Source organism: Streptomyces canus, from assembly GCF_001514145.1.
Classification (GTDB): Bacteria; Actinomycetota; Actinomycetes; order Streptomycetales; family Streptomycetaceae; genus Streptomyces; species Streptomyces canus.
In genome coordinates this window covers 35,052-119,797 of the sequence record NZ_KQ948662.1, presented here as the reverse complement: position 1 = coordinate 119,797, position 84,746 = coordinate 35,052, and the positions used below count along the sequence as shown (strand labels likewise).

Annotated in this window: 65 protein-coding genes and 2 pseudogenes; 30 read left to right on the top strand and 37 right to left on the bottom strand. The window is 70.5% G+C overall.

Features of this window, described 5'->3' with window-relative positions:
* Positions 1-513: 513 nt before the first annotated feature.
* Positions 514-1,683, bottom strand: a complete 1,170-nt coding sequence (locus AQJ46_RS23040; RefSeq protein WP_059207400.1) for a GDSL-type esterase/lipase family protein — start codon at positions 1,681-1,683, stop codon at positions 514-516.
* A 4-nt stretch (positions 1,684-1,687) separates the two neighbouring features.
* Positions 1,688-2,269 (bottom strand): TetR/AcrR family transcriptional regulator, encoded by a 582-nt coding sequence (locus AQJ46_RS23035; RefSeq protein ID WP_059207399.1) that lies wholly within the window; start codon positions 2,267-2,269, stop codon positions 1,688-1,690.
* Between the two features lie 70 nt (positions 2,270-2,339).
* On the opposite strand from AQJ46_RS23035, the gene AQJ46_RS23030 reads away from it, so the two are divergent.
* Positions 2,340-2,837: an FBP domain-containing protein gene (locus AQJ46_RS23030; protein ID WP_059207398.1), complete on the top strand. Its 498-nt coding sequence runs from the start codon at positions 2,340-2,342 to the stop codon at positions 2,835-2,837.
* Between the two features lie 34 nt (positions 2,838-2,871).
* Here the strand turns inward: AQJ46_RS23030 and AQJ46_RS23025 are convergent, their stop codons facing one another.
* Positions 2,872-5,676, bottom strand: coding sequence for a beta-L-arabinofuranosidase domain-containing protein (locus AQJ46_RS23025; protein ID WP_059207397.1), 2,805 nt, complete (start codon positions 5,674-5,676; stop codon positions 2,872-2,874).
* 294 nt (positions 5,677-5,970) lie between these two features.
* On the opposite strand from AQJ46_RS23025, the gene AQJ46_RS23020 reads away from it, so the two are divergent.
* Together AQJ46_RS23020 and AQJ46_RS23015 are read left to right on the top strand one after the other, a co-directional pair.
* Positions 5,971-8,652, top strand: coding sequence for a helix-turn-helix transcriptional regulator (locus AQJ46_RS23020; protein WP_059207695.1), 2,682 nt, complete (start codon positions 5,971-5,973; stop codon positions 8,650-8,652).
* Positions 8,653-8,752: 100 nt separating this feature from the next.
* A complete protein-coding gene (locus AQJ46_RS23015; protein WP_059207396.1) occupies positions 8,753-10,168 on the top strand; it encodes an FAD-binding oxidoreductase in 1,416 nt (471 codons plus the stop codon).
* A 41-nt stretch (positions 10,169-10,209) separates the two neighbouring features.
* Here AQJ46_RS23015 and AQJ46_RS23010 read toward each other — a convergent pair whose 3' ends face one another.
* Together AQJ46_RS23010 and AQJ46_RS23005 are read right to left on the bottom strand one after the other, a co-directional pair.
* Positions 10,210-10,899 carry an HAD family hydrolase gene (locus AQJ46_RS23010; protein WP_059207395.1) on the bottom strand — a complete coding sequence of 230 codons (690 nt, stop codon included), beginning with the start codon at positions 10,897-10,899 and terminating at the stop codon, positions 10,210-10,212.
* A 20-nt stretch (positions 10,900-10,919) separates the two neighbouring features.
* Entirely contained in the window at positions 10,920-11,396 is a 477-nt protein-coding gene (locus AQJ46_RS23005; RefSeq protein ID WP_059207394.1) for an Lrp/AsnC family transcriptional regulator, read from the bottom strand.
* A 210-nt stretch (positions 11,397-11,606) separates the two neighbouring features.
* On the opposite strand from AQJ46_RS23005, the gene AQJ46_RS23000 reads away from it, so the two are divergent.
* Positions 11,607-13,094: an FUSC family protein gene (locus AQJ46_RS23000; protein ID WP_059207694.1), complete on the top strand. Its 1,488-nt coding sequence runs from the start codon at positions 11,607-11,609 to the stop codon at positions 13,092-13,094.
* 112 nt (positions 13,095-13,206) lie between these two features.
* Positions 13,207-14,241 (top strand): lactonase family protein, encoded by a 1,035-nt coding sequence (locus AQJ46_RS22995; protein WP_059207693.1) that lies wholly within the window; start codon positions 13,207-13,209, stop codon positions 14,239-14,241.
* A 77-nt stretch (positions 14,242-14,318) separates the two neighbouring features.
* Here AQJ46_RS22995 and AQJ46_RS22990 read toward each other — a convergent pair whose 3' ends face one another.
* Both AQJ46_RS22990 and AQJ46_RS22985 read right to left on the bottom strand, forming a co-directional pair.
* A complete protein-coding gene (locus tag AQJ46_RS22990) occupies positions 14,319-15,242 on the bottom strand; it encodes a sirohydrochlorin chelatase (RefSeq protein ID WP_107104777.1) in 924 nt (307 codons plus the stop codon).
* 95 nt (positions 15,243-15,337) lie between these two features.
* Positions 15,338-16,330, bottom strand: a complete 993-nt coding sequence (locus AQJ46_RS22985) for an N-acetylglucosamine kinase (protein ID WP_059207393.1) — start codon at positions 16,328-16,330, stop codon at positions 15,338-15,340.
* A gap of 151 nt (positions 16,331-16,481) precedes the next feature.
* Between AQJ46_RS22985 and AQJ46_RS22980 the strand changes: the two genes are divergently transcribed.
* Positions 16,482-17,159 (top strand): uracil-DNA glycosylase, encoded by a 678-nt coding sequence (locus AQJ46_RS22980; protein WP_057609776.1) that lies wholly within the window; start codon positions 16,482-16,484, stop codon positions 17,157-17,159.
* A 51-nt stretch (positions 17,160-17,210) separates the two neighbouring features.
* Here AQJ46_RS22980 and AQJ46_RS22975 read toward each other — a convergent pair whose 3' ends face one another.
* The 12 genes from AQJ46_RS22975 to AQJ46_RS22920 all read right to left on the bottom strand — a co-directional run bounded on the left by AQJ46_RS22975 (position 17,211) and on the right by AQJ46_RS22920 (position 42,718).
* On the bottom strand, positions 17,211-20,309 hold the full coding sequence (locus AQJ46_RS22975) for an alpha-N-acetylglucosaminidase (RefSeq protein ID WP_059207392.1): 3,099 nt from the start codon (positions 20,307-20,309) through the stop codon (positions 17,211-17,213).
* Between the two features lie 20 nt (positions 20,310-20,329).
* On the bottom strand, positions 20,330-21,235 hold the full coding sequence (locus AQJ46_RS22970; RefSeq protein WP_059207391.1) for a hypothetical protein: 906 nt from the start codon (positions 21,233-21,235) through the stop codon (positions 20,330-20,332).
* On the bottom strand, positions 21,232-22,176 hold the full coding sequence (locus tag AQJ46_RS22965; protein WP_059207692.1) for a hypothetical protein: 945 nt from the start codon (positions 22,174-22,176) through the stop codon (positions 21,232-21,234). The genes AQJ46_RS22970 and AQJ46_RS22965 overlap by 4 nt, the downstream gene beginning before the upstream one ends.
* A gap of 5 nt (positions 22,177-22,181) precedes the next feature.
* Complete coding sequence (locus AQJ46_RS22960; RefSeq protein ID WP_059207390.1) at positions 22,182-23,630, bottom strand: alpha-L-fucosidase; 1,449 nt, start codon at positions 23,628-23,630, stop codon at positions 22,182-22,184.
* An 11-nt stretch (positions 23,631-23,641) separates the two neighbouring features.
* Complete coding sequence (locus AQJ46_RS22955; protein ID WP_059207389.1) at positions 23,642-25,789, bottom strand: GDSL-type esterase/lipase family protein; 2,148 nt, start codon at positions 25,787-25,789, stop codon at positions 23,642-23,644.
* 9 nt (positions 25,790-25,798) lie between these two features.
* On the bottom strand, positions 25,799-27,019 hold the full coding sequence (locus AQJ46_RS22950) for an SGNH/GDSL hydrolase family protein (protein WP_079072398.1): 1,221 nt from the start codon (positions 27,017-27,019) through the stop codon (positions 25,799-25,801).
* 10 nt (positions 27,020-27,029) lie between these two features.
* Positions 27,030-29,036, bottom strand: a complete 2,007-nt coding sequence (locus tag AQJ46_RS22945; protein WP_063803839.1) for a glycoside hydrolase family 31 protein — start codon at positions 29,034-29,036, stop codon at positions 27,030-27,032.
* Positions 29,036-32,761, bottom strand: coding sequence for a beta-galactosidase (locus tag AQJ46_RS22940; RefSeq protein WP_225887382.1), 3,726 nt, complete (start codon positions 32,759-32,761; stop codon positions 29,036-29,038). The genes AQJ46_RS22945 and AQJ46_RS22940 overlap by 1 nt, the downstream gene beginning before the upstream one ends.
* Positions 32,758-36,405, bottom strand: coding sequence for a beta-galactosidase (locus tag AQJ46_RS22935; RefSeq protein ID WP_059207387.1), 3,648 nt, complete (start codon positions 36,403-36,405; stop codon positions 32,758-32,760). The genes AQJ46_RS22940 and AQJ46_RS22935 overlap by 4 nt, the downstream gene beginning before the upstream one ends.
* Entirely contained in the window at positions 36,402-38,270 is a 1,869-nt protein-coding gene (locus AQJ46_RS22930) for a DUF4091 domain-containing protein (RefSeq protein ID WP_059207386.1), read from the bottom strand. The genes AQJ46_RS22935 and AQJ46_RS22930 overlap by 4 nt, the downstream gene beginning before the upstream one ends.
* Positions 38,271-38,433: 163 nt before the next feature.
* Positions 38,434-41,403: a TIM-barrel domain-containing protein gene (locus AQJ46_RS22925; protein WP_079072418.1), complete on the bottom strand. Its 2,970-nt coding sequence runs from the start codon at positions 41,401-41,403 to the stop codon at positions 38,434-38,436.
* A gap of 415 nt (positions 41,404-41,818) precedes the next feature.
* Positions 41,819-42,718 (bottom strand): SIS domain-containing protein, encoded by a 900-nt coding sequence (locus AQJ46_RS22920; protein WP_059207385.1) that lies wholly within the window; start codon positions 42,716-42,718, stop codon positions 41,819-41,821.
* A gap of 173 nt (positions 42,719-42,891) precedes the next feature.
* Between AQJ46_RS22920 and AQJ46_RS22915 the strand changes: the two genes are divergently transcribed.
* The 3 genes from AQJ46_RS22915 to AQJ46_RS22905 are packed head-to-tail and all read left to right on the top strand — an operon-like array spanning position 42,892 to position 46,027.
* On the top strand, positions 42,892-44,172 hold the full coding sequence (locus AQJ46_RS22915) for an extracellular solute-binding protein (protein ID WP_225887381.1): 1,281 nt from the start codon (positions 42,892-42,894) through the stop codon (positions 44,170-44,172).
* Positions 44,173-44,177: 5 nt separating this feature from the next.
* On the top strand, positions 44,178-45,143 hold the full coding sequence (locus AQJ46_RS22910) for a carbohydrate ABC transporter permease (protein ID WP_225887380.1): 966 nt from the start codon (positions 44,178-44,180) through the stop codon (positions 45,141-45,143).
* Between the two features lie 56 nt (positions 45,144-45,199).
* Entirely contained in the window at positions 45,200-46,027 is an 828-nt protein-coding gene (locus AQJ46_RS22905) for a carbohydrate ABC transporter permease (RefSeq protein ID WP_079072397.1), read from the top strand.
* Between the two features lie 62 nt (positions 46,028-46,089).
* On the opposite strand, the gene AQJ46_RS22900 is transcribed toward AQJ46_RS22905, so the two are convergent.
* Positions 46,090-46,878, bottom strand: coding sequence for a DeoR/GlpR family DNA-binding transcription regulator (locus AQJ46_RS22900; RefSeq protein ID WP_057609763.1), 789 nt, complete (start codon positions 46,876-46,878; stop codon positions 46,090-46,092).
* Positions 46,879-47,042: 164 nt separating this feature from the next.
* On the opposite strand from AQJ46_RS22900, the gene AQJ46_RS22895 reads away from it, so the two are divergent.
* On the top strand, positions 47,043-47,897 hold the full coding sequence (locus tag AQJ46_RS22895; protein WP_059207383.1) for a class II fructose-bisphosphate aldolase: 855 nt from the start codon (positions 47,043-47,045) through the stop codon (positions 47,895-47,897).
* A 103-nt stretch (positions 47,898-48,000) separates the two neighbouring features.
* On the opposite strand, the gene AQJ46_RS22890 is transcribed toward AQJ46_RS22895, so the two are convergent.
* Complete coding sequence (locus AQJ46_RS22890) at positions 48,001-49,143, bottom strand: WD40/YVTN/BNR-like repeat-containing protein (RefSeq protein WP_059207382.1); 1,143 nt, start codon at positions 49,141-49,143, stop codon at positions 48,001-48,003.
* Between the two features lie 229 nt (positions 49,144-49,372).
* Here AQJ46_RS22890 and AQJ46_RS22885 point away from each other — a divergent pair, with 229 nt between their 5' ends.
* Complete coding sequence (locus AQJ46_RS22885) at positions 49,373-49,960, top strand: Rv1733c family protein (protein WP_059207381.1); 588 nt, start codon at positions 49,373-49,375, stop codon at positions 49,958-49,960.
* A 373-nt stretch (positions 49,961-50,333) separates the two neighbouring features.
* On the opposite strand, the gene AQJ46_RS22880 is transcribed toward AQJ46_RS22885, so the two are convergent.
* Entirely contained in the window at positions 50,334-51,998 is a 1,665-nt protein-coding gene (locus AQJ46_RS22880) for a DNA alkylation response protein (RefSeq protein WP_059207380.1), read from the bottom strand.
* 63 nt (positions 51,999-52,061) lie between these two features.
* Here AQJ46_RS22880 and AQJ46_RS22875 point away from each other — a divergent pair, with 63 nt between their 5' ends.
* Positions 52,062-52,820, top strand: coding sequence for a PaaX family transcriptional regulator C-terminal domain-containing protein (locus AQJ46_RS22875; RefSeq protein WP_059207686.1), 759 nt, complete (start codon positions 52,062-52,064; stop codon positions 52,818-52,820).
* Positions 52,821-52,884: 64 nt separating this feature from the next.
* On the opposite strand, the gene AQJ46_RS22870 is transcribed toward AQJ46_RS22875, so the two are convergent.
* Together AQJ46_RS22870 and AQJ46_RS22865 are read right to left on the bottom strand one after the other, a co-directional pair.
* Positions 52,885-53,688 (bottom strand): pectate lyase, encoded by an 804-nt coding sequence (locus tag AQJ46_RS22870; protein ID WP_059207379.1) that lies wholly within the window; start codon positions 53,686-53,688, stop codon positions 52,885-52,887.
* A gap of 47 nt (positions 53,689-53,735) precedes the next feature.
* Positions 53,736-54,713: a pectate lyase family protein gene (locus tag AQJ46_RS22865; RefSeq protein WP_059207378.1), complete on the bottom strand. Its 978-nt coding sequence runs from the start codon at positions 54,711-54,713 to the stop codon at positions 53,736-53,738.
* Between the two features lie 767 nt (positions 54,714-55,480).
* On the opposite strand from AQJ46_RS22865, the gene AQJ46_RS22860 reads away from it, so the two are divergent.
* Entirely contained in the window at positions 55,481-56,773 is a 1,293-nt protein-coding gene (locus tag AQJ46_RS22860) for an extracellular catalytic domain type 1 short-chain-length polyhydroxyalkanoate depolymerase (protein WP_404828481.1), read from the top strand.
* 84 nt (positions 56,774-56,857) lie between these two features.
* On the opposite strand, the gene AQJ46_RS22855 is transcribed toward AQJ46_RS22860, so the two are convergent.
* A complete protein-coding gene (locus tag AQJ46_RS22855; protein WP_057609755.1) occupies positions 56,858-57,937 on the bottom strand; it encodes an NADH:flavin oxidoreductase/NADH oxidase in 1,080 nt (359 codons plus the stop codon).
* 159 nt (positions 57,938-58,096) lie between these two features.
* On the opposite strand from AQJ46_RS22855, the gene AQJ46_RS22850 reads away from it, so the two are divergent.
* Positions 58,097-58,450 carry an ArsR/SmtB family transcription factor gene (locus AQJ46_RS22850; RefSeq protein WP_059207376.1) on the top strand — a complete coding sequence of 118 codons (354 nt, stop codon included), beginning with the start codon at positions 58,097-58,099 and terminating at the stop codon, positions 58,448-58,450.
* On the opposite strand, the gene AQJ46_RS22845 is transcribed toward AQJ46_RS22850, so the two are convergent.
* Both AQJ46_RS22845 and AQJ46_RS22840 read right to left on the bottom strand, forming a co-directional pair.
* The gene (locus tag AQJ46_RS22845; RefSeq protein WP_059207685.1) at positions 58,370-59,758 is read right to left on the bottom strand and encodes a nucleobase:cation symporter-2 family protein; all 1,389 of its coding nucleotides are present in this window, start codon (positions 59,756-59,758) and stop codon (positions 58,370-58,372) included. The genes AQJ46_RS22850 and AQJ46_RS22845 overlap by 81 nt on opposite strands.
* A gap of 89 nt (positions 59,759-59,847) precedes the next feature.
* Positions 59,848-61,188 (bottom strand): FAD-dependent oxidoreductase, encoded by a 1,341-nt coding sequence (locus AQJ46_RS22840; protein ID WP_059207375.1) that lies wholly within the window; start codon positions 61,186-61,188, stop codon positions 59,848-59,850.
* Between the two features lie 195 nt (positions 61,189-61,383).
* On the opposite strand from AQJ46_RS22840, the pseudogene AQJ46_RS57280 reads away from it, so the two are divergent.
* Positions 61,384-61,578: pseudogene (locus AQJ46_RS57280) on the top strand (DUF6214 family protein); the annotation flags it as partial.
* A gap of 12 nt (positions 61,579-61,590) precedes the next feature.
* Here the strand turns inward: AQJ46_RS57280 and AQJ46_RS22835 are convergent.
* Positions 61,591-62,259, bottom strand: a complete 669-nt coding sequence (locus AQJ46_RS22835) for a DUF305 domain-containing protein (protein WP_059207374.1) — start codon at positions 62,257-62,259, stop codon at positions 61,591-61,593.
* 96 nt (positions 62,260-62,355) lie between these two features.
* Between AQJ46_RS22835 and AQJ46_RS22830 the strand changes: the two genes are divergently transcribed.
* Complete coding sequence (locus AQJ46_RS22830; RefSeq protein WP_059207373.1) at positions 62,356-63,858, top strand: LVIVD repeat-containing protein; 1,503 nt, start codon at positions 62,356-62,358, stop codon at positions 63,856-63,858.
* Here AQJ46_RS22830 and AQJ46_RS22825 read toward each other — a convergent pair.
* From AQJ46_RS22825 to AQJ46_RS22810, 4 genes are all read right to left on the bottom strand, one after another.
* Entirely contained in the window at positions 63,846-64,520 is a 675-nt protein-coding gene (locus AQJ46_RS22825) for a TetR/AcrR family transcriptional regulator (protein ID WP_057609749.1), read from the bottom strand. The genes AQJ46_RS22830 and AQJ46_RS22825 overlap by 13 nt on opposite strands.
* Positions 64,521-64,760: 240 nt before the next feature.
* Positions 64,761-65,453, bottom strand: a complete 693-nt coding sequence (locus tag AQJ46_RS22820; RefSeq protein WP_059207372.1) for an HAD family hydrolase — start codon at positions 65,451-65,453, stop codon at positions 64,761-64,763.
* A 312-nt stretch (positions 65,454-65,765) separates the two neighbouring features.
* Positions 65,766-66,437 (bottom strand): phosphatase PAP2 family protein, encoded by a 672-nt coding sequence (locus AQJ46_RS22815; RefSeq protein WP_059207371.1) that lies wholly within the window; start codon positions 66,435-66,437, stop codon positions 65,766-65,768.
* A gap of 129 nt (positions 66,438-66,566) precedes the next feature.
* Entirely contained in the window at positions 66,567-67,097 is a 531-nt protein-coding gene (locus tag AQJ46_RS22810; RefSeq protein ID WP_059207684.1) for a DUF5134 domain-containing protein, read from the bottom strand.
* A 159-nt stretch (positions 67,098-67,256) separates the two neighbouring features.
* On the opposite strand from AQJ46_RS22810, the gene AQJ46_RS22805 reads away from it, so the two are divergent.
* From AQJ46_RS22805 to AQJ46_RS22795, 3 genes are all read left to right on the top strand, one after another.
* The gene (locus AQJ46_RS22805; RefSeq protein ID WP_059207370.1) at positions 67,257-68,879 is read left to right on the top strand and encodes an FUSC family protein; all 1,623 of its coding nucleotides are present in this window, start codon (positions 67,257-67,259) and stop codon (positions 68,877-68,879) included.
* Positions 68,876-69,415 (top strand): MarR family winged helix-turn-helix transcriptional regulator, encoded by a 540-nt coding sequence (locus AQJ46_RS22800; protein WP_059207369.1) that lies wholly within the window; start codon positions 68,876-68,878, stop codon positions 69,413-69,415. Before AQJ46_RS22805 ends, AQJ46_RS22800 begins: the two co-directional genes overlap by 4 nt.
* A 125-nt stretch (positions 69,416-69,540) precedes the next feature.
* Entirely contained in the window at positions 69,541-72,144 is a 2,604-nt protein-coding gene (locus AQJ46_RS22795; protein WP_107117322.1) for a cellulosome protein, read from the top strand.
* Between the two features lie 13 nt (positions 72,145-72,157).
* Here the strand turns inward: AQJ46_RS22795 and AQJ46_RS22790 are convergent, their stop codons facing one another.
* Together AQJ46_RS22790 and AQJ46_RS22785 are read right to left on the bottom strand one after the other, a co-directional pair.
* Complete coding sequence (locus AQJ46_RS22790) at positions 72,158-73,480, bottom strand: diacylglycerol/lipid kinase family protein (protein WP_059207368.1); 1,323 nt, start codon at positions 73,478-73,480, stop codon at positions 72,158-72,160.
* Between the two features lie 108 nt (positions 73,481-73,588).
* Positions 73,589-73,981: a VOC family protein gene (locus AQJ46_RS22785; RefSeq protein ID WP_059207367.1), complete on the bottom strand. Its 393-nt coding sequence runs from the start codon at positions 73,979-73,981 to the stop codon at positions 73,589-73,591.
* Positions 73,982-74,052: 71 nt separating this feature from the next.
* Between AQJ46_RS22785 and AQJ46_RS22780 the strand changes: the two genes are divergently transcribed.
* Entirely contained in the window at positions 74,053-74,589 is a 537-nt protein-coding gene (locus tag AQJ46_RS22780) for a GNAT family N-acetyltransferase (RefSeq protein WP_059207366.1), read from the top strand.
* A gap of 24 nt (positions 74,590-74,613) precedes the next feature.
* Here AQJ46_RS22780 and AQJ46_RS22775 read toward each other — a convergent pair whose 3' ends face one another.
* The gene (locus AQJ46_RS22775) at positions 74,614-75,297 is read right to left on the bottom strand and encodes a glycerophosphodiester phosphodiesterase (RefSeq protein WP_057609739.1); all 684 of its coding nucleotides are present in this window, start codon (positions 75,295-75,297) and stop codon (positions 74,614-74,616) included.
* 271 nt (positions 75,298-75,568) lie between these two features.
* Between AQJ46_RS22775 and AQJ46_RS22770 the strand changes: the two genes are divergently transcribed.
* The 6 genes from AQJ46_RS22770 to AQJ46_RS22745 all read left to right on the top strand — a co-directional run bounded on the left by AQJ46_RS22770 (position 75,569) and on the right by AQJ46_RS22745 (position 80,731).
* Complete coding sequence (locus AQJ46_RS22770) at positions 75,569-76,966, top strand: DUF6421 family protein (RefSeq protein ID WP_057609738.1); 1,398 nt, start codon at positions 75,569-75,571, stop codon at positions 76,964-76,966.
* Positions 76,967-77,028: 62 nt separating this feature from the next.
* Positions 77,029-77,778 (top strand): SDR family oxidoreductase, encoded by a 750-nt coding sequence (locus AQJ46_RS22765; protein ID WP_059207365.1) that lies wholly within the window; start codon positions 77,029-77,031, stop codon positions 77,776-77,778.
* Positions 77,775-78,845, top strand: a complete 1,071-nt coding sequence (locus AQJ46_RS22760; protein WP_059207364.1) for a threonine aldolase family protein — start codon at positions 77,775-77,777, stop codon at positions 78,843-78,845. Before AQJ46_RS22765 ends, AQJ46_RS22760 begins: the two co-directional genes overlap by 4 nt.
* A 42-nt stretch (positions 78,846-78,887) precedes the next feature.
* Entirely contained in the window at positions 78,888-79,400 is a 513-nt protein-coding gene (locus AQJ46_RS22755) for a GNAT family N-acetyltransferase (RefSeq protein WP_079072396.1), read from the top strand.
* Positions 79,401-79,460: 60 nt separating this feature from the next.
* Positions 79,461-80,033, top strand: a complete 573-nt coding sequence (locus tag AQJ46_RS22750; protein WP_059207362.1) for a transglutaminase-like domain-containing protein — start codon at positions 79,461-79,463, stop codon at positions 80,031-80,033.
* Between the two features lie 8 nt (positions 80,034-80,041).
* Positions 80,042-80,731 carry a B3/B4 domain-containing protein gene (locus AQJ46_RS22745; protein ID WP_059207361.1) on the top strand — a complete coding sequence of 230 codons (690 nt, stop codon included), beginning with the start codon at positions 80,042-80,044 and terminating at the stop codon, positions 80,729-80,731.
* A 21-nt stretch (positions 80,732-80,752) separates the two neighbouring features.
* On the opposite strand, the gene AQJ46_RS22740 is transcribed toward AQJ46_RS22745, so the two are convergent.
* Positions 80,753-81,481, bottom strand: coding sequence for a lysophospholipid acyltransferase family protein (locus tag AQJ46_RS22740; RefSeq protein ID WP_057609733.1), 729 nt, complete (start codon positions 81,479-81,481; stop codon positions 80,753-80,755).
* Positions 81,482-81,664: 183 nt separating this feature from the next.
* The gene (locus AQJ46_RS22735; RefSeq protein ID WP_059207360.1) at positions 81,665-82,081 is read right to left on the bottom strand and encodes a DUF4395 domain-containing protein; all 417 of its coding nucleotides are present in this window, start codon (positions 82,079-82,081) and stop codon (positions 81,665-81,667) included.
* A gap of 74 nt (positions 82,082-82,155) precedes the next feature.
* Here AQJ46_RS22735 and AQJ46_RS22730 point away from each other — a divergent pair, with 74 nt between their 5' ends.
* From AQJ46_RS22730 to AQJ46_RS22715, 4 genes and pseudogenes are all read left to right on the top strand, one after another.
* On the top strand, positions 82,156-82,569 hold the full coding sequence (locus AQJ46_RS22730; RefSeq protein WP_062051245.1) for a TlpA family protein disulfide reductase: 414 nt from the start codon (positions 82,156-82,158) through the stop codon (positions 82,567-82,569).
* A 208-nt stretch (positions 82,570-82,777) separates the two neighbouring features.
* A complete protein-coding gene (locus AQJ46_RS22725) occupies positions 82,778-83,287 on the top strand; it encodes a flavin reductase family protein (protein ID WP_059207358.1) in 510 nt (169 codons plus the stop codon).
* Positions 83,288-83,513: 226 nt separating this feature from the next.
* Positions 83,514-84,302, top strand: coding sequence for an electron transfer flavoprotein subunit beta/FixA family protein (locus AQJ46_RS22720; protein ID WP_059207357.1), 789 nt, complete (start codon positions 83,514-83,516; stop codon positions 84,300-84,302).
* A 73-nt stretch (positions 84,303-84,375) separates the two neighbouring features.
* A pseudogene (locus tag AQJ46_RS22715) lies at positions 84,376-84,746 on the top strand (electron transfer flavoprotein subunit alpha/FixB family protein); the annotation flags it as partial.

The following is an 84,746-nucleotide window of genomic DNA, read 5'->3' as shown; positions in this document are numbered from 1 at the left end:
GTCCGGAGCCCGGGGCCCGGAGCTCGTGAGTCGGAGACCCAGCGCCCGGGAGCCCGGGGCAGGAGCCCAGAGCGGGGGAGCCCCGAGCCTGCGGCCCGGTGCGCGGAGCCGGGGTGCCGGAGGTTGTGAGTCCGGAAGTTGAAGGCCCGGGGCTGGGAGTCCGGAGCCCGCGGCCCGGACCCCGTGAGTCGGAGACCCAGCGCCCGGGGCAGGAGCCCAGAGCGAGGGAGCCCGGAGCTTGCCGCTCGGTGCGCGGAGCCGGGGTGCCGGAGGTTCAGAGTCCGGGGGCTGAAAGCCCGGGGCTGGGAGCCCGGAGCCCGCGGTCCGGAGCCCGTGAGTCGGAGACCCAGCGCCCGGCGCCGGAGGCCAGAGCCGGGTCTCCGCTGCGCCACGGCCCGCCGTCCCGCGGCCGTGGTCCGGTCCTCGCGGGCGGCGTCGACGGTGGTGATTCACGGGCGTGCCCTGCAAGCTGCCCCGGCGATCCGCCTCCCCCCGAACGCTCGGCTCGCCGCTTCAGCCGTTGCCGAACAGCCCGTCGGTCCCGAACGCCATGCCCGCGAACCGTTCCCCCATCCGCCGGTGCGTCGCCGCGTCCGGGTGCAGGTTGTCCGGCAGCGGCAGCTCCGCCGAGTCGTTCTCCCCGTACAGCTCGCGCCCGTCGAGGTAGTGCAGGTTCGGGTCGTCGGCGGCCCTCTGCTTCACGATCCGGGCCAGCTCCTCGCGGATCACCTGGAGGGTCAGTTTCCCGCTCGCGCGTTCCGCCGGGTCGCCCAGCGTCCTGAATCGCAGCCGGCCCTCGCCGAGTTCGCTGAAGTCCGGGAAGGAGGGCCCCGGCGTGTCCTCGTGCATCGGGCACAGGATGGGCGAGACGACCAGCAGGGGCGTGTCCGGGTGGCCCTCGCGGATCGTGTCGAGGAAGCCGTGAACCGCGGGACCGAAGGCCCGCAGCCGCATCACGTCGTGGTTGACGATGTTGATACCGATCTTGACGCTGATCAGGTCGGCGGGCGTGTCCCGTACGGCCCGCGCGGTGAACGGGTCGAGCAGCGCGCTCCCGGCCAGGCCCAGGTTGATCAGCTCCACCCCGCCCAGCGTCGCGGCGACCGCGGGCCAGGTGTTCCTGGGGCTCGCCGCGTCGGAGCCGTGGCTGATGGAGCTGCCGTGGTGCAGCCACACCCGGCGATCGGAGGGCGGCGCGCTCTCGACGGGGGCGTCGGTGCGCAGGGCGATCAGCTCGGTGGTCTCGTTGTGCGGCAGCCAGATCTCGACGTCCTTGACCTCGTCGGACAGCCCGTCGAAACGGACGGTGCCGTGCGGTCCGGGCCGCACCTCGGACGTCCCCTCGGCCATGTCAATGGTGATGACGTTGCCGCCGAGCACACTGCCCTGCCCGGCCGGCCGCCCGTCGACGACCAGGTCGTACACGCCGTCGGGCCGGGGCGGCGCACCCACGTAGGTCCGCTTGGTCGGCAGCGCGTCCAGCTCCACCGCGGTGGCCCGGGTGCGGAAGACCAGCCGTACCCCGGCGGGCTGGGACTCGGCCATCGCCAGCTGACCGTCGGTGTTCTGGGCGCGGGCCCGGGCGGGCAGCCGGTGCGGCAGCACCCCGTGCTCGGTGTGCTCCACATCGAGGGCGCCGCGCAGCAGGTCGGCGGTGACGGGTGTGGTGATCCAGTCGTGCATGTCCTCAGCCTGTCGAAGGAGGGGTGGGCCAGTTGCGCAACAGCGAGTCGAGGGCGTCCAGAATCCGCGTCCAGGACGCCCCGGAGTCGGGGGAGCTGTGGCTGAACCCTCCTGCCCCCTCCAGACTCGCGTAGCCGTGGAAAGTGCTGCCCAGCAGCCGTACGGCATGGGTCTGGTCGGGTTCGGGCAGGTCGTAGCCGCGCAGGATTGCCCGCATCATCTGCGCGAGCCGTACGCCCGCGCTGGCCGCCGCCGTCTCGGGGTCGAGCCTCAGCCGGGCGGCGGCGACACGGCCGGGGTGTGCGTGGGCGTAGTCGCGGTAGACGTTCGCGAAGGCGGTGAGGGCGTCCTTGCCGGCCCGTCCGGCCACCGCGTCCGCCGAGAGGTCGGCGAGCTCCTCCAGGGCGAACAGGGCGATCCGGGTCTTGAGGTCCTGGGAGTTCTTCACGTGCGAGTACAGGCTGGCGACCTTGACGCCGAACCGCCGGGCGAGCTCCGAGACGATCACCTGGTCGAAGCCCACCTCGTCGGCCAGCTCCGCTCCCGCCCGGACCAGTCGCTCCGTGGTCAGCCCTACTCGTGCCATAGCAGTCCTCTCGTTTGCCAGAAGCAATTATGCATTTGCCTAAAGCTTTTAGGCAAACTAGCGTGAAGCTATGGAACCGCTGACCGAGCAAGAGATCCGTGCCGCCTTCGTGAACTGCACCAAGGGCGAGGCGAAGCGACTGTCCGTGCCGCGTGACCTGGACGAGCGTCCGTGGGAGGACCTGGACTACCTCGGCTGGCGCGATCCGCAGGCCCCCGACCGCGCCTACCTGGTGGCCGTGCTGGACGGCCGCCCGACGGCCCTCGCGCTGCGCGGCTCCGCCGCCGGCTCCTGGCAGACGCGGCGCAGCATGTGCTCGTTGTGCCTGACCACCCACTCCGGCGGGGTCTCCCTGATGGTCGCGCGGAGGGCGGGCAAGGCAGGGCAGCAGGGCAACTCGGTCGGCGCTTACATGTGCGACGACCTCGCCTGCTCGCTGTATGTGCGGGGCAAGAAGGACGCGGGCGCCGGCGCACGGCTGCACGAGACGCTCACCCTGGACGAGAAGATCCGCCGGACGGTGACCAACCTCGCCGCCTTCGTCGCCAAGGTGACGGGCGTCGCGTAAGGCACCCGCGCCCTCGGGGAGTTCACTCGTGAGGTCAGGAGACGTACGTCGCCTGCTGTGCCGTGTTCACCACCGTCTGGCCGTTCGCCGGGGTGAGCGACCCGGACGCCACCCAGGAGTCCACCGTCGACTGCACCCGGGCGACGAGCGCGCTCTTCGTGGCGAAAGGAGCCCCGGCCCAGATCTCGTCGAGCAGTGAAGTGCCGTCGGACTGCACGGGGTTGGCCACGCCGGAGTCGAGTCCGCCGAAGACGACCTTGGGCTCCGAGCGCCGGAAGTAGGCGTGGGTCGGGTCCTCGGTCCCCTCGTGGAAGGGGGCGAACTCGGTTCCGTTCAGCGTGAAGTGCAGGGGTTTGCCGCTCACCGGGGTCAGCGTGGGCAGGAGATCGCCGGACAGGGCCGCGTTGGCGTACAGCCCGAACGACAGATAGCTGGTGGCCGAGTTGCGGGCGACCAGGTTCACCGGGCCGTGGAACAGGGTCTGCAGGGTCGGATCGTCCAGGGCCTTCTCGACGCGCAGCCGGAACGGCACGGTGACGCGGACGACGTCCCCCGCCTTCCAGGTCCGCGACACCGTGAAGTACGCCCCGGCGGCCGGAGTCCCTCTCACCGCACCGCCGTTGACGGTCACCTGGAAACCCGCGGTGGCCCATGACGGCACCCGCAGCTTCAGCCCGAAGGCCGCGCTGCCGCCACCGAAGGTGAGCGTGGTGCCCTGCTCGCTGGGATAGCTGGTGGTCTGAGTGACCGTCACTCCCTTTTCCGCCCAGGTGAGTCGGGAAGGGCTGTACAGGTTGACGTACAGGGCGCTGCCGTCGGCGGCCTTGAAGTACACCGAGTCCTGGTACTTGGTGGCGCTCTCCATGCCCGTGCCCTCGCAGCAGGTGGTGCCCTCCTTGGGTGTGTAGTCCCGTACATGACCGGGCGTCAGCCCGATGAAGTAGGTGACGAGCGGCTTCTCCGCGTCGGCCTTGTCCTGCTTGGAGCCGAGCACCTGGTTGTAGAGGGCCCGCTCGTAGTAGTCCATGTACTTCGGGGACTGCTCGTGGAAGAACAGCGTCCGGCTCAGCTTCAGCATGTTGTACGCGCAGCACGTCTCCGCCGTCGCGCCGCTGATCGTGCCCGCGATCACCCCGGACGCCTTCCAGAACTCCCCGGTGCTGGTGCCGCCGATGCCGTACATCCGGGCCGGGACGACCATGCCCCAGAAGTTTCTCGCCGCGGTGAGGTAGCGCTGCTCGCCCGTCGCGTCGTACAGCCTCAACAGGCCCGTGAAGATGGGGATGTGCTGGTTGGCGTGCAGCCCGTTCAGGGTGTCGGTGTTCGCGGCGCACGCGTCGATCAGCTTGTCCAGGTCGAACAGGCGTGCCAGCGCGAGGTGTTCGGCCCTTCCGGTGAGCGAGTGGAGGTCGACGATCGCCTCCACGATGCCGCCGAACTCACCACTGGAGAAGATGCCCCACATCCGCTGCAGGGTCGCCTCCGGGAGCACGGACAGCCGGGAGTACATCCAGTCGCCCATGCCCGACGCCAGGTCGAGGGCCCGGTCGTAGTCCGTGGCGGTGTACGCGTCCAGCAGGCCCCGCAGGATCTTGTGCGCGGTGTAGTAGGGCGCCCACACCTTGGTGTAGTCGCTGCCGGTCATCGACTCCAGCTGGATGAACTGTGTCTCCGGGTATGCCGCGAGGAACCCGGGATGGCTGGGCCCACCCCACGTCCGGCGCAGGGTCGCGGTCAGGCCGCGGCCCGAGGCGTCGGCGAAGGTGCCGCCGGTGGTCTCGAAGAAGTCGTACGACGCCAGGGTGCCGCGTCCGGCGGAGGTGGCGGAGGCCCGGTTGCTCTGCAGCGCGGTGATCTCGGCGGCGGTCAGTGCCCGGGACCAGATGTTGAACTCGTCGAAGGCGCCCGCGAAGACGGGGTCGCCGGAGTAGTTGGAGCGGCCGAGCCAGTGGTGGGCCAGGGCGCCGAGTGCGGCCGGGTTCAGGCTCATCGAGGTGTTCGTCGCGACGGCCGTGCCGTTGACGTACAGCGTGCCGGTCGTGCCGGAGATCGTGACGGCCAGGTGACTCCACTGGTTCAGCGGCAGAGTCGCGGTGCCGTTGAGTCCCTGTTCGCCGCCGGCCCCGTTGGCGGTGATGGCGAAGCGGGGCACGCCCGAGCCGTTGCGGGCGGCCAGGTACAGGTACTTGGTGGTGTCGTTGCCGAAGTCGAAGACGCGGGCCCAGTTGTCGGCGTGGGTGGGCTTGACCCACGCCGACAGGGTGATCGCGGAGGCTCCGCCGAGGAGGGCCGCCGGCAGGTCGACGTACTGGTAGGAGCCGCGTACGTTCTCCTGGGCGGTCCCGAACCTCCCGGTCACGGCGAGCATCTTCGGGTCGGTGCGCAGGGCCGAGCGGACCGCGGTCAGCGCGCTCACCATGGTCGCGATCCTGTCGGCGAAGACCTGCTCGCCGGTGCCGGCGTACGCCTGCGACAGCATGGTCAGGAAGTGCCCGGTGTAGTGGCCGCGGAGATTGCCGTTGGCCTCGCCGTCCAGCCCCTCCCAGCCCCCGGGCGCGACCGCACCGCCCGTGGACAGGCCGGCGTTGGCGCGAAACACCTGGAGCAGCCGGTTCACGTCGTAGCCGCGGGCGTGGTCGAGCATGAGCTCCCGCTTGTCGGCGAACAGGCCCGGGCCGAGGGCGACGTCATCGAGAGCGAAGGGCTGGGCGGTCCACACGGACGGTGCCTCCGAAGCTGCGGCGACGGCCCGGCCGGTCGCCGCGTGGGTGATGGCGGGGGTCGCGGCCGCCAGGGCGGCGGCCTGCAGAAGGGAACGTCTGGAGAGGGGCGGTGCCATGGGTGCTCCTCCATGAGTCGCTCGCGTCAGAGTGGTCGGTATTTCGAACGATGTGCGAGTGATCGACCAGACGATAGGGAGGAGGCGGGCGCGGGTCAACGGGTCTGGAGCGGCCAATTCCGGGCAACGGTGACAACACCTCCGCAGCGAAGCCGTACGCCGATATGCCCCGCCCCCCTTCCGTTCCTGCCGAACCACAGCCGACGCCGACGAAGTGCTCGGCGTCGCGTCGAGGGAAGCCGACCGTCAGTGGAGCAGGGGCGTTCCGGCGTCCCCGGTGGCAGAATCGGGCGCGTGGACTGGGGGATCCTCGAGCGGGAGCCCGAGCTGGCGCGACTGGCCTCGGCCGCGCGGGAGGCGGCGGACGGGGCCGGATCCGTGGTGCTCGTCTTCGGAGAGGCCGGTATCGGCAAGTCGAGCCTGGTCAAGGCCCTTCCCGACCATCTGCCGGACGGCACCCGGATCCTCGTCGGCGAGTGCGACGACCTCGCCACCCGCAGGCCCCTCGGCCCCTTCCGCGACCTGATCGGCAGCGTCGGCGGCGAACTCGCCGGTGCCGTGACGGAGGGCGGTGACCGCCATCGCGTCCACGAGGCTCTGCTCGAAGAACTACGCGGAGCGGTACTCGTCGTCGAGGACGTCCACTGGGCCGACGAGGCCTCCCTGGACGCCCTGCGCTTCCTGGTCCGCCGAATGGAACGCCTGCCCGCCCTGATCGTCCTGACCTACCGCGACGACGAGTTGAGCCGTGAGCATCCCCTACGGCATCTCCTCGGCCAGGTGTCCCGGGCGCCCCGCGTGCACCGGCTGCCCCTGGCCCGCCTGTCCCTGGACGCGGTACGCACCCTCAGCGCCGGCCGCGTCGACCCCGCCCAGGTGTACGCCGTCACGAACGGCAACCCCTTCTTCGTCGCCGAGATCGTCGCCGCCGGTGGCACCGGGAGTGTCCCCCCGACCGTCGTCGACGCCGTGCTCGCCCGGCTGCGAGGTCTGCCCGGTGCCACCGTGGACGCGTTGGAGCAGCTGGCCGTCGTTCCCTCGGCCGTGGAACGCCCGCTGGTCGACGCGCTGCTCGCGGACGGGACGTCCGCCTTGGCGGCGCCGCAGGAACCCGGCCCGCTCGCGACCGGGGTGTCCGCCCCGGCGGCGGACCTGCACGGCCCGCTCACCGACGGGGTGTCCGTCCTGGCCGCCGCCGAGCAGCGCGGTCTGCTCACCGTCACCCCGGAACGGGTGGCGTTCCGGCACGAGCTGATCCGCCGGGCCGTGGCCGACTCCCTGCCCGCCGCCCGCCGTATCGGCCTCAACCGGGCCGTTCTCGAGGCTCTCATCACCCGGCCCGGATCCGACGCCGCCCGGATCGTCCACCATGCGGCCCAGGCCGGCGACCAGGACGCCGTCGCCCGCTACGGCCCCGACGCGGCGAAGGACGCCGCCGCCACGGGCGCCCACCGCGAGGCCGCCGCCCAACTCCGGCTCGTGCTGCGCGAACGGCACCGCTACGCCCCCGCCGAACTCGCCGATCTGCTCGAACGCTACGCCGTCGAGAGCTACACCATCGCCGACTCGGCCGCCGCCGTCGCCGCCCAGCGCGAGGCCGTCGCCCTGCGCCGCGCCCTCGGCGACACCCTCGCCCTCGGCGCCGACCTGCGCTGGCTGTCCCGCATCCACTGGTGGGCCGGCAACGCCGATCAGGCCCAGGAGGCCGCCCGAGAGGCGGTGGCGGTGCTTGAACACGCTGGCGACGACCGCCTGTTGGCACTCGCCGTCAGCAACACCGCCCAGCTGCGCATGCTGTCCGAGCGCTACGCCGAGGCCGTCGAACACGGCGAGCGCGCCATCGTCCTGGCCCGCAAGGCGAACGACCCGGCGATCCTCGCGCACGCCCTCAACAACGTCGGCACCGCCCGCTGGCGCGCCGGAGACCCCGACGGGCGGGCCGAGCTGGAGGAGAGCCTCGATGTCGCGCTCGCCGCCGGAGAGGTCGAGCACGCCTGCCGTTCCTACGCCAACATCATCTGGACCCTGCTCGACAACCTCCAGTACGACGACGCCGACACGTTCCTGCCCCCGGCGATGGAACTCGCCGACCGCGCCGAGCACTTGGGCTTCCTCAACTACCTCCACGTCGAACTCGCCATGCGCAGGCTCGCCGCCGCCGACTGGGACGACGCCGAGAAGCACGCCGAGTACGGCATGCACGACTTCATCCCGGCCCGCTGTCCCGCCCTGACCGTCCTGGCCCGGATCCGCATCCGCCGCGGCCGCCCCGGCGCCGGCGCGCTCCTCAGCGAGGCCTGGGAGATCGCCGTAGGGACGAAGGAACTGCAGCGCACCGGGCCGGTGGCGCTGGCACGGGCGGAGTCGGCCTGGCTGCGCGGGGACGCGGAAGGGGTGATCGAGGCGGTCGCGCCCGTCCACGCCCAGGCGAGCCGACTGCCGGGCGCCCCCCACCGGCCCGAACTCGGCTACTGGCTGACCAAGGCGGGCCGTCGCGTCCCACCGGACGACTCCGACCATCCGTACGCCTTGCAGGCGCGCGGGCAGTGGCGTCGGGCCGCCGCGCTCTGGCAGGCCGCGGGCTGTCCCTACGAACATGCCGCCGCGCTCGCCGAGAGCCCGGATGCCGCCACCAAGCTGGAGGCACTGGCCGCCTTCGACGCACTGGGCGCCGAACCGGCGGCCCACCTGCTGCGTGTCGAGCTGCGAGAGCTCGGCGTGCGCCACGTCCCGCGCGGCCCCCTTGCCGCGACCCGCGACAATCCCGCGGGCCTCACCGACCGCCAGCTCCAGGTCATACGGCTGCTCGCCGAAGGGCTCACCAACGCGGAGATCGCCGCCCGGCTCGTCGTGTCGGTCCGCACGATCGACAACCATGTGCGGGCGGTGCTCGACAAACTCGACGCACCGGGCCGCCGCCAGGCCGCCGTGCGCGCGGCGGAGCTCGGATTGCTGCCCGGCGGTTCCCCGACCTAGGTATCCCGGAGCGCCGACCTGGGTGACGGTCACGGATACCCGCTGCGGTGTGACGCGAGTAGAACGGACGAATCTACCCGATTCGGAAACGGGGGACTTCATGTCCAGCACGCCCGCCCAGGCCGCACGTCGTGAACTGACCGGATTCACCGGGGAGCTCATCGGCCCCGAGGACGCCGGCTACCAGGAGGCCCGTACCGTCTACAACGCGATGATCGACAAGCGCCCCGCCCTCGTCGCCCGCTGTGCCGACGCGGACGCGGTCTCCCGCACGATCGCCTTCGCCCGCGCCCAGGGCCTTCCCCTCGCCGTGCGGGGCGGCGGTCACCACGGCGCCGGACTCGGCACCGTCGACGGGGGAGTGGTCGCCGACCTGTCACCCATGAAGGACATCCAGGTCGACCCCGAAGCGCGCACCGTGCGGGTCGGCGGCGGCTGTGTCTGGGGCGAGGTGGACCGCGCCACCAACGCGCACGGCCTGGCCACGCCCAGCGGCATCGTCTCCACGACCGGTGTCGGCGGCATCGCCACCGGCGGCGGGCTCGGTCACCTCACCCGCAGCTGCGGACTGACCATCGACAACCTGCTGGAGGCCGACATCGTCCTCGCCGACGGCCGCCGGGTACGGGCGAGCGCCGACGAGAACAGCGACCTGTTCTGGGCGATCCGGGGCGGCGGCGGCAACTTCGGCGTCGTCACCTCGTTCGTCTTCCGGCTGCACGAGATCAGTACGGTGATCGCCGGGCCGACCTTCTGGGCCGTCGAGGACAGTGCTGCAGTCCTCTCCGCGTACCGGGAGTTCATCCTGAACGCGCCCCGCGAGCTGGGCGGGTTCTTCCTGCACGGCACCGTCCCGCCCGCCCCGCCGTTCCCCGAGGAGATCCAGCTCCGCAAGGCGGCCGGCGTGGTCTGGTGCTACACCGGCGACGACACCGAGGCCGCGGCACGCGAGATGGCCCCGCTGCTCGACGCCCTGCCCGCACCGCTGCTGCACGCTCCCATGGTCATGCAGCACCCCGACCTGCAGTCCATGTTCGACGGGCTCTACCCGCCCGGCCACCAGTGGTACTGGCGGGCCGACTTCGTCGAGACCGTCCCGGACGAGGCGGTCCAGCTGCACGCCAAGTTCGGCGCCGAGGTGCCGACCGTCCAGTCGACCATGCACCTCTACCCGATCGACGGCGCCGCCCACGACGTGGGCCAGGACGAGACGCCCTGGGCCTACCGCCACGCCAACTGGGCCTCCGTCTTCGCCGGAGTCGACCCTGATCCGGCCAACGCCGAGCTGGTCAAGCGGTGGACCGTCGACTACTTCGACGCCCTGCACCCGTACTCGGCGGGCGGCGCCTACGTCAACATGATGATGGACGAGGGCCAGGAACGTGTCCGCGCCAGCTACCGCGGCAACTACGACCGCCTGGCCCGCATCAAGGCCGACCGGGACCCGGACAACGTGTTCCGTCTGAACCAGAACATCCAGCCGGCACCGAAGCCGTCGCACGAGGCGCGGCCGTAGGACGGGTCGCTGGGCGGAGCCGGGGACGGGGCGCTGAGCCGTCAGCCCCGGTTGCGCGCCAGCCAGTCATGAGCCGCCCGTGCCGTGAACTCCTCCTGACCTCCCCGCAGAAGGAGACCGGCACGGGCGAACTCCGGGGCGTCGGCCTGCGCCGCCACGTACGGGATCGCGATGCACCGCATCCCGGCGGCGTGCGCGGCGGCGGCGCCCGGGGCGGCGTCCTCCAGGACCACACAGTCGGCGGGGTCGGCACCCAGTCGGCGGGCGGCCTCCAGGAAGACGTCCGGCGCGGGCTTGCCGTGGGCGACCTCGTCGGCCGAGACGGTCGTACGGAGATACGCGTCGAGGCCCGTCCCGGCCAGGATGGCGTCGATGGCCTCCGGAGAGGACCCCGAGGCGACCGCCATCGGCACGCCCTCACCGGCCAGCAGCTCCACGAACTTCCGCATCTCGGGGTACGCGCGCGTGGCCGTGCGGGCCAGCTCCAGATAGCGTCGGTTCTTGTCCGCCAGGAGTTCCGGCACGGACGCCCGCAGCCCGTAGAGCGACTTCCACCGCGTGACCGTCTCCCGGGTGCTGATCCCGACGTACCGCTCGTGGTCGGTCCAGGTGAAGTCCGGGGCCCCGTGCGCGGCGAGGGTCTGCCGACCCGCTTCGTAGTAGTTCGGCTCGCTGTCCACGAGCGTTCCGTCGAGATCGAAGATGACCGATATGCCGCTGAGCCTGCTCATGGCTCCCAGGATGTCAAAGATCAACTCCGGGCGGCGCGCCCGACCGACTCCACCAGCGGCAGCAGCCGGTACGCGACCCGCTCCCGCAGTGCCACCTCGGTACGCGTCCGCACCACTCCCGGCAGGCTGATCACCTTCTGGATCACGTCCTCCAGATGCGCGTTGTCCCGCGCCACGACCCGCGTCAGCAGATCCCCGCCGCCCGCGATCGAGAACGCCTCGACGATCTCCGGCACGGCGGACAGCGCGTCCCCCACGTCGTCGAGCCGCCCCTGGGTCACCTCGATGTGCACGAACGCCAGCACCGGATGACCGAGCGCGCCGGGCGACAGCGAGGGCCCCGTACCGGTGATCACCCCGTCCCGCTCCAGCCGGTCGAGCCGCGCCTGCAAGGTGCCCCGCGCGACCCCCAGAATCCGCGCGTACTCCCGCACGCTCGTCCGCGGCCGCTCCAGCAGCAGTCGCAGGATGCGGGTGTCGAGCTCGTCCACGGCCATGGCGTACGGCCTCCTCGTCCATGGTCCGTTGGCCCGCCGATGGACGCTCCAGGACCGCTTTCACTGTGCCGATGGCCCAGCATATTCGATCTCACTTGAGCCGACAGCGGCGAGGATGCTGCAATGAGCCCGTCGATGGCGCTGCGGACCCCGCGGCGCCTTTTCCATGCCGGTGTCCAGCCGGTCTCCAAGAACTTCAGGGGGCGGTACGTGCTGAAGAGGGTGTTCATGGCGGCGGACCCGGGCCGGGCCCGGCTGCGCTTCGCCGCGCGGGCGGTGCTCGGCATCGGCCTCGCGGTCGTGGTGTGCGGCCTCGCGGGACACTCGCTCGCCGGTGCCGTCACCGGCGGCCTCGCCGCGCTGCTCGCCCTGTTCACCGTCACGGACGCCACCGTCCGGGGGCAGGCGCTCACCACCGCCCTGCTGCCCGCCGTCGGCCTGCCCGTCCTCGCCGCCGCGGCCGGGCTCCACGACCATCCCGTCGCTCGCGACCTCGTCCTCCTCGCCGTGGTCGGCGCGGGCGTGTACGCCCGGCGCTGGGGCCCACGCGGGCACAGCCTCGGCGTCTTCGCGTTCATGACCTTCTTCGTGGCGCAGTTCCTGCACGCGACCACCGGCCAGCTCCCCGAGCTCTACGCCGCCGTCCTGTTGTCCCTGCTCACCGCCGCCGCGGTCCGCTTCGGTCTGTGGTGCTACGAGCGCCGGCTCCCCCCGGCCACCGTGCCCGCCCCGCCCGCCGGGACCGGCCTCGCCCGTGCGACCACCCGCCAGGCGGTCCAGGCCATGGCCGGCGCGGGTTTCGCCCTCGTCGTCGGCCAGCTGATCTCCGGCCAGCGCTGGTACTGGGCCGTCGGCGCCACCTGGTGGATCTTCGTGAACACCACCTCGCGCGGCGAGACCCTGGTGCGCGGCTTCCGCCGGGTCCTCGGCACGGTGATCGGCATCGGCCTCGGCCTGCTCGTCGCCGTACCGCTGCACGGGGCGCCGGCGCCCACGGCCGTCCTGCTCGCCGTCTGCGTCTTCGGCATCTTCTACACGGCTGCCGTCTCGTACACGTGGATGATGCTCTGGGTCACGCTGCTGGCCGAGCTTCTCTACGGCCTTCTCGGCGTCCTGAACCCCGGACTGCTGGCCCTGCGGTTCGCGGAGACCGGCGTGGGCGCGGTCGGAGCCGTCCTGGCGGTGCTGTTCGTCCTGCCGATCACCACCCACGCCGTCACCGACGCCTGGATCCAGCGCGCCCTGCGCTGCGTCCACGCATGCACCGCCGAGGCCGCCGCCCGCCTCGCGGGGGTGCCGGGCGCGGACCCGGCCGTCCGCGTGGCCGAACTGGAGCAGCTGCTGGGCAGGGTCCGCCTCTCGGTGGGCCCGCTGGTCCACCCCCTCAACCCGATGCCGGCCCGCAAGCGCCGCGCCCGCCACGTCCTCGCCCTCCTCGACGACTGCGCCCGGGAGATGCGAGGCCTGGTCACCGTCGCGACCGACCCCGAGGCCTCGCACGACGCCCGCCTGACCGCCGCGTGCCGACGGGTGGAGGCCGCTGTGGAGGCCCTCACCGACGGCAGGGACTTCGCGGTCGCGGACCGCCCCCTCGCCGAGGAACCCGCACTGGCCCATGTGCACGGACTGGAAAGGGCGCTCGCGGAGCTGGCCGCGCCCTTGCGCACGCCGACCGGCTCACCGCTGGTGGGAACCTGAACCCACCCCGCCAGGTACGCGACCGGCCGTGAATTTTTACCGGCGCTGGTCTAGACCGGTGCTGATCGACTGCTACCGTCGCCCGAACGGCACCGACCGAGAGGGGACGACTGTGGCAGGCGGCGGCGGCGGGCGGGGACGGGCTTACATCGGGTCGTTCACGGCGGCGGGAGGCCTCGGCATCGTGACGGCGGCGGTGGCCCCGGACACGGGCGCGTTGAAGGTGTTGAGCGGACTGAACGGCGTACCCGATCCGTCGTATCTGGCTCTGTCGGCCCGCGGGGACGTGCTGTACGCGGTCAGCGAGACGGCCCAGGGCGCGCTGGCCGCCTACCGGGTGAACGGCGAGCGGCCCGAGCCGGCCGGCCCGCCGGTGCCGGTCGACGGGAACGGGCCCACGCACCTCGCCGTGCACGCCGGATACGTCCTGACCGCCAACTACGGCTCCGGCAGCGTCACCACCGTGGCCCTGCGTGCCGACGGCTCCCTCGCGGGCGCCCACTCCGGCGTGCTGCGCCACACCGGCTCGGGCCCGCACACGCCCCGCCAGCAGAACCCCCACGCCCACCAGGTGCAGCCCGACCCGAGCGGGCGGTGGATCGTCAGCGTCGACCTCGGCACGGACTCCGTGCGGGTGTGCACCCTGACGGACGGCGCGCTCGACATACACCGCGAGGTCGCCCTGCGCCCCGGCTCGGGCCCGCGCCACCTGGCCTTCCATCCCGACGGAACCCGCGCCTACGTCCTCAACGAGCTCACCCCGACCCTCGTGAGGTGCCGCTGGGACGCCGAGAAGGGCTCGCTGAAGCCCCTGAGCGAGATCCCGGTGCTGGCGGGCGCCCCGGAGGGCGACGCCTACCCGTCGGGCGTCGTCACGTCCCCCGACGGCCGTTTCGTGTGGACCGCCACCCGGGGCGAGGACGTCCTGTCCACGTTCGCCGTCGAGGGCGACGACCTGCGGCTGGTCGGCACGGTCGGCTGCGGCGGCCGCTGGCCCCGGGCCCTCGCCGAGTACGGCGGCTTCCTGTACGTGGCCAACGAGCGCTCCGGTGACGTGACCTGGTTCGCCGTGGACGCGGCCACCGGCCTGCCCAGGTACGAGGGCTCGATCGAAGTCCCGGCCGCGTCCTGCGTGGTCTTCGACTGATCCGCCGCCTTGCACACCGAAGGGCCCGCTCCGACGGATGGAGCGGGCCCTTTCGGTGACGCGGTCGCAGGGGGCGCTCAGCGCACCGGTGCGCCCTGCGCCTGCTGCGGGGCGATGCCCAGCGCGGTCGTGTACTTGGCGAGGACGAGCTTGCCGATCGCCGGGTAGGGGCCGAGCGGCTCGGCGGCGGAGCAGCCGGCCTCCTTGGCCGCCTCCTCGATCACGGCGGGGTCGATCTCCGGCCCTATCAGATACGGCGCGAGCGCCAGCTGCTGCGAACCGGATGATCGCAGCTGATCGGCGATGGACGCGATCGAGCCGTCCTGGTCGAGCGCCGCCGCCATCACCGGCACGGCGAGACGCGCGGCGAGCAGCATGCCGGTGATCCCGGCCGCCTGCACGGCCTCCTCGCCGCCCACCGCGCCCAGGATGATGCCGTCCGCGGCGGTCGTCACGGCGAACAGGCGAGCGCGGTCGGCACGGGCCAGCCCGGCCTCCGAAAGACGTACGTGCAGCGCCTCAGCGAGCAGCGGGTGCGGGCCCAGCACATCGGTGAGGTCGGCCGCGATCCGGCTGTCCATCACCGCCTGGCGGATCCGGCGCAGCAGCGCGCTGTCCGGACCGGCGAGCAGCGGCACCACGACGGCGACGGGGCCGTCGGGCTCCTTGACGTCCATCCCGGCGGCCTTGGCCTGCTCGTAACGAGCGGAGCGCTCCTCGGCGGCATGGGTCAGGACGGCCTGAAGCGTGGGGAACTCCGAGTCGTCCCCGTCGAGGTACCCGATCCGCGCGTCGAGGCCGGGGAGCTCGGAGCGGGCGATGCTCACGACCTCCTCGGCGAGGCTGCGCGTGGCGGCCGCGGGCGTGCCCGGAACCGCGAGGACGAGCGCGGGCGCGCCCTCGGGAGCCGCCAAGGGCTCGGGTCGGCGGTGCCGCCCGGGCTGGCGAGGTCGCGGCATTCGTACTGGCAGGCCGGACGCGGGCCCAGTGGGGGAGCTCATGGCGACGCATGTTACTGGTTTCCGGGGCTCCCCTGTTCGGGGAGGGTGCAGGTGAGCGGTATCCGTCCGGTTTTGTCTGATGAGTTACGTCCGCTTCAGCCCCTCTTTGGGGTCACGACGTACAACATCGACTCGTCGCTCGGAAGAGTGAGCGAGCCGCGCGCCAGTTCTGTGGCGATCTGTACGGATCCCTCGAGCGGTCCGCCCGCCGCCGTGACCCGCCGGGCGTGCGGCAGTCGCCGCCTCAACTCCTCGTCCAGCGGTGCGACGAGGGCGGCACCCATCCTGAACAAGCCACCGGTGAGGCTGACATGCACCTCGCCCTCCGCCGGACAGACCGCGGCCGCCGAGTCCGCCATGTGCCGGGCCGCCTCGCGCAGGATCCCCCCGGCGACCGGGTCGCTCTCGGCACAGGCCGCCACTTGGGGCGCGAAGGAGGCGAGCACGGCGGGCCGGTCCGTACGCGGGTACAACCTGCCGGGCAGCTCCCGCACCGGTCCGAACGCCTCCTCGGCCAGGGCCAGCAGCGCCGCCGAGCCGCCCGAACGCCCGTCGTGGGCCCGCAGTGCGGCCTCCAGGCCGGCCCGGCCGATCCACGCGCCACCCCCGCAGTCGCCCAGCAGATGACCCCAGCCGTCCGCCCGGCGCCAGGACTCGAGGTCGGTGCCGATCGCGATGAGACCGGTACCGGCCGCGACGACCGCACCCGGGCGCGGACCGAGAGCGCCGGTGTACGCCGTCACCGCGTCCGCGACGAGCGCGACGGTCCGGACCCCGAACTCCCTCTCCAGCGCGCCGGGAAGCTCGGCCCGCAGCGCATCGCCCAGGGTGGCGAGACCGGCCGCCCCGACGACGGCGGTGTCCAGTCCGCTCACTCCCGCCTCGGACAGCAACGCCCTGACCATGGGTGTCAGTTGCTCCATCAGGTGCCCCGGGTCGATCCCGCGCGCACCCGTCCGCACAGGCACCCGGGACTCCCGCGGGGCCGTGTTCCCCCGGCCGGGGATGCCGACGACGACCCGCAGTCCGGATCCGCCGGAGTCGAGGGCGAGGAACCCTTCGCCCGTACCGGTCCCGTGAGGTGACAAGCTCCCCGCCCTCCCGGTGACCGATGTGTGGTCTGCTCGACCGGCTCCAAGATCTCGACGAGGAGGAAGAGTAGCGCCGAGAGCGGCGTCCGTGGGCGAGGGCTTCTGCGTGTGTGCTGTGCCCCGGTGCCTGCCAGTAGAGTGACACGCCGTGGCACCACGACCCTTGCACGAACTTGTTGAAGCAGGCTGGGCGAAGGCTCTCGAGCCCGCGGCCGAACGCATCGCCGCCATGGGGGACTTCCTCCGGGCCGAGATAGCGGCGGGCCGGACCTACCTGCCGGCCGGGGCGAATGTCCTGCGGGCCTTCCAGCAGCCCTTCGACGACGTCCGCGTTCTGATCGTCGGTCAGGACCCCTATCCGACGCCGGGGATGGCGATCGGGCTGAGTTTCGCGGTCTCGCCCGAGGTGCGTTCCCTGCCGGGCAGCCTGGAGAACATCTTCCGGGAGATGCACTCCGACCTGGGGCTGCCCCGGCCCTCGAACGGGGATCTGACGCCGTGGGCCGAGCAGGGCGTGCTGCTGCTCAACAGGGCGTTGACGACGGCCCCGCGCAAACCGGGCGCGCACCGCGGCCAGGGCTGGGAAGAGGTCACCGAGCAGGCCATCCGGGCGCTCGCCGCTCGGGGGAAGCCGCTGGTCTCGGTCCTGTGGGGGCGTGACGCGCGCAATCTGCGGCCGCTCCTGGGGGATCTTCCGGCCATTGAGTCCGCTCATCCCTCGCCGATGTCGGCGGACCGCGGATTCTTCGGCTCGCGTCCGTTCAGCCGGGCCAACGACCTGCTGCTGCGGCAGGGTGCCCAGCCGGTGGACTGGCGACTGCCGTAGACCCCGGTGGGCCCCCTCCACCGCGCGGTGGAGAGGGCCGGGCCACCGCGGTCAGGTCACCGTGAATCCGTCGAACGTGGCAATGCCCCGTCCGTCGGTCCAGCCGTTGGCCGCGGTCATGAAGACCCCGACGTCCTGCGCGGCGGCCGCGCCTGACGGCGTGGCCGTGCCCACCGTCGTCCAGGTGACGCCGTCCGTGCTCGCCTCACCGGTGTACGAGGCGCCGGACCGGGTCAGCCGCAGCCGCACCGGCGCGGTGAAGGAGCCCGACAGCTCGATCGAGTCGAAACGGCCGTCACCGTCCGCGTCCCAGCTCAGCGCGCAGCCGTTGGACGGGGTGATCGCCAGGTTCACATAGCCCGCGGTCCCCTGGGTGCCGAGGTCATTGCGGGCGATGAGGCCCGCCCGTGCCCAGCCCCCGGACGCGTCCTGGGACGTGACCGTGACCTGGGCCACCGTTCCGTCCTTGTACCCGCCCGCCCGGTACACCGCCCCGAACTCGTTGGTGCCGCCCCACAGGTCGGCCCCCGCGCCCTCGATGGCGATCTCGTCGCCGGCCTGGCCGAACACCGGGTCGTTGTAGGAGGCCGTGCGGTACGGGTCACCGACCCCGGCCGCGGCCATGAGCCGTACCGGCGCCACCGCCTTTCCGCCCCCGGCGTACGCCGCCGACGCGACGACCTGGCCGACCAGTTCCGTAGGCGCACCCGCCAGAGAGACCTCGAAGCGAGCGGCGAACGTCTCGCCGGACGCCACCGACGCCTTGCTCACCGGATCGAGCGGCTTCACCGCCATGCCCTCGGGGGCGGTGACGGAGAGGGTCAGGCCGCGTGCCGCCGTGAACCCGTTCCTGTTGGTGAAGGTGACCGTCACCGTCGCAGGCGTGCCCTCGGCCACCGCTCCCCGGTCGACGCGCGCCGTGAGGGCCGCCTGGTAAGGAGTGCCGGCGAGCAGGTCGCGCACGCTGCGAGCAAGGGCGTACGGGGAGCCGTGGGGATCGGTCGGATGCGTCTCGTGGGCGTGCGCCCAGCGGTCCTCCAGGGCGAACCAGTCGATCGTCGCCGCGTCCTTTCCCGTGGCGAGTGCGTTGAAGTACGTCTGCCAGCGGGTGCGGTACAGGCCGCCGACCAGCCCGGACCACTCCCGGTTCGCATAGTCGTGCAGGCCCTCCTCGCTGCTGGCGCGTCCGCCCCAGGTGGTGATGAGGGAGCGGACGTCGTATTCGAGGCGGTCCTTCTCGGCCCGGTCGGCGCCCCAGGAGCGCGCGTCGGCCAGCCACCGCCCGAGCAGATGCGGGCCGGAGGTCGCCAGCAGGTCGTCGAGGAGGTCCATCCAGCCCAGCCAGGTCTTGGTCAGCTTGCCGAACAGAGCCTTGTCCCCGGCGTCGTGTGCGGCTTTGATCTGGGGCAGCAGGACCCGGCTGCGGTTGGACAGGACCTGCCGGGCCACGTCGACGACGTCGTACCGGTAGGCCGAGCTGTCCCTCAACTCCGCTCGAACCGCGAGAAGTTCCGTGAGCGCGGCGTCGAACGCCGTGGTGTCGTAACGGTCCTTCTCCGGTCCCCACGCGGCGGCCTTGTTCGCCGTCAGGCTCGGACGGGCGCCGAACAGGCCGTCGGGCGCCTCGCTCCAGGAGTCCGCGCGGGACATGTTGTACGCGGTGTCGCGGATCGTCTGCCAGGCCGCCGCCGCATGCCGGTCGGGGCCGCCGTAGCGGGAGAGCGCGTACGCGGCGAACCAGTCGTCCAGGTCCACGGTGCCGGGCGTCCAGGCCAGGTCGGTGAGGAGGGCGAGGGCGGGCGCGTTGTTGTCCGCCCCCTCGGGCATCGCCGCGATACCGGCGAGCGCACTGCCCTTCTTGTCACGCCACTTGGGGTACTGCTCCACCCAGTCCGGGGCGTTGGCGCCGATCGGGGTGTGGCCGCCGAAGTTCCAGATGCTGCCGAAGGCGTACGGGGTGCCGCCCCAGTCGCTCTCCCGGTCCGTGACCGTGGTGTAGCGGTCCGACAGGCCGTCCACGATCAGCATCCGGCTCTTGTCGACGCCGTCGAGCAGCTCCTTGGCCGGGTTGTTCTGCCAGCCGAGGATCGCCCACACGGCCCCCGGGTGGGCCTTCTGCAGTGCCGCCTCGACGGCCTCCGCTGCCTCACCCACCGGCACGGCACCGGCGTTGCCGCCCTCGTGCAGGAGGTCCATCTTGTACATCGTGCTCCCGCCGAACCGCTCCTTCTGGGCACGGTAGAAAGCGGCGGCCACGTCGGCGAAGGCCGTGGTGCGCGGGTCGAGCCAGTCGGGGCGTTTGAAGGCGCCCCAGGTGCCCTGCGCCACCACCGCCGCGTCGCCGCCGTGCTTGGCGGGGAAGTCGTCCGGGACGCTGCCGTAGTAGCCCGGCAGGACCGGCGTCATGCCCAGGTCCCGTACCCGGTCGATGATCTTCTCGGCGAGCACGGCACGCTTCTCGAGGAGCTGCCGGGAGATGGGCCCGCCGAAGCCCGACATGTTCTGCAGCAGCCACCAGGGCTGACGGGCGGGGGCCGGGATCCAGGCGCGCATCTCGGCGTCGGTGTAGCCGAACTGACGGAACGTGTCGTAGTAGACGGCGTCGCCGCCCATGTAGACGAGGACCCGGTTGACTCCGTGGACGGCCAGCACGTCCAGCTCGTACTGCCAGGCGTCCCAGTCGCGGTAGGCGCCGGTGTAGCCCTCGTTGGTGTCGTTGAAGGCGAAGCGGTGCGGCACGTTGGCCGTTCCCGTGATCTCCGCGGCGGGCGCGGGGAGGGTGCGCGGCAGGTTGAGCTGCTCGCCGGTCCAGGAGACGGAGGCGTGCGCGGTCCGCCGCAGGTAGGTGTGGAGGCCGGCGAGCAGCACGGCGGGGCTGGTGCCCTCCACCGTGATCTGTCCGGCCCGGCCGGTGACCCGGAAGCGGTCGGCGACGTCGGCGACGGCCCGCAGGGTGAGCTGCCGGTAGTGGTCGGGAAGCAGTCGCTTCAGCGCGGCTGCGGCGGGCGCGGTGTCGAAGAGGGCTCCGCCGGCCGCGTACGCGGCCGGCGGGAGGGGCAGCAGCGCGGCACCGCCCAGCACCACCGCGCCTGTGAGGATCCGTCTGCGGGTGACGCCTGGGAGGTCGAGGTCGCCTCGGTTGTCGTGCATGAACGTCCTTCCGGCCGAGCTCAGTTGATCGTCGTGATCGTCATGGCGAAGATGTGCAGGGCGGCGGCGCCCGCCTGGATGCCGTCGCTGACCTTGGGCAGGACCACGGAACGCAGTTCCTTCCCGGCTGTCAGATCGACCCCGAAGGTGAACAGGCTGACGGGGTTGTCGTCACGGCCGGAGATGATGTGGCGGTACGGCAACACCACCGCTGCGGAGGAGTTCGCGCCGTACCAGTCGGGGACGTCGACCGAGAAGGCCTGCTCGGTGCCGTCGGCGTAGACGACCTTGCCGTCGCCCTTGCCGTCTCCCCAGGTGCTGGTGCCGAGGAAGGACAACCGGGAACCGGAGCCGGACAGCAGCACGGTCTGGCCGGAGGAGATGACGTTGTCCTTGCTCCCGGGCCGGGTGTCCGGCCAGGTGAAGGGCACCCCGTCGTAGGTGACCGTGGCCCCCGGAGTCAGCCCCACCGACGCCAGCGCCTCGGCGGACAGGCTGGAGTTCGAGCCGTCGATGTTCGCGACGGTGAGGGCGTCGTCGGAGGCGATCCCCGCGTTGTCGAACGCCCCGGGCAGCGAGCGGTACGGCAGCAGGACGGAGGAGGTGGCGCGGGTGCAGTCGGAGCCGTGGCGGTGCACGTCGAAGAGGGCGTGCGCGGTGAACACGATCCGGCCCTCGGCGTCGTCGGCGAGCCGGGTGCGCCAGGTGCGGGTCACCGACCGTCCGGGCGCGAGGTCACCCAGGCCGTCCTGTTCGGCGGAGTCGTCCACGGCGAGATAGAGCACGGTGCCGCGCAGCGCGATCCGGGTGGAGTTGGTGAGGGTGGTCGTCAGGGTCACGGTCTCGCCGGCCTCGGGTGCGGACGGGGCGACGGTGAGCGAGACGGGCGGCGAGAGGAAGTCCTCCTCGGGACGGTAGGCGGTCACGACTCCTCCACGGTGAAGTGGTCGAACACGGCCTGAACCGTCGTGCCGGGGTAGTTGAGGTTCACGGCGCTCGCCACCACGCCCGCGTCCAGGGCGCCGCTCGCTGAGGGCACGGTCGCGCTCGCGATCTCGTTCCAGGAGAGGCCGTTGTTGATACTGGTGTACGCGGTGTACGTCGTGCGGTCACGGACCAGGCGCAGCCAGGCGGGGTGGGCGGAAACGCCGCCTCCGGCCCAGGTGTCGAGGTGCCCGTTCCCGTCGCTGTCGGTCATGAACTCGACGCCGTACGACTTCGACATGGTGAGGACGGCGTAGCCGCCCTTCTCCGGGGCGGTGAGGTCGTTGGCGACGGCGATGCCGTACTTGGCGGTGGGGTTGTCGCTCCCGGTGAGGCTGACCGTCTCGACCTGCACCACGCTCGACTCGGCGGCGGAGCCGGGAAGGAGGATGCCCCCCTTCTCGTCGGTGCCGCCGGAGAAGTCGCGGCCGCCCGCCCAGATCACCAACTGGCCGCCGTACTGGCCGAACTTGGCGTCGTCGGTGGTGGCGAACGTCCGGTACGGGTCCCGCACCCCATTGGGCTCGTAGGGCACCGTGAACGTCTTCGCGGACCGCGCGCAGTCGCTGCTGTTCTCGTCGACGTCGAAGACCAGGTGCGCGGAGAACGACACGTCCCCGGCCACGTCGGCCGGCATCGCCGTCTCCCACCGCCGGGTCGTCTTCGTGCCGGGCCGCAGGTCGCCGAGCGGGATGGTCTTCGCCGCCGCGGTGGCTCGGGGGTTGATCAGATGGAGCACGGCGTTGAGGAGCGGGAAGGAACAGTCGTTGGTGAGGACCGCGGTGGCGGTGACCGTGTCGCCGCCGGCCGGCTCGGCTGGCTGCGTGGTGACGGTGAGGGTGGGTCCCAGGGTGTCGAACCGGGTGCCGTTACTGAATCCCATGCCGGTCACCGGGCCCAGTCGACGGTGAAGACATTGGCGATGTCGCTGGGCAGAGAGGACGGGACGGTGATGTTGATCTTCCCGTCACGGCGGGTCCACCGCAGACTGCCGCTCGTGCCGAGCAGCCGGACCCGGGACGTGGCGCTGATGGGGATGTCGCCGGGCACCGAAAGGGTTCCGCTGGGCTTGCCCAGCACGATGATGTTGAACGTGCCCGGGGAGACGGTGTAGCGGATGCCGAGCTGGCTGCCCTCCTCCTCCGCCCGCACCCAGGGCGTAGACCCGTAAATCGCGGGGCCGTTGACCTTCAGCCAGGCGCCGATGTCCTTCAGCCGCTCCTGCATGATCGCGGGGATCGTGCCGTCCGGCTTGGGACCGATGTTGAGCAGCAGGTTGCCGTTCTTGCTGACCACGTCGGCCAGCAGGTGGATGAGGAACTCGGAGGTCTTGTAGTCCTCGTCCAGCTCATGCTTGTTGTAGCCCCAGGAGTAGCCCATGGTGATGCAGCACTCCCACTTCTGCGGGTCCATGGTGGGGTTGGTGCGCTGCTCGTACGTCGCGAAGTCGAAGTGGGTGTCGAAGCGGTCGTTGACCACGACTCCCTTGGGCCTGCGGCGGTTCTTGGCCTGGTTGTAGTAGTGGGCCAGGGCCTCCTCGCTGCGCCACGGCGGTTCTCCGGTCGGCCGGAACCACTGGCCGTCCGCCCACAGCAGTTCCGGGTCGTAGCGGTCGACGATCTCGTACAGCTGCTTCAGTTCGTAGTCGCCGATGTAGTCCTGGACCGGCTTGTAGCCGACCATCGGGATCTCTTCGTCGGTGTAGAAGTTCTTCATCGGCCGGCCGATCGACGGGTTGAAGAACTCGCCGATCGAGTAGTAGAGGCCCGGCCGCACGGTGCCGCGCTTACGGGCCGCGGTCATCAGCTCGCCGACGAGGTCGCGCTTCGGGCCGTACCTGACCGAGTGCCGGTCGGTGAACTCACTGGGGAACAGGGCGAATCCGTCGTGGTGCTTACTGGTCAGCGCGAAGTACTCGGCGCCCGCCTGCTCGAACAGCCTCACCCAGGAGTCCGGGTCGTAGTTCTCCGCCGTGAACTGCGGGATGAAGTCGTCGTAGACGAAGTCCTGGCCGTAGGTGTCGCGGTGGTACCGCCACTCCGCGGTGTCCTTGTAGCTCTGGTACCAGAGGTACCACTCGGCTGCGATGTGCCGTCCGGAACCGGCGGGCACCGAGTAGACGCCCCAGTGGACGAAGATGCCGAACTTGGCGTCCTTGTACCAGCGCGGAACCGGGTGCGTGTCCAGAGAAGCCTTGGTGGCCTGATAGTCGGGGACACCCGGTACGCCGGACACGGCCCCCTGCGTGAGCGCCTGGGCGATGCCGGGCGGAGCCATCATCACGGCCCCGCCGAGGGCGCCCGCCGTGGTCATGAAGCGTCTGCGGTTGACTGCCATCAACCTTCCTCTCACTCGTGAATGGAGAAGGAGTCGAAAAGTGCGGTCGTGATCTGGCCGGGGTAGTTGAGGTTGACCGCGCTCGCGACCAGCCCGGCGTCACCGGTGCCGTTCGCGGACGGCACGGTGGCGGTGCCGACCTGCTGCCAGGCGGTGCCGTCGGAACTGGCGTACGCGGTGTAGGCGGTGCCGTCGCGGACGAGCTTCAGCCAGGCGGGGTGGTACGAACTGCCGCCCCCGGCCCAGGTGTCGAGCTGCCCGTCACCGTCGCTGTCGGTCAGGAACTCCAGGCCGAACTGTGCGGACATGGTGAGCACCGCGTAGCCGCCCGCCTCCGGCGCGGTGAGGTCGTTGGCCACCGCGATCCCCGCTTTGGCGGACGGGCCGCTGCCGGTCTGGCCGACGACCCGGGCGGTCACCGTGCCGGACGGGGGCGCCGCCTCCGCGAGGTAGACCGCCGCCTTCTCGTCCTTCCAGCCGGACAGGTCCTGGCCGCCCGCCCAGATGGCGAACTGGTCGCCGTTCTGGGCGTATTGGGCCTTCTCGGTGGTGGTGGCGGTTGTCAGGTACGGCGCCCGGACCTCGGACGGAGCGGGGGTCACCGTCGCGTCCACGCTGTCGGAGTCGCGCCGGGTACGGCCGTCCTGGACGAAGGAGGTGCGTACGCCGATCTGGTGGGTGCCCCAGACCGCGTCGGCCGCGGGGGCCACCGTCCAGGTGACGGTGGCGCTGTCGCCCGGGGCGAGAGAGCCGGTGCGCGTACTACCGGCCGGTTCGGCGGACCAGCCGTCGGGGAGGTCGAGGCGAGTGCTGACCTGAGTGACCGCCCTGGGACCGGTGTTGGTGACGGTCGAGGTGATCTCCGTGCCCTCGCCGCCCGCTTCCAGGGTCGGCCGGTACGGCGTGAGCCGGACACGGGCCGAGGGGCAGTCCCGGGCCACCCGCAGACCGGCGAGGTCGACCGCGTCGGCGAAGGCCTTCATCCCGGTGTCGTTGGGGTGCAGATGGTCACCGGAGTCGAACGCGGCGCCGTAGCGGGTGGGGTCGTCAGGGTCCCGCACCGCCTTGTCGAAGTCGGCGTAGCCGTCGAAGACGCCGCCGTCCCGCACGAACGTGTTGACCTTCTGCCGGTCGGCCTCCTTGGCCTCGGTCCACCAGTCGCCCCAGCCGCGATACGGCACGACCGTCGCGCCGATCACTCGCAGCCCGCGTTCGTGGGCGCGGCGCACGATCTCCTTCATGCCGTCGATCACCTGATCACCGGTGGCGCCGCCCCAGCTGAGGTCGTTGACGCCCTCGAACAGGACCACCGTCCGCGCTCCCGGCTGCGACAGCACATCGCGCTCCAGCCGGTCCAGCGCCGACGGGTTGCCGTCGACGCCGGCCGTGATCCGGTTGCCGCTGATGCCCTCGTTCAGCACCCCGGCCGTGGCAGAGCAGGCCGACAGCCGCCCCGCCAGGTAGTCGGGCCAACGCCGGTTGGCGTCCGAGGTGGAGGCCGCGCCGTCGGTGATGGAGTCGCCGAGCGCCACCACGGCGCCCGCCGCGTTGCCGCGCTGTACGTCGACACCGGTCAGGAACGGGAAGGTGGAGTCCGTCTTGGTGAAGGCGTCCCCGCCGGCGTCCGCTGCGTGATCGCCGCCTCCGTCGGGCGTCCAGTAGACGGTCTGGAGGCCCATCCAGTGCTGGCTGATGTGGGTGAGCCGGCCGGGGAAGTACAGGCTGACGACCAGGTCGCTGCGGGCCGGCACGGTGAGCCGGACCTGATCGCTGGCCGCCTGCTCGCCGGCCGCGATCGTCACCCCGCTCTTCCCGCCGAACCGCAGCTTCTGCGGCTTCGTGACGGCGGAACCGCCCTCCCGAAGCCCGACGGTCGCGTGACCGATGGTCACCGGCTCGGTGGTGAAGTCGTTGGTCAGGCGGATGCGCACGCTCGACCCGCCGGCGCTCACCCGCACCGGTATCCGAACCGTCACCTCCGAGGTGCCCGGGTCGTAGGCGGCGTGCTGGGCGGTCGCCCAAGTCCCCGTCCACCCCTGCGGTGTGGTCTCGGCCGCGGCCGGTACCGCCGGAAGCAGGGCTGCCACGGTGGCCGCCAACGCCGTGGCCAGGACCGCGAATCTTCGGTGTCCCCGCAAGTGTTCAAGCCGTCCAGACACGGTTCCTCCTCAGGAACAGCCGCGGCCGAGGCCGAGCGTGGTCAGGTCGATGGAGTCGGCGAATGCCTTCATCCCGGCATCATTGGGATGCAGATGGTCACCGGAGTCGTACGCCGCGCCCAGTCGCCTCGGATCAGCCGGATCCCGGACCGCCCGGTCGAAGTCGGCATAGTCGTCGAAGACCTTGCCGGAGGCCCGGACGAACGCGTTGACCTGCTGCCGCCGCGCCTCCGTCTCCTCGCTCCAACCGCCCCAGGTGAAGTCCTTGTACGGGGTGATCGTGGCGCCGACGACCCGCATCCCGCGCTGGTGCGCCCGGTGAGCGATCGTCTTCATCCCGGCGATGATCTGCTCGGCACTCGCCCCGCCGAGGTCGTTGATGCCCTCGAAGAGGATCAGGGTCCGCGCCCCCGGCTGGGAGAGCACATCCCGGTCGAGCCGGTCGAGCGCCGAGGGGTTGGTCTCGGTCCCGGCGGTGATCCGGTTGCTGGTGATGCCCGCGTTGAGCACCCCCGCGCCGGGCAGGCAGGCGTTGAGGCGGGCCGACAGCAGATCGGGCCAGCGCTGGTTCGTGTCGGCCGTCGAGTAGGACCCGTCGGTGATCGAGTCGCCGAGCGCCACCACCGACCCGGTCCTCGGCGCGGTCACGTCGACGCCGCTGAGGAACGGCCAACTCGTGGTGGTCCAGGTGTAGGCGTCGCCGGAGGTGTCGGCGGCGTGGTCGCCCGCCCCGTAGTCCGTCCAGTACACGGTCTGCTGCGCCCACCAGTGATCGGTGATGTGCGTGACCTGACCGGGCAGATGGAGACTGACGACCAGGTCGGCAAGGGCCGGCACGGCGAGTCCGACCGGATCGCTGACAGCCTGGCCGCCCGCCGGGATCGTGACCGCCCGCTTCCCGCCGAACCGCAGGTCGTACGGGCGGGCCACGGCGGAACCGCCGTTGCGCAGACCCACGGTCGCGTGCCCGATCGTCACCGGGTCGGTGGCGTAGGCGTTGGTCAGCCGGATGCGTACGGACGAGCCGCCGACGCTGGTGTGCACCGGCATCCGTACCGTCACCTCGGACATCCCCGAGACCTCGTAGTGCTCACTGGCCGCCGTCGCCCAGGTCCCCGTCCAGGCGAGCCGATCGCCTTGCTGACCGGCCTCGGCAGGCGCCGCCGTCCCCGCCATGACGGCCGAGACCGCCAGCAGCAAAGCCGCGAGCCTGCCACGTATCCCATGCATCTGACGCCCCTTACTGTTCCGCGCCGGTGCGCGCGAGCGCCTGGTACGCCTTGGTGGCGCCCTTGGCCTTGAGATTCACGAATGCCGGGGTCACGCCGAGTGGCGCCACGTAGCCCTTGAGCGTCACGGGGCCGTGGACGACCTTGCCGGTGGTGACGTCACGCCACGTTCCGGTCGGCAGGAAGATGTCCCGGGTGGTGCCTTCGTCGAGATTCGGTGCGGCGAGCACGGCCGGGCCGAGCATCCACTCGTCGGCGACCGTGTAACTCGCCTCGTCCTTCGGGGAGTCGAAGAACAGCGGCCGCATGATCGGATCGCCGGTCTTCAGGGTGCTCTGCACCTGGTCCCAGATGTAGGGGGCGAGCTTCTCGTGCGTCTTGATCGCCTGCCGGTAGAGGTCGACCGTCTCGCGGTCGTAGCCGACCCACTCGCCGGTCGTCGCGTCCCGTACTCCGGTGGGCGAGGTCGAGGCGTACATCAGCGGCATCAGGGACGCCGCCTGCGCCCAGCGGGCCAGGACCTGCTTGGTCGGCGGCGGGTAGCTGAGCGAGCCGCCGATCATGTCGGTCTCGACGAACGGGTAACCGATCGTCGAGACCGCCAGGTTGGCCGAGACCGCGGCGCGCAACCCCGCGAAGGTGGTCGGCTTGTCCGCCGTGCGAGTGGCGAAGCCCTTGGCCTGCGCGGCGTTCCAGGCGACTCGCAGCCCGGCTCCCTGCTGGTCGAACTCGTCGGCCAGCTCAGTGCCGTACTTCACGTAGTCGGCCCGGGTGGCCCCTTGGTAGGGGGCGCACCGGTCGTCGAAGAAGGCGGTGTCGAACTTGAAGCCGGCCACCCCCGACTCGCTTGTCTGGGCCTTGAGACCGTCGGTGTACCACTGCCGGGCGGCCGGGTTCGCCAGGTCGATCAGCCCGGTCCGGCGACCGTTCCACCAAGTGAACAGGCACGGCTTGGACGGGTCGGACGGGTCCTTCAGCAGATAGCCGTTGGCGACGGCTTCGGAGAAGTTGGCGGCGGTCTCGGGCATGTACAGGCCGGTCCACATACCGAGGTCGAAGCCGAGACGGCCGAGTTGCCTGGACAGGGCGGGCAGATCGGGGAAGCGTTCGCCGAAGTCGGAGGCGATCACGCTCTCCTCGATCTGCACCGCGTGCCCGCTCAGCCCGGCCCCGGCCAGCGCGCGGGCCCAGGCGAGGACGTTCTCCTGGGTCTGTTCGCCGTAGAGCTGGGCCCAGGAGTTCCAGAGCGGGGTGGCGTACTGCTCGTAGGGGGTGTCGGAGCGTGCGGGCTTGCCGACCAGCGCGATGTGGTCCCGGTATACCTCGGCGGGGGTGTCCTCGACGAACACCGTGGAGGCGGAGGGCCGTTCGCCGGTGACGGTGAACTCGCCGAGACCGTTGCCGCCGGAGTTGATCCGCACGTCCATCGGGTCGTTCGTGTCCGCCCGCAGCCCGGTGGCGCTGGAGGTGTACCAGAAGGGGGAGACCACCTGGTACGAGGCCGGGCTGAAGCCGGTGTCCGCCAACTGCCCGGAGTCCAGCGGCCACGGCTGCACGGTCTGGTCGCTGTTCTCGCCGTGGCCGTACCAGTGTCCGGCGCTGCTGAGGTCGTACGCCGTGCTGAGCGCGTCGGCTTGGGCACCCGACAGGGACCAGTTCATGTCGTACCGGTCGGAGCGCAGGGTGATCCTCAGATCGACGCTGACCCCCGGCAGGTCCGTGGCGGCGGTGACACGCAGGGAGTTGCCGGTACGGGTGCTGCCGGTGACCTCCCGGACGATGTGCCAGTCGGCGCCGATCCGGAAGCGGAACGCCGCGGGCGCGGTGGCCAGCACGGTCCGGCCCGCCCGTACGGTGGTGACGGTCAACCGGTCCGTGGCGACGCGCAGTTCGTAGGCGGGTGTCGTGACGGTGATCGGCCCGGAGTCGGCGGCCGCCGGCGCCGTGCCGAGCAGCGGGGCGGCCAGGGTCAGCGCCGCCGCGCCGCAGCGTACGGTTCGTCTCGCCGTAGGCAGCATCAGGCACCACCGCCGCAGGTCAGCTTGGCGTCGGCCCAGTCGGCGTGATCGAGGGCGTTGCCGTCCCCGGCGTCCGAGACGACCAGTTCGAGTCGGCGCGCGCTTGCCACGTCGACGTCGATGTTCTTCGTCGCGGTGTCCCGGTCGACGGTGCCGCTCTCATAGACGGGCGTTCCGTCGGCGAGGACGGTGTAGGTGACGGTGGCCGGGCCGTCGGACCGGCCGTAGGTCTCCTGGTCGAGGCCGAGCGCGGCGTGGAAGGTGGTGCAGGTGCCGCCGAGCCACACCTGGACGCTGCTGGCGGCGTGGGTACCGAGGCCCTTGTCGTAGACGGTGTCGTGGAGGGTGAGCGGCAGGCCGTCGCCCTCGGCGTTCTCGCCGACGGACTGGTCGCGTTCGACCGGACCCCAGCCGTTGCTGCTGGAGGCGAACGGCAGATCGCTGACGTAGTGTTCGCCGGCCGTGAGCGGCGGTGGCTGCGCCGCCACGACCTGTTCCCCGGTCACCGAGCCGGGTTTGCCGTCCCGGGTGAAGCCGGCGGTGGCGCGGAGGATGGCGACGGTGCCGGTCTTCTGGTCGGCGGGCACGGTGACGGTCCACCGCGCTTTCGCCGAGCCACCCGGTTCGAGGGTGCCGAGTTTCACCGGATCAGCCGGGGTCGCGGTCCAGCCGTCGGGCAGCTTCGGGCTCAGGGTGAGGCCGCTGAGCGTCTTGCCGTTGCCCGGTACGGAGGCCGTCGCCGTGACCTGGTAGGTGTTACCCGGCTCGACGGTGTCGGGGGCGTCGACGGTCACCCGCGCCGGGGTGACCGGGTCGGCGTAGGTGGCGGCGTCGTAGGCGGGGGCGGCCACGTCGGCGACCCGCAGCGAGGAGGTGACATTGCCGAGCGTGGTCAGGCCGACCTTTCCGAGGCCGCCGCTCTTCGCGTCCTCGCTCCACGAGGCGATGGCGATGGTGTTCTTGCCGTCGCCACGCAGGATGCCGTTGGGGATGGGGAAGGTGTGCTGGGGGCCGGTGTCGTTGACGTACTGGCCCATCAGCCAGCCGTTGACGTAGATGAGGGCGCGGTAGTCGCGGTCGGGGTTGTCGGTGATCGTGACGCCGACGGAGACGTCCTGGCCCGTGGGCAACCGGGGATTGAAGGTGGTCCGGTACCAGGCGATACCGGGTGTGGTGTCACTGACCGGCAGTGTGGCATCGGTCCAGGACCGGTCCGGGAATCCGGGCAGGGTCCATCCCGAACGCTCCCCGTACAGGCCGCCGTTGTTCATGTGCCCGCGCACGGTGTCGACGGGCTTCTCGCCGCCCCGGGGGCCCTGGATGCGCCAGGTGATCTGCGCGTCGGACCCGGCGAGATACGCCGTGGTCAGGCCGCGCGGCTGCTTGTGGTCGTCGCTGTTCCAGGTGAAGTCCTCGTTGTGGCCCATCGTGCCGACCAGGACGGAGACCACGTTCTCCTTGCCCTTGTGCAGCAGACCGTCGGCGAGGGGGAAGGTCTTGCGGCCGGTCCGACTCGTCCCGGCGAACTTCCCGTTGATCCACACCGAGTACGCGCCCACCGCGGCCGAGCCGGTGTCCGGGTTGGTGGCGTAGGCAGTCAGGGAGAGGGACTTCTCGGTGCCGGTGGCCTTGAAGCGGCCCCGGTACCAGACGTAGCCGTAGTGGTAGCCGTACTCGTCCTGGTAGAGCACCGGCAGAGTCCCGGGCTTGGTCGGGTTGTCGGTCGTCAGCTTGTCGGCGTAGCTCCAGGAGGAGTCGTCGAAGCCGGGGGCGGCCTCAGGTGTTTCGGCGGACGTCTTCCAGCCGGTCAGCTCGGGGAGCTTGACGTCCTTCGGGCCGGGCACGGTGCCCAACAAGCTGCCGGAGGAGGTCGGTTTGACGCTCAGGGGTGCGCCGTTCCAGGTGACGTTCCGTACGCCGGACGGGGCGAAGACCTCCAGCGGGCCCGCCTTCTTCGCGTCGCCGGTGAGCGCGAGGGTCGTCCCCAGGCCGGTGACGGATGCCGTGCGGACCAGTTCGGTGCCGCGTTCCAGGACCGGACCGGCTGCCGTGTCCTGCCGCCAGAAGCCGGCGGCATCGGCGTCGGTGCCGATGAGCAGCAGCAGATCGGGGCGGCCTGCGCTCTGGACGAGGACCCGGGTGAGTCCGGAGTGGGTGTAGTCCAGCTTCAGGTCGCCGCGCGCGTCGTCCCAGCTGACGTCCGCCTTGCCGTCGAGCACGGTCACCTTGGGCTTGACGGAGTAGCGGAGCATCGTCTGCCCGGGGTCGCCCTCACCGCCGTAGAGCACGGCTTGGGTACGGCCACCGGTCTTCGCGCTGGTCAGCAGTTCGCTGGTGGAGTAGACGAGCCGCCGGCCGCCGCCGAGGTCGTGGCCGGCGACGAGGATCTTGCCGGTCTTGCCGTTGAGCCGGGCGGTGACCGGATAGGTCCCGTCCGGGGTCTTCCAGTCGAAGGTGGTGGTGGCGTCGGCGTCGGCCATCGGGTCGCCGTGCCGGAGGTACAGGAACTGGGTGTGGGTGTCCGGGTTGGCACGCGCCTCGATGTGCACGGCGTCGTTGGAGGAGGCGGGTGCGTCCGCCGGATCGGTGGCCGTGAGCGGGGCGGTGGTGGTGTAGAAGAGGCCCTGCCGCTTCATCTCGTCGTAGTCGGCGCCGGTCTGGCGCGGCTCGCTGATCGGTGCGCCGTAGTCGTACGAGGTGTAGACCTGGCGCGGGTCGGCGAGCCAGCCCCAGTTGGTGCCGCCGTAGGTCATGTACAGGTTCTCGATCGTCGTGCCCTGCATGACCTCGTGCTTGTTGACGATCTTCTGGTAGGCCGGGCCCATCTTCTGCGGGCACTTCTCGTAGCCGGTGTCACCCCAGGTCTGGAACCAGCCGGTGCCCGCCTCGAAGATCGCCAGCGGAGCGTCGTCCTGCTGCCGTTTGAGGGTGGGCAGCCACCACTCGCCCTTGCAGAAGGAGTTGTACTGGTCCAGTTCCCCGACGAAGTCCAGGCCCTCGCCGCCCGCGTACTGCGGCATCGGCTCGTTTCCGACCAGGGGCACGGTGATGCCGTCGGCCCTTACCTGCTGGGAGAGGCCGACGATGTAGTCGCGGCCTTGCGGGTCGTACAGCTCGTTCTCGACCTGGTAGAGCAGCACCGGGCCGGTGCCGTTCGTGACCTGGTGGCGGGCGAGGATCTTGTCGATCTCCCCCAGCCACTCGCGGGCGGCGTCGAGGTATTCGGGGTCGGTGGAGCGGGCCTGTCCCTTCTGCGTCATCAGCCAGCCGGGGAACCCTCCGCCGTCCGTCTCGGCGTTGATGTACGGGCCCGGCCGGGCGATGACATAGAGCCCGGCCTCCTCGGCCATGTCGAGGAGCTTGTCGACGTCACGGATCCCGGTGAAGTCGTAACGGCCCTTCGCGGGGGAGTGGTAGCCCCAGTCGAAGTAGATCGAGACGGCGTTCATGCCGCTCGCCTTGATCTTCTGGAGCACGTCGCGCCACAGGTCGGGGCTGGGGAGCCGCCAGTAGTGGAACTCCCCGGACCAGACGAAGAGCCTCTTGCCGTCGACCTTGACGGAGTACTTGTCGTAACTGACGGTGTGGGGCGTGGGCTTGGCGGCTGCGGCGTCGGCCGGGACCGTGGCGTGTGCGGGCACCGCGGCCGCGAGGACCGCGAGCAGTACGGAAGCCAGCGCCGCGCACAGCAGGGCTCTCAGCCGTCCGACTCGGGCGAGGTTCACGAGGAGCCTCCCGCGCAGGTCAGCTTGGCGTCGGCCCAGTCGGCATGGTCCGAGGAGACATCGCCGTCCCCGTCGACCGACAGGTCCAGCCAGCGGGCGCCGGTCACGTCCACGTCGATGCCGGTACCGCCGTCGGAGCCGCGCACCACCGGGGTGGTGGTGAGCGAGCGGCCGTCGGCGACCACCCGGAAGGAGACGCTGCCGCCGTCGCCGACCTCGTCGTCCACCCCGGCGGTCGCGGTGAACCGGGTGCAGCCACCGCCGAGATAGACCCGGACCTGGCTGTTCGCGTGCACGCCGAGGCCCTTGGTGTACGTGGTGCCGCCGATACTCAGGGGACGACCGTCGCCCGCCGCGTCCTCCCCGTTGGAGGAGTCCTTCTCCACCGGCCCCCAGCCGTTGACCGCCTTGACCAGGGTCAGGTCGCTCACATAGGCGTCGGCGGACAGTCCCGGCGGTGGCACCTGCACGGCACGTACACCGGTGACGGTGCCCGGACGGCCGGGCTGGGTGAGCTTGGCGGTCGCGGACAGGACGGCGTAGTGGACGGGATCGCCGGGCGGGGTCACGGTGTAGTCCGCTGTCACCGTGTCGCCGGGCCGAACCCGGCCGAAACGGGTGGTGTCGTCGGTGGTCGCGGTCCAGCCGTCCGGAACCTTCAGCGACAGGTCGACATTGAGGGCTGTCGGCGCGTCCTTCGGCACGGTGAGGGTGACGGGGACCTTGGTCGCGGTGCCGGTGGCCAGGAACGGCTCGGCGTCGACGGTGACCCGGGCGCCCGCGGCCGGCATCGCGTAGGTCTTGGCGTCGTACGAGGGCGCGGCCACCGTACCGACCTTGATCCCGCCCGCCGAGGCGCCGAGGTCGACGAGTTTGGCCGAACCCGGGCCCGCGCCGGCCTTGGTGGACCACACGGCCAGGGCGATGGTGTTGTCGCCCTGCTCGCGCAGGAGGCCCTTGGGGATGACGAACCGTGTCTGGGGTCCGGTGTCCGGCAGGTAGCGGCCGATCAGCCAGCCGTTCACGAAGATCTCCGCGCGATAGCTTGTGCTGCCGCCCGGGGGCTCAGCCAAATCCAGCGCGAGCGCGTTGTCCTGGCCCTGCGGCAGGTCGAGCCGGGCGGAGGTGCGGTACCACCGCACGCCGGGCTCGGTCTTGGCGGCCTGCCCGGAGAGGGTGGTGCTCTTCCAGTTGCCGTCGGGGAAGCCCGGCAGCGACCAGCCGGCCCGCTCCCCGTACAGCCCGCCGTTGTTGTACGGGCCCCGTGCGGTGTCCACCGGGTCCTCGCCGCCCCGGTTGCCCTGGATCTTCCAGGTGAGGGTGGAGGCCCCGCCGATCACCTCGGCGGAGAGCAGACCCCGCGGCTCCTTGGAGTAGTCGTGGCCCCATTCCTCGTTGTGGCCCGCGTTCTCCACGAGGACGGACAGGACGTTGTCGCCACTGGCCTTCAGTGTGCCCGCCGGGATGTCGAAGGTGTGCGCGCCGTCGCCGGAGCTGCCGAGGTAGCGGCCGTTCAGCCAGACCGCGTACTGGCCGGTGTTGCCGGTCTTGGCGTCGAGTGCGAGCGCGGTCGCGGCACCGGTGGTCCTGAACCGGCCGCGGTACCAGACGTTGCCGTGGTGGAAGCCGTACTCGTCCATCGCCAGGACCGGTAGCGACCCGTTCAGCGCCGCGTTGTTGGCGGTGAGGTGGTCGGCGGTGGTCCAGGTGGCATCGTCGAAGCCGGGAGCGGACTCCGGTGCCTCCTCCTTGTACTTCCACGTGGTCAGAGCGGGCAGTTCGACCGGGCGCGGCGCCTGGGTGACGGCCACATCGCGGCCGTTCCAGGTCACCTTCTTCGCGTCCGCGATCACCTCGATCTTCGCGGCCTTGCTGGAGTCGCCGGTCAACTTCAGGGTGCCGTCCGCCTGTTCGGCCGTACGGACCAGGGACGGTCCCCGTACGAGGACCGGGCCCGCGGAGGTGTCCTGGCGCCACCAGTGGGCGGTTTCGGCGGTGTCGGCGATCAGCAGTTCCATGCCGTTCACCAGCACGCGGGCCAGGCCCTTGTGCGTGTAGTTCAGGCGCAGGTCACCGCGTTCGGCGTCCCAGGTGGTGGTGACATCACCGTCCAGGACGGTCACCTTGGGCCGTGCGGTGTACCGCAGCACGGTCTCGCCGGCCTCACCCGCACGCCCGTAGAGCAGCGCCACCTCCCGGTCGCCGATCTTGGCGTGCGTCATGATCTCCGAGGTGGAGTAGACGAGCCGCTGCTTCTCGCCCAGGTCGTAGCCCGCGACGAGGAGTTTGGCGTCCCGGCCGTCGACCGTGATCGCTCCCTGCTGGGGGACCCGCGGGTAGTCGCCGTCCGCACCCTTCAGCGTCAGCGTGGTCTCGTCCTTGTCCTTCACCCGGGTGTCGGCGTGCCGCACGGTGAAGAACTGCGTGCCGTCGTCGGGGTTGACGCGCCGGTCGATGCGCAGGGCGTCGTCGGACGGGGTCGGGGCCTCGGCCTTGTCGGTGCGCGCCAACGAGGTGACGGAATTGACCATGTACCCGAGGCGCTTGAACTCCTGGTACTTCTCGGTCAGTTGGCGGGACTCGTTGATCGGGGCCCCGTAGTCGTACGACGTGTAGACCGCGTTGGGGTCGGCGAGCCAGCCCCAGTGGGTGCCGCCGTACGTCATGTAGAAGGACTGGCCGCTCACCCCGGCGGCGATGTTCATCTTGCTGAACACCCGGGTGAAGTCGGTGCCGGTGAGTTTCGCGCAGTCCTGGTATCCGGTGCCGCCCCAGGGGTCGAAGGCGCCGCCCTGTGCCTCCGGGATGATCAGCGGGGACTCGGGCTTCCAGTCGTTGACGTACGAATAGTCGGGCAGGTTCTTCCAGGTGTCGGGGTCCTTGCAGTCGAAGCCCTGCGGGTAGGCGTCGAAGCCGTAGATGTCCGGGGCGCCCTTGCCGCTGACCCAGTTCTGGTTGGCGCCGCCGTCGTTGACGAAGGTGGGCACATCGATGCCGTCCTCCTTCGCCCAGTCGATGAGGGTCTGCATGTAGTCGGCGTCGTGGCGACCGCCCTGGTACTCGTTCTCGACCTGATAGAGGATCACCGAACCTGTTCCACGGGTGAGTTGGTGGCGCGCGATGATCGGGTTGATCCGGCTCATCCACTCCCGGGCCGCCTTCAGGTACTCCGGCTCGGAGGTGCGGTTCACGCCGGCCTGTGTCGACCGCCAGGCGGGCATGCCGCCGCCGGAGACCTCCGCGTTGATGTACGGGCCCGGTCGGGCGATCACATACAGGCCCGCGCGCTCGGCCTCGTCGAGCAGCCGTTCCACGTCACGGGTCCCGGTGAAGTCGTACGAGCCCGGCTTGGAGGAGTGATAACCCCAGTCGAAGTAGAGCGAGACCGCGTTGAATCCGCCCGCCTTGATCTTCTGCAGGACGTCGCGCCATGCGTCGGGGCTCGGCAGCCGGAAGTAGTGGAACTCGGCGCCCCAGACGTACAGGGGCTTGCCGTCGACCTTTACGGAGTACTGGTCGTAGGTGACGGTGTGCCGCGCCTGCGTCCGCTGCTCCGCCTGGGCCGGTGTCGCGACACCCGCGCTGGTCAGGGGCATGACACTCAGCGCTCCGGCGAGCAGCAGAGACCTCCACTTCCCTCTCATGAGGTCAGCTCCTTCACGACTGCCGCCCGCGCGTTCTCGATGTCGTTCACGTCCTTCGTCCGGCCGTCGAGGTTCCGGGTCGCGGTGGTGAGCGCCTCGGTCAGGGCGCCGCTGTCGGTGCCGTCGTCCTTCTTCCGCAGCTGGGCGATGAGTTCGTAGTCCTCGATGCCCTCCTTCAGCTGCTCCCAGCGGATGCTGGACATCGGGCCGTCCTTGCCCGGGTAGACCAGGTACTCGTCGCCCTGCGTGAAGATGTGCACCGGTTGCTTGAAGGGGTCGCTGGTCCAGCTGTTGTACGACCAGCGCAGGAAGCCGTCCAGATCCCGCTGGGCGGAGATCCAGGGCAGCATCCGCGACTCGACGGCGGGGGAGTAGGACAGTGTGTTCGGGTGGGCCGGCGAGCCGTACACGTAGAAGGTCGTGATCTTGCCGGCCTTGCGCCGCTCCTCGACCTTCTCCTTCGTCATCGCGTCGATGCCGCCCCAGTCCACGGACAGGTTGGACGCGACGCCTTCGGTGTTGATCGAACCGGCCACGGAAATGCGGTTGTCGAAGGCCGGCGCCACCTCGTGGACGAAGTTCTTGACGACCGTCATGGTGTCGATGGGCCGCTCGTCGAAGGACAGCCAGGTGTGGTCCAGCCAGCCCTTCGCCTTCACGTGCTTCTCGAAGGCGGGGAGGAAGGCTCCCCACGCCTGACGCCAGCGGTCGCCGCCCAGGTCGACGTTCTCGTAGACGGTCTTGCCGGTGCTGGTGTCGGTGTAGGTGAGGTGCTCCTGGTCCTGGAAGGCCAGCATGGAGAAGGCGCCGATGTCGGGCCCGAGTCCGGCGCGTCTGGCGGTCTCGACGTACTTGTCCCAGCGGCTGAAGTCGAAGGAGAACGTCTTCCCGTTCCAGGCCCAGCCCACCATGCTGGTGTACGGCGTGGCGGTCTGCGACTCCCGGGTGCCGAGCGACCACTGGTGGTGCCACGGGTTGTCGACGATGGTGGTGTTGATGACCTTCTGGCCGCGCGAGGCCAGGTCACGGTCGTACTTGTCGATCAGCTTCCAGTGCTCGTCGGACCAGAGCTTGACGCCGTGGTTCTTGGCGATCGTCTCCGGCTGCGCCCACACGTCGAGGAAGAAGCTGTAGTCCTTCGGGTCGGGCACGCTCGTGTCCTTGACCTCGATGGTCAGCGGGTACGTGCTCTGGGTACGGCCGTCGGCGTTGACCTTCACCGTGCCGGTGTAGGTGCCGGGCTTTGCCCCCTTGGGGATGTGGAAGGTGAACCAGAGCGGCTGCGCCGCGTACGCGGGAACGTCCACCGAGGACTTCTCCTCCAGCGGGTCGCCGACCACGTCGGGATTGCGGTCGCCGGACACCTCCTTGCCGGAGCTGACCTGGTCGATGGTGGCGGACCAGTCGACCTCGCTCTTGGAGCGCTGCACGGGTACGTACTTGACGAACCGGACCTGGGCGTCGGCACCGGACAGCTTCGCGCCGCCGGGACCGGTGAGGTCGCCGACCACGGCCTTGACGTCGTCGAGGTTGTGTCCGGAGGCGATGGCCAGCTGCGCCGAGACCTGCTCGTTGCGGACGGCGGAGAGCTTGAGGTCCTTGGTGTCCTTGCCCTGGATGGGAGTCATCGGGTAGCGCGGGACCCGCTCCTCCGAAGAGCCGGCGAAGGAGCCGGTGGGAACCCAGGTGATGGTGTCCCTGGTGCCCATGGCGTCGGCGACCTTGACGGTCAGCCAGGTGGTGGTGGCCTTGGAGTTCAGGTCGGTGCTGGTGTCCGCCGTACCGGTGACGGCGATCGCGGTGGTGCTGGCGGCCACGACGACACCGGCGACGAAGCCGGCGACGAGTGAGGACGTACGTGCCATGGGGCTGGGTTCCCTCTCTCACGGAGGTGCAGGGAGTGGTCCCCGGCGGACTCCCACGGGGGCCGGGAGTCCTGCACGGGAAGCGGGGATGGTTCCCGGCAGCCCTCAAGGGGGGAGGGGGCCTGCCGGGAAACCGGAGGGTGGTACTGGCGAAACCGGCGTGTCAGGAGGTGACGGTGAATCCGCTGAAGACGGCTTCGATGTTCTCGCCGGGGTAGTTGACGTTGGCCGCGCCGGCGACCATCCCGGCGTCTTCGGTGCCCGCGGCCGACGGCACCTCGGCGGTGCCCACCTGCGACCAGGTCTGGCCGTCCTTGCTGGCGTACGCGGTGTAGGTGGTGCCGTCCCGCGTCAGCTTGAGATACGCCGGGTGGTAGGTGGCGCCGCCGCCCGCCCAGGTGTCGAGCTTCCCGTCGCCGTTGCTGTCGGTCATGAACTCCAGTCCGTAGCTCTGGGTCATGACCAGCACCGCGTAACCGCCCTTCTCGGGTGCGGTCAGGTCGTTGGCGAGGGCGATGCCCGCCTTGCCGACCGGTGAGGCGCTTTTCTGGGAGACCAACTGGGCCTGCACAGTGGACTTCTCGCCGGCCGCGTCGTCGCGGTAGATGACGCCCTTCTCGTCCTTCCAGCCGGACAGGTCCTGGCCGCCCGCCCAGATGGCGAACTGATCACCGGCCTGGGCGTATTGGGGGTCCTCAGAGGTGGTGTCGGTCGTCAGGTACGGCGCCTGCACACTGCTCGGAGCGGCCTTCACCTGCGCCTGCACGGTGTCGGACACCTTCGTCGAGCCCTTGGAGCCGGTGTAGGTGGCGGTGCCGGTGAGGGCATGGCTGCCCCAACGGGCGTCCTCGGCTGGGGTCACCGTCCAGGTGGTGGTGAGTGTCGCGCCGTTCTTGAGGGAGCTCGCCGTGGTCGGACCGGCCGACTTGGCGCTCCAGCCGTCGGGCAGGACCAGGGCCGCCTTGACACTCCTGATGGTTCCGGTGCTCCAGTTGGTCACGTCGGTGGTCACCTGGAACGGCTTGCCGGCGTCGGTGGCCGGGGCGTCCGGGGTGATCAGGACGGCGGCGGCCGGAGCGTCGTCGCGCTTGAGCGCCCTGATGGCCTTGTCCGCGCCCTTGGCCTTGAGGTTGACGAAGGCCGGCGTGACGCCGAGCGGCGCCGCGTACCCCCTGAGGGTCTTGGGTCCGCGAATCACCGTGCCCTGGTTGACGTCGTACCAGGTGCCCGGCGGCAGATGCACGGAGCGGGTGGCTCCGGTGCTCAGCTTCGGCGCCGCCAGCACGGCCGGGCCGAGCATCCACTCGTCGGCGACCGTGTAACTCGCCTCGTCCTTCGGGAAGTCGAAGAACAGCGGCCGCATGATCGGATCGCCGGTCTTCAGGGTGCTCTGCACCTGGTCCCAGATATAGGGGGCGAGCTTCTCGTGCGTCCTGATCGCCTGCCGGTAGAGGTCCACCGTCTCCTGGTCGTAGTCGACCTTCTGGCCGGTGGTGGTGTCGTTGGTGTCCACCGGCGAGGTCGAGGCGTACATCAGCGGCATCAGCGAGGCGGATTGCGCCCACCGCACCAGTACGTCCTTCGTCGGCGCGGGCTGGCCGCCCGAGCCGCCGATCATGTCGGACTCGACGAACGGGTAGCCGATAGTGGAGATCGCCAGGTTCTGGGAGGCGGAGGCGCGCAGGGAGTCCCAGCCGGTGCCCTTGTCGACCTGGCGGGTGACGAAGCCGGCCTCGTGGGCCGTCTTGTTCCAGTGCACCCGGATACCGGCGCCCTGGAGGTCGAACTCGTCGGCGAGCTGCGTGCCCAGCTTCTGGTAGTCCGTGACCTGGGAGCCCTCGCGCGGCGCGCACCTCTCGTCGAAGAAGCGCGTGTCGAACTTGAGCCCGTCGATGTCGTACGTGTCCATGAGGGACTTGAGGTTGCCCTCGTACCACGCCTTGGCCTCGGGGTTGGCCAGGTCGATGATCCCCGCCTCGCCGTTCCACCAGGTCACGTCACACGGCTTGGTCTTGTCCTTGGCGTCCATGAGCAGATAGCCGTGGTCGACCGCGTACTGGTAGTTGGCGGAGTCCAGGTTGATCCACAGGGTGACCCAGACGCCGAAGTCGAACCCCATGTCATGGATCTTCTTGGAGAGGCCCTTGGGATCGGGGAAGGTCTTGGGATCCCAGGTCAGATTGCCGTAGTTCGACTCCCACTTGTCGTCGAGCTGGATGGTGTGCCCGTCCAGCCCGTTGTCGTGGAGGTCGGTGGCGTAGTCGAGCAGTTTCTCCTGGTCGACCTTGGTGTAGAACTGCGCCCAGGAGTTCCACAGCGGCTTGGCGTACTGCTCGTACGGGGCGTCGGACTTGGTGGGTTTGCCGACGATGCCGACGTAGTCGCGGTAGACCTCCAGCGGGGTCGACTCGACGAACACGGTGGCCTTGAAGGTGTCGGGCGACTCGACGACGAAGCTGCCGAGGCCGTCCTTGCCCTTGTTGAGCGCCACGTCCATGACATTTCCGGTGTCGACGCGCAGACCGGTCGACTTGGAGGTGTACCAGAACGGGTCGATCATGTGGTACGACGCCGGGCCGAAGGTCGGATGGTCGACCTCGCCGGCGTCCAGCGGCCAGGGCTGGTCGGTGCCGGGACCGCCCTGCGGGGTCTCGGCCTCGCCGTGGCCGTACCAGTGGCCGGCCGACGACAGGTCGTAGGTGAGGCCCAGTTGCTTCGGTGCGCCGCCTCGGACGTCCCAGTCGAGCTGGTAGCGATCGGCACCGGGGGTGATCCGGGCCTCCACCGTGGCGCCGGCGAGCGTGCTGTCGGCCGTGACGGTCAGGACGCCGTTCTTCCACGTCCAGTCGGTGACCCCGGTCGCGTGCTGCCAGGTGCCGTCGGCCGTGGCGAAGCGCAGGGCGCCGGTGTCGCCGGAGGTGGTGGCGAGCACGGTCTTCCCGGCGCGGCGCGTGGTCAGGGCGAGTTCGTCGGTGGCCACGTCGAGGGTGTAGCCGGGGGCGTTGGCGGAGGCCGGCACGGAGACCGTGACGGCGTTCGCGGTGCGGGTCACCTTCGGACCGGCGGTGGCGGTGGCGGTGGTGGAGGCGGCCGTGGCCGCGGCGGTGGAGCCGGTGAGGGGCGCCATCAGCATGGCGGCGGTCAGTGCGGCAGCGAGCAACAGGCCGCCGGGACTGCTCAATCGGGCGTGCACTCGTGTCCTCCTGTCGGACAGGACGGTGGCTCAGGAGCGGCGGTGCGTGGTGCCGGTGGCGTGCGGAGCGCACGGTCACGAAGAAGCGCGGTGCCCGCCAGGACTGTGTTCTGCTTGATTCTGCGTACAGATGCAAGATTCGAAGCGATTTCGCACATGCTCTTGCGGGAATCGCCACCTGTCAACATGCGGGGCACACGGCGTCCGGAGTGCCCCGAGGGCTGTCGTGGAGCGGCTGTTGTCCCTGGTGGCGGTCGGTCCCGGGACCCGCCGACCGGCCTCGGCGGGCCCGGAAACCGTTCGTAACGGGCATGTAAATTCTGCGGCCCCGAGATCCTTCCGGGGGGGCGCCCGGTCAGGCCAGGATCACGGAACGGGTCAGATGGCGCGGATTGTCGGGGTCCAGCCCGCGCGCCGAGGCGAGGGCGGAGGCCAGCCGGTGCACCACGACGAGATCCGCCAGCGGGTCCCGGCCGAGCGCCACCAACTGCCCGCCGGTGCGCGCGATCTCGTCGGCGAGGCCCGGCGGCATGGCGGCCGGGTCCCCGAACCACCACGCCACGCGGCCGGGTGCGGTGACGCTGATCGGGCCGTGCCGGTACTCCATCACCGGATAGGCCTCGGTCCAGGCGCCCGCCGCCTCGCGCATCTTCAGCGCAGCCTCCTGGGCGATGCCGTAGGCCCAGCCCTGCCCCAAGAAGGTGAACTGCTCGGCCTCCAACACCCCGGCCGGCAGCGGTTCGTCCAGCGCGGCGCGCCCCTGCTGCGGAAGTTGCTCCAGGTCCTCGCCCAAGTGGGCCCGTAGGAGGACCAGTTCCGTGCTGGCGAACCGGGTCTGGACGACCGAGGTCTCGTCGGCGAAGTCGAGCACGACGACGGCGTCCGCCGGCCCCGTCACCGGCGACTGCGGCACCGCGGTCACCGCGGTCGTGCGGGTGTGCCCGCGCAGTCGGCCGAGCAGCTCCAGCACTTCGGTCGTGGTGCCGGACCGGGTCAGCGCGACCACCCGGTCGTAGGCCCGCCCGCCCGGCATCTCGGAGGCGGGGAAGGCATCGGTCTCGCCATGGCCGCCCGACTCCCGCAGTGCCGCGTACGCCTGGGCGATGAACCAGGACGTCCCGCAGCCGACGACGGCCACCCGCTCACCGTGCCGGGGCAGGGAGGTGGAGACGGGACCGTCGGGCCTCCGGGCCAGGGCCACGGCCTGCCGCCAGCAGTCGGGCTGGGTGGCGATCTCGATGTCGGTCTGACTCATCGGGGACTCCCCTCTCGGGCGCACGGCGTGACCGATACGTGATGTGACGGCCCTTGACACTGTGCGCGCTTGATTGAGCATCATGTCGTTCGATGATTGATAGCACCAGGAATCGAGCATAAACAAGCAAGCGAGCGCGCAATCAGGCGAGCACGCGCTTGAACAAGCACGCCATGCGTGCGGAGAGGTACTCCGTGAAACGGCACCTCGCGGGCCTCGCCGGGGGTACGGCCCTGGCACTGGCCCTCACCGGTTGTGGCAAGGGCAGCGCCTCGGACAGCGGCGGATCCGACGGCAAGACGATCAGGTTCGTCGCGGCGAAGTACGACGACGACACCCAGGCCTACTGGACTGCGCTGATCAAGGACTTCGAAAAGGCGAACCCCGGCTACCGGGTGAACCTCGAAGTCGTCGACTGGGAGCAGATGGACTCCAAGGTCAAGACGTACGTCCAGACCAAGCAGGAACCCGACATCCTCAACTACAACAAGTTCTCCGACTTCGCCCGCGACGGCCTGGTTCACAAGGCACAGGACGTCGTCTCGCCCAAGGTGCTGGCCGACTTCCTCCCGCTGTTCCGGCAGAAGGCGCAGTACAACGGGGCCCAGTACGGCCTGCCCTTCATCTCCAGCGCGCGCCTGTTCTTCTACAACAAGGACATCTTCGCCAAGGCGGGCATAGCCAAGCCGCCGTCCACCTGGGCCGAGGTCGAGGCCGACGCCAAGAAGATCAAGCAGGCCGGTTACATCGGCCTCGGGCTGCCCCTGGGCCCCGAGGAGGCCCAGGCCGAGTTCCAGATCTGGGCGATGAACAACGGCGGCGGCTGGACCGACGCCTCGGGCAAGTGGACGATCGACCAGCAGGCCAATGTCGACACCCTCAGCTACCTGCGGAAACTGACGAAGGAAAAGGTCACCCAGCCCAACCCGGAGGCCACCAACCGCAAGGACGTCTTCAACCAGTTCGCCCAGGGCAAGATCGGCATGCTCAACGGGGCGGTCTTCATGCGGAAGGGCTTCATCGACCCGGTCGACGCCGAACTGAACTACGGCGTCGCGGCCCTGCCCAGCAAGGACGGCAGCACCCACAAGACGCTCGGCGTGCAGGACTACCTCGTCGCGTTCAAGAAGAGCGACGGGTCGAACAAGGCGGCGGTGAAGAAATTCCTCGACTTCTTCTACCAGAAGGAGAACGCCGCCAAGTTCGTCTCCACCGAGGGGTTCCTGTCGGTCACCGAGTCGGCCGGTCAGGTGCTCAGCTCCGACAGCCGGAACGCCGCTTACTACAAGCCGTTCGTCGATGCCCTCTCCAGCGCCGAGTTCGCCCCCGCCGACGATCCGGCGTGGGCCGCGGTCGACGGTGCCGTGAAACAGCGCATCGGCACGGGGGTGGCGGGCGGCGACCCGGCGAAGGTCCTGGGCGAGATCCAGAAGACCGCGCAGAAGGGCGACTGACTTCGGTGGCCGTACACGATGTCACCGCAAGCGCCACCGGGGCCGAACACCCGGCCCCGGTGGCGCCGGCGCCGCATCCGCCGCGCCGCCGTCGCAGGTCATGGCGCGCGCTCGAGCCCCTGTTGTGGCTCGGGCCCGCGACCCTCCTCATCCTGACCATGGTCGTCTGGCCGATCATCGAGATGATCCGTACGTCCCTGACGAAGGTGAGCTCCACCGGACTGTCCGAGGGATTCGCCGGCCTCCGCAACTACACCGACCTGTTCGCCGAGGGCGACCTGCCCGGAGTGCTGCTGCGCACCGTCGTGTGGGTCGTCGGGGTCGTCACCGTCACGATCCTGGTCTCCCTCGGCCTGTCCCAACTGCTGAACGCGAGCTTCCCGGGGCGCCGGCTGGTGCGGTGGGCGATGATCGTGCCCTGGGCCTCGTCCGTGCTGATGACGGCGCTCATCTGGCGCTGGATGCTCAACAACTTCTACGGCGTGATCAACCGGCTGCTCATGGACATCGGGGTGCTCGACGCCCCCGTCAACTGGCTGGCCCATCCGGGGCAGGCACTCGCGGCGATGATGGGCGTGGCGGTGTTCGTCTCGCTGCCGTTCACCTCGTTCGTCCTGCTGGCCGGTCTGCAGAGCATCCCGGGCGAGGTCTACGAGGCGGCGCGGGTGGACGGTGCGGGCCCGGTCCGCGCCTACCTCGGCATCACCCTGCCGCTGCTGCGGCCCTCGCTGGTGGTCGCCGCGATCATCAACGTCATCAACGTGTTCAACTCGTTCCCCATCATCTGGGCCATGACGCGCGGCGGCCCCGGCTTCAGCACCGACACGACCACCACCTACCTGTACAAACTCGCCTTCGACAACCAGTCGGTGGGGGAGTCGGCCGCCATGGCCGTCGTCAACTTCGGGCTGGTCCTCGCCGTGGTGCTGGTCTATCTGCGCGTCGTCCGCCGACAGGAGGACACCGCGTGAGCAGAACCGCCGTCAGTCCCCGCACCTCCACGCCGCCCAGGAGGCGGCCACGACCGATGAAACTGCGCACCGTCCTGCTCACCGCGGCCGGCTGGCTGGTGGCGCTCGCGTTTCTCGCGCCCTACGCCGAAATGCTGCTGACAGCGCTCAAACCCACGCCCGAACTGATGAAGTCCCCGCCGTCCTACCTGCCCTCCCACTGGCAGTGGTCGAACTTCACGCAGATCTGGTCGCTCACCGACCCACGCGTCGGAGAGGCGCTGCTGTTCTCGCTGTACGTCGCCGGGGCGTCGACGCTGCTCGCCCTGGCCGTCGGACTGCCCGCCGCGTACTACACCGCACGGCACCGCTTCCGGGGGCGCGGCGCCTTCCTGATCCTCGTACTCGTCACCCAGATGTTCGCGCCGACCGCGCTGCTGGTCGGCATCTACCGGGAGATGGTCAGCCTCAACCTGACCGACACCGCCGAGGGCCTCATCCTGGTGAACGCGGCATTCAACCTGCCGTTCTGCGTGTGGATCCTCAACGCGTACTTCGCGAGCATCCCCAAGGAACTCGAGGAGGCGGCCTGGCTGGATGGCACCGGTCGGTTCGGCGCCCTGACCCGTGTCATCCTGCCGCTCGCCATGCCCGGCGTGGTGACCGCGCTCGTCTACACCTTCATCGGCGCGTGGAACGAGTACGTGGTGGCGCTCACGATCACCTCGTCCGGCAACCGGATGACGCTGACCAGGGCGATCCCCGGCTTCGTCACCTCGTACCACGAGCAGTGGCAGTACCTGTTCGCCACCTCGATCGTCGCGATCGTGCCCGTGGTGGTGCTGTTCGTCTTCGTGGAGCGCTACCTCGTCGCCGGCCTGACCGCGGGCGGCGTGCGCGGATGACGCCGGGATCCGCATCGCAGCCGGGGCCGTCGCGGGGGCCGGTACGGCAGCGGCGCTCGGCGTCAGGCGCGGATGACCTCCACACCGGCCGCCTCGAACGACTCGGTCAGTTCGTCCGAGGCGGCCTTGTCGGTCACCAGGACGTCGATGTCCGCCACCGGGCAGATGCGGGCGAAGGCCCGTCGGTTCAGCTTGGAGGAGTCGGCGACCGCGACGACCTGCTGCGCCCGGCGGGCCAGGGCCCGGTTGATGCTGGCCTCGCCCTCGTGGTGGGCGGTCGCCCCGTGGGCCACGTCGATGGCGTCCACTCCGATGAAGACCTGGTCCAGTGCGATCTCCGCGAGCAGTTCGGTGGCCAGCGGTCCGATCAGCTCGTAGGACGCAGGGCGGGCCACCCCGCCGGTCACCACGAGCTTGACGTGCCGCCGTACGACCAGCTCGTTGGCGATGTTCAGGGCGTTGGTCACCACGGTGACCGCCGTCTCCGCGCCGCCGGAACTCAGGTCGGCGCGGGTGGCCAGAGCTCGCGCCACCTCGGTGGTCGTGGTGCCGCCGTTCAGCCCCACCACGGCGCCGGCCTTCACCAGCCCGGCGGCCGCGTCCGCGATCCGCTCCTTCTCCGGAGCCTTGCGCGCGGCCTTGTAGCGCAGGGGCAGGTCATAGGCGATGGCGTTGATCACGGCTCCGCCGTGCGTGCGGGTGACCATCTGCTGGCGGGCCAGCTCGTCGAGGTCGCGCCTGATGGTCGCGGCGGAGACACGCAACTCCTCGGCAGCCGACTCGACTTCGATCCGCCCGTCGCGCGTCAGCATCTCCAGCAGCGCGCTCCACCGGGCCTGCGGTGCCGCCATGTCTCACAACTCCCTGTCGGTGGTGTGCGCCGCGAAGTGCGCACCCCAATGAAACCACAGCGCATGATTGGGTGCTTTATGGTCGCCAAACGAGCAAAACCCTGCACTACCCGCGAATCCCCGCCCCGGCCCCTGCCCTCGCATTCCGCGACAGGAGGCCGTCCGTGCCGCTGACTCCCACCGCCGACGTGGTGAGCTCCGCGTACCGCGACGGACGGGCCGTCGGCGCGTTCAACGTGATCACCCTGGAGCACGCCGAGGCCGTGGTCACCGGGGCGGAAGCCGCGGGCCGCCCGGTCATCTGCCAGATCAGCGAGAACGCCGTGCGGTTCCACGGCAGCCGGCTCGCCCCGATAGCCCGCGCCACCGTAGCGCTCGCCGAGACGGCCGGCGTCCCCGTGGCGCTGCACCTGGACCATGTCACCGACGAAGAGCTGCTGCGACGCGCCGCGGACTGCGGCTTCGGATCCGTCATGTTCGACGCGTCCGCGCTGCCGCACGCTCAGAACGTCGCCGCCACGCGCGCGGCGGCCCAGTGGGCGCACGCACAGGGTCTGTGGCTGGAGGCGGAACTCGGCGAGATCGGCGGCAAGGACGGAGTGCACGCACCTACGGCACGCACGGACCCCGACCAGGCGCGCGACTTCGTGTCCGCCACCGGGGTGGACGCACTGGCCGTCGCGGTCGGCAGCTCCCACGCGATGACCACGCGCACCGCCCGGCTGGACCACGGTCTCATCGCCCGCCTCGCCAAGGCGGTCCCCGTGCCGCTGGTCCTGCACGGCTCGACGGGCGTGCCCGACGAGGAGCTCCGGCAGGCGGTGGCGGCCGGCATGGTCAAGGTCAACATCGGTACGGCACTGAATGCCGCCTTCACCGGCGCGGTCCGCGACACACTCGCCGCGACGCCCGCGGCCGTCGACCCCCGCCCCGCCCTCACCGCGGCGCGCCGGGCGATGGCCGATGCCGTGACCTCGGCGCTGCAGACCCTGTCGGGCGGTGGGTACGGGACGGGTTGACGGATTCCGGTGTCGGGCGCGAGACGATCGCCGACGTTCAGCGTTCCAGACGTTCAGGCCTCCTGACCGACGATCAGTGCCCGTACCTCGTCGCAGGGCTGGATCACGCGACCACCGCCGCCCGCACACACAGCACGTCCGGCAGATGCGAGGCCAACTGCCGCCAGCTGTCGCCGTCGTCGGCCGAGGCGTACACCTCGCCGTTGCGGTTGCCGAAGTAGACGCCGGCCGGGTCCGCGTCGTCCGTGCACATCGCGTCCCGCAGCACCGTGCCGTAGTGGTCCTCCTGCGGCAGACCCGCTGTGAGTGGCTCCCAGCTCTTGCCCGCGTCCGCCGTGCGGAAGACCCGGCATCGGTGACCGGCCGGGACGCGGTCCGCGTCGGCGTTGATCGGAAAGACGTACGCCGTCTCACCGCGGTGCGGATGGGCGGCCACCGCGAAGCCGAAGGTGGACGGCAGTCCCTCGCCGATGTCCGTCCAGTGCGCCCCCGCGTCGTCGCTTCTGTACACACCCCAGTGGTTCTGGAGGTACAGCCGGTCCGGATCGGCCGCGTCCCGGGCCACCTTGTGCACGCACTGGCCGAACTCCGGGTTGGGGTCGGGCAGGAACACCGCGGAGACACCGGAGTTGGACGGCTCCCAGCTCGAACCGCCGTCCTTGGTGCGGAACACCCCGGCGGTCGAGACGGCCACCGTCACCGCGCGCGGATCCCGCTTGTCCGTCAGGACGGTGTGCAGGCCCTCACCGCCACCGCCCGGCACCCACTTCGAACGGGTCGGATGCTCCCACAGCGGACGGACGAGCTCGAAACTCTCCCCACGGTCCTCGGAGCGGTACAACGCGGCCGGTTCCGTGCCCGCGTACACCACGTCCGGCTCGGCGGCCGCCGGGTGCAGCTGCCAGACCCGCTCCAGGGAGGCTTCGGTGTCCTTCGGGAACTTCACCGCGGGCTGGGCCGGCTCCGTCCAGGTGCGGCCCAGGTCGTCGGAGTGGAACACGGAGGGGCCCCAGTGCGCGCTGTCACCGCCGACCAGCAGCCGCGGGCGCTTGCCCCGGGTGTCGATGGCAACCGAGTACACGGCCTGCGCGTTGAAATACGGGCTCTCGTCGAACTCCCAGGTGCCGCCGCGCCCACGCCCGATGAACAGACCTTTGCGCGTCCCCACGGCAAGCAGCTTCTCAGTCATACCGATCACCTCCGTGACGTCTTTGTCCCAGACACCGGCCAGTCTGCACCCCACCACTGACAGTCACCTCTGGAAAGGCCTTCATCGCAGGTCAGGGCGGGGATGGTAACCGGCTGCGGCGATTGACGGGCCGCTTTCGGGAAGATGCCCGCGGCGGTGGACGGCCCGGTGCGACCGTCGTGACGGAGAACTCGCCGTGAGCCGTGAGCATGGAGGACGGCTCCCCCGTATGGGAGGTCGGTCCGGCATGTTCGTGCGCCCGTCGCTCATGAGGAGGATGCCTTCGATGGCGTTCCGTGGTCCCAAGGTCTGGCTGTGGCGTTGGCGGCGCAATCCACTCAGACGACGCGCCGACACCGTCGAGGCGTGGGTCGTGCTCGGTGCCTGGCTGCTCACCGTGCTGGCCGGGGTGTCAGCCGGTCTGGGGGTGAGCCGGTCGGTCGAGCACCAGCTGGCGCTGGAGCGCGTCGAGTGGCGGCCCGTGGTGGCCCGTCTCGTCGACCGGGCGCCGGGCACGGCCGACCCGGGCACGGCGAGCGGTGAACGGGTGTGGGGCAAAGTGGCCTGGACCGGGGCCGACGGCTCGGCCCACGAGGGTCAGGTCCGCGTGGATCCCGGCAGCACCCAGGGCACCCCGGTCACCGTCTGGACCGACGCCCGGGGCCGTCTGATGACCCAGCCCGCAACCAAGGGCCAGGCACAGATCCGCGCGGCGTTGATCGGCATCCTGGTCGGCTTCAGCACCGCGGCCGTCCCCTTCGTGGGCGGTCGGGTCCTCCGCGGCCGTATGGAGCGCCGCCGCCTCGACCAGTGGGACACGGACTGGGCGCACTTCGGCCCGCTGTGGGGCGGGAGGCGGGCCGACGGGAGGTGACACCGGCCGGCAGGGCCGCGTGGAGTGAACCAACAGTGTGCAACCACTGCGTGCGGCTACCGCCCTCCAAAACCTCCCGGCAAGCCCGTACCAACCGCTCGTCGTCCAGCACCTCATGGCTGTCGGCTCCGGCAGGAACCAGGGCGGCCAGGCAGGCGGTGATGGTCCGGCGCGTGTGCGGATTCTCCGTCCGGGCCGTCCGCAGGACCGGCGCGGAGAGCTCCCCTTCCCCGGAGATCTGCCGGAGCGCACACGCGGCGGACTCTCGCCCCCCACAGATCCTCGGGGGCGGAGTGCGCGGCGGAAGCGCTGGGGTCCGTTCAGGGAGACGCGTCGGCCGTACCGCCCGTATTGATCCGACAGCGGGGGAGGATCAGTTGCGGCCAGGCAGCGCTCGGTCGAGGATCAGCTCCACCTCCGCCGCGTCGGGCAGGGTGCCGAAGGCGTGCCCCCAGTCGCCACCGAGTCGTGTCGCGCAGAAGGCGTCGGCGACCGCGGACGGGGCGTGCCGGACGAGGAGGGAGGCCTGGAGGGTGAGGGCCATGTGTTCCACCAGCCGGCGGGCGCCCGCCTCGGACGTCGTGGCCAACAGGTCCTTGAGCCGGGCGACGGCCGCGTCCAGCCGGGCGTCCGCCCCCTGGGCCAGGGCGAGTTCGCCGAACAGCGCCTGAGCGGTGTCCGGCGCACGGCGCAACGCCCGCAGGACGTCGAGCGCGTTGACGTTCCCGGACCCCTCCCAGATCGACAGCAGGGGAGCCTCCCGGTAGTGCCGGGGCATGCCCGAGTCCTCCACGTAGCCGTTGCCACCGAGGCATTCCAGGGCCTCAGCGGTGAAGGCCGGACCCCGCTTGGTGACCCAGTACTTGCCGACGGCGGTGGCGATGCGGCGGAACGCCTGCTCGCCGGCGTCCCCGCGCACCGCGCGGTCGGCGGCGCCCGCGAGCCGTAGCGTGAGGGCGGTGGCGGCCTCGGACTCCAGCGCCAGATCGGCCAGGACGTTGCGCATCAGCGGCTGGTCAACCAGCCGGGCGCCGAACGCGCTGCGATGCCGGGCATGGTGTCCCGCCTCGACGAGCGTCCTGCGCATCAGGGTCGCCGACATCATCACGCAGTCCAGCCGCGTGCAGTTGACCATCTCGATGATCGTCTTGACGCCCTGTCCCTCGGGACCGACCAGCCAGGCGACCGTCCCGTCGAACTCGGGCTCGGAGGAGGCGTTCGACCGGTTGCCGAGCTTGTCCTTGAGGCGCTGGATGCGGAAGGTGTTGCGGCTGCCGTCCGGCAGGATGCGCGGGACGAGGAAGCACGACAGCCCGCCGGGCGCCTGCGCCAGCACCAGGAACACGTCGCACATCGGCGCCGACGTGAACCACTTGTGCCCGCGCAGCGTGTACACGCCCGACTCCGCGGTGGGCGTCGCCACGGTGGTGTTCGTGCGGACGTCGGAGCCGCCCTGCTTCTCGGTCATCCCCATGCCGGCGAGCAGCCCGCGCTTCTCGGCCGGCACGCTGAGCTCGGGCTCGTACTCGCGGCCGGTCAGCAGCGGCTCGTAGACCTTCGCCAGCTCCGGCTCCTTGCGCAGCGCCGGGATCGCCGCGTACGTCATCGACGTGGGGCAGCCGTGGCCCGCGTCCGTGTGCCCCCACACCAACCCGCCTGCCGTGCGGGCGACATGGGCGCCGGGCCGGTCTTCGGACCACGGGGTGCCGGCCAGTCCCTCGGCGACGGCGGTCCTCATCAGGTGGTGCCAGCTCGGGTGGAAGTCGACCTCGTCGACGCGGTTGCCGTACCGGTCGTGCGTGCGCAGTACCGGCTCGTGCCGGTTGGCCTGATCCGCCCACTCCTGGGCCTCGGCGCTCCCGGCCCGCAGACCGAGCCGCCGGATGCCCTCCTCGGCCCAGCCGGCGCCCTCGCGGCGCAGCCCTTCCAGCAGGACGGGGTCGTCGGAGGCGTCGTACGGACTCAGCGGAGGCGGCTGGTTGGTGACGGCGTGGGTGGCGGTCTGTTCGGGCGCGGGTATGGAGACCATGACACCCATGTTGCACTCCTGCTTCGGTCGTAGCAATAGTGCAACAATGAGGAAGTCGTACAGTACGTGACCATGCGGAGGAACGTGTCGGAGCAGCCTGACGAGGTCGATCTGCGGCCGTTGTCCGCGCGGTCGGTCGTCCTGAGCCTGCTGCTCGGCGCGCATCCGCCGGAGATGCCCGTGAAGGACCTGGTCCGCGCGGTGGAGCCGTTCGGCGTCGGCGGCTCCACGCTGCGTGCCGCTCTCAGCCGGATGGTGAGCGCCGGTGACCTGCGACGTGCCGATACCGTCTACGGTCTCAGTGACCGGCTGCTCGCTCGTCAGCGCCGTCAGGACGACTCCGTGCACCCCCGCACGCGCGCGTGGAGCGGCGACTGGGAGATGGTCGTGATCACGGCGACGGGCCGTGGGCCGGCCGAACGCGCCGAGCTGCGCGCGCGGCTGACCGCCCTCCGGCTCGCCGAACTCCGTGAGGGCGTCTGGCTGCGCCCCGCCAACCTGCTCCGATCGCTTCCGGACGACCTCGACGCGGTCGCCCAGCGCTACACGGCCCGCCCCGGTCGCCCCGGGCCGGAACTGGCCGCCGAGCTGTGGTCCCTCGGCGGCTGGGCGGCCCGGTCCCGGGCGCTGCTCACTCAGGTCACGCGCGCGGACCGGCCCGCGGACCGGCTCACCGGCTTCGCGGCCGTCGTACGGCATCTGCTGACCGACCCGGTGCTGCCGCCCGAGCTCCTGCCGCCAAACTGGCCGGGTGCGGAACTGCGCTCCGCGTATGCGGCCTATCAAGGGGAGCTGTCGGACACCGTGCCCCAGAGCCGGCTCCGCACATGACACGGCGGCCGTGCGAAGCGCCGTGCGGGGACGCTTCGTACGGCCGCCTTCACCTACCGAGCGGCTACTTGTAGGTGATGTCGGACGTCGCGTACTTGCAGTAAGTGCTGTCCGGTCCGGAGCCGTTCGTGGTCGGCTCCTTGCCCGTGTTGTTCCCGATGTACTTCTGGCACGGGACGATCTTCTTGCTGGAGTCTCCGACGATCGTGATCTTCTTCAGGGTCGCGCTGTCGCCGTAGTTGGTGTTGATGCCGACGAGCTTGTTGCCCGAGTAGGTCGCCTCGATGGTGTTGAGGTTGATCGTCCGCTTGTACTGCGTCGAGCAGTTGCCGCAGGACCGCACGAAGGTGCCGAAGTTCTGCACCGCGAAGTTGGAGACGTTGAGCGTCCCGGCGCCGTTGAACTGGAACACCTTGTCGCTGGCCGACCGCGCGCCACCGCCGGAGACGGTGTACACGTTCGACGACGAGGAGCCGCGGAAGGTCGCCGCGTCCTCGCCGACGTCCTCCCACCACACGTTCTGCAGCGTGCAGCTGCCCGCGCAGTGGATGCCGTCGGCGGCGGGAGCCCCGATGATGACGTTCTTCAGGACGGTGCCCGCGGCCAGGTTCAGGATCGGACCCTGGTCCTCGTCCTGGCTGTCGCTGCCCAGGTCGCCCGTGCCGTACAGGCGCTTCATCCCGTAGTCCTTGGTGCCGGACAGCTGGATGGTCGAGGAGACCGCCTGGCTGCCGTTCGCCGTCGGCCAGGTGGCGGCGCTGGCCGACGGTGCGTTGAGTGTCATGATCATGCCAACCGAGAGGCCGAGTGCGGCCACGGCTCCGGTCAGCGCGCGGGTACGCGCGCGTGGACGTGTCGAAGAAGTCATGTCCCGATTCCTTCTTCCATGTCGGGGGGTGGACGGGTTGGGGGTGGTCAGATCTTTCCGGTGCCCGCGCCGCCCGTCACCGAGGTGACGACGGAGGAGGCGGGCTCGGCGGTGTAGCCGTACGGAGCGGTGGTGAAGGTGCCGACCCGGGAGACCTCGGTGGCGGCTCCGCCGAGGTCGTTGCCGCGCAGGTTGGCGTAGCCGTCCACGTCACTGCTCCGGTTCGTGGTGACAGCGACTCCGGTGCTCCGGAAGACGTTGTTCTCCACGAGCATCTGGGCGCCCATGCGCGAGTGCACCGCGGTCTCGGCGCCGACGACGTAGTTGTCGTAGAAGTGCCCGGTGCCGAAGCGCAGACTGGGGATGCGCGAGTTGACGTTGTTGAACCAGTTGTGGTGGTACGTCACCTTCAGATGGCCGGTGTCCTCGCTCGCGTTGTTGTCGCTGTGTCCGACGAGCGAGCCCTTGAAGTGGTCCTTGAAGGTGTTCCAGGACACCGTGACGTTGTCCGAGCCGTGGTTGATGTCCAGCAGACCGTCGTAGTAGTCCTTGTCGTGATCACGGTCCGCCGAGAAGGAGTTGTGGTCGATCCACACCTTCGTCGAGGCCTGCACCTCGATGCCGTCGGCGGGCGCGAGGGGCTTGCTGATGTTCAGGTTGCGGACGACGACGTTCGTGACCTTCTTCAGCCGCAGCCCGCCGCCGGTGAACCCGGAGGACGAACCGACGCCCAGCACCGTGGTGTTGGAGCCGACGTCGACCGTACCGCTCAGCGAGATCAGGCCGTTGACCTTGACGACCTTCGCCGTGCTGCCGGTGACGGCCGTCTTGAAGGCGCTCAGCGTGGAGACGGTGACCGCGGAGGCGCTGCCGCCGCCGGTCGTTCCGGCGCCGAAACCGATGGGGGAGGTCTCGGCGGCCCCGGCCGGCTGCGGGACGGCCAGGGCGGCCGCCGTCGCGAGCGCGGCCGCACCGGCGGCCAGAGCGGATCTTTGCGCGTGTGTACGTGGGGGGCGAGTACGCATGCGGGGTGCGTCCCTTCGTGGTGCCTGCATGGTGCCTGTTCGGTCATGTACGTAAAAACTGTTCGCCATGTTGAACTACGTGCGCAGTGCAGAGCGGCCATGTAGGGCCCTGGGGCTGCGGGCCGGTCACATCGCTGAACGGAACGTAGAGGGTAAGCGCTTTCTGGTCAACGCTTTGCGCAGAAGACATTCGGCCGTCCGGGTGGGGGAAGGGCCAGCGGGGGCGAGCGAATTCTTTCGACGTGTGGGAGCGCTTCCATGGCAGCCATGTGCATGCCACGATGCTCGCCGGACGCTTCCCTTCCGAGAGATTCGAGAACTTCCGAGAGGGGCGAGTCGGTGGTGGCTCCACCTATGCGTACGTTCAGCAGCGGCCTGGTGCTCACCTCGGGCGCCCTGGGACTCGCCTGCCCTCGTCCCCGAGCCGGCGGCGGGCGGGCGGGCGGACCAGCCCGCCGCCGGACTCCTTCGGCGGGTCCTCCGACCAAGGACCCGAACCGCGACCGGACCGACCGCTGCCTTGCTGGCCTCGAACCAGTACTGGTGGCCGGTTGTCGTCGGGGAAGAAGACGGCGCCGCTCCTTTCGCGCCTGGCCCGCCGACAGTCCGGGCGGCACGTGACGCCGCCGGCCTGCCGACTGCGCAACCCCTACCAGGGCCTGGACCCGCCCGCGAGCGAAAGCTGCACCCAACTGCCCTGGCAGCCCGGCCCTGTTGACCCGGACGAACTCCTCCTGCTGTTACCGCTGACCGAAAGGGGCAAGGACGTGTCCATCACCCCCAGGAGACCGCTGAGGTCGGTGCTGCCGGCCCTGCTGTTGTTACTCGCGGCGGTGCTCTTCGCCGCCCCCACCGCATCGGCCCGCACGGAGGCCGCCCCCACGGCGACCCTCACCGAGATCACCGACTTCGGTACGAATCCCAGCAATCTCCAGATGTATCTGTACGTGCCGGACAACGTCACCGCGCACCCCGCGGTCGTCGTGGCCGTGCACTACTGCACCGGCTCCGGACCGGCCATGCACAACGGCACCGAGTGGGCCCAACTGGCCGACACCTACGGCTTCGTGGTGATCTACCCCTCGGTCACCCGGTCCAGCAAGTGCTTCGACGTGTCCTCGCCGCAGGCGCTGAAACGGGGCGGCGGCAGCGACCCCGTCGGGATCAAGTCGATGATCGACTGGACGGTGAGCACCTACTCCGCCGACACCAGCAGGATCTACGCCACCGGCATCTCCTCCGGCGCGATGATGACGAACGTCCTGCTCGGCGACTACCCGGACGTGTTCGCGGCGGGCGCCGCCTTCTCGGGCGTCCCGTTCGGCTGCTTCGCGACGACCGACGGCTCGGAGTGGAACAGCGCCTGCTCGGGCGGCACGATCACCCACACTCCGCAGGAGTGGGGCGACCTGGTCCGCGCCGCCTACCCCGGCTACACCGGCACCCGGCCACGCATGCAGGTGTGGCACGGCACCGAGGACGACGTGCTGCGCTACCCCAACTTCGGGGAGGAGATCAAGCAGTGGACGAACGTCCTCGGCGTCAGCCAGACGCCGGCCGCCACCGACTCGCCGGCCTCCGGCTGGACCCGCACCCGCTACGGCGCCACCGGTGACCGGGCCCCCGTCGAGGCGATCAGCCTCCAGGGCGTCGGCCACAACCTCTACGCCTGGGGCATGGCCTCCCGCGCCCTCACCTTCTTCGGCCTCGACAGCTCGGGCCCCGCACCCCAACCCCAGCCCGGCGCCTGCAAGGTGACGGCGACGACCAACGCCTGGAACACGGGCCTGACGGCGTCCTTGACGATCACCAACACCGGCACCACCGCGATCAACAGCTGGCAGCTGGCCTTCACCCTCCCCACCGGCCAGACCCTCACCAACGGCTGGGGCGCCACGTACACGCCGTCCTCCGGCACGGTGACGGCGACGAACGCGACGTACAACGGGACGATCGCGCCCAACGCGAGCGTCAGCATCGGATACCAGGCGAATCACGGCGGGAACAGTGCGGCGCCGGGTACGTTCACACTCAACGGAACGACCTGTAGCGCGAGTTGAGCACTCATCGGCCCTCGCGGTCCTCCGGCGGGGCGCCGGCACACTGTGCCGGCGCCCCGCCGGAAGCGCGGCAGACCCCGCTCGTCAGACCGACCGGTGGTACTGCTCCGGAACATGCACCTCCCCGCCCAGCTCCCGCGCGGCATGCCGCGCCCAGGACGGGTTCCGCAGCAGTTCGCGGCCCAGCAGCACCGCGTCCGCCTCGCCGTTGGAGAGGATCTTCTCGGCCTGTCCGGTCTCCGTGATGAGGCCGACCGCGGCGACCGGGAGGGTGGTCTCGGCCTTGACGCGGGCGGCGAAGGGAACCTGGTAGCCGGGGCCCACCGGGATGCGGACGCCCGACGCGTTGCCGCCGGTGGAGACATCGAGGAGGTCGATGCCGTGTGCCTGGAGGTCGTGGGCGAAGCGGACGGTGTCGTCCGGGGTCCAGCCGCCCTCCTCCAGCCAGTCGGTCGCCGAGATGCGGAAGAAGAGGGGCTTGTCGTCGGGCCAGACCTCGCGCACCGCGTCGACGACCTCCAGCGCGAAGCGGGTGCGGTTCTCGAAGGAGCCGCCGTACTCGTCGGTGCGGTGATTGCTGTGCGGGGAGAGGAAGTTGCCGATCAGATAGCCGTGGGCGCCGTGTATCTCGGCGACTTCGAAACCGGCGGCGAGGGCGCGACGGGCCGCGTCCGCGAACTGGCCCACCACCTCCGTGATGTGATCGGCCGTCAGCTCCGTCGGAACCGGGTGCTTCGTGTCGTACGCCAGCGCGCTGGGGCCCAGTGGCTGCCATCCTCGCGCGTCCGGGGCGAGCGGCGCGCCGCCCTTCCAGGGCTGGTCGGTGGAGGCCTTGCGGCCGGCGTGGGCGAGCTGGATTCCCGGCACCGTGCCCTGGGAGACCAGGAAGCGGGTGATGCGGCGGAACGCCTCGACCTGGGTGTCGTTCCAGATGCCGAGGTCGTAGGGGGAGATACGGCCCTCGGGGCTGACGCCGGTGGCCTCGACGATGATCAGGCCCGTGCCGCCGGCCGCGCGCGCCGCGTAGTGCGCGAAGTGCCAGTCGTTCGGGGCGCCGGTCTCGGGACCCTCAGGAGCGGCCGAATACTGGCACATCGGCGGCATCCACACCCGGTTCGGGATCGTCACGTCGCGGAGGGTGCACGGCTCGAAGAGTGCGCTCACGGCGGGCTCCATTCAACAAGACCGGTGGTGGTGGACTCGTACGATAGGCATCGTAGTACGTCGAATGTCAAACTACGAAAGGTCTCGTACAATGGGCTTCCCGAGGACCGGTCCCCGAGTCCGGAGAGCCCCCGGGAAACCCGGAGAAGTGGAGCCGCCGTGACCTCCCCCGCCGTCAGCAGTCGCGCCCTCCCGCACCCCGAGCGCGGCGAGATCCGGCTGGAGGGCATCCTGCACGCCCTCTCCGACCCGATGCGTCTGCAGATCGTGCGAGAGCTCGCCGCGGTCGGCGACGAGCTCTCCTGTTCGCACTTCGATCTGCCCGTGACCAAGTCGACGACCACCCACCACTTCCGGGTGCTGCGCGAGAGCGGAGTGATCCGGCAGGTCTACCAGGGCACCGCCAAGATGAACGGCCTGCGCCGGGACGACCTAGACGACCTCTTCCCGGGACTTCTCGACGCCCTCCTCGGCGCCGCCGCCCGCCAGGCCATCCGGCTCGGGAGCGGTTGAACCGGCCTTCCCGGGCAGGTGGTTGAAGAGCAGGTTCAGCACGATCGCCGTCAGACAGCCCGCGCTGATGCCGCTGTTCATCACCGTCTGGAACCAGTCGGGGAACTTCTCGTAGATCGTCGGCACGCCCACCGGCAGCACGCCCACGGCCACCGAGACGGCCACCACGGTCAGGTTGTTGTTGCCCTTGAAGTCCACCCGGGTGAGGGTCCGCAGGCCGCTCGCCGCGACCGTCCCGAACATCACCAGGCCCGCCCCGCCCAGCACCGGAGCCGGTACGGCCGCGACCACAGCACCCAGCTTGGGCAGCAGGCCCAGCAGGACCAGGATGCCGCCGGCCGTGGCGACGACCCAGCGGCTGCGCACCCGGGTCATGCCGACGAGACCGACGTTCTGGGCGTACGCCGTGTACGGGAAGGTGTTGAAGACACCGCCGAGCACGGTCGACAGCCCGTCGGCGCGCAGACCGTCCGAGAGGGAGCGCGGCTCGACCCTGCGGTCCGTCATCTCGCCCACCGCGATCAGGTCACCGGTCGTCTCGGTCATCGTCACCAGTGCCACGACCAGCATCGACACGATGGCCGAGAACTCGAAGGTCGGCGCCCCGAAGTGGAACGGCGTGCTGATCCCGACCCAGTCCGCGTCACCGACCCCCTCGAAGTCCGTGAAGCCGAAGGGGACGGCCACCGCAAAACCGACCCCGATGCCGATCAGTACCGCGATCCGGCTCAGGAACGCCGGCGCGAACCGCTGCACGCCCAGCACCACCACCAGGACGAACACGGCGAGCCCGATGTTCTTCGGGGCGCCGAAGTCTGCCGATCCGGCGCCGCCCGCGACCCAGTTGCCGGCGACCGGCAGCAGCGAGATGCCGATGATCAGGATCACCGTGCCCGTGACCAGCGGCGGGAAGAAGCGGAGCAACTTGCCGAAGACGGGGGCGAGCAGCATGATCGCGAGGCCCGCGACGATCACCGAGCCGTAGATCGCCGGGAGTCCGCCGCCTGTCGTGCCGATCAGGACCATCGGTGACACGGCCGCGAAGGTGCAGCCCTGCATGATCGGGAGCCGTACGCCGAAACGCCAGAAGCCGATGCACTGGATGAGCGTGGCGATACCGCACACCAGGAGGTCGGCGGTGATCAGATACGCCAGATCCGTGGGCGACAGCTTCATCGCGCCGCCGACGATCAGGGGGACGGCCACGGCGCCCGCGTACATCGCGAGGACGTGCTGGAGGCCGAAGGCGGCGAGCTGCCGTACCGGGGGCACTTCGTCTACGGGATGCACAGGGGTGGTTTGAGCCATGTCCGAGACCGTAAGCGTGTTGAACAGTTTGTTGATTTCGACGGTGTTGCCGCTTCGTTGCCCGGTGCGGGCCAGGGGGTCCACGCCCCCTAAGAGGCACTGCCGTGCACCGCGTTCATCAGGGACTGCCAGTCCGGGAGTTTCACCACGCCCCGGCCCAGGGACGCACCGAGCTCCGCCTCCGCCCGCTCGATCGCGCACCAGCCCGCCCACTCCACCGGTTCGGCGCCCGCTGCCCGCAGCGCGTCGAGTGGGTCCTCGGGCAGATCTTTGTGTACGAGCGTGGGGGCGTCCTCGAGCAACGAGGTCACCGTTTCCTTGGCGTCCGGGCGGTTGGTGCCGATCACGCCGGTCGGGCCGCGCTTGATCCAGCCGGCCACGTACTCTCCCGGGACGGCGGAACAGCCGTGCACGACCCGCCCGTCGACGTTGGGTACCGTGCCGCTCTCCGCGTCGAACGGCAGCCCCTCCACCGGCATGCCCCGGTAGCCCACCGAGCGCAGCACCAACTGGGCCTCGATCTCCTCGAATTCACCGGTGCCGCGCACACCGCCGCGCCCGTCCGGCACCGTCCTCTCGAAGCGGACCGCGCCCACGCGGCCGCCGTCGGCGAGGAGTTCGACGGGCCGCAGGAAGAAGCGCAACGAGATTCTGCGGGAGGTCGGTCGAGACTCCGCGGCCGCCCAGCCTCGCAGCACCTCCACGTTCCGGCGCTGTGGCGCCGACAGGGGAGAGGGGTCGAGATACGCCGGGTCCAGCGCCAACTCCGCCGCGTCCACGACCACTTCGGTGTCCGGCAGGGAACCCAGCTCGCGCAGCTCCTTGGTGGTGAAGCGGGCCTGGGAGGGGCCCCGCCGACCCACCATGTGGACGTCCGTCACGTGGCTGGCGGCCAGCGCGGTGAGTGCCGGATGCGGCATGTCGGTCGGGCTGAGCTCCGTCACCCCGCGGGCCAGCATCCGCGTCACGTCGACCGCCACGTTCCCCACACCGATGACCACCGCCGACCGGGCGCCGACCACGAAACCGTCGGCTGTGGAGTCCGGATGCGCGCTGTACCAGGACACGAACTCCGTCGCCGACCAGCTGCCCGGCAGATCCTCGCCCGGGATCCCCAGATGCCGGTCGGTCGCGGCGCCCACGCAGTACACGACGGCGTGGTACAGCTCGCGCAGCCGCGCGGCCGGCACCCCGCCCGGGCCGATCCCGATGCCTCCGAGAAACCGCACCCGCTCGTGCTCCAGGACCGTCCGCAGGTTGTTCTGGAGCGATTTGATCTTCTCGTGGTCCGGTGCCACTCCGTAACGCACCAGGCCGTACGGGCACGGCAGCCGGTCCAGGACGTCGACGAGCACGTCGGGATCCTGCTGCACGAGGCTCTGGGCGGTGTAGCACCCGCTGGGCCCGGAGCCGACGACGGCGACACGCATGCTTCCAGGATCGCACCGCCACCGCTCCGCTGACAGGGTGCCGCGCGTGGCATGCGTATGAGTGTCCGTTCGCATGGAATGTGATCATTTGGTTACGTTGCGTGCGTGCTCGCCGTGGTGGCCGAAGGCGGCGTGTCCCTGGAGGGCGTACGGGCGCAGCCGGCGCTGACGTCTTCGGGTGCCGCGGAGCAACTGGTCAGCCGTGCCCGCCCCGCCTGGCCGCGCGGCATGGAAGGGCGCTGGTTGATCGCCCAGCAGTACCGAGCCGCCCAGGAGGACGGCATCGACCCGGTCCTCGCGGTGATGTGCGCGACCGGGCACATCTGCCGCAAGTCGCTCCGGCTCGTCTCCCAGGCGCGCGACGCAGGATTCCTGACACCACGGCACGCCGAACTACCGTGTTCAGAGCATGTCCCGCATCCGGTTGATCTCGCTCGTCTGCTGGGCGACGACGTCGTCGGCCATCTCCTCGATCCGGATGTTGTTGCCCTGCCCCTTCACGTCCGTCGCCATGGTGATCGCTCCCTCGTGGTGAGTGATCATCAGCGTGAGGAAGAGCTCGTCGAACGCCTTCCCCTTCGCCGCGCGCAGCTTCTTCAGCTGGGCCTCGGTCGCCATGCCCGGCATCGTGGCGTGCGTGTGGTCGTCGCTCTTCTCGGGCTGGTCGTACTCCTTCAGCCAGGCCCTCATGGCGTCGATCTCCGGACCTTGTGCGGCCGAGATCCGCTCGGCGAGTGCCTTGAGCTTCGCCGACTCGGCGCGGTCCGGGGCCAGTTCGGTCAGTTCCAGCGCCTGGGCGTGGTGCTCGATCATCATCCGCGCGTACGAGACGTCCGCCGAGTTGGGAGTGTCGTCGTCGGCCCGCTGCTCCTGAGCGTCCTGAGCGGACAGCGTGCGGTTCGCCTCGCCCGGCTTGCCCGGCGCCAGCACCGAAGGCCCGGTCGCCGAGACCGACTTGGGATCCGCGCCGGAATCGCAGCCCCCGAGGGCCAGGGCTGCGAGAGCGGCCAGGGCCGCCGTCAGCAGGGGCGCGCGGCGGAAAAGCACAGTAGTCACCCGTGGTCCCTTCATTACGAGTTCGTTGCCCTCTGTTGATCTGTGCATGGTGCAGACGATACTGCGGTGACGCGTGAACCGTTCCACATGAACGGCACAGGGAGGAAAACAGTGATCCTGTTGAAAGAGTCCCGAACCCGGCACAGACGACTGGGAGTTGCCGCGGCCGCCGCGGGTCTCCTGGCCGCGCTGCTGACCGCAGGACCGGCCGTCGCGACCCCCGACCCCGGGGACGGTCCGACCGCGGGCAAGGGGGTCTCCCAGAGCACCGAGGCCGAGGTGAAGGCGGCGATCACCGACGGCGAGATACCCGGCCAGGACGAGATCGTCCACTCCGACAACATCGAACACCTCGTCAACATCCCCAAGGACGCACTGCCCGGCACCAATTCGGACCTGGCCTTCCAGGGCAAGTACGCCTTCTCCGGCAACTACGACGGCTTCCGCATCTTCGACATCAGCAACCCGAAGGCACCGAAGACCATCGCCCAGGTGCTGTGCCCCGGATCGCAGAACGACATCTCCGTCTCCGGGAACCTGCTGTTCCTGTCCACCGACTCCTCGCGCAGCGACAGCAGTTGCAGCAGCACCACCCAGCCCGCGACCGAGAAGTCGTCGTGGGAGGGCATGAAGGTCTTCGACATCAGCGACAAGAGGAACCCGAAGTACGTCGCCGCCGTGGAGACCGCCTGCGGCTCGCACACCCACACGCTGGTGCCCGAGCGCAGGAACGTCTACCTCTACGTCTCCTCGTACTCGCCGAACGCGACCTACCCCGACTGCCAGCCGCCGCACGACGGCATCTCCGTCATCAAGGTGCCGCGGAACGCGCCCGAGAAGGCGGCGGTCGTCAGCTTCCCGGTGCTCTTCCCGGGCGAGGGCCCCGACGGTGGCGGCAACCCTGGTGCGCCCACCAACCCGGGCGTCTCCAAGACCACCGGCTGCCACGACATCACGGTGCTTCCGGACAAGGACCTGGCGGCGGGCGCCTGCATGGGTGACGGCATCCTGTTCTCCATCAAGGACCCGGAGAACCCGAAGGTCATCGACCGGGTGCAGGACAACGTGAACTTCGCGTTCTGGCACTCGGCGACCTTCAACCAGAAGGCGAACAAGGTCGTCTTCACCGACGAGCTGGGCGGCGGCGGTGCGGCCACCTGCAACGCGCAGATCGGTCCGAACCGCGGTGCCGACGGCATCTACGACATCGTTGGCAAGGGCGACAAGCGCAAGCTCGTCTTCCGCAGCTACTACAAGATCCCGCGCCACCAGGCCGGCACCGAGAACTGCGTGGCCCACAACGGCTCGCTGATCCCGGTCAAGGGCAAGGACCTCATGGTCCAAGCGTGGTATCAGGGCGGCGTCTCCGTCTGGGACTTCACCATCTCCTCGAAGCCCAAGGAGATCGCGTACTTCGAGCGCGGCCCGCTGACCACCGACGCGCTCACGGTGGGCGGCTCCTGGTCGGCGTACTACTACAACGGCTACATCTACTCGAACGACATCGCCAAGGGCTTCGATGTCCTGAAGCTCAGCGACCGGCGCACGGATCCCGCCAAGAAGGTGCGGCTCGGCGAGCTCAACGTTCAGACGCAGCCGGACTACTTCGACTGATCCCCGGATTCCCGGCCCGTCTCGAAGAAACGCGACAGATCCCTGTCGTACGTCCCGTCGGGCGCCTCGGTGCCCGGCGGGACGCCCTGCTCCCAGTCCAGCCGGTAGCGCGTGAACAGCTCGGCGCGCAGCGTCGCCAGAGACATCGGGACGTTCGGTACGACCATCGCGTAGACCGCGCCCATGAGTTGCGAGCGCAGCATCGGGTAGTCGGTCTCGACCGTCTGCGAACCGTGCCGTTCCATCGTGTCCCGCAGCAGCTCGGCGAGGCGCTGCTGTTCCGGGCACTGCACGAACCCGTCGGTGTCCAGCAGGCCCGCCATGTGCTGGCGCATCAGCACGGTCCGGTCCCGGGCCAGGCCCAGGACCGCGTCGATGGCCCGGGCCATCCGCTCCCGGCCGTCCTCGGTGCGCGGCTCGCGCTCCAGGGCCTCCTCCAGCGTGCGGTGCATGAGCCGGTGCACGGCGGACTGCACGAGTTGGCGCTTGCCGGGGAAGTAGTACGACACCAGACCGCGTGCCGAACCGGCCCGGTCCGCGATGTCGCCGAGGGTCGTGGCCTCGTAACCGCGCTCGGAGACCAGCTCGATTGCCGCCTGCAGGAGCCGCTCCCGGGAACGGCGGCGCAACTCTTCGTTGACCGAGGCGCTGCGCGGGGACATGCGGTAACTCCTGCGTTGACTGGCTCTCAGCCAACTATACTCAAATGCGTCCGGACCGGCCCGCGAAAGGCCTGGTCGGGGCTGCCGCCTGCTCTGGGCGACGCGGGGGATCGTCCAGGGTGGGCGGGTAAACGCCCCAATGGTGTCCTCAGGCGACCACTCCGGCGGGGTGACCACCCCGTTTTCGGACATCTTTCTGGTGTCGATTCCGGGCGTCGGCTCCAAGTGCCGACCCGGGTCTCAGCCCACCAGGTCGAGGACCGGCCGCAGGCCGTCGGGCCGCTGCGCGGTCGGCAGATGATCCACGAAGTGCACCCCGCAGCCCAGCGCCACCGCACCGCCGTCCGCCCGCCGGTCGTCGCCGACCATCAGGACGTCCCGGGGCTCGACACCGAGCGCGGTGCAGGCGGTCTCGAACAGCCGGGGGTCCGGTTTCTGGACGCCGTGTTCGTACGACAGCACATACACGTCGACGTACGGATCGAGTCCGTGTGCGCGGAAGACGGGTCGCAGGTCCCAGCCGATGTTGCTGACCACACCCACCCCGATCCCGCGCTCCCGCAGCGCGCGCAGGACCTCTGCGGCGTCGGGATACGGCTCCCAGGCGGCGGGGGACATGTGCCGGTCGTACAACGCGTCGTGCAGGGCGGGATCCGGCAGCGGGACCAGTCGCGAGAGCCCGGTGTACGCGGCCCGGTGCAGCTCGGCACTCTCGTCCCGGATTCCCCATACGGCGGCGACCTCGTCCGGCATCGGCGCCCGGGGCGCCAACCCACCGGGCAACGCCCCCGCTCTCTCCAGCTCCAGCGCGGCTCGCGTCAACTCGGCCTCGGCGAGGGCAAGTCCCGCCTCGTCGAGAGCAGCCCTCAACCAGGACTCGGTGGACTCGATCCGGAAGAGGGTTCCCGAGAAGTCGAACAAGACGGCAGTCATACGATGATCTTACGGGCCTGCGTTCCACCCGACGGGGGCCTCGCCCCCGCAGAACACGCGGACGAAGTCCGCCCCACACACGATCGACCGCCTGGCACGAATCGAGGTCCGGGCAGTAGCCCGTGGAGTGGTTGGTGACCTCGTGGACCGTCCAGCGGCCCGGGCGAACCCCATCCCGCCGGCGGCGGTCGAGGGCGACGACGAAGGTGAAGGGTTCCGAGGCCTCGGCCGGCGGGCCCTCGCCGTCCGGCCGTACCGTCGAGCGCAGCTCGGGCGGGCCCACAAAGCCGTAGACCCGGGTCGGGCCGTCGTTCACGGCCGGTACCGCTGGTGGACCATCACCGCCAGTGTCACCAGCATCGCGCCCAGCAGCCAGCCGCCGAGCACGTCGGAGGGCCAGTGGACGCCGAGCCAGATACGGGTCAGGCCGACACCGATCACGGAGATCACCGCGAGGGCCAGGGCCGTGAACCACAGGGCGCGGCCGGCGCCGTAGTGGTGGAGGAGCCACAGCAGGAGGCCGCAGACGACCGTGGCCGTCAGGGCGTGGCCCGACGGGTAGGCCGCGAAGTGCGCGGTGTCGACGGGGTCGGGCCAGACGGGGCGCGGGCGGCCGACCGCGGCCTTCAGGACCTGCTGGAGCAGTGTGCCCAGCGCACAGGTGGCCGCCAGCCATACGGCGGTCCACCTGGCGTTGCGCCGCCACACCAGCCACACCACCGCGACCGCAGCCACGATGCGCATCGCCCAGGGGTCCCAGACCCAGTCCGTGAGGATGCGGAAGGCGTGCGTCACCCCCGGCTCGTCGACCGCCCAGCGGTGGGTGGTGTCGGCGATGTCGCCGTCCACGGTGAGCAACGGATGCCACTCGACCGCGACCAGGACGAGCAGCAGTACCGAGCACAGGGCGAGGACACCGGTAGCGCGGGCGGCGGTCCGGTGCTCCGGGGTGCGGGGCGGGGAGTCGACGGACGGCGTGTGCATAGTGCGATCCTCGCCGACCGGTGTGGCTTGAGGCCAATTCCGGGGCGGGCGGAGGGCGAACACGTCCCGGTTCTTGTCGAGTTCGAGCCGTACGCGGCGTACGCCGTCCCCATGCCCGGGCCGGCCGCCTCAGAGCGTCAGCAGCATGGCCACCATCGCGATGCCCATCGACAGCCGACACGCACGCGCGAGTTCGGGTCGGTCGCCCCAGCCGACGGTTCCGCCCTCGGCGGTCACCGGTATCAGGCGGGCGCCGGACAGCAGGACGTAGCCCGCGAAGTAGAGGAGCAGTACGCCCGTCACCACGGGGACTCCCGCGCCCCCGTGGTGCCCGGGGGAGGCTGCCATCACCACCGCCATGTAGACCATCGCCCCGGCCCCCACCAGGTGGTGCAGATGATGGCTGCTGGTGCGCGCCGCCCACAGCGTGCGCAACGCGGCCCCGCCGAACACGGCCGCGCAGAGCGGCCAGGCCCACGACGGTGGCGTGAACGCGGCGGCGGGTACGGCCATCGCGGCCATCCCGAAGCCCATCAGCGCCTCACCGCCCGCGGCCCGGCGCTGTTCCTCGACGCTGCTGCGCATCCGCAGCAGGCAGTACGCCCCGGTCGCCGCGCAGAGCGCCACCAGCAGCCAGCCGGGCGAAGCCGGTCCGTGCACGCCCACCTCCCCGCTCGACGTCGGTCAAGAAATGCCCGGGCCGTGCGGCGCGCAATCGAGCGCAAGGGTGTACGCGGGGAGCGTGCGACGGAGCACAGCAGGTCAGAGAGGCCGCAAGTCGATCGTTTACTAGTAAAACACCTGCTAAAGTATTGACTTATGAGCAGTGCGACCCCCTTTGCCCGCACCCCGCGCGTCCGCCGTCTCCCGCTGGCCGGTGTGCTGCGGCTCGGCAGGCCCTCCGACATCTGGTTCAAGCCCGCCCTGAGTGTGGTCGTCGCGGTCGCCCCGCCGAACCTGATCCTCCTGGCCCTCGGCCGACTCGACCTGGCGATGTACACCATGGCCGGGTCCCTGTGCGCGCTGTACGCCCACCACCGGCCCTACGCCGCCCGGGCCCGCGCCCTGGCCGGGGTGGTGCTCGGCATGGTCGCCGGCCTCGGTGTCGGTCTGGTCGCCGCCTCGCTCAGCGGCAGCGCGGTGGTGCTGGTCACCGTCGGCGCGATGGTGGCCGCCGCACAGAAAGCGCTCTGTGACGCGACCCGGATCGGCCCGCCGGGCCATGTGGTCCTCACCTTCATCAGCTCCGCCTCCCTGTTCGCCCCGCAGACCCTCGCCCAGGTGCCCGGCCACCTCGCCCTGGCCCTCGCGGCGGGCGCCTGGGCCTGGCTGGTCGGCATGGCCCCAGGCCTGTTCCGGCCGCACGGCCCGGAGCGACGGGCCACCGCCCACGCGCTGAACGCGGCTGCCGCGTACGCGGAGAACCGGCGCCCGCACGCAAGCGGAACCGCCCATGCCGCCGTGCAGGCCGCCTGGCAGACCCTTCTCTCGGCCGGCGCCCGCTCCGAGACCCGGCGGGCCCTCGAACGTCTCGTGGTCCGCGCCGAGGTCGCCCTCGCCGCTCCCGCCGACGCGGATCCGCACCGCCTGCGCGCCTGGGCCGGCGAACTGCGTGGCACAGGGCCGGTCCCTCGGGCGCCGTACGACAGCGAACTCCTCGGCGTGGAGGCCGAACTCGCCGCCCCGGCCCGCCGCTGGTGGCGTGCCCTCGGACCGCTTGCCCCGATCGCGATGCGCACCGCCCTGGGCTGCGCCCTCGCCGGTTACGCCTCCCTCGCGCTCGGCATCGGCCGCCCTTACTGGGCGCTGGTCACCGCCGCCTCGCTCTACCAGGCCAACGTCACCCTCACCTGGAGCCGGGGCGTCCAGCGCGTCGTCGGCAACCTCGTCGGCGTGCTGGTGTTCGCCGCCGTGGTCCCGCTCGCCCACCTCGGGCCCGCCGCCCTCGTGCTGTGCTGCCTCGCCTTCAACTTCGGTGCCGAGGCGCTCATGGGCCGCAACTACTGGCTCGGCAGCATCTGTGTCACGCCGATGGCGCTGCTCATCACCGAGTTCGCCGGGTACCAGGAGCCGGGCCGGCTGATCACCGAGCGGGTCGTGGACACCCTCGTCGGGGCGCTGGTCGGATTCGTCGCCGCCATGGCCGTCACCAACCGGCGCGCGGGCGATCGCGTCGAGCACGCGCTGGCCGCCGTGGAACGCGCCCGCGCCCGCGCCGCCCGCCTTCTCGCGGAGCCGCACCCCGCTCCCGGCAGCCTGGACGCGGCCCACCGCGCCCTGGCCGCCGCCCTGGTCGACCTGCGCGCAGGCGTCGAGGCCGCCTCGGGCGAATGGTGGCAGCGTGCCCTGCCCCAGGAGAGGGTCGTACGCGCCGAACAGGCCGGACACCGTACGCTCGCCGCGACGATCCGGCACCACAGAGCGGAGGGCGCACGCCCATGACGGCACCGAACGGACGACCGGAGGAACCGGCGAGGCACGACACCGTCGCCGCCGTCGTCCGGCAGTGGCAGACCGTCCACCCCGGCCTCGACACCGGCCCCATGGAGATCATCGGCCGGGTCAACCGCTGCGCGGCCCTCCTCCAGCAGGCCGAGGACGCCCCCCTGCGCCGGGCGGGACTCAGCCGTCCCGAGTTCGACCTGCTCGGCGCGCTGCGCCGCACCGGCCACGAGCTGACCCCCGGTGAGCTGGCCCGCGAGACCTTCTCCTCCGGCGCCGCCGTCACCAAGCGGCTCAAGCAGCTGACCATGCGGGGCCTGGTGGAGCGCCGGGGCGACACCCGCGACCGCCGCGTCGCCCACGTCCGGCTCACCGAGGCCGGCCGCGACCTGGTCGACGGGATCCTGCCCGAGCAACTGGCGTACGAGACGGCCGTGCTGTCCGTCCTGACCCCCGAGGCGCGGGACGAACTCGCCGGCCGGCTGGGGGAGCTGCTCGGCCGACTGGAGGGAAGTCTGGGAGTGCTCCGCTCCTGACGGCTCCGACCTGCGGTTTCGGAAGTTTCGAAGCCCGCTGCCTGTTGACGTGGTCCCTCCGCGCTTTCTACGTTCGTCCAGGTCGGTGCGGATCATCGACTGTCGTACGGAATGTCGAACGAAGGATGGATGCCGTGGCAGCCGAAGGCCCCGCCCCCGAGAAGCTCACCATCGATCTCGGGACCGAGACCGGGCCTTTCCACGGGGGAGCGAGCGGCACCCTCTACGGGCTCTACGGCGACGGCGTGCCCAGCCGCGTCGTGGTCGAGGGCATGTACCCGCGCACGGTGACGACCAAGGCCCAGGACGGCACCCAGCATCCCGGAGGCGACGCCCTGGAGATCCTGCCGGCCTTCGTCGCGGCGGGCGGCAAGGACGTCTACGTCTACCTGCCCGACTTCTACCGGGGGTTTCCGTACGAGTGGCCGGGTGCCACGGGCGAGGAGCGGCTCGCCGGACATCTGGACGTGATCCGCCGTCAGGTCGAACACGTCCTGACCCTGGGGGAGTTGAAGGACCACGTCGTGTACGTGCCGTTCAACGAACCCGAGGGCAACATGTTCGGCGAGGGGGAGTGGAGCTACGACCAGGTCTCCTGGCGGAACCGGCCGGACCCCTACTTCGCCGCCTGGGAAGCCGCCTACCGCCTCATCAAGGACCTCGACCCGGACGCGCGCGTGGCCGGGCCCAACACCTGCATCCTGTACCCCGAGGTCAGGGACTTCCTGGAGTTCGCGAAGGCCCACGGCGTGCTGCCCGACATCGTCACCTGGCACGAGCTGTCCTCGCCCGCCGAGGTCCGCACCAACATCGCCAAGTACCGGGAACTGGAACGGGAGTTGGGCATCGGCCCGCTGCCCGTCAACATCAACGAGTACGCGCACAACTACCACGTCTCCGTGCCCGGACAGATGATCCAGTGGATCGCCGCGATCGAGGAGTCGAAGGTCGACGCCGACCTCGCCTACTGGAACATCGCCGGCAACCTCAACGACTCGGCGGTCGAGGCGAACAAGGCCAACGGCCAGTGGTGGCTCTACAACGCCTACGGGCAGCTGACCGGCAACACCGTCCGCGTGCTCGCCCCGCACCCCAACGAGCAGTACACCCTCCAGGGCGTCGCCACCCTCGACCGGGACAAGCGACAGGCGCGGGCGCTGTTCGGGGGAGCGGACGGCTCGGCGGACGTCGTCTTCGAGGACGTGGACGCGGAGGTGTTCGGTGCCGTGGTCCACGCCCGTCTCGTGGAGATTCCCTGGACGGGGCAGGTGGGCGCCGCAGAGCAGCCGTTGCGACTGCGGGACGAGGAACTGCCGGTCGCGGAGGGGAAAGTGACGCTCGGTCTCACCGATCTCGACGCGATGTCCGCCTACCAGGTGATCCTGTCGCCGGGTGGCAACGGGGCCGTGGCCCTGCCGCCCGCGGTCCGCTGGAGGCGGACGTACGAGGCCGAGGACGCCGGCTACACGGGAGACGGTTACTCGAAGAACGGCCCGGAGGGGTCCCCGTCCGCCGTCGACCGGTTCGCGACCTCCGGTGGCTACCACGTGGGCGGCCTGCGCACCGGCTCCGACGGCGTGCTCGCCTTCGACGTCGAGGTGCCGCAGGACGGGACGTACGACCTCGCGGTGTTCGCGGGCTCGCACAACCTCGCCGACCTGGTGCGCGAGCAGGGCCCCACCAACGTCTTCCTGCGCGTCGACGGCGAGCATCCTCGCGAACTGCGGCTGCCGCTCGGCTACAAGTGGGCGGTCTGGGGGCACACCGACACCCGGGTGGAGCTGACCGCGGGCCGGCACCGGATCACCCTCGCCGCCCAGGACCCCGACCTCGGCGTCACCAAGGGCGACGCGGTCGTCGACAAGCTGGACCTCCTGCTGCGGAGCGAGGACGAAACCGTCCTGTACGACGCCGAGTTCGCGGACCTCGGTGGCGGGGCCCGGGTCAGTCACGCCCATCGCGGCGCCTCGGGGCCCGGGGTCGCCGTGCTCCCGCGGGGCGGCACCGTCACCTTCTGGACGTACGCGGCCGACGACGGCGAGGCCTCCGCGACCGTCGACCTGCTCGGGCCCGGAGAGGGCGTGTGGAGTGTCAACGGCGAGGAGATCGGACGCGTCGAGCGCGGCGCCGTACCGCTCTTCCTGGCCGGGGGCGTCAACAAGGTGACGGTCACCGGGACGTCGGACCGGCTGATCGTCGACCGGCTGCGGATCGCCCCTTCTCGCGGCCTTCTACCCAGCACCGCGTACGCCGCCGAGCAAGGCGTCCTGACCGGCACGGCGAGGGTGACCGGTTACCCGTACGCCGTCGGTGGCAAGGCGGTTGACGGCATCGGCGCCGGGCCCGCGAACGCGCTCACCCTGACCGTCACGGCGGACCGCCCCGGACGCCACGCGCTGACGATGCGCTACTCCAACGGCGAGCAGCCCCCCTCCACCCACTACAACCCGGACCCGGTCTGCCGCCACGCCGACATCCGCGTCAACGGCGGCCCCGCGCACCGCGTTCTGTTCCCCACCACCTTCCACTTCAACAACTTCTGGAACCTCTCCGTGCCCGTCACCCTGCGCCCGGGCCCCAACACGATCACGTTCACCGCCGACGAACTCCCCGACTTCGCCGGCGACACCACGAACGCGTTCGGCCAGCGCTCCGCCCACGCCCCCGTCATCGACCAGGTCACGGTGACACCGCTCGCCCCCACGGGGGCTGAACTGCGTACCCGCTGACGAGGGAACCGGCTCACGCCCGCCCGGCCGTCGCCGCCAGTTTGCGCAACTGGCGCCAGTTCAGGCGTGGTTGCGCCTCCGGCACACCCGGTCGTTTCCTCGGGACGTGGACGCGGAGCGCCCCGGGAACGATGCGGCAGTGGACCGGGGTGGGCAGGACCAGGGCCTCGCCGTCGACGCCGACCTCGATCTCCGGCTGGTCGGCGTCCACGACCACCTCCCGCGCGGACAGGACCGCGAGACCCTCCGGATCGGGATCGAGCAGCAGCGCCGCGGCCTCGGCCGCACTGTCCACCTTGACGCCGAGGATGCCGAGCAGCCCCGAGTCGAGCCGCTCGCGGCGGCCGAGGCCCACCGGGTCGCCGGTGCGGTAGGCGTTGTTGCTCACCAGCACGGCTTGCGGGCCGTCGAGCGTCGTGGCGTCGATCCGCGCGGTCAGACGGGGGCCGCGCTGCCGGGTGAGCAGGTCGGGAAGGAGGTCCAGAGTGGTGCCGATCTTGTCGTCGCGGTAGGCGGGACTCTGGACGACCGCCGCGTACGCGCCGAAGGAGGCGTTGTTGACGAAGGGATGGTCCGCGGCGAAGCCGAGATCCACCCGGAGTTCGACGCCGTCGGTGAGCGCGTCGAGACAGGCCGCGGGGTCGGCGCGGTCGAGGCCGAGGTCCATCGCGAAGTGGTTGCGCGTACCGGCGCAGACGACGAGGAACGGCAGGTCGTGTTCCGCGGCGACGGCGGCGACCAGTGCCTGGGTGCCGTCACCGCCCGCGACGCCCAGCAGGTCCGCGCCCTCCGCCACGGCCGCCCGGGCCAGCGCGGTCACGTCCTGGTGCTGCTCCGGGTCGAGCAGCACGACCCGCGCGCCCAGCCGTTCGGCCTTCTCCCGCAGACCGAACCGTTCCACCTTCCCGCCTCCGGAGCGGGGGTTCATGAGCAGGAAGGGCCGCCGCACGGACCGCGCCCGGTGCTCCTTCATCCGCTTGGGCCGGGTGCCGGTGCTGCGCAGCGCGTACCGCCCGCTCCACACGGCCACCGCCCACAGCACCGGCGACAGCACGAGCACCCATCCCAGGGTGACCACGAAGAGGACGACGACCAGGGTGGGGGTGACGGCCGCGAGCACCGCCGCCAGCCAGCGTGCCGGGCCGCGCCGGGTCAGCGTCCACCACACCGCCGCCGCGGTGACGGCCCCGCCCGCGAGCCCGGCCGCCAGCAGCAGTACGCCGTCGAGGCCGCCGTACCCGAGCGGGAGCAGCACCGCGAGGGCGGCCGCCGCCAGGGCGATCCTGGCCGCCCAGCGCTGCCCGTGCCAGGCCGGGGCGTTCAGGTCCACGCTCATGTGCTCCTCCACTGCTCGACGCCCTCGGGGCCACGGCGGTCGGCGGAGCATATCCAAGTCGGCGAAACGGCCGGCACCACGTGTGATGCCGGTCGGCGGAGGCCGCGTTCAGATTCCGGGCCGGTACCGGATCGGGTGGTCCGACGGCACCTCCACCAGCACGATCGGTGTGCCGTCCGGGTCCGCCACCCACATCTCGACCAGCCCCCACGGCTCCTTCACCGGGGGCCGTACGATCTCGACGCCCTTGGCCAGCAGTTCCTCGTGCGCAGCGGTCACGTCCGGGACCTGGAGCCACAGCCGGACGTCCGCGGCCGGTGGCGCCTCGGACCGTCCCGACAGCTCCAGGAATCCGCCGCCGAGGAAGTAGACGGTGCCCCGCTCCGGGCCCGTGCCGAACTCGCGGTACACGGCGAGGCCCAGCTGATCGCCGTAGAAGACTCGGGAACGCTCCGGATCCGTGGGCCGCAGCACGACGCGGCCGCTCAGTACGTGCACCATGCGGGCGAGCCTAACCGGGGCGTTACTCTCGACCCTGCCCCAGTCGTGCCCCTGAAGTGGAGACGCGCCCCATGGAGACCACCGCCGGCCTCACCTTCCGTGACGCCACCGACTCCGATGTGGACACGCTCGTCGCGCTGGTCGAGTCGGCGTACCGCGGAGACGACAGCCGGGCCGGGTGGACCACCGAGGCGGACATCCTGGAGGGGCAGCGGACGGATCCGGAGGGTGTGCTCGCGGTCATCAAGTCGTCCGACGGCCGGCTGCTCACGGTGGAGCGGGACGGCCAGGTCGTCGCCTGCTGCCAGCTCGAACACCGGGGCACGTACGCGTACTTCGGGATGTTCGCGGTCAGTCCCACACTTCAGGGCGGCGGTCTCGGCAAGGTGATCATCGCGGAGGCGGAGCGGATCGCCCGGGAGACCTGGGGGGTGACCGAGATGCACATGACCGTGATCTCGGTGCGGAACGACCTCGTCGCCTGGTACGAGCGGCGCGGCTACCGCCGTACGGGACAGATGACACCGTTCCCGTACGGCGACGAGCGCTTCGGCGTTCCGCGGCGCGACGACCTGCAGTTCGAGCTGCTGGTCAAGCCACTGGTGTGACGTTCCTGCCCCGGTTCACGTGGTTCACGCGGTGAAGCGGCCGGTGCGTTTGATCTCCGGGTAGTCGGTCGTCGCGCCGTCCAGTTCCAGGGCCCGCACCAGCCGCAGATGGTCCTGGGTGTTCACCACCCAGCCGATGATCTTCAGATCCGCCTTGCGGGCCGCCTCGACGACCTCCAGGGTGATCCGGCGGATGTTCAGGCAGACCGTGCCCGCACCGGCCTCGACGGCACGCTCCACGATGTCGGGGCCGAACCGGCTGCCGATCAGCGCGGTCCGTACGCCGGGCACCAGGCGGCCGATCTCGGCGATCGCCTCGTCGTGGAACGAGGACACCTCGACCCGGGAGACCAGATTTCGCCGGAGCATGACCTCGGCCAGAGCCCGGGCCGCCGCGATGTCCTTGATCTCGGCCTGGAGCGGCGACCGCACGGCGTCCAGGACCTCCTCGAACACCGGGACGCGTTCCCCGCGGCCGGCGTCCAGGGCGCGCAGTTCGGTGAGGGTCTTCTCGGCGATCGGGCCGGTTCCGTCGGTCGTGCGGTCCACGTCGGTGTCGTGCATGACGACGAGAGCGCCGTCCTTGCTCAGATGCAGATCGAGTTCGATGAGGTCGAGGCCGGCCTGCTGGGCGGCGACGAAGGAACGGAGGGTGTTCTCGGGTTCGGTACCCATGACTCCGCGATGACCGATGGTAAGGAAGTTCAAGGTTCAACTCGCTTCCGTCGACGGCGGCTCGGTGCAAAGCCGCAGCCTAACGGCTACGCCGTGTGATGGACCCGTACGTACACGAGGGATCGCGGTGATGTGCGGGAGAGTGATCTCGCTTACCCGGAATCCCCGCGTTCATGGCACTCGACAGGAAAAAGTTCGGTGACCATTGGCGTGGGCAGGATAATTTCCCGAGACTGCTCTTGCTGGACGGAAGCTCGTATGTATACGGTCTCCATACGCGAGTTTCTCCCGTGGAGGATGGGACATGACGGAAATTCTTGTGCAGGCGGCTTCGGGGGACCAGGTTCCTCCCGTGACCAGGGTGGTGGAGCACCCGGCATGGCCCGTGCTCAAGGATGCCGTGGAGCGGATCCGGCCATGGCAGTCCAAGGACGGGGCGATCGACTTCGGGGCCGAGAGCGCGCCCGCGCGCGGGGACGCCGAGGCCGCCGTACGGCGTGTCGTCGACGCGGTGCAGGAGCTGTCGCCGTTGCTTCCGCACGACGCCGACTACCACGCCGCCCTCGTCAAGGACCTCCGGCGCTGGTCCGAGGGCGGCTTCGAGGTGCCCGACTTCCTCGACTCCCTGCTGGCCTTCCAGCCCGCCGCGAACCGCGCGGACGGCCTCCAGCACCTGGTCGTCTTCCCGATGTACACGCAGAACGGCAACCCGGACCGCAATCTGGAGGCGGTCGTGCTGCGCATGGTCTGGCCCGAGTGGCTGGCCGACCTGGAGCGCACGCGCTACGACAACCCGCTGTTCTGCGGCATCAAGTTCGAGGACTTCACCGCCGGTTACGACACCAACTCGGCCGTCCTCTTCCCCGAGACGATCGCCGTGCGCGAGGCGCCGGAACGCTTCTCCTGGGGCGGTATCTTCTGCGACCGCGAGGCCGCCCGCTTCCGCCGGGTCACCGACGCGGCCGTCGACATCCTGGGCCTGGAGCTGCCCGAGGACATCGCCGCGATGGTCCACGACCAGAAGCGCTGCGAGGAGGCCTTCGTGCTGTGGGACATGGTCCACGACCGCACCCACAGCCACGGCGACCTGCCCTTCGACCCGTTCATGATCAAGCAGCGCCAGCCGTTCTGGATGTACGGCCTCGAAGAGCTGCGCTGCGACCTCACCGCCTTCAAGGAGGCCGTGAAGCTGGAGGCGGACGGCGTTCCGCAGGCCCGTGACGTGCAGTACGCGGTCCTCTTCGACCGGATGTTCCGCTTCCCGGTCACCGGTGAGCGCGTGCGCAACTACGACGGGCTCGGCGGCCAGCTCCTCTTCGCCTACCTGCACAAGCACGACGTCGTCCGCTGGACCGACAACAAGCTGTTCATCGACTGGCAGCGCGCCCCCGAGGTCACCAACCAGCTGTGCGCCGACATCGAGCAGCTCTACCGCGACGGCATCGACCGCCCGAAGCTCGTCCACTGGTTCGCCGGCTACGAGCTGGTCTCCACCTACCTCGCCCCGCACCCGGGCTCCAAGTGGGCCAAGGGCCCCGATGCCCTCGACCTGTCGCTGCCGCCCCGGAAACTCGTCGACGACGTGCTTCCGGACGAGTTTCCGCTGAGCATGTTCTATGAGGCCCTCTCCAAGAAGCTTCGTCATGTGATCGCCTCGACCCGGGGCATCACGGCGCAGAACGCCGAGCGGGTCGCCGCGTGAGCGATCGCGGCACCGGGAACACTGCACAGGCCGCCGAGGCGGCTGCTCAGGAGGCGAAGAACATGGCGGGGAACGGAGCTCTCAGCGGTGCGGTGATCGCGGTGGCCGGCGCGGGCGGGCCCGCGGGCCGCGCGGCACTGCTGCGGCTGGCCGAGGCGGGCGCGACCGTCGTCGGCGCGGACAACGACCCGGAGCGGCTCGCGGAGGCCGTGGACGCGGCACGCTACGCGTCGGGCGGCGCCAGCGTCACCGGCGAGCCGGTCGACCTGCTGGACCTGGGATCCACCCGGGACTGGGCCGAGCACATCGAGAAGGACTTCGGGCGCGTCGACGGCCTGGTCCACCTCGTCGGCGGCTGGCGCGGCAGCGAGACCTTCATCAAGTCGAGCCTGGACGACTGGGACTTCCTGGAACTGCTGCTCATCCGCACCGTGCAGCACACCTCGCTCGCCTTCTACGAGGGCCTGCAGCGCAGCGACCGCGGCCGCTACGTCCTGATCAGCGCCGCCGGCGCGACGAAGCCGTCCGCGGGCAATGCCTCGTACGCCGCCGCCAAGGCCGCGGCCGAGGCCTGGACGCTCGCTCTCGCGGACGCCTTCCGCAAGGCCGGGGGCGCCGACGGGCCGACGTCCGCGGCTACGATCCTGGTGGTGAAGGCGCTGGTGCACGAGGCCATGCGCGCCGACCGGCCCAACGCGAAGTTCGCGGGCTTCACGGACGTCAGGGACCTGGCCGATGCCATCGCCGGTGTCTGGGACAAGCCCGCCGCCGAAGTGAACGGAAACCGTCTGTGGCTGACCGAGAAGCCGTGAACCCCCCGAAGACCGACGCTCGTCGCCATCACGACCCGCAGGTCCGCGGCTTCGCCAGCGACAACTACGCCGGGGCCCACCCGGAGGTGCTTGCCGCCCTGGCCCTGGCCAACGGCGGGCACCAGGTCGCGTACGGCGAGGACGACTACACCGAGAACCTCCAGGGCGTCGTCCGCAGCCATTTCGGCGCCACGGCCGAGGCGTTCCCGGTCTTCAACGGCACCGGCGCCAACGTCGTCGCGCTCCAGGCGGTCACCGACCGCTGGGGCGCGGTGATCTGTGCCGAGAGCGCGCACATCAACGTCGACGAGGGCGGTGCCCCCGAGCGCATGGGCGGCCTCAAGCTGCTCAGCGTGCCCACCCCGGACGGCAAGCTCACGCCCGAACTGATCGACAAGCAGGCCTGGGGCTGGGAGGACGAGCACCGCGCGATGCCGCAGGTCGTCTCGATCACCCAGTCCACGGAGCTCGGCACCCTCTACACGCCCGACGAGATCCGCGCGATCTGCGACCACGCCCACGCGCACGGCATGAAGGTCCACCTGGACGGCTCCCGCATAGCCAACGCGGCCGCTTCCCTCGACGTCCCGATGCGGACGTTCACCAACGCGGTCGGCGTCGACATCCTCTCCCTGGGCGGGACGAAGAACGGTGCCCTGTTCGGCGAGGCGGTCGTGGTGATCAACCAGGACGCGGTCTCCCACATGAAGCACCTGCGCAAGCTGTCGATGCAGCTCGCCTCCAAGATGCGGTTCGTGTCGGTGCAGTTGGAGGCCCTGCTCGCCAAGGACCTGTGGCTGCGCAACGCACGCCACTCCAACGAGATGGCCCAGCGCCTGGCGGAGGGCGTCCGCGCCGTCCACGGTGTCGAGATCCTCTACCCGGTCCAGGCCAACGGCGTCTTCGCCAAGCTCCCGCACGACGTGAGCGAGCGCCTCCAGAAGCGCTTCCGCTTCTACTTCTGGGACGAGGCCGCCGGCGTCGTCCGCTGGATGTGCGCCTTCGACACGACCGAGGACGACGTGGACGCGTTCGTGGCGGCGCTGAAGGAGGAGATGGCGCGCTAGGGCGCGTACCGAACCGGAGGCGGTCTGTGCTTGCATGCCGGGGTGGACAAGACGCAGAGCCGGGTCCGGCCGAGGACCGATGACGACGTCGAGGCATGCGTGCGGGTGCTGGCGGAGGTCCACCGCCGCGACGGTTACCCGGTGAACTGGCCCGCCCGGCCCGGCGAGTGGCTGTCGCAGGAGGCCGCACTGGGCAGCTGGGTCGCCGAGCTGGACGGCCGTGTCGCGGGCCACGTCAGCCTCTCCCGCAGCGGCGAAGGCGACGTGGCCCCTGTCCTGTGGAGCGAGCGGAACGGCACGAGCCGGGAACAGGCCGCGGTGGTGGGCCGGTTGTTCGTCGCCCCGCAGGCGAGAGGGCACGGGATCGGTGCCCTGCTGATGGGCCGAGTGGTGGCGGAGGCCCGGCACCACGGCCTGCATCCGGTGCTCGACGTCGTCGCGTCCGACACCGCCGCGGCGGCCCTGTACGAACGGCTGGGCTGGACGAGGCTGGCCACGGTCGAACAGCGCTGGAGCCCGTCCCAGGTGGTCGCCGTGCATTGCTACGCTGCATAAATATACGGAGTTCCGTAAATCGATTGACCCGGAGTGATCGTCTTCCTATGCTCTGCGGGCATGGAGCTGATCCAGAACACCCCCGACCTTTTCGCATACCTGGCCGCCGACGAGGTCATCGACCACCACCACCCGGTCGTCCGAGAGGTGGCCGCGCGCCTCGCCAAGGAAGCGGTCGACTCGTATGCCTATGCGCGGCTGGCCTTCGAATTCGTCCGTGACGCCATCCCGCACTCCCAGGACTCCGGCGATCTCCGCGTGACCTGGCGGGCCTCCGACGTCCTGGAGCAGGGCACCGGCATCTGCTACGCCAAGGCCCACGCGCTGGCCGCCCTGCTGCGCGCCGAGGACATCCCGACCGCCCTCTGCTATCAGAGGTTCGACGTGGTGCACGGCCTGGTCGCCGTGCGGTTCAACGGTGCCTGGCACCGCCAGGACCCCCGGGGCAACAAGCCCGGAGTGGACGCCCAGTTCTCCCTCGACGGAGAGCGGTTGGCCTTCACGCCCGACCCGGAGTCCAACGAGATGGACTACCCAGTCCTGTACGCTGAACCGCACCCGGCCGTCCTGAGCGTCCTCAAGGCCGCCCCCGACCGGCCGTACCTCTGGAAAACACTCCCCACCGCACTCTGAGGCACCCGATGACCCTCTCCCTGACCGTGTCCGACGAAGTGCGCGCCCTCGCACCCGGCTTCAGGCACCTCGCCATCGAGGCCCACGGACTCGTCAACGGGCCCAGCACCGACGCCAGTTCGGCACTCCTCGACGAGGCGGCCCGCCGTCTGGCTGTACGTCTGGACGGGCGCGCCCCGCACGAGGACCCGCACATGGCGGCCTGGCGGGAGGGCTACACGGCGTTCGGCTCGAAGCCGTCACGCACCCGCAACTCGGCGGAGGCGCTGGCGAAGAGGGCCCTGTCGGACGCGGGCCTGCCCCGCATCAACGTGCTGGTCGACCTCTACAACGCGATCAGTGTCGCGCACCTCGTCCCCGTCGGCGGCGAGGACCTCGATCGCATCCGGGGCGGGATGCGGCTCGTACGGGCCACCGGCGACGAGGACTTCGTGACGGTGGCCGGAGGAGAGGAGACCATCGAGCACCCCGACGCCGGCGAGGTGATCTGGCGGGACGAGGAAGGTGTGACCTGCCGCCGCTGGAACTGGCGACAGGGCCCCCGTACGAGGCTCACGGAGGAGACGGTCTCGGCAGTCTTCCTGCTGGAGGGCATGGCCCCGATGCCGCTCGCCGACATGGAGAAGGCGGCCGCCGAACTGGCCGAACTGCTCGAGAAGTTCAGCCCGGGCGCGCAGATCACCACGGCGTCGCGGTAGCCCTCGACCCGGACGGCCCCGCTACCGAGCGTCGGCCTCGCGCACCTGCTCAGGTGTGGGCGCCGTACCCCCGAGATGCGCCGGCATCCACCAGGTGTCGTCCGGTCCCTTGGGGCGCACGGGATAGGCGCGCTGGGCCGCTTCCAGCAACTCGTTGACCCGCTCCCGCACTTGCCGCGTGATGGCCCCGGCGTACTTGTCCCGAGAAGCCTCGATCGCCTCGCCCACCCTCATGGTGATCGGGATGTGGCTGCGCTTGAAGTTGCGGGGGTGTCCCTTGGTCCACAGCCGCTGCGTACCCCAGACGGCCATCGGGATCAGGGGGACGCCCGCCTCCTGCGCCATCCGCGCCGCACCCGACTTGAAGCTCTTCAGCGTGAAGGACTGCGAGATGGTCGCCTCCGGGAACACCCCGACGATCTCGCCCGACCGCAGTGACTCCAGGGCGTGCGCGTAGGCCGTCTCGCCCTGCGTGCGGTCGACCGGAATGTGCTTCATCCCGCGCATCAGCGGACCGGAGACCTTGTGGCGGAAAACGGACTCCTTCGCCATGAAACGCACGAGACGCTTCTGCGGGAGCGCGGCCAGGCCGTTGAAGACGAAGTCCAGGTAGCTGATGTGATTGCTCACCAGCACGGCGCCGCCCGAGCGCGGGATGTTCTCCGAACCCCGGCAGTCGATCTTGAGGTCCCAGGCCTTGAACAGGGCCTGGGCGAATCCGACGACGGGACGGTAGACAAGCTCTGCCATGGGCGGGGTGAGCCCTTCCTGCTCTGCCTGGGAAGCTCCCGGCATTAAGTTACGCAGCCGTAGGTTTACGGCATCTCGCAGATCGTGCCCCAAGAACGGGCGGGGAGCCAGCCCTGGTGCCCGCACGGCGAGAGATTCTCGTCACTTCCGCCCTGTGATCGACCTTGGGCTTTTAAGCCCCCTTTACTCCGCGCGTACGGTCACCCGCCGCACGAGCAGGTACATCTCGCATCCCAGGCAGTACCCGAACGTGGCGTTGAGGAAGGCCGCCGCCAGTGCCGCTCCGGTCGCCGCGAGCCCGAGCCACTCCGGTCCGATCCCGTACCCCACGAGTCCCAGACCCGCGAAGGCGAGTCCCACCGCCTGCGCGAACCGCGGCGGTTCCGGCGCCTCGAACTCGGTCGGCGGCCCGATCCGTGGGCGTACGGCCTTACGGAACAGCCAGCCGTACGGCGAGCGGCCCACCCCGCCCGCCGCGCCCAGAGCGAACGCCAGTGTCTGCCAGGCCAGCAGCCAGACGCTGCCCGTGATCAGAACGGCCGCCAGCACGACGGTCGTCACGGCCGCGCCGAAGCGCGGCCCCCTTGCATCAATGTCCATGAATCAAGCATTCCGCAACGGGGAGACTTGGGGGAGGCGGGAATCTTTGCAGTCTCGTGAATGCTGTGCAGGTGATGACCGGACTTGTGGTGTGCGTGGCGGTGCTCGCGGCGGCGAGCGCCTATGGGGTGCTGCAGCGGCGGCGGAGCGGGAGAGTACGGGTGCGCGGGCGGGACGACGGCAAGAGGCTCGGCGCGGCCGAGTTGGGCGAGGAGCTCGGCGAACGCGCCACGCTCGTCCAGTTCTCCAGCGCCTTCTGCGCGCCCTGCCGGGCGACCCGGCGGGTGTTGGGCGAGGTCGCGGGCATGGTCCCGGGCGTGGCCCATGTCGAGATCGACGCCGAGAAGAACCTCGACCTGGTCCGCGAACTCGACATCCTCAAGACGCCGACCGTACTGGTCCTCGACGCCGACGGCCGGGTGGTGCGGCGGGCCACCGGCCAGCCGCGCAAGGCGGACGTCATCGCGGCGGTCGGGGAGGCGGTTTGACACCGGGTGCGCCGACGGTGAGGCATCTCCCATATGCCGGAACGTACTTGACTGTGCACCGCACCTATCGTCAGCCTGACCGTATGCCTACGGAACTCCTTCTGTTCGGGCGGGTCCACGTCGACCTCGCCCGCACCGCGAGCGCGCGCTGTCCGGCTTGTTGAGCAGCCACGGTCCAGCTCGACACTCCTCGCAGAAGGAAATGCCCATGACGGCCACGCCCGACCTCGGCGCCCCTCGACTCGCCTCCCCCGACCTCCTGCGGTCCGTCTTCCGGCGGCACGCGGCGGGCGTCGCCGTGATCACCGCGAGCGGTGACGCCGGCCCGGTCGGCTTCACCGCCACGTCCCTCGCCTCGGTCTCCGCCGAACCGCCGATGCTCTCCTTCGGGATCGGCACGGGCGCCTCCAGCTGGCCCGCGATATCCCGGGCGGACCACGTCGGCGTCCACATACTCGGCGACCACCAGGAGGAACTGGCCGCCACGTTCGCCCGCAGCGGCGCCGACCGCTTCGGCGCGCCCACCGCCTGGCGCGAGGGGCCCGAGGGGGTGCCCGTCCTCGACGACGTCCTCGCCTGGCTGGTGTGCCGGGTCGTCGCGCGCGTGCCCGCCGGGGACCACCGCGTCGTGCTGGCCGAGGTGCGGCTCGGCGACCCCGCAGGCGCCGGCCGACCGCTGCTCTACCACCAGGGCCGGTTCAGCGGCCTGCGCGACTGATCGGCTCATCGCCCCTTCCGCTGTGGTGCGCGGCCGTCGAGTTCCGATTACGCTGCGTTGCGAAGGTCACAGTTCAAAGCGCTTGCTTAGCGGGCGGGAACTGGTTGTACTGGTGAGTAATATTGCGGTCGGAGCGCAGCCCGCCCCGACCGGGATCGGCCGCTTGGGGCGCCTATGCTGCCTGCAAGAGGCAGCCGAAAAATGACGATGCAGTAGGAGAGCCGGCGTGAGCTTGAGGATCGTTGTCACTGTGAAGTACGTGCCCGACGCCACCGGCGACCGGCACTTCGCCGATGACCTGACCGTCGACCGGGACGACGTGGACGGTCTGCTCTCCGAGCTGGACGAGTACGCGGTCGAGCAGGCGCTGCAGATCTCCGAGAACTCCGACGACGACGTCGAGGTGACGGTCCTGACCGTGGGTCCCGAGGACGCCAAGGACGCGCTGCGCAAGGCGCTGTCGATGGGCGCCGACAAGGCGATCCACGTCGAGGACGACGACCTGCACGGCACGGACGCCATCGGCACCTCCCTGGTGCTGGCCAAGGCCGTCGAGAAGGCCGGTTACGACCTGGTGATCTCCGGTATGGCCTCCACCGACGGCACGATGGGCGTGGTCCCGGCGCTGCTGGCGGAGCGTCTGGGTGTGCCGCAGGTGACCCTGCTGTCCGAGGTCTCCGTCGAGGACGGCACGGTCAAGGGCCGCCGCGACGGCGACTCCGCCACCGAGCAGCTGGAGGCCTCTCTCCCGGCCGTGGTGTCGGTGACCGACCAGTCGGGCGAGGCGCGTTACCCGTCCTTCAAGGGCATCATGGCCGCCAAGAAGAAGCCGGTTCAGTCCTGGGACCTGTCCGACCTGGACCTGGAGGCCGAGCAGGTCGGCCTGGCCGGCTCCTACACCACGGTCGACTCCGCCACGGAGCGCCCGGCCCGCACCGCCGGGACGATCGTCAAGGACGAGGGCGAGGGCGGCAAGCAGCTTGCCGAGTTCCTCGCGAGCCAGAAGTTCATCTAAGGGTCACTGGCCCGCTGAGGCTCAACCCCGTACCGCCCCCTCAAGACTTCGCAATCCGCAGGAGAGCATTCCCATGGCTGAAGTTCTCGTCTATGTCGATCACGTGGACGGTGCCGTCCGCAAGCCCACCCTGGAGCTGCTGACGCTGGCCCGCCGTATCGGCGAGCCGGTCGCCGTCGCGCTGGGTGCCGGTGCCGCCGGCACCGCCGCCGTGCTGGGCGAGCACGGCGCCGTCAAGGTCCTCACCCACGACGCCTCCGAGTACGCCGACTACCTGGTCGTACCCAAGGTCGACGCCCTGCAGGCCGCCGTCGAGGCCGTCTCCCCGGCCGCCGTGCTGGTGCCGTCCTCCGCCGAGGGCAAGGAGATCGCCGCCCGCCTCGCGCTGCGCATCGGCTCCGGCATCATCACCGACGCCGTCGACCTGGAAGCCGGCGACGAGGG

Bases quoted from the DNA above. Each gene is read 5' to 3' on its own strand.
- AQJ46_RS22975 (WP_059207392.1), bottom strand. From the start codon at position 20,309: ATGCACGACAACCGAGGCGACCTCGACCTCCCAGGCGTCACCCGCAGA.
- AQJ46_RS22880 (WP_059207380.1), bottom strand. From the start codon at position 51,998: ATGGGTGTCATGGTCTCCATACCCGCGCCCGAACAGACCGCCACCCAC.
- AQJ46_RS22900 (WP_057609763.1), bottom strand. From the start codon at position 46,878: ATGGCGGCACCGCAGGCCCGGTGGAGCGCGCTGCTGGAGATGCTGACG.
- AQJ46_RS22795 (WP_107117322.1), top strand. From the start codon at position 69,541: ATGGATGCCGTGGCAGCCGAAGGCCCCGCCCCCGAGAAGCTCACCATC.
- AQJ46_RS22790 (WP_059207368.1), bottom strand. From the start codon at position 73,480: ATGAGCGTGGACCTGAACGCCCCGGCCTGGCACGGGCAGCGCTGGGCG.
- AQJ46_RS22925 (WP_079072418.1), bottom strand. From the start codon at position 41,403: ATGCTGATGGCGCCCCTCACCGGCTCCACCGCCGCGGCCACGGCCGCC.
- AQJ46_RS22935 (WP_059207387.1), bottom strand. From the start codon at position 36,405: ATGAGAGGGAAGTGGAGGTCTCTGCTGCTCGCCGGAGCGCTGAGTGTC.
- AQJ46_RS22990 (WP_107104777.1), bottom strand. From the start codon at position 15,242: ATGAGCTCCCCCACTGGGCCCGCGTCCGGCCTGCCAGTACGAATGCCG.
- AQJ46_RS22865 (WP_059207378.1), bottom strand. From the start codon at position 54,713: ATGCGTACTCGCCCCCCACGTACACACGCGCAAAGATCCGCTCTGGCC.
- AQJ46_RS22730 (WP_062051245.1), top strand. From the start codon at position 82,156: ATGACCGGACTTGTGGTGTGCGTGGCGGTGCTCGCGGCGGCGAGCGCC.
- AQJ46_RS22920 (WP_059207385.1), bottom strand. From the start codon at position 42,718: ATGAGTCAGACCGACATCGAGATCGCCACCCAGCCCGACTGCTGGCGG.
- AQJ46_RS22825 (WP_057609749.1), bottom strand. From the start codon at position 64,520: ATGTCCCCGCGCAGCGCCTCGGTCAACGAAGAGTTGCGCCGCCGTTCC.
- AQJ46_RS22905 (WP_079072397.1), top strand. From the start codon at position 45,200: ATGAAACTGCGCACCGTCCTGCTCACCGCGGCCGGCTGGCTGGTGGCG.
- AQJ46_RS22960 (WP_059207390.1), bottom strand. From the start codon at position 23,630: ATGGCAGTCAACCGCAGACGCTTCATGACCACGGCGGGCGCCCTCGGC.
- AQJ46_RS23010 (WP_059207395.1), bottom strand. From the start codon at position 10,899: ATGAGCAGGCTCAGCGGCATATCGGTCATCTTCGATCTCGACGGAACG.
- AQJ46_RS22735 (WP_059207360.1), bottom strand. From the start codon at position 82,081: ATGGACATTGATGCAAGGGGGCCGCGCTTCGGCGCGGCCGTGACGACC.
- AQJ46_RS23015 (WP_059207396.1), top strand. From the start codon at position 8,753: ATGTCCAGCACGCCCGCCCAGGCCGCACGTCGTGAACTGACCGGATTC.
- AQJ46_RS23005 (WP_059207394.1), bottom strand. From the start codon at position 11,396: ATGGCCGTGGACGAGCTCGACACCCGCATCCTGCGACTGCTGCTGGAG.
- AQJ46_RS22770 (WP_057609738.1), top strand. From the start codon at position 75,569: ATGACGGAAATTCTTGTGCAGGCGGCTTCGGGGGACCAGGTTCCTCCC.
- AQJ46_RS22800 (WP_059207369.1), top strand. From the start codon at position 68,876: ATGACGGCACCGAACGGACGACCGGAGGAACCGGCGAGGCACGACACC.
- AQJ46_RS23025 (WP_059207397.1), bottom strand. From the start codon at position 5,676: ATGGCACCGCCCCTCTCCAGACGTTCCCTTCTGCAGGCCGCCGCCCTG.
- AQJ46_RS22750 (WP_059207362.1), top strand. From the start codon at position 79,461: ATGGAGCTGATCCAGAACACCCCCGACCTTTTCGCATACCTGGCCGCC.
- AQJ46_RS22965 (WP_059207692.1), bottom strand. From the start codon at position 22,176: ATGGGATTCAGTAACGGCACCCGGTTCGACACCCTGGGACCCACCCTC.
- AQJ46_RS22740 (WP_057609733.1), bottom strand. From the start codon at position 81,481: ATGGCAGAGCTTGTCTACCGTCCCGTCGTCGGATTCGCCCAGGCCCTG.
- AQJ46_RS22885 (WP_059207381.1), top strand. From the start codon at position 49,373: ATGGCGTTCCGTGGTCCCAAGGTCTGGCTGTGGCGTTGGCGGCGCAAT.
- AQJ46_RS22915 (WP_225887381.1), top strand. From the start codon at position 42,892: ATGCGTGCGGAGAGGTACTCCGTGAAACGGCACCTCGCGGGCCTCGCC.
- AQJ46_RS22745 (WP_059207361.1), top strand. From the start codon at position 80,042: ATGACCCTCTCCCTGACCGTGTCCGACGAAGTGCGCGCCCTCGCACCC.
- AQJ46_RS23035 (WP_059207399.1), bottom strand. From the start codon at position 2,269: ATGGCACGAGTAGGGCTGACCACGGAGCGACTGGTCCGGGCGGGAGCG.
- AQJ46_RS22785 (WP_059207367.1), bottom strand. From the start codon at position 73,981: ATGGTGCACGTACTGAGCGGCCGCGTCGTGCTGCGGCCCACGGATCCG.
- AQJ46_RS23040 (WP_059207400.1), bottom strand. From the start codon at position 1,683: ATGCACGACTGGATCACCACACCCGTCACCGCCGACCTGCTGCGCGGC.
- AQJ46_RS22875 (WP_059207686.1), top strand. From the start codon at position 52,062: ATGCGGAGGAACGTGTCGGAGCAGCCTGACGAGGTCGATCTGCGGCCG.
- AQJ46_RS22835 (WP_059207374.1), bottom strand. From the start codon at position 62,259: ATGAAGGGACCACGGGTGACTACTGTGCTTTTCCGCCGCGCGCCCCTG.
- AQJ46_RS22725 (WP_059207358.1), top strand. From the start codon at position 82,778: ATGACGGCCACGCCCGACCTCGGCGCCCCTCGACTCGCCTCCCCCGAC.
- AQJ46_RS22805 (WP_059207370.1), top strand. From the start codon at position 67,257: ATGAGCAGTGCGACCCCCTTTGCCCGCACCCCGCGCGTCCGCCGTCTC.
- AQJ46_RS22820 (WP_059207372.1), bottom strand. From the start codon at position 65,453: ATGACTGCCGTCTTGTTCGACTTCTCGGGAACCCTCTTCCGGATCGAG.
- AQJ46_RS22815 (WP_059207371.1), bottom strand. From the start codon at position 66,437: ATGCACACGCCGTCCGTCGACTCCCCGCCCCGCACCCCGGAGCACCGG.
- AQJ46_RS23030 (WP_059207398.1), top strand. From the start codon at position 2,340: ATGGAACCGCTGACCGAGCAAGAGATCCGTGCCGCCTTCGTGAACTGC.
- AQJ46_RS22870 (WP_059207379.1), bottom strand. From the start codon at position 53,688: ATGACTTCTTCGACACGTCCACGCGCGCGTACCCGCGCGCTGACCGGA.
- AQJ46_RS22945 (WP_063803839.1), bottom strand. From the start codon at position 29,036: ATGCTGCCTACGGCGAGACGAACCGTACGCTGCGGCGCGGCGGCGCTG.
- AQJ46_RS22780 (WP_059207366.1), top strand. From the start codon at position 74,053: ATGGAGACCACCGCCGGCCTCACCTTCCGTGACGCCACCGACTCCGAT.
- AQJ46_RS22950 (WP_079072398.1), bottom strand. From the start codon at position 27,019: ATGCATGGGATACGTGGCAGGCTCGCGGCTTTGCTGCTGGCGGTCTCG.
- AQJ46_RS22930 (WP_059207386.1), bottom strand. From the start codon at position 38,270: ATGGCACGTACGTCCTCACTCGTCGCCGGCTTCGTCGCCGGTGTCGTC.
- AQJ46_RS22840 (WP_059207375.1), bottom strand. From the start codon at position 61,188: ATGCGTGTCGCCGTCGTCGGCTCCGGGCCCAGCGGGTGCTACACCGCC.
- AQJ46_RS22845 (WP_059207685.1), bottom strand. From the start codon at position 59,758: ATGGCTCAAACCACCCCTGTGCATCCCGTAGACGAAGTGCCCCCGGTA.
- AQJ46_RS22765 (WP_059207365.1), top strand. From the start codon at position 77,029: ATGGCGGGGAACGGAGCTCTCAGCGGTGCGGTGATCGCGGTGGCCGGC.